Genomic DNA, 113,193 nt, shown 5'->3' with positions numbered 1-113,193 from the left:
CATCGTGCAGAACAGCCTGGAGCTGTTCAATCAACAGGGCGAGCGCAGTATCAGCACCAACCACATTGCTGCCCACATGGAGATTTCCCCGGGCAACCTGTACTACCACTTCCCCAACAAGCAGGCGATCATCGCCGTGTTGTTCAGTGAGTACGAAAACCTGGTGGACAGCTTTCTGCGCCCGCCCCAGGGGCGTGCCGCGACAGTCGAAGACAAGCGCTTCTACCTCAAGGAATTGCTCGCCGCCATGTGGCAATACCGGTTCCTGCATCGCGACCTCGAGCATTTGCTCGACAGCGATCCCGAGCTGGCCGCCCGTTATCGGCGCTTTTCCCAGCGCTGCCTGATCCAGGGCACACACATCTACGCGGGCTTCGTCGAGGCCGGCATTCTGTGCATGGACAAGGTTCAGATCGAATCCCTGACCCTCAATGCCTGGATCATCCTCACCTCGTGGGTGCGTTTTCTGTGCACTACGCGGGAAAACTCCAACCATCTGAGCGAACAGGCCATGAAACGAGGCGTGTATCAGGTGCTGGTGCTGGAGGCCGGGTTCGTCACTGATCAATCTCGCGATGCGGTGAATGCACTGTTCGAAGAGTTTTATGTGCCGCTGGCCCAGGCGCTGGAAGAAGTGGGATAAAGAGTGCCGTAGGATTGCAGACAGACAACATCACAGGAGCCCGTTATGCCCATTGCGCAACTGATCAGCCCGCAAGCGTTGGACCTGAAAAAGGAGGCGCCGGGGCTGGTAATTCTGGATTGTCGTTTTGCCCTCGAAGACCCGGACTACGGTCAGCGCAGCTATTGCGAAGGTCATATCGCCGGGTCGAGTTTTGCCGATCTTGAGCGTGATTTGAGCGGGACAGTGGTCAAGGGTGTGACCGGGCGTCATCCGTTGCCTGAGCCCGAAAACCTGATCGAGCGTCTGCAGGCCTGGGGCATCAACGCCGACAGCGAGGTGGTTTTGTATGATGACGGTCCCGGCGCCTACGCGGCGCGGGCCTGGTGGTTGCTGGCCTGGCTGGGCAAGCGCGATGGCGTGTTCATACTCGATGGCGGGCTGAAAGCCTGGCATGCCGCCGGATTGCCCTTGAGTCTTGATGCGCCGTCGATCACCCGCGGTACCTTCACCGGGACGCCGGATGCTTCGCTGTTGCTCAGCGCCGAACAGCTGCAGCAACGTCTCGGCCAGCCAGCGTTGACCTTGCTCGACGCCCGCGCCCTGCCGCGCTTCAAGGGCGAAGTGGAGCCGATCGATCCGATAGCCGGACACATCCCCGGCGCGCAATGTGCCGCGTTCACCGACAACCTGGGCAGTGACGGGCGTTTCCTGCCGGCCGATCAGCTCAAGCAACGGTTTGCTGCGAAGCTAGGTGTTCGTTCGCCGACGGAACTGGTCGCGTATTGCGGTTCTGGCGTGACGGCCTGCCACAACCTGTTCGCCCTGTGCCTGGCGGGTTATCCGTTGGGGTCGCTGTATGCCGGGTCGTGGAGTGAGTGGATCAACGATCCCGCACGAGGCGTCGCCACCGGCGAATGATCACCTCAATCCCCTGTGGGAGCGAGCTTGCTCGCGATGGGGCCATAACATTCAACGACGGTGGTGACTGTCCCGCCGCTATCGCGAGCAAGCTCGCTCCCACAGGGATAATGGGTGTTTGTGAGGCCTCATTAAACCTCAAGCACCTGCTGCGCACTGCAATACGCCCCCCGGTCCTACACCGTAAACCTGCTTGAACTGCCGACTCAGATGGCTCAGGTCGGCAAAACCTGGCTGATTCACCCTGACCGGAGTCCATGGTTCAGGTGCGCCCCGTGGCGGCCAGCCATTGGGGAATGCGCCGCTCCAGGTAGTAACCCGGTTGCCTGAACGTGCCCTCGACGAAACCGACATGCCCACCCTTGGCCTGCAACTCGAATTGAGTGCTGGCGGACAATTCGTCGGCTTGCGGCAGGCTATGAGGAAACACAAACGGGTCATCGGCCGCCTGGATAATCAGGGTCGGCGTGCGAATCTCTCCAAGGAAATAACGACTTGAGGCGCGGCGATAGTAATCCGCGGCATCGGCGAAACCGTTCAGAGGTGCGGTGACCCGGCCATCGAAATCCCAGAAGGTGCGCAAGTTCTCCAGCGAGCCCAGGGCTGCCAACGCCGCCAGGCCATCCTCATGTCCGTCATGCTGGAATTTGCGCTGCTTGTTCTTGATGTAGGCGACCATCTCACGCATGAAATGCGCTTGATAGAATTTGGAAAAACCCTGGCTGATACGATCGGCACACTGATCGAGGCGAAACGGCACCGACACTGCCACCGCGCCGAGCACACCGCTGTTGCTGCCGGTTTCGCCCAGATGCTTGAGCAATACGTTACCGCCCATGGAATAACCGACCGCATACAGCGGCGCGAGGGGGCGCTGGGTTCGCAAGTGTTTGATGGTTTCCGCCAGGTCTTCACTGGCCCCGGAATGGTAGCTGCGCGGCAACAGATTGGGCTCACCGGAGCAGCCTCGCCAGTTCAGCGCGACGCTGGCCCACCCCCGGGCGCCCAGCGCCTTTTGCATGCCGGCCACATAAGGCGAATTCGACGAACCGGTCAGGCCGTGCAATACCAGCACCAGCGGCGCATTCGCGCTGTGGGGGGCGTGCCAGTCCAGGTCAAGGAAGTCGCCGTCTTCAAGCCACAATCGTTCCCGCTCGCGCTCGATATGCGTGGTTTTGCGCCATAGCGGTCCCCACAAGGTTTGTAAGTGCGGATTGCCCAGGCCGTAGGCGGGCGTGAAGGCGGGGGTGAAACGTTCTGGCAGATGGGACACGATTGCTCTCGATGCTGCGGTGCGTACCCGCAGCGTTAGCTGACGGAGCTTCGCACCGTTTTCTCAGGCCGGACTAGCCGGCGATCCCTGCCATACGTTGCCACAACGCGTAATACACTCGTCCGGATTTCTGCTCCCGATGCAGGCGCCAGTTTCCCGGCAAGCCAAGTATCGACGGTGCTGTTTCGCTTTCAGTGTAGACCCACGCATCGTCGGCCAGCCAATGACGCTCTTCGAGCAGAGTGCAAACGACTGGCAAAAGATTCTGATTGAACGGAGGGTCGAGAAATACCAGATCGAACGCCGTGGCCGGTTGGGTTTCCAGATAACGCAATGCGTCGGCAGTCTGTACCTGGCCGGTGGTGCAGCGCAGGGTGCCCAGATGTTCTTTCAGGCTGGACACCGCGATGTTGCTGGCGTCCAGCGCCTGACCCATGGCCGCGCCACGGGACAAGGCTTCCAGAAACAACGCGCCACTGCCGGTAAACGGATCGAGCACCTTGGCCCCGGCGACGTAAGGCGCGAGCCAGTTGAACAGGGTTTCACGCACCCGGTCCGGGGTCGGCCGCAGGCCCGGAGCATCCGGGAAACTCAGGCGCCGGCTACGCCATTCGCCGCCGATGATGCGCAGTTGATTCACACCGTTATGGACGTTGTGAACAGGTTTTTTTGGACTGGCCATTAATGCTCCGGAACCCCGAGCGGTTGCTCGGCAGGTTTATCAGTAGGGGCCGGTAACGGCTTTTGTGGCACGGTCGGGCCAGCGCTGACGATGACCAGTTTGTCCGTGCTCAGGTGTTTGTTCAGGGCGGTTTTGATTTGCTCGACGGTCAGGCTCTGGGACTGCTGCATGAAGTCCTCCAGGTAGCTCAACGGCAAGTTGTAGAAACCCATGGCGCCGAGCTGACCGACGATATCGGCGTTGCTGGCGGTGGACAGCGGGAAGCTGCCGGCCAGTTCGCGCTTGGCGTCATCGAGTTCTTTTTCGGTGGGGCCGGTTTTAAGGTAGTCGGCGAGCACATCCTGCACCAGTTTCAGCGTGCCTTCGCTCATCTCGGCGCGGGTTTGCAGATTGATCATGAACGGGCCGCGAACCTGCATCGGGCTGAAACCCGAATACACGCCGTAGGCCAGGCCGCGCTTCTCGCGCACTTCGCTCATCAACCGGGTGCCGAAACCACCGCCGCCAAGGATCTGATTGCCCATGGACAACGCCGCGTAATCCGGATCGTCACGGTCGATACCCAGTTGCGCGATCATCAGGTTGGTCTGCTTGGACGGAAACTCGATGTGACCGATGCTGGGCTTGGGGTCGGTCGGTTGTTCGATTTTCGCCAGGGCCGGGCCTTTGGGCAGGTCGGCGGATACTTGTGCGGCAACCGCCTCGGCCTCGGCGCGCGACAGGTCGCCCACCAGCGCAATCACTACGTTGCCAGCGGCGTAGGCTTTCTGATGGAAGGCCCGCAACTGCGCCAGGGTGATCGGTGGAATGCTCTTCGCCGTGCCGTCGCTGGAGTGCGCGTACGGGTGAGCGCCATACAAGCGATTCATCAGCTCCAGGCTGGCGAGTTTGCCGGGGTTCTGTTTCTGGTATTCGAAGCCGGCGAGCATCTGGTTTTTGATGCGGGCAAACGAATCGGCGGGGAAGGTCGGTTTGCCGACGACTTCAGCGAACAGCTTCAAGGCAGGCTCGCGTTTGTCCACAGCACTCAGGCTGCGCAAGGAGGCAAGCGCCATGTCTTTGTACGCGCCATTGCCGAAGTCGGCGCCCAGGCCTTCGAAGCCCTGGGCGATAGCGCTGACATCTTTACCGGCCACACCTTCGTTGAGCATGGCGTTGGTCAGCAGTGCCAGGCCGGGTGCATCGCCGTCCTGGCTGCTGCCGGCGGCGAAGATCAGGCGCATGTCGAACATCGGCAGCTCACGGGCTTCGACGAACAGCACCTTGGCGCCTTCGGCGGTGTTCCAGGTCTGCACGCTCAGCGAGCGATGGCTTGGGGCCTTGCCGTCGAGTTCGGCCAGCGATTGCAGCTTCTGGCTGGCCTTGGCTTTGTCGAGGGCTTCGCTGGCGTTGGACTCGTCGGGTTTTGACAAATAGAAGGCGGCAGACCCGATCAGTGCGACAGCGATCAGGCCGATCAGGGCCAGACGCGATTTTTTACGCTCACTCATGAGTCGTCTCCTGTGGCAGTACATGGGCGACGCTGAGACGTTCGCGGGTGAAATACAGCTTGGCGGCCTTCTGGATGTCTTGCGGGGTCACGCTTTCCAGGTCGGCGAGTTCGGTGTCCATCAGTTTCCAGGACAGCCCGACGGTTTCCAGTTGGCCGATGGCGGTGGCCTGACTGGTGATCGAGTCACGCTCGTAGACCAGACCGGCAATGACCTGTGCTCGCACGCGCTCCAGCTCTTCGGTGGACGGCGCAGTGGTTTTCAGCTGTTCGAGCAGTTTCCACAACCCGACTTCAGCCTGGGCCATGGTTTTCTTCTTCTGGGTGTTCGGCGTGGCCGACAACGTGAACAGACTGTCGCCACGGGTGTAGGCGTCGTAGCTCGACGAACCGCCGGACACCAGTTCTTCGCCGCGCTCCAGTTGCGTCGGGATGCGGCCGCTGTAGCCGCCGTCGAGCAGGGCGGAAATCAAGCGCAGGGCGTTGACCGACTGTTTGTCTGCGGCGGTGGCGATGCTCGGCACGTTGAAGGCCAGCATCAGGCTGGGCAATTGGGTTTGTACATGCAGGGTTATCTTGCGTTCGCCAGGCTCAGCCAGCTCCAGCGGGATTTTCGCCGGTGGCACGTCGCGCTTGGCGATTGGGCCGAAGTAGCGCTGGGCGAGGGTTTTGACTTCGTCCGGGGTCACATCACCGACCACCACCAGGGTGGCGTTGTTCGGCACATACCAGGACTGGTACCAGTGGCGCAGTTCTTCGATCTTCATGCGGTCGAGGTCCGCCATCCAGCCGATGGTCGGCGTGTGATAGCCGCTGGCGGGGTAGGCCATGGCCATGAAGCGTTCGTAGGCTTTGGACATCGGCTTGTCGTCGGTGCGCAAGCGACGTTCTTCTTTGATCACCTCGATCTCGCGGGCGAACTCGTCGGCCGGCAGGCGCAGGTTGGCCATGCGGTCGGCTTCCAGTTCGAAGGCCACGCCCAGACGGTCGCGGGCCAGCACCTGGTAATACGCGGTGAAGTCGTCGCTGGTGAAGGCGTTCTCTTCGGCGCCGAGGTCGCGCAGGATCAGCGAGGCTTCGCCGGGGCCGACTTTCTCGCTGCCCTTGAACATCATGTGTTCCAGCGCGTGGGACAACCCGGTCTGGCCCGGGGTCTCGTAGCTGGAGCCGACCTTGTACCAGATCTGGGAAACGACGACCGGCGCACGATGGTCTTCGCGCACGACAACCTTCAGGCCGTTGTCGAGGGTGAATTCGTGGGTCGGTTGTGGATCGGCAGCCAGGGCCGAGAGGGGCAGACAAACTGTGCTGAGCAGCAGGCCTGCAGCGCGGCGGGCTAGAGCATTCATTCGTTTTTAAACCTGTTGGGCTGCCCGCTTGGTCTTAGCGTCGGCGGGCGAGAGGGTGCTAGGATACTGATCCGTTTTACTGGCGGCCACGCCTATCAAGCCTTGGTGTTTGATCAGGTTGTATGGGTTTGCGGCAGAAGACTGAGGTTTATCAACTAAACTCTGCTTTTTCGCCGATTTTGCCGCTTCAGTCCTTCGTGAAATCGTTTCTGTGAGGTGCCGTTCGCACCTCGACAAAATGTTGCGCGTGAACAAGCTGGATGAATCGCAGTCTGTTCTGCATCGAATTATTTATTGCCGAGGCGCCCTTTGGCGCGTCGCTACCGTGAGATAGCCGTCCTCCATGTTTGGTTCCAACGACGACAAGAAGACCCCAGCTGCGGCTGGCGAGAAGAAAAGCCTGTTCGGATGGCTGCGCAAAAAGCCGCAGGAGCCCGTTGTCGAACAGCCACAGCCACTTTCTGAGTCAGCACCAGCGCCGGTTATAGAGCAAAAGCCTGCGCCGATTGCCGAGCCGGCGCTACAACCTGCGGCCGAGCGTGCAACTGAAACCGAAGTCGCGGCCCCATTGCCGCTGACGCCAGTGGCCGCGCCGTGGCTGACATTGCCGGTAGCGGAAGAACCGGTGGCGTTGGTCGAAGATGAGCAAGCGCCTCACATCACGCCACCGATTCCGGCCCCGACCGCGTTTGCTCCTGAGCCGGTTCGGGCGCCAGTGGTTGAACCGGCAGGCGTTGCGCCCGTGTTCGTAGCCGAACCTGCGCCGGTTGTTCCAGAACCTGTAGTACCAGCATTTGTCGCTCCAGTGGCTCCAGTTGCTCAAGCGCCAGAACCGGCACCAGCACCAGCCATCGCTCCTGTTGCCGCCATACCGGTTGCGCCCGTCGAAACCCCGGCCGAGCCTGTGCGTACCGAAGAGACCAAGGCCGGTTTCTTCGCCCGTCTCAAGCAAGGCCTGTCCAAGACCAGCGCCAGCATTGGCGAGGGCATGGCCAGCCTGTTCCTCGGCAAGAAAATCATCGACGACGAGCTGCTCGAAGACATCGAAACCCGTCTGCTGACCGCCGATGTCGGCGTCGAAGCGACGTCGGTGATCATTCAGCGCCTGACTCAGAAAGTCGCCCGCAAAGAACTGGCCGATGCCGATGCGCTGTACAAATCCCTGCAAGCCGAGCTGGCAGCGATGCTCAAACCCGTCGAACAGCCGCTGAAAATCACCTCACAGAGCAAGCCATTCGTGATTCTGGTGGTGGGCGTCAACGGCGCCGGCAAGACCACCACCATCGGCAAACTGGCGAAGAAGCTGCAACTGGAAGGCAAGAAAGTCATGCTCGCCGCCGGTGACACCTTCCGCGCCGCCGCGGTCGAGCAATTGCAGGTCTGGGGCGAGCGCAACAAGATTCCGGTCATCGCCCAGCACACCGGCGCCGACTCCGCTTCGGTGATCTTCGACGCCGTGCAGGCCGCCAAGGCTCGGGGCATCGACGTGCTGATCGCCGACACCGCTGGTCGCCTGCACACCAAAGACAACTTGATGGAAGAACTGAAAAAGGTTCGCCGGGTGATCGGCAAGCTCGATGCCGACGCACCCCATGAGGTGCTGTTGGTGCTCGACGCCGGTACCGGCCAGAACGCCATCAACCAGGCCAAGCAATTCAACCAGACCGTCGAACTGACCGGCCTGGCGCTGACCAAGCTCGATGGCACCGCCAAGGGTGGGGTGATTTTTGCCCTGGCCAAGCAGTTTGGCTTGCCGATTCGCTATATCGGCGTCGGTGAAGGCATCGACGATTTGCGTACTTTTGAAGCAGAACCCTTTGTCCAGGCATTGTTTGCCGAGCGGGAGCGTTCATGATTCGTTTCGAACAGGTCGGTAAACGCTACCCGAACGGTCACGTCGGCTTGCATGAGCTGAGCTTTCGAGTCCGTCGGGGTGAATTCTTGTTTGTCACCGGCCATTCCGGCGCCGGTAAAAGCACCTTGTTGCGGCTGCTGCTGGCCATGGAGCGGCCGACCACCGGCAAATTGCTGCTGGCAGGGCAAGACCTGGGCACCATCAGTAACGCGCAGATTCCGTTCCTGCGTCGGCAGATCGGCGTGGTGTTCCAGAACCACCAGTTGCTGTTCGATCGCACGGTGTTCAACAACGTCGCGTTGCCGTTGCAGATCCTTGGCCTGTCCAAGGCCGAAGTTGCCAAGCGTGTGGACTCAGCCCTGGAACGCGTGGCGCTCTCGGACAAAACCGATCTCTACCCCGGCGACCTGTCCACCGGCCAGCAACAGCGCGTCGGCATCGCTCGCGCCATCGTTCACCGCCCGGCCTTGCTGCTGGCGGATGAACCGACCGGTAACCTCGACCCGCGTCTGGCGGCGGAAATCATGGGTGTGTTCGAAGACATCAACCGTCTGGGCACCAGCGTGCTGATCGCCAGTCACGACCTGGCGCTGATAGCTCGCATGCGTCACCGCATGCTGACCCTGCAGCGTGGCCGATTGATCGGCGACGGGGAGGCTGGCGTATGAGTGCAACACGTAGCCCCAAGGTTTCCGAGCGCGTGGCCCCGAAGGCCGCCGATCCGCAACCGCAGAAGAAAAAGCGCGACGATGACGACGGCCCGGATTTCGCCACGCTGTTCCGCGCCTGGATCGAAAGCCACCGCGCCAGTCTGCTGGACAGCTTGCGCCGTTTGGGCAAACACCCGATCGGCAGCTTTTTCACCTGCATGGTGATGGCAGTTGCCCTGAGTTTGCCGATGGGTCTGTCACTTCTGCTAAGTAACGTCGAGCGTCTCGGCGGTTCCTGGCAGCGTGCGGCGCAGATTTCCTTGTACCTGCAACTCGATGCCGGCCCTGAACAGGGCGAGTCGTTGCGTGAGCAGATCAAGGGCATGCCGGGCGTGGCCGACGCCGAATACGTGGGTCGTGATCAGGCACTGGAAGAGTTCCAGCAGCAGTCCGGACTGGGCGAAGCGCTCAAGGAACTCCCGGAAAACCCGCTGCCGGGCGTGGTCCTGGTGACCCCGAACGAGGTCGACAAGCCCGCGCTTGAAGCATTGAGACAAAAACTTTCCGAATTGCCGAAGGTACAACAGGCGCAACTTGATCTAGTCTGGGTCGAGCGTCTGGCAGCCATCCTCAAGCTGGGCGACCGTTTTGTCTTCGGTCTGACCGTGCTTTTGGTTTCTGCATTACTTTTGGTGATAGGCAATACCATTCGTCTTCATATTGAAAACCGCCGCACAGAGATAGAAGTGATTAAACTCGTCGGCGGCACTGACAGCTATGTGCGCAGGCCCTTTCTGTATATGGGTGCGCTTTATGGCTTTGGTGCGGGGATTCTGTCCTGGGGTGTATTGGCGTTCGGCCTGAACTGGCTGAACGACGCGGTGGTTGGACTGGCCGGTTTGTACGGCAGTGATTTTGCGCTGGCCGGAGTGCCAGTTGCCGACGGTCTATCGCTCTTGCTTGGCGCGGTGCTGTTGGGGTATATCGGTGCATGGATTGCAGTCGCACGCCACCTGCGGGAGCTTGCGCCAAAGTAATATCATTTTGCTCGTATTGACCTTTCAGCGTTTATGGGAACTTGTCTTTTGGTTTCCGGTCAATTTTCGCAGTGCTGAACTGCACGAGTTATGTAAGTCGGAGGTTTTTTCGTATGACCAATTCTTTGCAGCCTGCATATGCTCTGGTCCCGGGTGCGAACCTGGAGGCCTATGTGCACACGGTGAACAGCATTCCATTGCTGACACCGGAGCAGGAGCGTGAACTGGCCGAGAGTCTCTATTATGAGCAGGATTTGGGGGCGGCTCGGCAGATGGTGCTCGCCCACCTGCGTTTTGTCGTACACATTGCCCGTAGCTATTCCGGTTACGGCCTGGCCCAGGCTGACCTGATCCAGGAAGGCAACGTCGGCCTGATGAAAGCGGTCAAGCGTTTCAACCCGGAAATGGGCGTACGCCTGGTGTCCTTTGCGGTGCATTGGATCAAGGCGGAAATCCACGAGTTCATCCTGCGCAACTGGCGGATCGTGAAAGTCGCGACCACCAAGGCTCAGCGCAAGTTGTTCTTCAACCTGCGCAGCCAGAAGAAACGTCTGGCCTGGCTGAACAACGAGGAAGTCCATCGCGTGGCGGAAAGCCTCGGCGTAGAGCCGCGGGAAGTACGCGAGATGGAAAGTCGCCTGACCGGCCATGACATGGCGTTCGATCCGGCCGCGGAAGCGGACGACGACAGTGCTTTCCAATCGCCGGCCAATTATCTGGAAGACCACCGGTACGATCCGGCCCGTCAACTGGAAGATGCCGACTGGAGCGACAACTCCAACCACAACCTGCACGAAGCGCTTGAAGTGCTGGACGACCGCAGCCGCGACATCCTCTACCAGCGCTGGCTGGCAGAGGAAAAGGCCACGCTGCACGACCTGGCGCAGAAGTACAACGTGTCGGCCGAGCGTATTCGTCAGCTCGAGAAGAGCGCGATGAACAAGCTCAAGTTGTCGATCGCCGCGTAACCTGCGCGAACGCAATAAAAAACGCCCCGATCATTGATCGGGGCGTTTTTGTTTCTGTGCCACACCACAAAACTAATGTGGGAGCGGGCTTGCTCGCGAATGCGGTATATCAGTCAACATTGATGTCGACTGGCACGACGCCTTCGCGAGCAAGCTCGCTCCCACAAGGGATTTGCGGCGTTATTGAGACCAAGGCGCCCGGCGCGAATCGTTCAGGTCGACCAGATAACTGTCACCACCCAACTGACTCATCTGCTGGCGAATCCACCCGGCTCGCCTTGCAACGTAAGAGGTCGGATGGCTGGCGCTCCACACCCGCGGGTTCGGCAGTACTGCGGCCAGTAAACTCGCCTGCTGCCGGGACAGTGAACGAGCGCCCACACCAAAGTGATGCCGAGCCGCGGCTTCGGCGCCAAACACGCCTTCATCCCACTCGACGCTGTTGAGGTACACCTCAAGAATCCGCTGCTTGGGCCAGAACACTTCGATCAGCCCGGTAAACCAGGCCTCCAGGCCTTTGCGCAACCAACTGCGCCCGGACCACAAAAACAGGTTCTTCGAAACCTGCTGGCTTAGCGTGCTGGCACCCCGAATCGAACCGCCCAGCTCGTTATGAGCCAGTGCCGCCTGAATCGCCCCGAAGTCAAAACCCCAATGCTCCGGGAATTTCTGATCCTCACCGGCAATCACCGCGACCTTCAGGTCGTCGGAGATTTCATCCCAGGGTTTCCAGGTACGTTGCAAGTCGATAGGTTCACCGTCGAACCAGGATTCAATCTTGCGTTCGACCATCAGTGCCGTTCCCGGTGGTGGCACCACCCGAAACAGCAACACCAGCAATACGCTGCCGCCCGCGAACCAGAGCAGGACCTTCGTGAAACGACGGAAAATTAATTGCAGCATAGAGATGGCTTGGCCGAACCCGTTGAGCCGGCCATTATACAGACCCTGTTGATCGAGTCTGACTGGAGTTCTTCATGTTGCGTGGCTTCCTGATGCTGGCTGCCTTTTTCGGCTTCACCGGTGTTGCCCTGGGGGCATTCGCCGCCCACGGCCTGAAAAGCCGTCTGACGCCGGAGTATTTGGCGATATTCCATACAGGCGTCACCTATCAACTGGTGCATACCCTGGCGTTACTGGGTGTGGCGCTGTTGGCTACGCAGGTTCCCGGTCGGCTGATCACTTGGGCTGGTGCGTCCTTTGCCATCGGTATTGTGTTGTTTTCCGGCAGTCTGTACCTGTTGACGATGACAGGCGTCAGCAAGCTCGGGATCGTCACCCCCTTCGGTGGTCTGGCATTCCTGGTGGGCTGGTTTTGCCTGGGGCTTGCCGCCTGGCGGTTGAGCTGACCTTGTAGGAGCTGCCGCAGGATCGTATTACAAGACGAATGGCTTGGGTCGGCCTGACTGATCGGGCTAGAATGCCAGCCCCTAAAAATGATGGCGGCATTCGGCATGCGCATTCAATTGAACGGCGAATCCCTTGAATTGCCCGACGGCGAAACCGTTGCGGCCCTGCTGACCCGTCTGGAACTGACCGGGCGCCGGGTGGCGGTCGAACTCAATCTGGATATCGTCCCGCGCAGCCAGCACGCAGAAACCACGTTGAACGACGGTGACTCGGTCGAAGTCGTGCACGCCATCGGCGGCGGCTAGCTGCCCGGCCCAAGCGGCCACAGAATTATTCTGCAAGAACCTCACCCCAACAGAGGATTTCCCATGAGCATCGTTCGTAGCGACAAGCCCTTCGTTCTGGCCGGTCGTACTTACCAGTCGCGTTTGCTGGTAGGCACCGGCAAGTACCGTGACATGGAAGAAACCCGCCTGGCCATCGAAGCCTCGGGTGCCGAGATCGTCACGTTCGCCGTGCGCCGCACTAACCTCGGCCAGAACCCGGGTGAACCGAACCTGCTCGAAGTCCTGTCGCCGGATCGCTTCACCTTCCTGCCGAACACTGCCGGTTGCTACGACGCCATCGAAGCCGTGCGCACCTGCCGCCTGGCCCGTGAGCTGCTCGACGGCCACAACCTGGTGAAGCTGGAAGTGCTGGCGGATCAGAAAACCCTGTTCCCCAACGTGATCGAAACCCTCAAGGCCGCCGAAGTGCTGGTCAAGGAAGGCTTCGACGTGATGGTCTACACCAGCGATGACCCGATCATCGCCCGGCAACTGGCGGAAATCGGCTGCATCGCGGTCATGCCACTGGCCGGTTTGATCGGTTCGGGTCTGGGGATCTGCAACCCTTACAACCTGCAGATCATCCTCGAAGAAGCGAAAATTCCGGTGTTGGTGGATGCCGGTGTCGGTACCGCTTCCGACGCCACCATCGCCATGGAGCTGGGCTGTGACGCGGTGCTGATGAACTCGGCTATCGCCCACGCCCAACAGCCGATCATGATGGCCGAAGCCATGAAACACGCCATCGTGGCGGGCCGTCTGGCCTACCTCGCTGGCCGCATGCCGAAAAAACTCTATGCCAGCGCCTCCTCGCCGCTGGATGGTCTGATCAAGTAAGAGCCATTGATGACTGAATCGAACGACACGCCTATCCAGACGGAAGAAGGCGACGAGCGCCAACACCGCCGCATCAAGAGTTTCGTGATGCGCGCCGGGCGCATGACTGAAGGCCAGCAACGCGGTCTGGATCAGGGCACGCCACTGTTCGTGCTGCCATTGGCCGATGCGCCGGTGGACTTCGACCAAGTGTTCGGTCGCTCGGCACCGCGCTCGCTGGAAATCGGTTTCGGCATGGGCCACTCGCTGCTGGAAATGGCCGTGGCTTCGCCGGAACAGGACTTCATTGGTGTGGAAGTGCACCGTCCGGGTGTCGGCGCGCTGCTCAATGGCGTGCTGACTCAGGGCCTGACCAACCTGCGCGTCTACGATTGCGATGCGATCGAAGTGCTCAACCGTTGCATCGCCGACAACAGCCTCGATCGACTGATGCTGTTTTTCCCAGACCCATGGCACAAAAGCCGTCACCACAAGCGTCGTATCGTTCAGGCATCGTTCGCTGAACTGGTGCGCAGCAAGTTGAAGGTTGGCGGTGTGCTACACATGGCCACCGACTGGGAACCGTACGCCGAGTACATGCTGGAAGTAATGAACGTCGCACCGGGCTATCGCAACCTCGCCGAAGACGGCAAATGCGTCCCACGTCCGGCCGAACGCCCGATCACCAAGTTCGAACGCCGCGGCGAACGTCTTGGGCATGGCGTGTGGGATCTGAAGTTCGAAAAACAGTCCTAACCGGCCAATGATCGTTCCCACGCTCCGCGTGGGAATACCTCAATGGACGCTCTTGGGACGCGGAGCGTCCCTGGCTGCATTCCCACGCAGAGCGTGGGAACGATCATCAGCGCTCAGCGGCGGTCTGCTACGACGCCAATCAACACCAGCACCACCAACAACACCGGCGCCAGGCTGTAGTTGTTGAACTGGCTCAGGCCTTTGATGATCCATGGCGTGGCATAGATCAGCGCCACGCCGCTGCCGACCATGCACAGCAGGGCCATCAGCGGGACGCGCAAGGCGCCGGCGATGCTGCCCAGGCGTTGGTCGACCCAGCCTTTGATGTCGGCGCCAAACAGCACCAGCAGGCAGCCTACCAGTGCCAGAGAGATTTCCGACAGGTTGCTACGGCTCCAGCGGGACACGGTGGCGAGCAGGTCGAGTATCAAATCCATTCGTTTTCCCTTAAGGCTGAAAATCAGCTCAGAAAATTCTGCAGCAAATCATTGAGAAAGAGTTGCCCGCGCAGCGTGGCCGCCAGACGTGACGGTTCGACCTGCAACAAGCCACTTTGTTCGGCTTCGCGGCGGCCTTCGGCGAGGCTTTCCAGAGGTAGCCCGGTGCGTTCGGGATACAACCGCGCTTCGACGCCCTCGGTCAGGCGCAAGGCGTTCATCAGAAACTCGAACGGCAACTCTTCGTTGGTCAGGGCTTTCTCGCCGGCCTGGAAGCTTTTGGCCGGGTTCAAATAATCCTTCGGCAAGCGAGTCTTCCAGGTGCGCACAATGCGCCCGTCCGGATGGCTGAGCTTGCCATGGGCGCCGGCGCCGATGCCGATGAAGTCGCCGAAACTCCAGTAATTGAGGTTATGCCGCGCCGGACGGCCGGGCTGGGCATAGGCCGAGACTTCGTATTGCGCGTAACCGTGTTCGGCCAACAGCGCCTGACCGGCCTCTTGAATATCCCACAGGGTGTCATCTTCCGGGAGTGTCGGTGGCTGGTTCCAGAACACCGTGTTCGGTTCCAGTGTCAGCTGATACCAGGACAGGTGGGTCGGCTTCAGGGCAATGGCCTGGCGCAGGTCGTTCAGGGCATCGTCCAGGGACTGATCGGGCAAACCATGCATCAGGTCCAGGTTGAAGTTGTCGAAGCCGGCCTGACGGGCCATGCCGGCGGCACGCACGGCTTCATCACCGTTGTGAATCCGCCCCAGGGCCTTGAGTTTCTCTTCCTGAAAGCTCTGGATGCCGATCGACAGGCGATTGATGCCCAGTGCCCGGTAGGCACGGAATTTTTCCTGCTCAAACGTTCCGGGGTTGGCTTCCAGGGTGATTTCGATGTCGCTGGCGAACGCAATGCGTTGCTCGACGCCCTTGAGCAAGCGACCCAGCGCCTCGGCACTGAACAGGCTCGGCGTGCCGCCTCCGAAGAAGATCGAGCTCAGCTCACGGCCATAAACCGCATGCAGGTCCTGATCGAGGTCGGCCAGCAAGGCGTCGACATATTCTTCCTCCGGCAATACGGGGCTGGCGGTGTGGGAGTTGAAGTCGCAATAAGGGCATTTGCGTACACACCACGGGATGTGGATGTACAGCGCCAGAGGCGGCAGCACGGGCAAGGGCGCTCGAGGCGATTGTGCGGCGCCACCGAAAATCAGCGGCGACGCGGACGATTCATGGATCATTTCAGGCCCAGACGCTGGCGCAGCAGATCCATTGCACGGGCGCGGTGGCTGATGAGGTTCTTGTCACTCGGGCTCAATTCGGCGCTGGAGCATTCGCGCTCCGGCACCCAGAACAGCGGATCGTAGCCAAAACCGTGCTCGCCGCTGGCCTGGGTCAGGATGCGCCCATGCCACAGGCCTTCGCAGAGGATCGGCAACGGATCGTCGGCATGACGCACCAGCGCCAATACGCAGACGAATTGCGCGCCGCGCTCGGCTTGCGGCACGTCTTTCATGACGTCGAGCAGTTTGGCGTTGTTCGCCGCATCGCCTTTACCGTCAGCGTAACGGGCCGAATAGATACCCGGCGCACCGCCGAGGAAATCCACCGCCAGCCCCGAATCGTCGGCCAAGGCCGGCAGGCCGGAAATGCGCGAGGCATTGCGGGCCTTGAGAATGGCGTTCTCGACGAACGACAGACCGGTTTCTTCAGGCTCGACGCTGCTGAACTCGCCGATCGAGCGCAAGTGCACCGATTCGCCGAGCATGGCCTGGAGTTCCTTGAGTTTGCCGGCGTTATGGCTGGCCAGTACGAGTTGCGTGAAGTTCATCATTCGCCGGGGAAAAGCTCTTGGTTGAAAGTGATGGTGTTGATTTTGTCACCGGTCTGCACCTTGATTTCAAAGGTGCGGATTTCCTGCTGTGGCACCGGGTACTGGGCGATGTAGTAGACCGCGCCTGTTTCGGTGATCTGTTTGAACTTCAACGGGACGCTTTGGCTGGTCAGGTCTTTGACCGTGCCGCTGACCTGAGCTGTTTGCGGTTTGCCATCCTTGAGTACCGAGATGTTGATGACGCCCTGGTTCTTGCTGCGGGTCAGCTCGGCGGCTTTGGCGATGTCCGGTGTCAGGAAAGTCGAGTTGAAGGTGTTGTAGTGCACCGTCACGTCGCCAAAGGTTTCCTGGCGCTCACCCTTGATGGCGTCGGCGGCCATGGCGGTGACGCTCAGGCAGGCAGTAAGTAAAAACAGCGCTAGACGACCCATGATCATTCTCCTCGAGGTGTCGTGATTCAGACCGCAACCTTGTGGTCTTGCAGCCCGGGGCTGCTGACTCGGTAGATACCGATTTCACCTAACAGATTAGGCCATAGCTTACTGGCCCACCCGTGCCGATGCTGTTGATCCACGGCAAGCCGATCAATGACCTTGGCTTCACGTTCGCGACACAGCGCTTCAAAGTCTTCGAAAGTGCAGAAGTGGATGTTCGGCGTGTTGTACCAGGTGTACGGCAGAAACTCCGAAACCGGCATCCGGCCCTTGCTCGCCAGGTACCAGCGGCAGCGCCAGTGACCGAAGTTGGGGAAGGTGATGATGCACTGGCGACCGACCCGCAGCATTTCGTCGAGGATCTTGTCCGGGTAATGCACGGCTTGCAGGGCCTGGGTCATGACCACGATGTCGAAGCTGTTGCTGGCGAAGTTACCCAGGCCCTTGTCCAGGTCCTGCTCGATGACGTTGATGCCCTTGGCCACGCATTCGGCAATGTTGTCCGGGTCGTTTTCCAGGCCATAGCCGGTGACCTGCTTGTTATCGCGCAGCCAGGTCAGCAGCTCGCCGTCACCGCAGCCGAGGTCGAGCACGCGGCTGCCGGCGGGGATCCATTCCTGGATGATTTCCAGATCGGCTCTCATGTCTTCCTCAAAGCGCTATACGGTTCATGTAATTGCTGAAGGCCTGCAAGTAACGCGGGATCGGAATCAGGAAGGCGTCGTGGCCTTGCGGAGCATCGATCTCCAGGTAGCAAACGTCTTTCCTGGCCGCCATCAGCGCGTCCACCAGCTCCCGTGAGCGGGCAGGGGAGAAGCGCCAGTCGGTGGTGAACGACATCACACAGAACCTGGCCTGGGCATTGGCGAAGGTTTTCGCCAGGTCATCGTCGAAATTCGCCGCCGGGTCGAAGTAATCCAGGGCCTTGGTCATCAGCAGGTAGGTGTTGGCGTCGAAACGCCCGGAAAACTCCTCGCCCTGATACCGCAGGTAGCTTTCGACCTGGAACTCGACGCTGTGGAAGTCGTAGTTGAGCTTTTCGCTCTTAAGGCCGCGACCGAATTTCTCGCCCATGGAGTCGTCGGACAGGTAGGTGATGTGCCCAACCATCCGCGCCAGCATCAGCCCGCGCTTGGGGATCACGCCCGCCTCCTGGAACGAACCACCGTGGAATTCCGGGTCGGTGAGGATCGCCTGGCGTGCGACTTCGTTGAACGCGATGTTCTGTGCCGACAGTTTCGGCGCCGAGGCGATGGCCAGGCAGTGCCGCACGCGGTCCGGGTAGGTGATGGTCCATTGCAAGGCCTGCATGCCACCGAGGCTGCCGCCGATTACCGCCGCCCATTGGCGGATGCCGAGCAGGTCGGCGAGGCGCGCCTGGCTGTGCACCCAGTCTTCCACGGTCAGCACCGGGAAGTCGGCGCCAAATGGCTTGCCGGTCTCCGGATTGATGCTGCTGGGGCCGGTAGAACCATTGCAGCCGCCGAGGTTGTTCAGGCTGACCACGAAGAACTTGTTGGTGTCGATCGGTTTGCCGGGGCCGATGCAGCTGTCCCACCAACCGGGTTTGCGGTCGTCGGGGCTGTGGAAGCCGGCGGCGTGATGGTGGCCGGACAAGGCGTGGCAGATCAGCACGGCGTTGCTCGCCGTAGCATTGAGCGTGCCGTAGGTTTCGTAGATCAGGTCATAAGCTGGCAGTGAACGGCCACAGGCCAGGGCCAGGGGTTCACTGAAGTGCGCCAGTTGCGGCGTCACCAGACCAACAGAATCGGGGGGGAAGGCAGCTGGCATCGACCCTGCTCTCGTTGAAATGAGGCGTAAGTCTAAAGACCGGTGGGGTTAGCGGCAAGCAAAGGCCGGGCCTGATTTTTTGCCGGTGTACCTGTGGCGAGGGAGCTTGCTCCCGTTGGGGCGCGAAGCGGCCCCCGTAGGAGCTGTCGAGTGCAACGAGGCTGCGATCTTTCCTCTACCAATTGAATCCAAAGCAAAGATCAGATCAAAAGATCGCAGCCTTCGGCAGCTCCTACAGGGCGCAGCCCAGCGGGGATAAATCTCCTGGCCACATTGAAGTCAGGCCGGACGCACCAGATACGGCAACTCAGGCAGCGTCTTCGGCGAACAAATCCGCACCCGCTTCTGCCGGTTCAGCTCCCCGCTGATCAAGCTCACCTGACTCTTGGAAACCCCGAACGCCTTGGCCAGAAACGCCATCAGATACGCATTGGCCTTGCCCTCGACCGGCGGCGCCGTCAGGCGGATCTTCAGGCGATCGCCATGCAGCCCGCAGAAGTCATCGCTGCGGGCCGCCGGTTGCAGGTGGCATTCCAGAATCAGGTCATCACCGTCCCAGCGAAAGTAGCTCACCGGGTCAGATCAGCAGACGCAGGATTTGCGGCATCATGGTCAAGGCCGCGAGGTTGTTGATCACCAGCATATCGATCAGCTTGAGCACCATGAACGCCAGGATCGGTGAGATATCCAGGCCGCCGAGGTTTGGCACAATCTTGCGGAACGGCGCCAGGGCCGGCTCGCAGATCTGGTTCACCAGTTCGGCGCCCGGATTATGGCTACCCGGTGCGACCCAGGACAGAATCACGCTGATGATCAGGGCATAGAAGAAGATATTCAGGAACAGCGCAGTCACGCCGATCAGCGACCAGATCAGCAATTGCAGCGGGTTGCCGATGGTGCCGAAGGTCAGCAACAGGGTCAAGGCCATCAACGCCAGCTGCACGAGGATTGCCAGCACCAGCGAGGACATGTCCAGGCCGAACAGGCTCGGGATGATCCGGCGCAGCGGCTTGAGCAGCGGCTGGGTCGCTTTTACGGCGAACTGGCACAGTGGGTTGTAGAAGTTTGCGCGCACCAGTTGCAGCACGAAACGCAACAGCACGATCAGCAGGTACAGACTGCCGAGGGTTTGCAGCACGTAAATCGCCGCAGTGTTCAATCCAATCATGTAAGGCTCCTTATTTGCCCAGTTGTTCGGCCATTTCGGCCGAGCGGTGCGCGGCGGCGCCAAGTGCTTTTTCTACCAGAGCTTCGAAGCCGCCGGCCTGGAACGACTTGATCGCCGCTTCGGTAGTGCCCGCAGGCGACGTCACGCGGCGACGCAGTTCAGCGGCGTCTACATCACTGGTGACCGCCATCTGTGCAGCGCCCAACGCGGTTTGCAGGGTCAGTTGTGCAGCGGTTTCGGGTGGCAGACCGAGCTTCACGCCAGCGGCGGTCATGGCTTCGATCAGCAGGAAGAAATACGCAGGGCCCGAGCCGGAAACGGCAGTGACCGCGTCCAGTTGCTGTTCTTCATCCAGCCACAAGGCAATGCCGACCGCCGCCAGCAGCTCTTGCGCCTGCTGGCGTTGCCCGGCGCTCACTTCGGCCGTGGCGTACAAACCGCTCACGCCCTGGCGCAGCAGCGCCGGGGTGTTGGGCATGCAGCGCACGATGGGCTGGGCGCCAAGCCAGTTGTTCATGCTGGCGCAGGTGATGCCGGCCGCAATCGAGACCACCAGTTGATTCGGCTTGAGGCTTGGGCGAATGGCTTCGCAAACGGCTTTCATCGCCTGGGGTTTGATCGCCAGTACAACCACGTCCGCGCCCTGAATGGCTTCGGCATTGTCGGCAAACACTTCGATGCCGTGCTCGGCGTGTACGCGGGCACGGGTTTCTTCACCCGGATCGCTGGCGCGGATCTGCGCGGCGTCCAGACCTTTGGCGCGCAGGCCGCCGATCAGGCTGGCGGCCATGTTGCCGGCTCCGATAAAGGCAATACGAGTCTTGCTCATGTCAGGTCCTTATAGAGAGGGGTGTCAGCCACGTTATGGCTTGCTGTAGTCGCGGGCGCCAAACAGGGCCGTTCCGATACGGACCCAAGTGGCGCCCATGGCGATGGCCGACTCGAGGTCGTGGCTCATGCCCATGGAAAGCGTGTCGAGTGGCAGGTTCAGGCTGGCTTGCAGGCTCTGCACGGCAGCAAAAGCGGCATCCTGGGCGGCGCGATCTTCAGTCGGCTCAGGAATCGCCATCAACCCGCGCAATTTCAAGCGCGGCAGAGCGCTGATGGCATTGGCCAGGGCGGGCAGGTCGGCCGGGGTGCAGCCGGACTTGCTGGCTTCGCCGCTGACGTTGACCTGGATACAGATGTTCAAGGGAGGCAAATCGACAGGGCGTTGTTCGGACAGGCGTTGTGCGATTTTCAAGCGATCCACGGAATGCACCCAGTCGAAATGCTCGGCGATAGCGCGAGTCTTGTTCGATTGAATGGGGCCGATGAAGTGCCAGATCAAGGGCAGGTCGGCCAATTCGAGCTGTTTGCTCAAGGCTTCCTGCAAATAGTTTTCGCCAAAGTCACGGATCCCGGCGGCATAGGCTTCACGCAAGGCCTCGGCGGGCTTGGTCTTGCTCACGGCCAGCAGCTGGATGCTGTGTTCGTCCCGCTTTGCGGCAAGGGCGGCAGCGTGGATGCGTGAACTAACCTGAGCGATGTTGTCTGCTATCGTGGACATCAAGAGGCGCCAGCGGTCTGAAGGATCGCGGCATTCTACTGGAATTGAGGAGCGCTATGGATATCACTGAGCTGCTGGCTTTCAGCGCTAAACAGGGCGCGTCCGACCTGCACCTGTCCGCCGGCCTGCCACCGATGATTCGTGTCGACGGCGATGTGAGGCGCATCAACCTGCCGGCGCTGGACCACAAGGCGGTGCATGATCTGATCTACGACATCATGAACGACCTCCAGCGGGTGGACTTCGAGAAGCATCTTGAAACCGACTTTTCCTTCGAAGTGCCCGGCGTGGCGCGTTTTCGGGTCAATGCCTTCAACCAGAATCGCGGTGCGGGCGCGGTATTCCGGACCATTCCGTCCAAGGTCCTGAGCATGGACGACCTGGGCATGGGGGAAGTGTTTCGCAAGATTACCGACGCGCCCCGGGGCCTGGTGCTGGTGACCGGCCCGACCGGTTCGGGCAAGTCCACCACGCTGGCAGCGATGATCGATTACCTGAACAGCCATCGCCATCACCACATCCTCACCATCGAAGACCCCATCGAGTTCGTCCACGAATCGCGTAAATGCCTGATCAATCAGCGCGAAGTCCATCGCGATACCCGCAGCTTCGCCACTGCCCTGCGCTCTGCCCTGCGCGAAGACCCGGACGTGATTCTGGTGGGGGAGATGCGTGATCTGGAGACTATCCGCCTGGCGTTGACTGCCGCCGAGACCGGCCACCTGGTGTTTGGCACACTGCACACCACGTCGGCGGCGAAAACCATCGACCGGGTGGTGGACGTGTTTCCGGGCGACGAGAAATCGATGGTGCGTTCGATGCTCTCCGAGTCATTGCTGGCGGTGGTGTCCCAGACATTGATCAAGAAAATCGGCGGCGGGCGGGTTGCCGCCCACGAAATCATGCTCGGCACCGCGGCGATTCGTAACCTGATCCGTGAAGACAAGGTGGCGCAGATGTACTCGTCGATTCAGACCGGAGGGTCGCTGGGGATGCAGACGCTGGATATGTGCCTGAAGGAGCTGGTGACCAAGGGCGTGATCAGCCGCGAACATGCGCGGGAGAAGGCGCGGTCGCCGGATAATTTCTGACAGGAAGTTGATCGTTCCCACGCTCTGCGTGGGAATGCCTCAATGGACGCTCCGCGTCCGCTTTGGCAGGGGGACGCGGAGCGTCCCGGGCTGCATTCCCACGCAGAGCGTGGGAACGATCAGTGTCGGATCAACGCTGAACAACCCGCAATGCGTTCTGTTCTTTGGGCAGAACCCGCTTGGCAACCACATAGTGGTTTTCCCAGTACGGTTTATTCAGGGTGTCGATGCTCACCGACTTACCACGGCGTGGTGCGTGGATGAAGCGGTCGTTGCCCAGGTAGATGGCAACGTGATTGACCCGGCGGCTCTTGATGTTGAAGAAAATCAGGTCACCTGGCTTCAGATCGTTACGATCGACTTTCTCGCCGCGACCGCTGGCCATGGCGTTGGAGGTACGTGGCAGGTCAAACGTGGCGTCATTGAACGCGTATTTCACCAGACCACTGCAATCGAACCCTTTACTTGGGCTACTGCCGCCCCAACGATAAGGTGTACCGAGAACGTTGACCGCGCGGCTCAACACGTTGCTGCTTTCCTTGGTCGCCATCGACGGGACCAGCTTGCGGTCGGCGCTGCTCAGTTGGGTGGAGCGCTTTACTGTCTGTTTGTTTTTGCTCGAAGGAGCAGAAACATGGGATTTTGGGGTGTAACCATTAACGTTGGGAAGACGTTGCTCACGATTGGTGGCGTGGGCGGCCAGGGGCAATAATAGGCAAATGGTTAGCCATGTCTTGAAAAATGGATGCATTAGGCAAGGCTCGTATGGGTTGGCGCGCAACTTTATAACAGCTTTTTTGGCCCTTCCGAGGCCGTTGGTCGATTCAACCTTGGGGTCAACGGAACCAAATAAGCGAAAAAAGGACGCAATTATCTGACACAAGTCAGGCGGTACAGGGCTTTGACGGAAGTGAAGGTAGCATTTGCCGTATGTCGGCCGCCTGTAAAAAAGTCACAAAGAATTCAAGAATATTTCTCTATCGTGTGAATCGAGGTCTTCCATGAACACCTATCGACAACCCGTTTCACAACAAGATACGCACAGCAAAGTGATTGGTTACTTGCTGTGGATTTTCGGTTTTACCGGGGCTCACCGCTTCTATTACGGCAAGCCGGTGACCGGGACGATCTGGTTTTTTACCTTCGGTTTGCTGGGTATTGGCTGGTTGATTGACGTGTTCCTGATCCCGGCCATGGATCGTGAAGCGGACCTGCGCTTTACCGCCGGCCCCATCGAATACAACGTTGCGTGGATTCTGCTGACGTTTCTGGGGGTATTCGGTGTGCACCGGATGTATCAGGGCAAGTGGGTCAGCGGGTTGCTGTACCTGGTGACGGGTGGGCTGTTCTTTCTGGGGGTGTTGTATGACTTCTGGACGTTGAATGACCAGGTTTCTGTGCGCAATGCCCAGAATAGAGGCGCCTTTCAGTAAGTCATCGCGGGCAAGCCCGCTCCCACAGTGGATGTGTATTGTCCGCAAATCTTGCGGCCAACCGATAACCCTGTGGGGGCGGGCTTGCCCGCGATTGGAGCAGCGCGGTTTTAAGCCTGGTGACTGATCCGCCCATCCACCAGGGTATAACGCACCACGCTCGGCAGGCTATGGCCAATGAACGGGCAGTTTTCGCCCTTCGACAGCCAGGTATCACCGGCCACGGTCGAGGTCGCAGGGTCGAACAGCACGATATCTGCCGGCCCGCCCACCGCCAGCTTGCCCGCCGGCAAGCGCAACGCTTCGGCAGGACCGGCGCTCAAGCGTGCGAGCAGGGTCGGCAAGTCGAGCAAGCCGTCTTCCACCAATGTCATCGCCAGCGGCAACAGTAGTTCCACGCTGCTGATGCCAGGCTCGGTGGCGCCGAACGGTGCCAGTTTGGCATCGCGCTCGTGGGGCTGGTGATGGCTGGAGATGGCTGACACCACCCCAGACTTCACCGCTGCCCGCAGGCCGTCGCGGTCGGCGCGGGTGCGCAGCGGCGGCTGAACGTGGTAGAGGCTGCTGAAGTCGATCAGCGCTTCGTCGGTGAGGATCAACTGATACAACGCCACGTCTGCGGTGACCTTCAGGCCACGGGCCTGGGCCTGGGCGATCAGCGCCACGCCACGCGCGCTGGTGAGCTGGCTGAAGTGCGCACGCACGCCGCTTTGCTCGACCAGCAGCAGATCCCGGGCCAGGGCCACGGTTTCGGCGGTTTCCGGAATGCCCGGCAAGCCGAGGAAACTGGCGGTCGGGCCTTCGTGAGCCAAGCCACCTTCGGCCAGATCATGGTCCTGCGAATTGAAAATCACCGTCAGGTCGAACGTCGCCGCGTATTCCAGCGCCCGGCACAGGGTGCGGGTATTGCGGAAACTCTCCAGGCCATTGCCGAAGGCCACGCAGCCGGCATCGCGCAGCGCAACGAGCTCTGCAAGCTGCTCGCCGTCCAGGCCTTTGCTCAGGGCGCCGATCGGGAAGACTTTGGTGTTGCCGGCTTCGCGAGCGCGGTCGAGGATCAGTTCGGCCACAGCCGAAGTGTCCAGCACCGGTTTGGTTTTGGGTGGGCAGCACAGGCTGGTCACGCCACCGGCAGCAGCTGCGCGGGTTTCGCTGGCGATCGAGCCTTTGCGGCTGTAGCCCGGCTCGCGCAGGGCGACGTTCAGGTCAACCAGACCCGGGGCCGCCACCAGGCCCTTGGCGTCGATGGTGTCTACTGCAACGAAACCTGCCGGAGCGGCGCCGAGGGCGACGATCTTGCAGGCTTCAACGTGGATATCAGTCACTTGATCCAGGCCGCTGACCGGATCGATAACGCGTGCGCCGAGAATGCTGAGCTTCACTGGGCGTTCTCCTGCTCGAATTGGCGCTGGGCAGTTTGCCCGCTCATGGCCATGGACAACACGGCCATACGAATCGCGATGCCGTAGGTCACTTGGTTGAGGATCACCGAGTGCGGACCGTCGGCCACCGCTGACTCAATCTCCACCCCACGGTTGATCGGCCCCGGGTGCATGACGATGCAATCCGGTTTGGCCCCGGCCAGGCGCGCGGTGGTCAGGCCGAACAGGCGGTAGAATTCGCCTTCGCTCGGCAGCAGGCCACCCGTCATGCGTTCACGCTGCAAGCGCAGCATGATCACCACGTCGACGTCTTTCAGGCCTTCGGTCATGTCGGTGTAGACCTTCACGCCATATTGCTCGATGCCGATCGGCAGCAGCGTCTTCGGCGCGATCACGCGGATGTCCGGGCAACCGAGGGTTTTCAGGGCCAGCATGTTCGAGCGCGCCACCCGCGAGTGCAGGATGTCGCCGACGATGGCCACCGAGAGGTTTTCGAAGCCGCCCTTGTGCCGACGGATGGTGAGCATGTCGAGCATGCCCTGGGTCGGGTGGGCGTGACGGCCGTCGCCGCCGTTGATGATCGCCACTTGCGGGCAGACATGCTCGGCGATGAAGTGCGCCGCACCGGAATCACCGTGACGCACGACGAACATGTCGGCGGCCATGGCTTCCAGGTTGCGCAGGGTGTCGAGCAGGGTTTCGCCCTTGCTCGCCGACGACGTGGACACGTTCAGGGTGATCACGTCGGCCGACAGCCGCTGGGCCGCCAGTTCGAAGGTGGTGCGGGTGCGGGTGGAGTTTTCGAAGAACACATTGCACACGGTCTTGCCGCGCAGCAACGGGACTTTCTTCACCGCCCGTGCGCCGACTTCGAGGAACGAGTCGGCGGTGTCGAGGATTTCCGTCAACAGCTCGCGGCGCAAACCGTCGAGCGAGAGGAAGTGGCGCAGCTGACCCTGATCATTGAGCTGCAGCGGGCGCTTGGTTTCTAGAGGCGTCATCGCGAGGGGGACTCTCAATAGGGCGAATTAAAGGGCGAGGTCTTGAAGTTCGAGCTTGAGCTCCGGGCCGGACAGCTTCACCCGTTCGTGGGCCGCCAGCGTCAGGGTCGCGCCGACCACGTTCGGGCGGATCGGCAGCTCACCGGCGTCCAGGTCCAGCAGGCATACCAGCGTCACGCTGGCCGGGCGGCCGTAGTCGAAGAGTTCGTTCATCGCGGCGCGGATGGTGCGACCGCTCATCAGCACGTCGTCGATCAACACCAGGTGCTGGCCTTCGATCTCGAACGGTAGCGCCGAAGGGCGTACTTGCGGGTGCAGGCCGTTCTGGCTGAAGTCGTCGCGGTAGAAGGACACGTCCAGGGTGCCCAAGGGCGAGTCGCTGCCCAGTTTATCGAGCAACGCCTGAGCGACCCAGACGCCACCGGTCCGAATGCCGATGTAACGTGGTTCGCTGATGCCACGGTTTTCCAGATAAGCCTTGAGACGGATCGCCATCTGGCTGATCAGTTCGGCGGGATTGGGCAGGCTCATGGTTTGCTCCTTCTTTGTCCCGAGCCGGGTTCTTCTTGAATGGTGGCTCGGGTTGTCGCTAAGGGAGACGCCGCAGCGGCTCTTCAGAATCAGGTGCTTGAGGATTCAAACAGTGCGGTGTTTTCGTCGAGCCAGCCTTGCAGCAGCAGGGCGGCGGCGATGGCATCGACGGGGTTGTCGCGGTAACTGCCCTTCTGGCCGCCACGGACCAGACGTTCGCCCTTGGCCTCGAAGGTGGTCAGGCGTTCATCGTGAGTATAGAAGGGCAGGTTGTAGCGGCCGTTCAGGCGGCGGGCGAACTTTTCGGCCCGCAGGCACATGTCGCTGGGTGTGCCGTCCATGTTCAGCGGCAGGCCGACCACCACGGCGTCGGGTTTCCACTCTTTGATCAGGGCTTCGACCTGATTCCAGTCGGGAATGCCGTTTTGCGCCTTCAAGGTGCACAGCTCGCGGGCCTGGCCGGTAATCACCTGGCCGACCGCAACGCCGATCTGTTTGGTGCCGTAGTCGAAACCCAGAATCAGCCGCAGGGCCATCAGGCGTGCCCCGCCTGGCTGGTGAGCAGGCTGAGGTTGACTCCCAGATGCCTGGCGGCCGCTTCGAGGCGCAATTCACTGCTGGTGTTGAACAGGATATCGGCATTGAACGGGCAGGTCAGCCAGGCGTTGTCGGCCAGTTCGGCTTCCAGTTGCCCGGCTTCCCAACCGGCGTAGCCGAGGGTGATCAGGCTTTTCGCGGGGCCGACGCCGTCGGCGATGGCGAACAGTACGTCCTGGGAGGTCGACAGGGACAACTCGCCTTCCAGATCAACGGTCGCCTGAAAAGATTTACCCGATGGGTGCAGGACAAAACCACGATCGGTTTGCACCGGGCCACCCATAAAGATCGGCACATGCTGGCAGAGCAACGGCGGTTCGATATCGGGGCGCAATTGCTCGAGGATATCGGCCAGGTTCAGGTCCTGCGGACGGTTGACCACCAGCCCCATGGCACCATTGGCCGTGTGCTCGACGATGTAGGTCAAGGTGTGCGCAAAGTTCGGGTCGGCCATGTGAGGCATGGCGATCAGGAAGTGATGCTTGAGGTAGCTGGGGCTGACGTTCTTCATGAGCGCTAGTGTGGCGTTGGAGGGGCGAACTGACAAGCTGAGGATGCACAGGAAATGCCCCGAATACCCGCAAACAACCTGTTCCCTGTGGGAGCGGGCTTGCCCGCGATGACGGCGGTACATCCAAAATTGAAGTGTCAGACAGACCGCTATCGCGGGCAAGCCCGCTCCCACAGGGGGTTTGCGGTGGTCAGTTACTGGAGAGCCTGTCCCCGCGCGCAAACCTCCAGGTGCGGATGATTTCCAGGCGGTCGATGTCTGACAGATCCCCGGTAAACGGTGCAAACGGTGCCGCGAGCCTTACGATGCGCTGCGCCGCCTGGTCCAGCAGCGGCTGGCCGGACGATTCCAGCACCAACACTTCATACAGCGAGCCGTCGCGGTTGATCGAGACCATCAGGCGCAAATTACCGTAAATCTGTTTGCGCCGGGCCTCGTCGGGGTAGTTGAGGTTGCCGATGCGCTCGACCTTCTTGCGCCATTCGTCCTTGTACCAGGCGCCTTTGTCGCGCATGGTCGACGCGGCGCTCAGGCGGTGGATGCGCGGGCGCTTGGCGTACAGCTGTTGTTCGTTGGCCAGTTCCGCTTCCAGGCTGGCGATGTCGCTGGACAGCTGCGAGCTGTCGAAGGTCGGCGCCTCGACCTTGGGCTTGGTCTCGGTCTTGACCTCTTCCTGCTTGGTTGCGGCTTTTTTCGGCTTCGGCGCGACAGTCGTCACGGCGGCCTTGGGCGCGGCTTTCTGCACTTGAGGCTTGGCGGTTGGCGGTGGAGTGACCGTCTGCACCTTGTTGTCCTGGAAGGGCGCGACCTCGGTGGTCTTGGGTATCGCCTTTTTATCCAGGGTGCCACTGCCTTGCTGATTCTCTTGGGCGAGGAAATCGGCTTTCTTGGGCTTGGTTTCGCTTTTGAAGGTGGCGAGAGTGATTTCCAGGGTTTTGCTGATTTGCTTGGGTTCAACCATGGTGAACCCGACGCCCAACAGCAAGGCCAGGTGAATCAGCGCCGCGAGAAACAGGGTAAAACCGAGGCGATCGGCCGGGCGCACGCCACGATGGGCGAGTTCAGCGGGCAGATCGGACGGGAGTGTCATGACAAGAAAACCAACATCGCGTTTTTTACAGGCCGGGGATGATAACGCAATGTTGGTTGTTTCTTGGCTGTTCTCTATCAACGAGCCTTGAGCTTCTGATCGATGGCATCCATCAGCAAGCCGCCGATGTCGGTGCCGAACGCGTTATCGATCTCGCGAATGCAGGTCGGGCTGGTGACGTTGATTTCAGTCAGGTGCTCACCGATCACGTCGAGACCGACGAACAGCAGGCCTTTCTCGCGCAGGGTCGGGCCGACTTGTGCGGCGATCCAGCGATCCTTGTCGGTCAACGGTCGGGCTTCGCCACGGCCGCCGGCGGCGAGGTTGCCACGGGTTTCGCCTGCGGCCGGAATCCGTGCCAGGCAGTAATCCACAGGCTCGCCGTCGATCATCAGGATGCGCTTGTCGCCATCGACGATCGCTGGCAGGTAGCCCTGGATCATGATCTGTTGCTTGCCATGCAGGGTCAGGGTTTCGAGGATCACCGACAGGTTCGGGTGGCCAGCGGTGTGACGGAAGATCGACGAACCGCCCATGCCGTCCAACGGCTTGAGGATCACGTCGCCGTGATGGTCGGCGAATTCACGCAATACGTCCGGGCGACGGCTGACGATGGTCGGCGGCGTGCACTGCGGGAACAGTGTGGCGAACAGCTTCTCGTTGCAGTCACGCAGGCTTTGCGGTTTGTTGACCACCAGCACGCCGGCGCGCTCGGCCTGCTCCAGCAGGTAAGTGGAGTAGACGAACTCCATGTCGAACGGCGGATCCTTGCGCATCAGGATCACGTCCAGGTCGCTCAGCAGTGCGTCGGATTCGGCGCCCAGCTCGAACCACTTTTCCGGGTTGGCGAACACCTTCAGCGGACGCATCCGCGCGCGAGCTTCGCCTTCGGCCTGATACAAATCACGCTGTTCCATATAGAACAGTTCCCAGCCACGCTTTTGCGCGGCCAGCAGCATGGCCAGCGAGCTATCCTTTTTATAGGAGATGCTGGCGATAGGATCCATGACAATCCCGACGCGAACGCTCATGGGGTTTTCCTCGAAATTGGGGTGGAAAGTGCGATGAAAAAGCGGCGTCAGAGTGGCGCCGAGTGGGTTCCCGGTCAAGGAAAAACCACTGCAAAGGCCACCCGATAGATTGGATGGGGAGACTGTGCTAAAAAGGCTGCCATGTCGTGCCGGCCCTTGAACATCAAGGGTTTCGAGCTGCCGATGAGCGGCAAACGGACAAATTGATTCACAAAGGCGACGGTAGAGCCACTATGGAACAGCATTCCAGCGCCTTGAAGGTCATGGTGATCGACGATTCGAAAACGATTCGTCGCACCGCCGAAACGCTGTTGAAAAATGTGGGCTGTGAAGTCATCACTGCAATCGATGGTTTCGATGCCCTGGCCAAGATTGCCGACAATCACCCCGGCATCATCTTTGTCGACATCATGATGCCGCGTCTGGATGGTTATCAGACCTGCGCTTTAATCAAGAACAACAGTGCGTTCAAGTCCACGCCAGTGATTATGCTGTCGTCCAAGGACGGGTTGTTCGACAAGGCCAAGGGTCGGATCGTCGGTTCCGACCAGTTTTTGACCAAGCCTTTCAGCAAGGAAGAACTGCTGAACGCGATTCAGGCCCACGTACCGGGCTTCGCCGCCGTTTCGCCGCAGTAGGACACGCACAGTGACGCTCGGCCATGGGGCCTGGTGTCGACAAGAATGGGGAAGACCATGGCACGTATTCTGATCGTCGATGACTCGCCGACTGAAATGTACAAACTGACCGGCATGCTCGAAAAGCACGGTCATGAGGTGTTGAAAGCCGAAAACGGCGCCGACGGCGTGGCCCTGGCCCGTCAGGAAAAACCCGACGCGGTGCTGATGGACATCGTCATGCCCGGCCTCAACGGTTTCCAGGCAACCCGTCAGCTGACCAAAGACCCGGAAACCGGGCACATTCCGGTGATCATCATCACCACCAAGGATCAGGAAACCGACAAAGTCTGGGGTACGCGCCAAGGCGCCAAGGACTACCTGACCAAGCCGGTCGACGAAGACACCCTGATCAAGACCCTGAACAACGTGCTGGCCGGTTGATCGCCTAGCCATGACCGAGTCGCTGACGGCCTTCGAACTGCTGCTGCAGATTGACCGGCGCTGTCGTCTGCTGGCGGCGGACCTGCCGTCCCAGCCGACTCGCCAGGACAGCTGGAGCGGCATCGGCTTTCGCTTGGGCGAGCATTGGTACGTTGCGCCCATGGGCGAAGTCAGCGAAGTCCTGCACGAACCGCGGGTTACCCAATTGCCGGGGGTCAAACCCTGGGTCAAGGGTGTGGCGAACCTGCGCGGGCGACTGCTGCCGATCATGGATTTGTGTGGCTTCTTTTATGGTTATGGGCTCGGTCATGAGCTATCGGCCCTGCGCAAGCAGCGGCGGATATTGGTGGTGGAGCACAAAGACGTGTTTGCCGGGTTGATGGTCGATGAGATTTTCGGCTTGCAACACTTTGCCCAGAACAGTCTGGAATCGGTGCCCATGGACGAGCTGCAGGGCCCGATCGCGCCGTTCGTCAAAGGCCGGTTTCAGCGTGAACAGAGTTGGCAGGTATTCAGCCCGTTTGCGTTGGTGCAATCGCAAGGTTTCATGAACGTAGCCGCATAACCCTGTGGGAGCGGGCTTGCCCGCGATAGCGGTGTGTCAGGTTCAACAGGTGTCGACTGACACGCCCTCATCGCGGGCAAGCCCGCTCCCACAGGGTTTCTGGCAGGTCTCACAAGGGTGTTGGTTAACAGGCGAGGACCGATGATAAAAGCTAAAACAGGCAAGCCAGAAGGGTCGCGCAGCCGGTCGCAGATCATCGTGCTGTTCATCGCGCTGATTGTCTTCATCATGTTGCTGTTCGCCAACTTCGCTTACCTCAACACCCAGGCGACGTACGACAAGCAGTACATCGGCCATGCCGGTGAGCTGCGCGTGCTATCCCAGCGCATTGCCAAGAACGCCACCGAAGCCGCCGCCGGCAAGGCCGCGGCGTTCAAGTTGCTCAGCGATGCACGCAACGACTTCGCCCAGCGTTGGGGCTATCTGAAGAAAGGCGATCCTTCCACGGGCTTGCCGCCGGCACCGTCGGTAGTGCGCCCGGAAATGCGCGCCGTGCAGCTGGATTGGGAGCGCCTGCTGAAGAACACCGACGCCATCCTCTCCAGCGAACAAACCGTGCTGTCCTTGCATCAAGTCGCCGCGACGCTGGCCGAAACCGTGCCGCAGTTGCAGGTCGAGTATGAAAAGGTCGTCGAAACCCTCCTGCAACGTGGCGCCCCAGCCGCTCAGGTGGTGATGGCTCAGCGTCAGTCGTTGCTGGCCGAGCGGATTCTCGGCGCGGTAAACACCGTGTTGTCCGGCGACGAAAGCTCGCAGCAGGCGGCCGACGCTTTTGGTCGCGACGCGGCGCGTTTCGGTCAGGTGCTCAACGGCATGCTTCAGGGCAACCCGGCGTTGAAAATCAGCCAGGTCGAAGACCGCGATGCGCGCGCCCGGTTGACCGAAATTTCCGAACTGTTTGAATTCGTGTCGGGTTCGGTGGATGAAATCCTCGAAACGTCGCCGCAACTGCTCAAGGTCCGTGAATCGGCCACCAACATATTTACCCTGTCGCAAACCCTGCTTGATGAAGCCTCGCACCTGGCCAGCCGTTTCGAAAACCTCGCCGGCGGGCGTAACACCGACACCATCGGCGGCTACGTGCTGGGCTTGCTCGCATTGATGTCGATCATCCTCATCGGCCTGGTGATGGTGCGCGAAACCAACCGTCAGCTGCGTGAAACCGCTGAGAAGAACGAGCGCAACCAGAACGCGATCATGCGCTTGCTGGATGAAATCGAAGATCTGGCCGATGGCGACCTGACCGTGACCGCCTCGGTGACTGAAGACTTCACCGGGACCATCGCCGACTCGATCAACTATTCCGTGGACCAATTGCGCGATCTGGTGGCGACCATCAACCTCACCGCCGGCCAGGTCGCCGCCGCCGTGCAGGAAACCCAGGCCACCGCCATGCACCTGGCCCAGGCCTCGGAGCATCAGGCCCAGCAGATTTCCGAAGCTTCTACGGCCATCAACGACATGGCCCAGTCCATCGATCAGGTCTCGGCCAACGCCGCCGAATCCTCGGCGGTGGCCGAACGCTCGGTGGAAATCGCCAACAAGGGCAACGAGGTGGTGCATAACACCATCAACGGCATGGACAATATTCGCGAGCAGATCCAGGACACCGCCAAGCGTATCAAACGCCTTGGTGAGTCTTCCCAGGAAATCGGCGACATTGTCAGCCTGATCGATGACATTGCCGATCAGACCAACATCCTCGCCCTCAACGCGGCGATTCAGGCGTCCATGGCCGGTGACGCCGGGCGCGGTTTTGCGGTGGTGGCCGACGAAGTACAGCGCCTGGCCGAACGTTCGTCCGCGGCGACCCGGCAGATCGAAACCCTGGTGCGGGCGATTCAGACCGACACCAACGAAGCGGTGATTTCCATGGAGCAGACCACCACCGAAGTGGTGCGCGGCGCGCGTCTGGCGCAGGATGCCGGGGTGGCCCTGGAAGAAATCGAAGGCGTATCGAAGACCCTCGCGGCGCTGATCCAGAGTATTTCCAACGCCGCGCAGCAGCAGACTTCGTCGGCCGGCCAGATCTCCCTGACGATGAACGTGATCCAGCAGATCACCACGCAGACCTCGTCCGGTTCCACTGCTACCGCCGAGAGCATTGGCAACCTGGCGAAAATGGCCAGCCAGTTGCGGCGTTCGGTGTCTGGTTTCACCTTGCCGACCAAGCCTGTGCAGGCTGCGGACAACGCTTGAACCGCCTCAGGGCGTATGCATTTGATTGGAGTAGTTATGGGTGATCGGCACGACTATGTGGCCCTCGAGTGGGTCAAAGGCGAGATTGCCGAAACGCTGAAGCAGGCTTATCAGGCGATCGAAACCCTGATCGACGACCCGCAGGCGACGCACGCCCTGAGTGAGTGCCTGGCCTGTGTCCATCAGGTTCACGGCAGTTTGCAGATGGTCGAATTCTACGGCGCGGCGCTGCTCGCCGAAGAGATCGAGCAGTTGACCAGCGCCTTGCAGCGCAACCGTGTCAGCCATCGTGACGAGGCGCTCCATCTCTTGCTCCAGGCCCTGGGGCAATTGCCGACTTACCTGGACCGGGTGCAAGGCGCCCGTCGTGACTTGCCGCTGGTGGTGTTGCCGTTGATCAACGACCTGCGCAGCGCCCGCGGCGAAAGCCTGTTGTCGGAAACCAGCCTGTTCAGCCCGCAACTGCCGGACCTGCCGCCCCTGAGCCAAGAAGCCCTGGCGCTGCTGGAACCGTCCGACTTGCCGAATGTGCTGCGCAAGTTGCGGCAAATGTTGCAGATGGCGCTGGTCGGCTTGCTGCGCGAGCAGGATGACGAAACCCACTTCGGTTATCTGGCCAGGGTTTTTACCCATCTCGAAGGGCTGTGCGCCAATGCACCCCTGAGCCCGTTGTGGCAGGCCGCTTCGGCGCTGGTCGAAGGCATGCGCCATGGCGCGATCGCCAATAGCCCAGCGTTGCGCAGCCTGTTCAAGGACGCCGACAAAGAGCTCAAGCGTTGGCTCGAGCAAGGCATGTCCGCCATCAATCAACCGGCACCGCCAGAGCTGCTCAGGAGTTTGTTGTTCTATATTGCCAAGGCCGAACACCCCACCGGGCAGATGCTGACCATGAAAGATCGCTACTCACTGGACGACGCGCTACCCGACAGCGCGATGGTCGACGAAGAACGGGCACGGCTGGCCGGCCCTGACCGCGACGCCATGCGTTCGGTATTGGCGGCGCTGTGCGAAGAGCTGGTGCGGGTCAAGGAACGCCTGGACCTGTTCGTGCGCAGCGACCGTCAGCACACCTCGGACCTCGAAAGCCTGCTGGCACCTCTGCGGCAAATCGCCGACACCTTGGCGGTGCTCGGTTTCGGCCAGCCGCGCAAGGTCATCATCGATCAACTGGCGGTGGTGCTGAGCCTCGCCCAGGGCCAGCGCGAACCCAACGACGCGACCCTCATGGACGTCGCCGGGGCCTTGCTCTACGTCGAAGCGACCCTGGCCGGCATGGTCGGTACCGTAGAGCCGGAAAGCCAGGAAGACAGCCGTCTGCCGACCACCGACCTGACGCAGATCCACCAGATCGTGATCAAGGAATCGCGCATCTGCCTGCAACAGGCCAAAGACATGATCGTCGACTACATCGACGCCGACTGGGACCGTCAGTATTTGCAACCCTTGCCAGCGTTGCTGACCCAAGTGCGCGGTGCGCTGGCGATGATACCGTTGGCCCGCGCGGCGAGCCTGGTCGAGGCCTGCAACGGTTTCATCCGCGAGCATCTATTGGTGGACCCGGGCCAGCCCGGCTGGCAGCAACTGGACAGCCTGGCCGATGTCGTCACCAGCATCGAGTATTACCTGGAGCGCCTCAGCGACGACCCCGAAGCGCCCGGAGAACAACTGCTCGACGTCGCGGAAAAGGGCCTGGCCTCACTCGGTTTTTTCCCCAGCGAACAGCACGTGCCAATGCTTGAAGATGTGCTCAGCCCCAATGAAGCCCTGGTCATGCAGGACATGCAGGAACTCGACGACCCCGAAACCGTTCAGTCTCTGGCCGATGTGTTGGCCAGCCCGGTGTCGTCGGTCAACCCGCCAGCTCTGACCACGCCGGGCAGCCTGTTGCCGCCGCCCGCCGGTGAAGAGCCGGTGGACGATGAGCTACGGGAAGTCTTCCTCGAAGAAACTGACGAAGTGCTGGAAATCCTCCAGGAGTACTTGCCGCGCTGGTCGGCCAATCCCGACAGCACCTCGGCGCTGAGTGAACTACGTCGCGCCTTCCACACCCTCAAAGGCAGTGGCCGTATGGTCCGTGCGCTGGTGCTGGGCGAGCTGGCCTGGGCGGTGGAAAACCTGCTCAATCGCGTGCTTGAACACAGCGTTGCACCTGGGCCTGCGGTGCAGCAACTGGTGGGCGATGCGCTGAAACTGCTGCCGGAACTGGTGGCCGAGTTTGCCGCCAATGCCCAGCGCCAGCGCAACGATGTCGATCAATTGGCCGCCCGTGCCCATGCCCTCGCCAAGGGCGATGAACCGCTGCCCGATGAGGATGCGCAGGATGTCGCGGCGCTCGATCCTCTGTTGCTGGAGATCTTCCGCAACGAAGCCGAAACCCACTTGAACAGCCTCAATCGCTTCCTCGATCAAGCCGCCGAGCATGTGCCGCTTCAGGCCAGTGACGAGTTGCAGCGGGCGTTGCATACGCTCAAGGGCAGCGCCTCGATGGCTGGGGTGCTGCCGATTGCCGAGTTGGCGGCGTCGCTGGATGAACTGACCCGGGAATACAAGGCGCACCGGATTACCCTCGATCTGGACGAAGTCGAATTGCTGCTGGAAGCCGAAGGTTTGTTCCGCCTGGGGCTGCGACAGCTCAAGAGCGACCCGCTGGCCGACATCCCCGGCGCCCGTTCGTTGATCGAACGCACCCAGGCCTTGCTGGCCGAGCGTCTGCAAAGCCTGTCGAGCGCGCCCAATACGGGGCTGCGGATCAAGCGCGATCCGCAACTGATCAACAACTTCCTCGCCCAGGGCATGGACATCCTGCTGGATGCCGAAAGCCTGTTGCAGCGCTGGCAGCAGCATCCCGGCGAGCGGCAGGAACTCAGCGCATTGCTGGACGAACTGACCACCCTGGGCGAAGGCGCGCATCTGGCCGATCTGCATCCGGTGGATGAACTCTGCGAAGCCTTGCTCGACCTTTATGGCGCGGTGGAAGAAAGCAGCCTGGCGGTCAGCGACAGGTTTTTCCACGAGGCGCAAAGTGCCCACGAAGCGCTGATCAACATGCTCGACGAACTGGCTGCCGGCCAGGAAGTCACTGCGCAACCACAGCGAGTACAGGCCTTGCGCGGTTTGCTCGATGAGAGTCTCGACCCCTCCTCAATGGGCCTGATCCGCAGTGACGGCAGCCGCACCCTGAGCATTCGGGAGCTGGGCAGCGCCACGGCCGAGCTGGAACAGGCCGCCACTCAGGTGGAACTGGACGACGAAATCGTTTCGATCTTCCTTGAAGAAGCGGTGGATATCCTGGAAAGCGCCGGCCAGGCCTTGCAGCGCTGGCTGGGTGACCCGGATAACGCCGCACCGCTGTCGTCCTTGCAGCGGGATTTACACACCCTCAAGGGCGGTGCGCGGATGGCCGAGGTCGAGCCAGTCGGCGATTTGGCCCATGAACTGGAAAACCTTTACGCAGGCCTGGTAGACCGCCGTTACAGTCACAGCGAAGCGCTGGCGCAGTTGCTGCAACAGAGCCATGACCGGCTGGCCATGTTCCTTGAGCAGTTGCAGCACAACCGCCCGTTGGGCGATCCGGGTGAGTTGATCGAAGCCATTCGTGAGTTTCGCCAGAGCAATGCCGCCGGCAGCGCCGAGGTGATCGAACCGGCAGCCAGCAACGACTCGGCGGGCCATGATCCCGAGCTTCTGGAGATCTTCCTCGAGGAAGGTTTCGACATCATTGAAAACTCCGGTGCGGCACTGTTGCGCTGGCAGGCCGAGCCGTCGAATCGCCAGGAAGTGGAAACCCTGCTGCGCGATCTGCACACCCTCAAGGGTGGTGCACGGATGGTGGAGATTGCGCCGATTGGCGACTTGGCCCATGAACTGGAATTCCTCTACGAAGGCTTGTCGGCTGGCGTGCTGCAACCCACCGCCGAGCTATTCTCGTTGTTGCAACGCAGCCATGACCGACTGGCGCAGATGCTCGACGCCGTCCGTGCCGGTCAGCCATTGCCACCGGCCGATCGGCTGATCGACGCGATCAAGAATTTCAGCCATCCGGCGGTGCTCGAAGCACCGGCGCCGGTGGTGATGCCCACCACCCCCAAAGCCGAACCAGCCGCACCGCAATCCGAAGGCACCGACACGGTCAAGGTCTCGGCGGAGCTGCTCGACGATCTGGTCAACCTGGCCGGGGAAACCTCGATCTTTCGCGGGCGCATCGAACAACAGGTTAACGACGCACGGGTAGCCCTGAGCGAGATGGAAACCACCATCGAACGCATGCGCGACCAATTGCGCCGCCTCGATACCGAAACCCAGGGGCGGATTCTCAGCCGTCAGCAAGTCGAAGCCGAGCGCCTGGGCTACGAAGAATTCGACCCGCTGGAGATGGACCGTCACTCGCAGTTGCAACAGTTGTCGCGGGCGCTGTTCGAGTCTGCCTCCGACCTGCTCGACCTCAAGGAAACCCTCGAGCGGCGTAATCAGGATGCGGAAAACCTGCTGCAACAGCAGGGCCGCATCAACACCGAATTGCAGGAAGGCCTGATGCGCACGCGCATGGTGCCGTTCGAGCGAATGCTGCCGCGTTTGAAGCGCATCGTCCGTCAGGTTTCCAGCGAGCTGGGCAAGGACGTGGAATTCGTCGTCGGCAACGCCGAAGGCGAGATGGACCGCAACGTCCTCGAACGCATGGCCGCGCCGCTGGAACACATGCTGCGCAACGCCGTCGACCATGGGCTGGAATCGGCCGAGGTGCGTATCGCGGCGGGTAAACCGGCCCAGGGCAAGATCACCCTCGACCTGTCGCGAGAGGGCGGTGACATCATTTTCGACATCCGCGACGACGGTGCCGGCGTGCCGCTGGACGCCGTGCGGCGCAAGGCGATCAAGCGCGGGCTGCTCGACCAGGACAGCGACATCAGCGATCGCGATGTGCTGCAATTCATCCTGCAGCCGGGGTTCTCAACTGCCGAGAAAATCACCCAGATCTCCGGGCGTGGCGTGGGCATGGACGTGGTTCACGAAGAGGTCCGGCAGCTTGGCGGCAGCATGAGCATCGACTCGACGTCGGGGCAGGGCGTGCATTTCCGGATTCGCCTGCCGTTCACCGTGTCGGTCAACCGTGCGCTGATGGTGCAATGCGGGGAGGATCAATACGCGATCCCGCTGAACACCATCGACGGCATCGTTCGGGTGTTGCCCAACGAACTCGAAGGGCATTACCGGCTCGATCCGCCGACCTACGAATACGCCGGGCAACGTTATGAGTTGTGCTACCTCGGCGAGCTGCTGAAAACCAGCACCCGCCCGAAATTGCTGGGCCAGAGCCTGCCGTTGCCGGTATTGCTGGTGCAGTGCAACGAGCGGCATGTCGCGGTGCAGGTGGATGCCATGGCCGGCACCCGGGAAATCGTGGTCAAAAGCCTCGGCCCGCAGTTCGCCGCGGTGCAGGGTTTGTCCGGCGCGACAATTCTGGGCGATGGCCGGGTGGTGCTGATTCTCGACTTGCTGGCGCCGATCCGCGCGATGCAAACGCGGGTGCCGCAACGACCGGTGACGCAGGACGTAGAGCCCGAGTCGCAACGACCCTTGCTGGTGCTGGTGGTCGACGATTCGGTCACCGTGCGCAAGGTCACCAGCCGCTTGCTGGAACGCCACGGCATGAACGTGCTGACCGCCAAGGACGGTGTCGACGCCATGTTGCAGCTCGAAGAACACATGCCCGACCTGATGCTGCTGGACATCGAAATGCCGCGCATGGACGGCTTCGAAGTGGCGACCCAGGTGCGCGCTGACGAGCGTCTGCGGCATCTGCCGATCATCATGATCACCTCCCGCACCGGCCAGAAACACCGCGACCGCGCCATGGCCATCGGCGTCAACGACTACCTCGGCAAGCCGTATCAGGAATCGGTGCTGCTCGACAGCATCGCCCGGTGGAGCAAAACCCATGCATGAACACCGCTCCAGCAACCTCACTGGGCTTTTACTGCCCTTGGCGGATCGCAACCTGATCCTGCCCAATGTTGCCGTCGCCGAACTCATCGACTATCAGCCGGGGGCTTTCGATCTCGATACACCGCCGTGGTATCTGGGACGGGTGACGTGGCGAAACCGGCAGATTCCGTTGCTCAGTTTCGAATCGGCGTGTGGCAACAAAGTGGTGATCGGTGAGCGAGCACGGATCGTCATCCTCAACGCCCTCGGCGGGCGGCCTGAGCTGAAGTTCATTGCACTGCTGGTGCAGGGGATTCCGCGGTCTTACAAGCTGGATAGCCAGTTGAGCTATGTCGATGTGCCGTTGTGTTCGCTGGAGCAGGCGGCGGTGCAGGTGGGGGAGCAAGTGGCGAAGGTGCCTGACTTGCTCGCGCTGGAGGAGTTGCTTGTTACAGCAGGGTTAGCCCACTGATCGTTCCCAACGCTCCGCGTGGGAATGCCTCAACGGACGCTCCGCGTTCGGCTTTTTGGGACGCAGAGCGTCCCGGGCTGCATTCCCACGCAGAGCGTGGGAACGATCATGAACAAAGGTTTGTGCGTTAAACCCCGGTCTGAGCCTTCATCTGCAACGACTCATGATGATCCAGCACCCGCTCCACCAACAACTGCACGCCATCTGCCAAACGACTGAGCGCCAAGGCGACAGAGCGGCGTGAGCCCTCCACATCGTCCGCCAGATCGGCCGCAATGGCGCTGATGGACAGCAGGTCTTCGGAGGCATTGGCCAGAAGGGCTTCGGTGTCGATATCGGGGGAGACGGTGAAGAGCTGGGACTTGCGGCGTTTGGCCGGTTTTTCGTGGGGTGACGGGAAGTAATGGGAGAAGGCGCGGTCGGCGGCTTCCTTGAATTTCTCGGCTTCGAGGGATGCTTGGGAATCGACGCCGGTTTCCGGGGGATTGGGAGTAGCTTTGAACATAGTGAAGCTCCATTTAATGAGTTTCAGCTGCTCCATCGGGTTCCAATCGAAGGGGTGGCAGCTGTACGCGGGCTGGAACCCGGGCAAACGGACAAAACCCGACAGACACTAAGGTCTCCCGCGCACAGCCGCCATAACGGAATGCACACATTAAAGGTGCGCAAGCATACGTTATGAAAGGCGCTTTTGCCTCGTTAACACCACGGGGTTCCAATCCCGGTCGCTGAGCTTGCAGCGACCTCCAAACGATAGAGATCAACGCAAAACCGCACCAGTCAGCGGGTTCCGGCATTGCTGTAGGCAGCGACGCCAGATTGCGTAGCCTCACACCGTTCCTGCGGACAAACTTTTAAACACAAAACCCCAAGCGGTCGGACCTCGCCACAAAGGTTTCTGGCTTGAAGATTCCCAAAAAGGGACCTATCGTTCCTTTTTTGGGACTTATCGGTCGTTGCCGTGAAAAACCTGTCATTGAGCGAAGCCTTGTTCACCACCACCCAGCAAAAAGTGCTGGGCCTGCTGTTTGGTAAACCCGACCGTAGTTTTTATGCCAACGAAATCGCCCGCTGGGCTCAAGTGGGTAAAGGCAGCCTCATGCGCGAGCTGGATCGGTTGCAGCGGGCAGGCGTGCTGACCATGACCCGTCAGGGCAACCAGACCCACTATCAAGCCAATCCCGACTGCCCGATCTATGCGGAACTGCTGGGCATCGCCCGCAAAACCTTTGGTATTGCCGAACCTCTGCGTCAGGCGCTCCAACCCTTTGCCGAACAGATTACTTGGGCATTTGTGTACGGCTCTATCGCCAAGGATCAGGCAAACGCATCCAGTGACATTGATCTCATGCTGATCGGCGAGGGCCTGCACTACAGTGAAGTGATGGAGCGGCTTATACCGATGGAAGAGCAGTTGGGCCGCGTCCTCAACCCGACGCTCTACACCCCCGACGACTGGGCCGCAAAACTGGTGGCTGAAAATAGTTTTGTCGTGCGGGTAGCACAGCAGGACAAGATCAACCTGATGGGGGGAAACCCTTTGGAGTCCAAGGATGGGCAGCAACGAGAACCTGGAAAACCTGTTACGTAGCGGTGGGCTGAAAGCTGAGCCGCCGGATCGCAAGGAGTGCGAAGGGCTGATGCGTTCGGCTGTGGATCGATTGAAAGACGCGCAAACGTCTTCGCTTTCCTTCGCGAGTCGTTTCGACCTGGCTTACAACGCTGCCCATGCCCTTGCACTGACGGCTCTTCGCTTGTGCGGCTACCGTTCAGACAAGCGATATCTGGTGTTTCAGTGCCTGTGTCATGAGCGACGAAACCTGGCGGAGTACGAAGGCTATATGATGAAGATCCGGCGTTGTTGGCGCAGTTGTTGGAAAGTGCTGAACAGCTTCTGATTCGAGTGCAGGAACAGATGGCGTCCTTCAGTTCATCGCAGACCTGATCGTTCCTACGCGCAGCAAAGGAATGCAGCCCGGGACGCTCCGCGTCCCATTCGAGAGCTGGAACGCGGAGCGTCCCTTGAGGCATTCCCACGCAGAGCGTGGGAACGATCGGGACGGTGTTCGATCATTACGGTCAGCGTAACGATCCAACACTCTGCTTGATTGATGCCCCCCACCCAACGCTCCTAAGGTGACTCCCACGACAGCGAACCCGTGGAGTGGTCATGACAACAACAATATCCCCCGACTCGCGATGGACGCGGCGGCGCAGCGAAAAGCAGCGGCGTCTCGAGCTAGTGCGGGGTTTCGCCGACGGTGTGGTGCTGCCCACCGACAAGATCGTTGCGGCGCTGGAGGCGTTGATTCTGCCTGGCGACCGTGTGGTGCTGGAGGGCAATAACCAGAAACAGGCGGATTTCCTGTCTCGTTCCCTGGCCAAGGCCGACCCGGGCAAGCTGCATGACCTGCACATGATCATGCCCAGCGTCGGGCGCTCCGAGCACCTGGACCTGTTCGAGCGCGGCATTGCCCGCAAGCTCGATTTCTCGTTCGCCGGCACCCAGAGCCTGCGCATCAGCCAGTTGCTCGAAGACGGTCTGTTGGAAATCGGCGCAATCCACACCTACATCGAGCTCTATGCGCGGCTGGTGGTGGACCTGATCCCCAACGTCGTGCTCTCGGCCGGTTTCATGGCTGATCGCGCCGGCAACATCTATACCGGGCCGAGTACCGAAGACACCCCCGCGTTGATCGAACCGGCCGCCTTCAGCGACGGCATCGTCATCGTTCAGGTCAACCAATTGGTGGACGACGTCAGCGAACTGCCCCGTGTCGACATCCCCGCATCCTGGGTCGATTTCGTGGTGGTGGCTGACAAGCCGTTCTACATCGAACCACTGTTCACCCGCGACCCACGGCACATCAAGCCTGTGCACGTGTTGATGGCGATGATGGCGATCCGCGGGATCTACGAAAAACACAACGTTCAGTCGCTCAATCACGGCATCGGTTTCAACACCGCGGCCATCGAACTGATCCTGCCGACCTACGGCGAATCCCTCGGTTTGAAAGGCAAGATCTGCCGCAACTGGACCCTCAATCCGCATCCAACCCTGATCCCGGCCATCGAAAGCGGCTGGGTCGAAAGCGTGCATTGCTTCGGCACTGAACTGGGCATGGAAAACTACATCGCTGCCCGGCCTGATGTGTTTTTCACTGGCCGCGACGGCTCGCTGCGTTCCAATCGGATGTTCTGCCAACTGGCCGGGCAGTACGCGGTGGACCTGTTCATCGGCGCGACCCTGCAAGTCGACGGCGACGGTCATTCCTCCACCGTGACACGCGGTCGCCTGGCCGGTTTCGGAGGGGCGCCGAACATGGGCCACGACCCGCGCGGTCGCCGCCACGGCACGCCGGCCTGGCTCGACATGCGTCACGACGATGCACCCGAAGCTTTGCTCGAACGCGGCAAGAAACTCGTGGTGCAAATGGTCGAGACCTTCCAGGAGGGCGGCAAACCGACCTTCGTCGAAACCCTCGACGCGGTGGACGTGGCGAAGAAAAGCGGCATGCCACTGGCGCCGATCATGATCTATGGCGACGACGTCACTCACCTGCTGACCGAAGAAGGCATCGCCTATTTGTACAAGGCCCGTTCCCTCGAAGAACGTCAGGCGATGATCGCGGCTGTGGCCGGCGTAACCGCCATCGGCCTGCGCCACAACCCGAAAGACACCGCGCGCATGCGCCGCGAAGGCCTGATCGCTTTGCCCGAAGATCTCGGCATCCGCCGCACCGACGCCACCCGCGAGTTGCTTGCAGCGAAAAGCGTGGCCGATCTGGTGGAGTGGTCCGGTGGCCTCTACAACCCACCCGCCAAGTTCAGGAGCTGGTAATGCGCGCACTCAACCTGCAACCCAAAAACCTCACCCTGGCCGAACGGCTGGCGGATCTGGCAGTGGATGCGCTGATCGACGAAGCGGACCTGTCGCCGAAACCGGCGCTGGTCGATCGTCGCGGCAATGGCGCTCATACCGATTTGCACCTCGGGCTGATGCACGCTTCGGCGTTGTCCTTATGGCCGGCGTTCAAGGCCATGGCGGACGCGGCCATCGAGTTCGGCGAAGTCGGTTTACCGTTGCGCGAAACCGTTGGGCGGCTTGGTCGTGAAGGGGAGCAAGAGATGCTTGCCACCACGGGCGGCGTGAACACCCATCGTGGTGCGATCTGGGCGTTGGGTCTTTTGGTCACTGCCGCCGCGCTGGAACCTGAATCCTGTTCTGCAAGCTCAATCGCTTTGCGCGCTGCACGCCTGGCCTTGCTCGATGACCGTTACTCGCCACGTCCTTTAAGCCACGGTGCCCAGGTCGCCCAACGTTACGGCGTTCGCGGTGCCCGTGAAGAGGCGCAGCTTGGTTTCCCGGCCGTGCTGCAACGTGGCCTGCCGCAACTCAAACGCAGCCGTGCCGCCGGCCATGGCGAACAGAACGCCCGGCTCGACGCCTTGCTGGCGATCATGACGACACTGGCCGACACCTGCGTGCTCTACCGTGCGGGCGAACAAGGCCTGCAGACCATGCAACTTGGTGCTCAAGCCGTGCTCGACGCCGGCGGCAGTGCGAGCCTGGCCGGTCGCCGCCGTTTGCATGAGCTGGACCAACAATTAATCGCGTTGAATGCCTCGCCCGGCGGCGCTGCGGACTTGCTCGCAGCCTGCCTGTTTATCGACCGCATCGAGTCGGGCGCCGGCATCTTCCAGGGAGCGTTTTGATGGAAACCTTATCCTTTGAATTCCCCGCCGGGCCGCCGCCACGGGGCAGGGCGCTGGTGGGCTGCGTGGGCTCGGGCGATCTGGAAGTGCTGATCGAACCGGGGTTGGCGGGCAAGCTGACGATCCAGGTGCAGACCTCGGTCAACGGCAGCGAACAACGCTGGCAGCATCTGTTCGCGCGGATGTTCGACGGCCAGACACCGCCCGCGATGGCGATCGATATCCACGATTTCGGCGCCACTCCCGGCGTGGTGCGTTTGCGCCTGGAACAAGGCTTCGAGGAGATCAGCCATGACTGACAGCGCAGCGCTTCTCCACAAGCACAGTTTCGTCGAACTCGGCGCCCGGCAACGGGCAAAAGCGCTGCTCGACGCCGACACCTTCCGCGAACTGCTCGACCCGTTTCAGCGCGTCATGTCGCCATGGCTGTCGCGCCAGGGCGTGGTGCCGCAAGCCGATGACGGCGTGGTGATTGCCAAGGGCAGCCTCGGTGGTTTGCCGGTGGTGATCGCGGCCATCGAAGGCGCGTTTCAGGGCGGCAGCCTGGGTGAAGTCGGCGGGGCGAAGATTGCCGGTGCGCTGGAACTGGCCGCCGAGGACAACCGCAAAGGCATTCCCACGCGTGCCGTGTTGCTGCTGGAAACCGGTGGCGTGCGTTTGCAGGAGGCCAACCTGGGGCTGGCGGCGATTGCCGATATTCATGCGGCGATTGTCGATCTGCGCCAGTACCAACCGGTAATCGGCGTGGTCGCCGGCAGCGTCGGTTGCTTTGGCGGCATGTCGATTGCCGCCGGGTTGTGCAGCTATTTGCTGGTGACTCAGGAAGCGCGCCTTGGCCTCAACGGCCCACAGGTGATCGAGCAGGAAGCCGGGCTTGAGGAATACGACTCCCGTGACCGGCCGTTTATCTGGAGCCTGACCGGTGGCGAGCAACGGTTCGCCAGTGGGTTGGTGGATCGCTATGTCGCTGACGACGTGGCGCAGATTCAGCAGCAGGTCGGCGAATTGCTCAAGCAAGGCTTGCCGGCGCAACAACGTAGCCGCCAGGCCGAATGGTTCCTGCAACGGCTGGCCAGGCTGGACGCCGAACCACAAATCGAGCCGGCGACGGTTCGCGATCTGTATCAAGGAGAGCGCTCATGAGTTCGTATTCCCTGAGAGGCTTGAACTGGTTCAACGCCTTGAGTGCCGACGCGAAACCGGTCGCGGGTTTGCCGGCGTCGTTGAAAGTCGCCGATGGCTTACTGGGTGAGCAGCCCGTGCGTTTTATCGCGGTGGTGGCCGATCCCGACAACCGCTTCGTCCGCGCCCGCAACGGTGAGGTCGGTTTGCTGGAAGGCTGGGGCCTGGCCAAAGCGGTGGATGACGTCATTGCTGCGGACAACGACAAACCTCAAAAACGCGCCTTGATCGCCATTGTCGATGTGCCCAGTCAGGCTTACGGCCGACGCGAAGAAGCCCTCGGCATTCATCAGGCCCTGGCCGGTGCGGCGGACAGTTATGCCCGCGCCCGACTGGCCGGGCACGCGGTGATCGGTTTGCTGGTGGGCAAGGCGATGTCCGGCGCCTTTCTCGCTCATGGCTATCAGGCCAACCGGTTGATCGCTCTGCGCGATCCGGGCGTGATGGTGCATGCGATGGGCAAGGCTTCGGCGGCGCGGGTCACCTTGCGCAGTGTCGAAGAACTTGAAGCCTTGGCCGTCAGCGTGCCGCCGATGGCCTATGACATCGACAGCTTTGCCAGCCTGGGTTTGCTTTGGGAAACCTTGTCGGTGGATCAGATCGAACAACCGACGACGGCGGATCTGGCGCGGGTGAATGAGTGTCTGGTTCAGGCGATTGAAAATGTCGAAGCCGGTCATCGCGATCTGAGTAGTCGCTTGGGTGCGAACAATCGTGCTGCGTCGAGCAAGGTTCGCCAACTATTGAGAGAGCAGTGGTGAACACGTTTCTGGCCCACGACCTGCTGTGGGGGATGACCCCGGAGCAGTTGCCTGCGGATGCGCCTGCGTGGGTGATCGAGTCGACCAGCGCGGGTCAGCCGGTGGTGGTTCGGCGCGCGATAACTGCGCCGGATCAAATCGCGGTCGGGGTACGCGGACGCTTGCGTGAGCAGCGTTATGCAACGTCGATGGCGATCACGGCGATTTCACGTCGGGTAAGGCCGGAAGAGCTGTGTCATGTCGAGACGGTTCGGGATCTGCCGGCGTTGCGAGCGCTGGCGCAACTGCGGCCGATGCTCGACACCTGCGGTTGGGTGTGGGGTGTCAGCGGCAGCGCCGGGTTTGAATTGGCCAGCGGTTTTGTGGCGTTGCATGAGCGCAGCGATCTGGATTTGATTCTGCGTACACCGCAACCGTTGAGCCGACTTCAGGCGCAAGAATGGGTGACGCTTCTCGGCACCGCTGAATGTCTGGTCGACATGCAATTGCAGACGCCGAATGGCGCCGTGGCCCTGCGCGAATGGGCCGGTCCGTCACAACGGGTGCTGCTAAAAAACGCTCAGGTCGCCTGCCTGGTCACCGACCCCTGGAACCCGCAGGAGCAAGCAGCGTGAGCAGTTTGCTGGTGTTCCCCGGTCAGGGCGCGCAGCAACCGGGCATGCTCCATCGTTTGCCTCGGGAAACGCTGATCGAGGCGAGCGAGGTGCTGGGTGAAGATGTCTTGTTGCTGGATTCTGCCGAGGCGTTGCAGTCGACGAGGGCGGTTCAACTGTGCCTGCTGATTGCTGGCGTGGCGGCTTCACGTCAGTTGTTATTGAAAGCGGACTACGTGGCCGGATTGTCCATTGGCGCCTATCCGGCGGCGGTGGTCGCCGGCGCCTTGAGCTTCAGTGATGCACTGCATCTGGTCAGCCTGCGCGGCGAACTGATGCAGCAGGCTTATCCTCAGGGCTATGGCATGACCGCGATCATCGGTCTGGATCTGGCGAAGGTGGAAAGGTTGCTGGCGCAGGTTCACAGCGTCGACACAGCGGTTTACCTGGCCAACATCAACGCCGATAACCAAGTCGTCATCGCTGGCAGCGATGGTGTGATGAAAGCGGTTGCCGAGTTGGCGAAGGGTTGTGGCGCCGGACTGGCCAAACGCCTGGCGGTCAGCGTGCCGTCCCATTGCCCGCTGCTGGAAACACCGGCAAAAACCCTGGCCGAAGCCTTCGCCAAGGTGCAATTGAAAACGCCGATCCTGGGTTATCTGAGCGGCAGTCGCGCCCGGCCTGTTATCAATCCCGAGGCGTTACGCGACGACCTGGCCTTCAACATGTGCCGTGTGGTGGATTGGCGCGGCACGGTGCAAAGCGCTTACGAGCGTGGCGTACGTCTACAGATCGAACTGCCGCCCGGTGCGGTGCTGACCGGATTGGCGCGCCGGGTGTTCGAGCAGGGCACCGTGATTGCCTTCGACGGCGCGCGGCTCGATACCTTGCAGGCGCTGTTGCGTGAGGAGGGAAGCCGCCAACCCTAGATCACCGACTCAGGCTGCGAACTACAAAAACAACAATTCCGACGATGCACTTTGAGGACTACAACAATGATTATTTACGGTGTGGCGCTTTTGGCGATCTGTACGCTGGCAGGGGTGATCATGGGCGACATGCTCGGCGCGTTGCTGGGGGTGAAATCCAACGTCGGCGGGGTCGGGATCGCGATGATCCTGCTGATTTGCGCGCGGTTGTGGATGCAAAAACGCGGCGGCATGACCAAGGACTGCGAGATGGGCGTCGGCTTCTGGGGCGCCATGTACATTCCGGTAGTGGTGGCGATGGCCGCGCAACAGAACGTCGTTACCGCCCTGCACGGCGGCCCGGTGGCGGTGTTGGCTGCGATCGGTTCGGTGGTGCTCTGCGGCTGCACCATTGCGCTGATCAGCCGGACCCACAAAGGTGAACCCTTGCCCGATGAACCGGCGGACATAACGCCGGTTGGCGCACCGGCAGGAGGTCGCTGATATGTGGGATCTCATCGAGAAAGGTCTGGAACATAACGGGTTGGTGACAGCGTTCGCGTTCGTTGGCGTGATCATGTGGGTGTCGGTGGTGTTGTCCAAACGCCTGACCTTCGGACGGATTCACGGCTCGGCGATTGCCATCGTCATCGGCCTGGTGCTGGCCTGGGTCGGAGGCACCATGACCGGCGGGCAAAAAGGCCTGGCGGATTTGTCGCTGTTTTCCGGCATTGGTTTGATGGGCGGTGCGATGTTGCGTGACTTCGCCATTGTCGCCACCGCGTTCGAGGTGCAGGCCACCGAAGCGAAAAAGGCCGGGATGATTGGTGTTATCGCGCTGCTGCTGGGCACGATCCTGCCGTTCATTGTCGGGGCGAGCATTGCCTGGGTGTTCGGTTATCGCGATGCGGTGAGCATGACGACCATTGGCGCAGGCGCGGTGACGTACATCGTCGGGCCAGTGACCGGGGCGGCGATTGGTGCCACGTCCGACGTGATGGCGTTGTCGATTGCCACCGGGCTGATCAAGGCAATTCTGGTGATGGTCGGCACGCCGATGGCGGCGCGCTGGATGGGGCTGGATAACCCGCGCTCGGCGATGGTGTTTGGTGGTCTGGCCGGGACGGTGAGTGGGGTGACGGCAGGGCTGGCGGCGACGGATCGCAGGCTGGTGCCGTATGGCGCGTTGACGGCGACGTTCCACACCGGGCTTGGGTGCTTGCTGGGGCCTTCGTTGCTGTACTTCATTGTTCGCGGGATTGTTGGCTAGATTGGTGATTGCTTTTTGTGGTGAGGGAGCTTGCTCCCGCTGGGCTGCGCAGCAGCCCCAACTTCTACCACCGAGGTGTATCAGGTAAATCCGGTGGTCTGATTTTGCGGGCGCTTCGCACCCGAGCGGGAGCAAGCTCCCTCGCCACATTCAAGCCTGCCGATTGGCATACATCCGACACTCCGCCAACAACGCCAACAAATTCGGGTCACGCTCCTTGGCCTTCAGAAACACCACGCCGATGTGCTGTTGCAACCGATACTTTTCCTGCAACGGAATCAGCTTCACCCGGTTCTCATACACCGCCGCAATCCTTCCCGGCAGCAACGCATAACCGACCCCGGAGCTGACCATGCTCAGCAGGGTGAAAATGTCGTTGACCTGCATCGCCACCTTCGGCTCGAACCCCGCCTGCTTGAACACCCGAATACCGTCCTGGTGCGTGGCGAAGCCTTGGGTCAAGGTGATGAACGTCTCGTCGCGCACCTCGGCCAGATCGACTTCGGCCCGCTGGGCAAAGGGCGAGTCAGCCGGGGTGGCGAGGAAGATGTCATCGGAAAACAGCGGGATCTGCTCGCAATCCGGGTCGTTGACGCTGTCGTCCAGCGACACCAGGATCGCGTCGACTTCCATGTTTTTGAGCTTGTACAACAGGTCGATGTTCGAGCCCAGGATCAGGTCGATATTGAGTTCGCTACGGCGGATTTTCAGGCCCATGATCAGCTGCGGCACGGTCTTCACCGTCAGCGAATACAGCGAGCCGAGTTTGAAGCGCTCAGCGGAGAACCCGGCAGCCTCGCGGGTCAGGCGCACGGTTTCGAGCACGTCCTGAATCAGCTTCTGCGCCCGTTCTTCCAGCACATAAGCGCTTTCGAGTGGGGTCAGGTTGCGGCCTTCGTGTTTGAATAGCGGGCAACGCAGGGCGCTTTCCAGAGAGTGGATGGCGCGGTGCACGCTGACGTTGCTGGTTTGCAACTCGGCGGCAGCGCGGGCCAGGTTGCCGGTACGCATGAAGGCCAGAAACACCTCGAGTTTTTTCAGGGTCAACTCTTCATCGATCAGCATGGGCGTGACTCTTATTCGAATCGCTCGATTGTGCCCAATTGGCTGACGTTTGGCTCGATGGCTTTTTGAGCTGCGCTATACGGAAACATTGCGCTTTTAACCTTGAGGCCTGAGCCTTGCGCAAGGCTGTGACGAATTTTGAGGTGAGCAACACATGTATCACGGGGAAAGATTGAACGCCTGGACGCATTTGGTCGGGGCGGTGGCGGCGGTTGTCGGGGGCGTGTGGCTGCTGGTGATCGCCAGTATGGACGGCAGTCCGTGGAAGATTGTCAGCGTGGCGATTTACGCGTTCACCTTGCTGGTGCTCTACAGCGCCTCGACCGTGTACCACAGCGTGCGCGGGCGCAAAAAAGCGATCATGCAGAAGGTCGATCACTTTTCGATCTACCTGCTGATTGCCGGCAGTTACACGCCGTTTTGCCTGGTGACCCTGCGTGGGCCGTGGGGCTGGACGCTGTTCGGGATTGTCTGGGGGCTGGCGCTGATCGGTATCCTGCAAGAGATCAAACCCCGCTCGGAAGCGCGAATTCTGTCGATTGTGATTTATGCGGTGATGGGCTGGATCGTGCTGGTGGCAGTCAAGCCGTTACTGGCGGCGTTGGGCCCTGTCGGCTTCGCCTGGCTGGCGTCGGGCGGGGTGTTGTACACCGTGGGGATTATCTTTTTTGCCCTCGACCATCGTCTGCGCCATGCCCACGGCATCTGGCATCTGTTCGTGATCGGCGGGAGTCTGCTGCACTTTGTGGCGATTTGGTTTTACGTTCTGTAGGAGCGGGCAAGCCTCGCTCCTACAGTCGAAGGTGGCCTAGAAGTCCCCCCAAAGTTGCTGGGCCACCGCCAGCGCCACCACCGGCGCGGTTTCGGTGCGCAGCACGCGCGGGCCGAGGCGGGCGGCGTGAAAGCCGCCAGCCTTGGCCTGCTCGACTTCAGCGTCGGACAACCCGCCTTCCGGGCCGATCAGAAACGCCAGCGTCGCCGGTTTCGCATGGCTCACCAATGGCTCGGCCACCGGGTGCAGCACCAGTTTCAATTCGGCCTGCGTCTGCTTCAACCAGTCGGCCAACAGCAGCGGTGGGTGAATCACCGGCACCCGTGAGCGCCCGCACTGCTCGCAGGCGCTGATCGCCACCTGACGCCAGTGCATCAGGCGTTTGTCGGCACGCTCGTCCTTGAGGCGGACTTCGCAGCGGTCGGTGAAGATCGGGGTGATTTCAGTGACGCCCAGCTCGGTGGCTTTCTGTATCGCCCAGTCCATCCGCTCGCCACGGGACAAACCCTGGCCGAGATGGACCGCAAGCGACGACTCGACCTGCCCAGCGAAGCTTTCATCGATTTGCACCACCACGCGCTTCTTGCCGACTTCCGCCAGCGTGCCGCGAAACTCGTGGCCCGAGCCGTCGAACAATTGCACCGTATCACCCTCGGCCATGCGCAGCACACGGCTGATGTAATGGGCCTGGGCCTCGGGCAGCTCGTGTTCGCCGGTGCTTAAAGGGGCGTCGATAAAAAAGCGGGACAGTCTCATCAATGGTCTCTACTGAATCTGATGTTCGGTATCGTAAGTTGGAACAAACTGGCTTTTGTGGCGAGGGAGCTTGCTCCCGCTGGACTGCGCAGCAGTCCCCTTCTTTTCAGATAGAGAGGGGGGCCGCTTCGCGACCCAGCGGGAGCAAGCTCCCTCGCCACAGGGTTTCTCGGTGACTTCTAGCCCGGATCACGGTAACCCGGATGAAAGTCCTTCGGCACCGCCACGCTGACGCTGTCACGGGTGGCGATGTCGATGCCTTCGCTGGCCACCTCGGCCAGAAAATCGATCTGCTCCGGGGTGATCACGTAGGGCGGCAGGAAATACACCACGCTGCCCAACGGCCTCAGTAAAGCACCTCGTTGCAGTGCATGCTGGAACACGGTCAAACCGCGACGTTCCTGCCACGGGTAAGCGGTCTTGCTGGCCTTGTCCTTGACCATCTCGATCGCCAGGACCATGCCGGTCTGGCGCACTTCGGCAACGTTCGGGTGATCGGCAAGGTGCGCCGTGGAGGAGGCCATGCGCTGGGCCAGGGCCTTGTTTTTCTCGATGACGTTGTCTTCTTCGAAGATATCCAGCGTCGCCAATGCTGCCGCGCAGGCCAGGGGATTACCCGTGTAGCTGTGGGAGTGCAGGAAGGCGCGCAGGGTCGGGTAGTCGTCGTAGAAAGCGCTGTAGACCTCATCGGTGGTCAGGCAGGCGGCCAACGGCAGGTAACCGCCGGTCAGGGCCTTGGACAGGCAGAGGAAATCCGGGCGGATGCCGGCCTGTTCGCAGGCGAACATCGTGCCGGTGCGACCGAAGCCGACGGCGATTTCATCGTGGATCAGGTGCACGCCATAACGGTCGCAGGCGTCGCGCAGCAGCTTGAGGTACACCGGGTGATACATGCGCATGCCGCCGGCGCCCTGAATCAGCGGCTCCAGAATCACGGCGGCCACGGTATCGTGATGGTCGGCCAGCGTTTGCTCCATGGCGGCGAACATATTGCGCGAGTGTTCTTCCCAGCTCATGCCCTCGGGGCGCAGGTAGCAATCGGGGCTCGGCACCTTGATGGTGTCCATCAGCAGGGCTTTGTAGGTTTCGGTGAACAGCGGCACGTCGCCCACCGCCATCGCCGCCATGGTTTCGCCGTGGTAGCCGTTGGTGAGGGTGACGAAGCGTTTCTTGTTCGGCTGGCCGCGGTTGAGCCAGTAGTGAAAGCTCATTTTCAGCGCGATTTCGATACACGACGAACCGTTATCGCCATAGAAGCAACGGGTCAGGCCTTCGGGCGTCATTTTTACAAGGCGCTCGGACAGCTCGATCACCGGCTGATGGCTGAAACCGGCGAGGATCACATGTTCCAGCTGATCGACCTGATCCTTGATGCGCTGGTTGATCCGCGGGTTGGCGTGGCCGAATACGTTGACCCACCAGGAGCTGACGGCGTCGAGGTAGCGTTTGCCTTCGAAGTCTTCAAGCCACACGCCCTCACCGCGCTTGATGGGGATCAGCGGCAGCTGTTCGTGGTCTTTCATCTGGGTGCAGGGATGCCATAACACGGCGAGATCGCGTTCCATCCACTGTTTATTCAGGCCCATATTCTGTCTCCTCGAGGCTACCCGTGACGTAGGCGGGTAAACAATCGCGCAAGCCTATGCAATGCGCGTCACCGGGACAACCCATTGTGTCGATTGAGCTACTTTGTATAGGACGATAGACGTTGCTGGCGGCGTTTTGATGGCTGACGTATTCTTCGCGGCTCTTTGAGTCGTCTGACTCGTAAAACCGCTATTTCCTCGTGTATTTCCGGAGTTCGCTGAATGTCTGCTGGTTGGCTGCGCGCCTGTGCGCTGGTGATGTTGGGGCTGTTCAGCGTTTCGGCGCTGGCCAAGGATAAAACGGCGATCGTGGTCGGCGGTGGGCTTTCGGGCCTCACCGCGGCTTACGAACTGCAGAACAAAGGCTGGCAGGTCACCTTGCTGGAAGCCAAACCGACCCTGGGCGGTCGCTCCGGCATGGCCACCAGTGAGTGGATCGGCAACGACAAGACCCAGCCGGTGCTGAACAAGTACGTCTCGACGTTCAAGCTGAGCACCACGCCAGCCCCTGAATTCGTGCGCACCCCAGGCTATCTGATCGACGGTGAATACTTCACCGCCGCCGATCTGACCGCTAAACAGCCGGCCACCGCCGAAGCGCTGAAACGCTACGAAAAGACCCTGGATGACCTGGCGCGTTCGATCGAAGACCCGCTGAACCCGGCCGCCAACAGCACGCTGTTCGCCCTGGATCAGATCAACGTGGCCAACTGGCTCGATCGCCTGAACCTGCCAGCCACTGCGCGTCAGTTGGTGAATCAGGAGATTCGTACCCGTTACGACGAACCTTCACGCCTGTCGCTGCTGTACTTCGCACAGCAGAGCCGCGTCTACCGGGGCGTTGCCGACCGTGACCTGCGCGCTTCGCGTCTGCCCGGTGGCAGCCCGGTATTGGCCCAGGCCTTCGTCAAACAACTGAAAACCATCAAGACCGGCTCTCCGGTTTCGTCCATTACCCAGGACAAGGACGGTGTGACCGTCAAGGTCGGCAGCGTTGGCTATCAGGCGGACTACGTCGTACTGGCCGTGCCGTTGCGCGCACTGAGCAAGATCCAGATGACTCCGGCGCTGGATGCCCAGCACATGGGCGCCATCAAGGGCACCAACTACGGCTGGCGTGACCAGATCATGCTGAAGTTCAAGACGCCAGTGTGGGAAAGCAAGGCGCGCATGTCTGGCGAGATCTACAGCAACGCCGGTCTGGGCATGTTGTGGATCGAGCCGGCCTTGAAGGGCGGCGCCAACGTGGTGATCAACATTTCCGGAGACAACGCGCGGGTGATGCAAGCCTTCGGCGACAAGCAGATGGCCGATCAGGTGCTGATTCGTCTGCACACCTTTTATCCACAGGCACGCGGTTCGTTCACCGGTTATGAAATCCGCCGCTACAGCACCGACCCGTCGATGGGCGGCGCTTACCTGGCCTTTGGTCCGGGCCAGATCAGCAAGTACTGGCGCCTGTGGGAACGTCCGCTGCAACGCGTAGCCTTTGCCGGTGAACACACCGACACCTTGTACCCAGGCACCCTGGAAGGTGCATTGCGCACCGGTCAGCGTGCAGCCAGTCAGCTGGAAGACCTGGCAGCGGGCAAGTCGTTTGAACCGGTGAAGGTTGTGCCGGCGGCGACCGCGACCGCAGCAGCGGCAGGCGCGGTGGTGGCGAAGAAAGGCAATTTCTTCAGCAACATGTTCGGTGGTTCGTCCGATAAAGCGGCTGACAAGCCAGAACCGGCCAAGGTTGAAGCGAAAGCTGAAGAGTCCAAGCCTGGCTTCTTCTCGCGGATGTTCGGCGGTGGTTCCGACAAGGCTCCGGCCAAGGCCGCTGAGCCAGTGGCACCGGTTGCGACGGCACCCGCCCCAGTACCCGCGCCGGCCCCAGCGCCAGTGCCGGTTGAGGCTGCGAAACCGGCAGAACCTGTGAAAGCCGAGCCGGTGAAGAAGGCACCGGCCAAAGCGCCAGTGAAAAAGCCTGCTGCCAAAACCGAGGCCAAAAAGGCTCCGGCCAAGGCAACGGCGAAAAAGGCTGAGCCGGTGAAGAAACCAGCGGCGAGTACCGCTGCGAAGACCCCGGCGACGACTGAAACCAAGACGCAGTAAGTCTTGGGATCAAAAAAAGCGCGGCAGTGATGCCTGACGCCAGTCGGTGTAAGGTGCGGAACCTGTGGGAGCGGGCTTGCTCGCGAAGAAGGCGTGTCAGTCGACAGTAATGTTGCCTGATACACCGCCTTCGCGGGCAAGCCCGCTCCCACATGGGTTGCGCTAACTAACTGGCATCAGGCAGAGATGCCGTGTTTTTTGCTGATTGTGCTTTGACGCTAAGCGAGATCGACAATATGTACTTCGTCGCTTTGGTAGTCGCTGATATAGGCACGGTTGTGTTGATCAAGCACCATGTCATACGGTTCGAAGGCACCTGGGATGGGAATCCTGCGAGCAATCTCATGCGTGGTGGTACTCACTTCCACGACCTCTTTGTTGGTTTGATCAACGGCATAAGCGTGTTTTTCGCCGAACACTATTTTCCCTTCGCACGTCACAAAATCGAAATGCCGGGTGGTCAATGACCGAGCGTCCAGCACGGTCAGTTTTCGAGCGTCCAGACCCACGATATACACTTCCTTGCCATCGGGGCTGACGTTAACCGCTGACGGATATTGTTCGGTGTTGATGATGCCGATGACTTCGAAAGTCTTGCTGCTGATGACCGTGAGTGCGTCCTGATAAGGGCCGGCTGGGGCGTTGGTACTGGAAATATAAAGACGCGAATCGTCCTGGCTGACATCCACACTTATGGATGGCGAGGGTAATCCTCGCACTCTGCTCACCGCATAAGTGCGGGTGTCAATAATGGCTAGCCATTCTTTATCCTGTCGAACAGTGACGTAAACATGCTTCCCGTCTCGGCTCACGACGACTGCGCAAGGGTGCCTCCCCACCGTGAGGTTTCCTACCGCGTATGTTTCGGTATCAATAACCGAAACCGAACTTGAACCATAGTTGGTCACGTAAGCTCTTTTCCCCCCATGGCCAAGGGCGATGCTTCGGGGGTAACGCTCGACGGCGATAGTGCGGATTACCTTTTTGTTCCGGGTGTCGATGACTGACACATTGCCTGAAATGTAATTGCAAGCAAAAACCCGTGATCCATCATCGCTGATGGCGATCCCTCGCGGTCCTTCCCCTACAGGTATCGAATTGGGTTGGCTGTGTGTTATCACGGAAGATGAACTCGAATTGTGATGCATGATAGAACTCCTGTTCAGACGCTCGTACTCGAATTCAAGTTCATCAATGACCAGTAATGGAAGCTACTGTCGGATATGACAGTTCTGACGAGTGATATCGGCTTTTAAATGAAGATAAGGAGGGTGCCTGAAGGTTTTTTTATCCGGTTAACACTCTCTTAACCTCTCGGCCCCAAGGTCTTGATCGTATTTTTCGATATTTCAAAGCAAAATTTTCCGCTTTAAATCGATAGATAACTCGATAGTCTTGGGCGCAGTTCTTACAGGATTTGGGCAATGCAGCTACGTAACTCTTCTTCCCGCTACGGTTGGGTCAGCATCTTTATGCACTGGGGTGTGGCGCTGGCAGTCTTCGGCCTGTTCGCGTTGGGGTTGTGGATGGTCGGTCTCGACTACTACAGCACGTGGCGCAAAGACGCGCCGGATCTGCACAAGAGCATTGGTCTGGTGTTACTGGCCGTCATGTTGCTGCGAGCGTTGTGGCGCTTCATCAGCCCACCGCCGCCACTCCTGCCAAACTATAGCCGCCTGACGCGCCTTGGCGCCAAGCTTGGCCATTCCTTCCTCTATCTCAGTCTGTTCGCTGTGATGATTGCCGGTTACCTGATTTCCACCGCAGACGGTGTTGGGATTCCGGTGTTCGGACTGTTTGAAGTACCTGCGCTGGTTTCCGGACTACCGGACCAGGCAGACACCGCTGGTGTGATCCATTTGTACCTGGCTTGGGTGTTGGTAATTTTTTCCGGCCTCCATGCGTTGGCAGCATTGAAACACCACTTTATCGATCGTGATGCGACCCTGACGCGAATGCTGGGACGCAAAGCCTGATATTCAATCTCGACTCCTAAGGAATAGAAAGTATGTTGAAAAAGACGCTCGCTGCTCTGGCAATCGGTTCTGCTCTGCTGTCGGCTAACGTGATGGCGGCCGATTACGTGGTCGACAAAGAAGGCCAGCACGCCTTCGTTGATTTCAAGATCAGCCACCTGGGCTACAGCTACATTACCGGTACCTTCAAAGATATCGACGGTAAGTTCAGTTTCGACGCCGCCAAGCCTGAAGACAGCAAAATCGAGTTCAATGTACGCACCGCCAGCGTGTTCACCAACCACGCCGAACGTGACAAGCATATCGCCAGTGCTGACTTCCTGAACGTGGGCAAATTCGCCGACGCCAAGTTCGTCTCCACCAGCGTCAAATCCACCGGTAAAAACGCCGCTGGTAAAGACACTGCGGACGTGACCGGCAACCTGACTATCCTCGGCGTGACCAAGCCCGTTGTAGTCAAGGCTACCTTCCTGGGTGAAGGCAAGGATCCATGGGGCGGCTACCGTGCCGGTTTCGAAGGCACCACCAGCATCAAGCGTTCCGATTTCGGCAAGCAGAAAGACCTGGGCCCAGCGTCCGACGCGGTTGAGCTGTACGTGACGTTTGAAGGTGTCAAAGCGAAATAAATTTCGCTGCTTGAACAAAAAAACGCCCCTGATCGCGAGATCCGGGGCGTTTTTTATGGTCTGCCAGAATCCATACGGACGGTACCGAGCCACTGTGGGAGCGGGCTTGCCCGCGATGGCGGTGGGTCAGTCAATATCAATGTTTGCTGGACGGACGTCATCGCGGGCAAGCCCGCTCTCACAGGGTTCTTCGCCAGCATAAAAAATGCCCCTGATCTTGCGATCCGGGGCATTTTTCATGACTTTGAAAAACTCAGCGGTTGCGGGTCAGCAACGCTGGTTTTTCGCCGCGCGGACGGCCTGGCAGTTGATCCAGTTGCTCGGGTGTCGGGAAGCGATCGCTTTTCGACTCCTTGTGAATGATCTTCGGTGCCGGGCCCCGCGGGTTCTGCACGGCCGGTTCCGAACGAGGCTGGTCGTCACGGGCCGGGCGGCGGTTGCGGGACTCTTCGCGACGGGCCTGGCCATCACGTGGAGCACCGTTGCGTGGGCCGCTGCGCTTGGCCGGCGGGGTGCCGGTGGTTGCGCCGCTGCTGTTGCGCGGACCGTTCTGACGGCCTTGTGGCTGGCCGGTGCGTGGAGCACCCGCGCCTGCGCCTTGTGCCGGTGCGCCCGGACGGCGGCCACGGCCCTGAGCCGGTTTGGCTTGAGGTACGTAGTCGACGCGATTACCGAAGTTATCGATGTCGTCGTCCAGGAACTCGTCCGGAGCACGGTCAGCGGCGACGCGAGGGGCTGGACGCTGTTGTTCGCGGGCCGGAGTGCCTTCGCGTGGTTTGTGTTCACGGGCCGGGCGATCGCCACGGCCAGTGGCAGCAGGTTTTTCCTTGCCGCCCTTGTCCTTGCCTTTGTCTTTACGACCGCCACCACCACCGCTGCCATTCGGACCATCGCCGCGCGGGCCACGTGGGTTGCGCGGGTTACGCACATCCGGACGCTCGCGAACTTCCGGTTTCTCTGCTTCCACGGCGTTGGAATCGAAGCCCATCAGGTCGCCATCGGCGATTTTCTGCTTGGTCATGCGCTCGATGCTTTTGAGCAGCTTCTCTTCGTCCGGAGCCACCAGCGAGATCGCCTCGCCCGAACGACCGGCACGGCCGGTACGACCGATACGGTGCACGTAATCTTCGTCGACGTTCGGCAATTCGAAGTTGACCACGTGGGGCAGTTGGTCGATGTCCAGGCCGCGAGCGGCGATGTCGGTGGCGACCAGGATGCGTACTTCACCGGCCTTGAAGTCGGCCAGGGCTTTGGTGCGGGCGTTCTGGCTCTTGTTACCGTGGATCGCGACGGCGGTGAGGCCGTGTTTGTCCAGGTACTCGGCCAGGCGGTTGGCGCCGTGCTTGGTGCGGGTGAATACCAGCACCTGTTCCCAGGCGCCGGCAGTGATCAGGTGCGCCAGCAACGAACGCTTGTGGCTGGCGGCCAGACGGAATACGCGTTGTTCGATCCGCTCGACCGTGGTGTTCGGTGGCGTGACTTCGATGCGTTCCGGGTTGTGCAGCAGCTTGCCGGCAAGATCAGTGATGTCTTTGGAGAAGGTCGCCGAGAACAGCAGGTTCTGCCGTTTGGCCGGGAGGCGGGCGAGAACCTTTTTCACGTCATGGACAAAGCCCATGTCGAGCATGCGGTCGGCTTCATCCAGCACGAGGATTTCCACGTGGGACAGGTCGACGCTGCCTTGGCCGGCGAGGTCGAGCAGGCGACCGGGACAGGCTACCAGCACGTCGACACCGCGGGACATGGCCTGAACTTGTGGGTTCATGCCGACGCCGCCGAAGATGCAGGCGCTGACGAACTTCAGGTCACGGGCATAGACCTTGAAGCTTTCGTGTACCTGGGCCGCGAGTTCGCGGGTTGGGGTCAGGACCAGTACGCGGGGTTGGCGCGGACCGTGACGCTGGGATTTGTCCGGGTGACCGTTGGGAAACAACCGCTCCAGAATCGGAAGGGCGAAGCCGCCGGTTTTACCAGTACCTGTCTGAGCCGCAACCATCAGGTCGCGACCTTGCAACACGGCGGGAATGGCCCGCTGTTGCACCGGAGTAGGCTCGGTATAGCCCGCTGCCTCGATGGCGCGGACTAAAGCCTCGGAGAGACCGAGGGAAGCAAAGGACATGAGTAATCCTGTTTTAGTTAGGGCTTGGCCCAATGGGAGTCTTGCCTGGCGCGAATGGCGTTTAAGAGGACGCAATCCCGTCCGGTCCTGCTGGGCCTCGAAGGCTCGTCTGGAGCGCTCGCGCGGGCTGGTAAAGCTGCGCTGTAGCGGGATCGAGATGCCTTGAACAAGTCCGAGCGTCCGGGCGTGAGCCTGGCGGGAAGGCCGGAGTATAACAGAGCAATCACTGTGCGCCGCTTTCCTGCTGCTCAACGGTTTTTCCGCCGGTTGCGGTGGCGTGGGCGGCCCGTGCTTCAATGGCCGGGCCGGCGCCATAGCGGGCGCTCAGTTCGGCATAGGCCGGCTCGCGCTTGAAGCGTTTGAGCTCGGCACCGAAACGCTGCACCAACAAATCCATCCCGGCACTATGGCGTACCGCCAGATACTGGCTTTGCTGGCTGATGACGGTCGGGTTTTCGGTGATCTTGTCGCGGATGTTCAGTTGATCGAGCAAATACTGGCCGACCCGGCGATCGGTGATCAACAGGTCGATTCGTCCGCGCACCAGTTTGCCGAAATTGGCTTCATGGGTGGGCGCCGGTTCCCGGGTGAACAGCGTCGACTCGCTGAAATCCTTGCTGTACAGGTAGCCTGGCGAGGTGCCGATGGTCAGGCCTTTCAGGTCGTCCAGCGTGCGGAACGGAAACGGTCGTTCGTTGGCGTAGAACATCACGAACTCGACTTGCGAGAGCGGTTCGCTGGGGTAGAGCAGGGTCGCGTCGCGTTCATCGCTGTGGAAAATATCCAGTGCACCATCCGCCTGGCCTTGCTCAAGCATCGACAGGCAGCGTTTCCACGGCAGGAACTGCCATTCCACGTCGATCCCGAGGCGTTTGAAGACGATAGCGGTGGTGTCGTAGTCGAGCCCCAGAGCCGTACCGTTTTCCTCATACACGTAAGGCGCCCAGGGTTCGGTGACAATACGCAACTTCTCGCCCCGAGCGGTGAAGCTCAGGCAAGTGAACAGAAACACGGTCAGTAACTGAGCGATCAGGGGCATGGCTTGAGATTACGACGAGAAATCATAAAGAGCCAGAAACCGGATCCAGAAGCTCTGGTTCGGACCTTAAAAGCAAAAGATCGCAGCCTTCGGCAGCTCCTACAGAGGTGCGTATTCCCATGTAGGAGCTGCCGAAGGCTGCGATCTCTTGATCTTGCTTTAACAACTATTAACGCGGCAACTTCAGGTTATTCCACACCGCCAGGCTCGGCTCAGCCTGGTTCAACGTGTAGAAATGCAGCCCGGGTGCGCCACCTTGCAACAGACGTTCGCACATCTCGGTGACGACTTGCTCACCAAAGCCTTGAATGCTCTGGGTGTCGTCGCCGTAGGCTTCCAGTTGCTTGCGGATCCAGCGCGGGATTTCCGCACCGCAGGCGTCGGAGAAACGCGCCAGTTTGCTGTAGTTGGTGATCGGCATGATCCCCGGCACGATCGGGATGTTCACGCCCTTCGCCCGTACACGCTCGACGAAGTAGAAATAGCTGTCGGCGTTGAAGAAGTACTGGGTGATCGCACTGTCAGCGCCGGCGTTGGCCTTGCGCACGAAGTTGTTGAGGTCGTCTTCGAAATTGCGCGCTTGCGGATGCATTTCCGGGTAAGCGGCGATTTCGATGTGGAAATGATCGCCGGTCTCTTCACGAATGAATTCAACCAGGTCGTTGGCGTGACGCATCTCGCCGCTGGCCATGCCCATGCCCGAGGGCAGGTCACCGCGAAGCGCAACGATACGGTTGATGCCGGCTGCCTTGTACTGGCTCAGCAGGCCGCGCAGGTCGTCCTTGCTGTCGCCCACGCAAGACAGATGCGGCGCGGCAGGGACTTTGATTTCGCTTTCCAGCTGCAACACGGTGTTGAGGGTGCGATCACGGGTCGAACCGCCGGCGCCGTAGGTGCAGGAGAAGAAGTCGGGATTGTAGGTCGCCAGATGACGGGCAGTGGCGATCAGTTTTTCATGCCCGGCATCGGTCTTCGTAGGGAAGAACTCGAAGCTGTAGCGACGTTCTTGGGACATGGTCATATCCTTGGAAACACGTAAGCCTGGAAGACGTGCACATCCCAATGTGGGAGGGGACTTGCTCGCGAAAGCGGTGGGTCAGACGACATTAATGTTGAATGATAAACCGCCTTCGCGAGCAAGCCCGCTCCCACAGGGAGAGCAGGCGGCAGGACCGATCAGTAGCGGTAAGCGTGCGGCTTGAACGGGCCTTCGACGGTCACGCCGATGTAGTCGGCCTGGGTCTTGGTCAGTTGAGTCACAACGCCGCCGAAACCGCGGACCATTTCCAGGGCCACTTCTTCGTCGAGTTTCTTCGGCAGTACTTCAACGGTCAGGCGCTCGGCCTTCTGGGCCGGCGACAGGTCGGCGTACTTCTGGCCGAACAGGAAGATCTGTGCCAGAACCTGGTTGGCGAACGAACCGTCCATGATGCGGCTTGGGTGGCCGGTGGCGTTGCCCAGGTTAACCAGACGGCCTTCGGCCAGCAGGATCAGGTAGTCGTCGTTCTGAGCGTCGAAAGCGCCCGGGCCGGTACGGTGAATCTTGTGAACCTGTGGCTTCACTTCTTCCCATGCCCAGTTCTTGCGCATGAAAGCGGTGTCGATTTCGTTGTCGAAGTGGCCGATGTTGCAGACAACAGCGCGCTTCTTCAGGGCTTTGAGCATGTTTGCGTCGCAAACATTGACGTTACCGGTGGTGGTCACGATCAGGTCGATCTTGCCCAGCAGCGCTTTGTCGATGCTCGCTTCGGTACCGTTGTTGATACCGTCGATGAACGGCGAAACCAGTTCGAAACCGTCCATGCAGGCTTGCATGGCGCAGATCGGGTCGACTTCGGACACTTTAACGATCATGCCTTCCTGACGCAGGGACTGGGCCGAGCCCTTGCCCACGTCACCGTAACCGATGACCAGCGCTTGCTTGCCGGACAGCAGGTGGTCGGTGCCGCGCTTGATCGCGTCGTTCAGGCTGTGACGGCAGCCGTACTTGTTGTCGTTCTTGCTCTTGGTCACCGAGTCGTTGACGTTGATGGCCGGGATTTTCAGCTCGCCCTTGGCCAGCATGTCCAGCAGGCGGTGAACGCCAGTGGTGGTTTCTTCGGTGACGCCGTGGACGCGGTCCAGGATTGCCGGGTATTTCTTGTGCAGCAGCTCGGTCAGGTCGCCGCCGTCGTCGAGGATCATGTTGGCATCCCAAGGCGCGCCATCTTTGAGGATGGTTTGCTCCAGGCACCACTCGTACTCTTCTTCAGTCTCACCTTTCCAGGCGAAAACCGGGATGCCGGCAGCAGCGATAGCGGCAGCGGCCTGGTCTTGAGTCGAGAAAATGTTGCAGGACGACCAACGCACTTCGGCACCCAGGGCAACCAGGGTTTCGATCAGCACGGCAGTCTGAATGGTCATGTGGATGCAGCCGAGAATCTTCGCGCCTTTGAGCGGTTGCTCGGCGGAGTACTTGCGGCGCAGACCCATCAGGGCTGGCATTTCGGATTCGGCGATGATGGTTTCGCGACGGCCCCAGGCAGCCAGGGACATGTCGGCGACTTTGTAATCGTTAAAATCTACAGGCGTGATAACAGCGCTCATGAAGAGCCTCCATTCGTAATGTATGCGAATGGGCGCCGTTGTGCGTTTAGTGTCTGGCCGTGGCCAGTCAACGCCCCATCCGAGCCTGACAGGTTGAACCTGCTGCAGCGCCCCTCGGACAGGTGGCGGGAAAACGGTAGCAAGTGAACATTACCGTTTTGAAACGGGGGCGATTATAGCGGGCTATGCTGATCTTCCAAAGCCTTTCTGTTGGTCAATGTCTGAACGGTAATCGAGACCATAGTCGATGCTTAATAGAGCCCTGGTCCGGGCTCTGCCATGATGGCCGGCATCAATCGGCAAGACGGTCAGGAGTGAATATGAATTTCCACACCCGAAAATGGGTTAAACCCGAAGACCTCAACCCCAACGGCACGTTGTTCGGTGGCAGTCTGTTGCGCTGGATCGACGAAGAAGCGGCGATCTACGCCATCGTCCAGCTGGGTAATCAGCGCGTGGTCACCAAGTACATTTCCGAAATCAACTTTGTCAGCGCTTCGCGCCAGGGCGACATTATCGAGTTGGGCATCACCGCCACCGAGTTCGGTCGTACCTCGATCACCCTGACCTGCGAAGTGCGCAACAAGATCACCCGCAAGAGCATCCTGACGGTGGAGAAGATGGTTTTCGTGAATCTGGGCGAAGACGGACTGCCCACGCCGCATGGCCGGACCGAGATCAGGTACGTCAAAGACCAGTTCAAGGATGACGTCATCGGCGGGTGAAATCGGCGGTGCGGCCTTCGCGAGCAAGCCCGCACACATTTGATCCTCAGTGAACACAGACTTTGTGCACGACAGAGATCCAGTGTGGGAGCGGGCTTGCTCGCTAAAGCGGTCTATCGGTCAGCGATAATTTAACGGACCACTGAACAGCTCCGAACCTGGCGTGTCGTAATTAAACGACACGCCACCGGTTCAGGTGCTTTATGGACACGCCCCAAGACGGCAAGACCCCTGACCTCTCGGCGCAAGAACAGCGCGAGGTCGACAAGAGCCAGCCGCCGCGCGCGGCGGTGCTGCATGAAATCATTCGCACCCAAGGCGATCAGGAACTCGAGCGTAGCGTTGCGGCGCTGTGGTGGTCGGCCCTGGCTGCCGGCCTGACCATGGGTTTGTCGCTGATGGGCATGGGGCTGCTCAATTCGCGTCTGCCGGACGGCGAAGGCTTCAAGGTGATCGCCAGCTTCGGTTACTGCGCAGGTTTTCTCGCGGTGATACTCGCCCGTCAGCAGCTTTTCACCGAGAACACCCTGACCGCTGTGCTGCCGATCATGAGCAAACCTACGCTGGGTAATTTCGGTCGACTGTTACGGCTGTGGACGGTGGTTTTGGCAGGCAACCTCTGCGGCACCTTGCTGGTGGCGTATGTGATGCTGCACCTGCCGATTTTCGACACCAAGACCGATCTGGCTTTCCTCGACATCGGGCGCAAGGTCATGGAGAACGACGCCAGCAAAATGTTCGCCAAAGGCATCATCTCGGGCTGGATGATCGCCACGATGGTCTGGATGATCCCGTCGATGGAGAGCGCCAAGATGTGGATCATCATCCTCATCACCTATTTCATGGCGCTGGGCGATTTCACCCACATCGTGGTCGGATCGGTGGAGGTCTCGTACCTGGTGTTTGCCGGCGAGTTGCCGTGGAAGGACTTCTGGCTGGTGTTCGCAGGTCCCACGCTGGTGGGGAATATCATCGGTGGCAGTTGTATCTTCGCGCTGATCAGCCACGCGCAGATTCGCAGTGAAAGCGGACCGCCGAAGACATCTGCGCAGCGGGCTCGGGAACCCGAACCGCAGAAGATCAAAAAATGAAGGGTAAAGTGCCTGATGCCGGTGCGAAACCTGTGGGAGCGGCCTTGCTCGCGAAGGCGGTGTGTCAGGCGACATCAATCTTGACTGTGCCACCGTCTTCGCGAGCAAGCCCGCCCACCTGTATTGCGCCTTGGCTTTTACCCGGACACATTGACTGCGGCGGCACTGCGACGTTGCAGGTAGATGAAGAACAGCGCCGTCAGCACCGTCAACCCGCTGACCAGTGCGCCGGTCCACGGCAAGTCCGCCAGATCTGCGCCACTGGCCACAACCAACCCGCCAATCCACGCCCCGGCTGCGTTGCCGAGATTGAATGCGCTTTGATTCAACGTCGACCCGAGGTTAGGCGCCTCATGGGCCTGATCGATGATCAGCAATTGCAGGATCGGGCACAGCGCGAACGCGAAGATGCCCCACAACACCAGCGTGACCGCCGCCGGTATCACCGAATGGCTGGTCTGGCTGAAGGCCGCCAGCACCACGGCCACGGCCAACGTCATCCCTACCAGTGAAGGCAGCAAACGACTGTCCGCCAATCGACCGCCAAGCATGCTGCCCGCGGTCAAGCCGACGCCGAACAACAGCAACATGATGGTCACGCCATGGGGGCTGACGCCGGTAATGTCTTGCAGGATCGGTGCAATGTAAGTGAACACGCTGAACAGGCTGGTCGACGCCAGTACGCTCATGCCCAGCGCCAGTAGCACGTTGAGCTTGCCCAGCACTTTGAACTCGCTGGCCAGGTTGGCCTTGTCCATGGGGATTTCCTTCGGCAGCCAGACCCACTGCGCAATAGCCGCAATCACGCCAATCACCGACACCGCCCAGAAGGTCGAGCGCCAGCCGGCGTATTGCCCCAGTGCGGTGCCCAATGGCACGCCCAGCACGTTGGCCAAGGTCAGGCCGGTGAACATCATGGCAATCGCCTGGGCTCGTTTGTTCGGCGCCACCAGGCTGGCAGCGACCACTGAGCCGATGCCGAAGAACGCTCCATGGCACAAAGCGGTAATCACCCGTGCGGCCATCAACGTGGCGTAGTTCGGCGCCAGGGCGCAGAGGATGTTGCCGAGAATGAACATCAACGTCATGCCCAACAACGTGGCTTTGCGCGGCATGTTGGCGGTGCCGACCGCGAGGATCGGCGCACCGAACACCACGCCCAGGGCGTAACCGGTGATGAGCAGGCCGGCATGAGGAATACTCACGGCGAGGTCGCGGGCGACATCGGGCAGCAAGCCCATGATGACGAATTCAGTGGTGCCGATGCCGAAGGCGGCAACGGCCAGTGCAAGCAAGGCGAGTGGCATGCGCAAGGTCTCTGTCGGTAGTCTTGACGCTTTGATCAGGCATACGCAGGCCGACGACCGTTCTCGGTGAGAGCGGGCAGTGGCAGGAATTATTGGAATTAATCTGTGCGCAACTGAGTGCGGCGTGGTCGCTTGCAGTATAAACAGCTGCGGACATATGGCGAATCAATTCTGTGCCTTACCCCCCCCCCCGGTAGGAGCTGCCGAAGGCTGCGATATTTTGCTTTTGGAGGATGAAAAGATCGCAGCCTTCGGCAGCTCCTACGGGGGAGGTGGGCAAAACAAGGAGTGTGCTGTGCTTGCGACGGTTCTGGTGTTGGTGGCGGCGCTGTTACACGCGGCGTGGAATACCCTGATCAAGTTCAGCGCGGAGCGGCTGTTGGTGGTGGCCTGCATGGACAGCGTGGCGCTGCTGTTTGTCGCCCTGATGCTGCCCTTCGTAGCGTTGCCACCACTGCAGATGTGGCCTTGGATTCTCGCGTCGGCGGCATTCGAGTTGCTCTATCGCTACCTGCTGATCCAGGCTTATCGGGTCGGCGATCTTGGTTTGGTCTATCCGTTGATGCGTGGTTTGTCGCCGCTGGTGGTGCTGGCACTAACGCTGATCTTCGCCGGGGAAGTGCTGACGTCTCAGCAGATATTCGGCATTTTGCTGATCCCGTTCGGCATGTTGTGCCTGCTCTGGCAGGGCGGTGGCGGGGTACGCCTGCCGTGGTCGATGCTGCCGGTGGTGGCGTTGATCGGGTTGTGCATCGGCTGCTACACCTTCATCGATGGCCAGGCCTTGCGGCGCTGGTCCCATCCGCTGGACTACCTGGTTTGGGTCACCGTGCTCAGCGCCTGGCCATTTCCGTTGTTGGCGCTGGTGCGCAAGCGGCCGGCGTTCATGCTGTTCTGGCGCGAGCAGTGGCGGTTGGGGTTGGCGGTCGGGTTCTGCGTGTTGTTCAGCTACGCTCTGGTGCTGTGGGCCATGCAGCTCGGCTCGATTGCCGAAGCGGCGGCGCTGCGCGAGATCAGCGTGATTCTGGTGGTGCTGTTCGGCATGCGTTACCTCAAAGAACCTTTTGGCAGACCGCGGCTCCTGGCCTGTGGGTTGGTGCTGATCGGCATGTTGGTGATGAAGTATTAGTCGCCCTGATGGGGCTCGATTCTCTATAACTTGGAAGAAGGGACTGCGTTATGACGGTTGCTCTGTGGTGCATTTTGATTGCGATCTTCCTGCCGTATCTATGCACAGGCGTCGCCAAGTTCAGCGGTGGCAAGTTTGGGCTGAAGCAGAATCACGACCCACGGGCGTTTCTGGATTCGCTTGAGGGCGTGGCCAGGCGTGCGCATTCGGCGCAATTGAACAGCTTCGAAGTGACCCCGGCGTTTGCGGCAGCGGTGATCGTCGCGCATCTGGCCGGCAATGCCGAACTGGTAACGATCAATGTGCTGTCGGTGTTGTTTATCACCAGTCGGCTGCTCTACATCATTTGCTATCTGGCGGACTGGGCGATTCTGCGGTCGCTGGTGTGGGCCATTGGCATGGGGCTGATCGTCAGTTTCTTTGTTGTGTCGGTCTGACTACTACTTCGGTGTTTTTACCGACCTCATCGCGGGCAAGCCCGCTCCCACAGGTTATGTGCAATCCCTGTGGGAGCGGTTTTGCCCGCGATTGCTATCTATCAGTCGCCGCAAATTCAAGGGCTGGCTTTAACCGCGTCGGCAACTTGAGGTACTTGTGGCAACGCTGCCCCTTTAGGCCAGAGCATCCAGATCTGCCCCTGCTGTTTCATGTCGCCGGCCAATTGCCCGGCCGCCTCGCCCGTGCCCCAGAACAGATCCGCGCGGACCTCGCCGGCAATCGCGCCGCCAGTATCTTGAGCCGCCACCGGACGCACCAGTGTGCTGCCGTCCGGGCGCGTGGTCGATAACCACAACAGGCTGCCGAGCGGGATCACCTTGCGGTCCACCGCCGCGCTATAACCTGCGGTCAATGGCACATTCAGCGAGCCGCGCGGCCCTTCGTTGCTGTCTGGGTTGCGATTGAAGAACACGTAGCTGGGGTTGCTGCCGAGCAGTTCGGGAATGCGCGTCGGATTCGCCTTGGCCCAGTTATCGATGGCACTCATTGTTACGTCTTCTTTCTTCAACTCTCCCTGATCCACCAGCCAGCGGCCGATGGGTCGATAGGGGTGGCCGTTCTGGTCGGCATAACCGATGCGCAATTGACGGCCATCGTCGAGCTGGATACGCCCTGAGCCCTGGATTTGCAGAAACTGCAGGTTCATCGGGTCGGTCAGCCAGGCAATCACCGGCGCTTTCACGCCTTTGGTTTCAATGGTTGCCGCATCGTCATAAGGTTTGAGCACGCGACCTTCGAGCCGTCCGCGCAGGCGTTTGCCTTTGAGCTCCGGGTAGATACTGTCCAGGGAAACGATGATCATGTCCTCGGGCACGCCGTACACCGGGATGTTGGCTTCCTCGGTTTGAGTCAGGCTGCCGGGATACACCGGTTCGTAGTAACCGGTGATCAACCCGTTGGGATTGTCATTGGCGGCACGCAGACTGTAGACGTCGAGGTTCTGTTTGAGAAAACCGCGGATGTCACTGGCGGTTGTCGGCACGTTGGCGGAAGCCGCGCAGGTGCTGCCCCAGACCGGGTCGGCCTTGAGTCGGGTGCAGGCGCTGCGCCATGAGTCGAAACCGGCGACGAGGTCGTTGTCGGACACTGCCGGAAGCGCTTCCCAGGTGGCGCTGGAGTAGGTCGCCAGTGCGTGGGTTTTCGGTTTGCTGCTGTCGCCACCGGTGCAACCCGCAAGCACGGCCACCATCGGAAGGGTCCAGGCCAGGTTGTGACGCCATGCCTTGAAACGGCTGTTCATGGAGTAATTCCTTTGCTGGTTGCCTGAGTGCTCCATGCGCTCAAACAACCCGCATTGATAATAGGGCTATTGGTCTTTGCCGGTGACGCGAGGATACTGGCGGCCGTTACCAGTGACCTGAAGCCACCATGACTCTTAAAAGACTTTCTGTTGTATTGCTGGCCTGCCTGACCTTGTCCGCCTGCGGTGGTGTCGACCCGAATTCGCCGCTGGGTCAGCGCAAGGCGATCTTCAAGCAGATGCTCAAGACCGGCGAAGACCTGGGCGGCATGTTGCGTGGGCGTATTCCGTTCGATGGCCCGAAATTCGCTGACGGCGCTGTGAAACTCGACACGTTGTCCCGTGAGCCGTGGAAGCATTTTCCGCAAGTGCGCGAAGATGCTCACACCAGCGCCAAGGACGATGTCTGGCAGAAACAGGCCCGCTTCCAGGAAATGGCCCGCACCCTTGAAGGCGCCACCGGTGAATTGGTGATTGCCAGCAAGATTCAGCCCTACAAGGCCAGCAACCTGGGGCCGGCTGTACAGAAGGTCGAAGATGCTTGTAGTGCTTGCCATAAAGAGTTTCGGGATCATTGATTTGCGGCGCTCTGGCTAACGTCTTCGCGAGCAAGCCCGCTCCCACAGGAAATCACCGCACTTGTGGGAGCGGGCTTGCTCGCGAAGGCTGCCCGGAGCATGAAAAAAATCCTTGATCGTTTACCTCTGCTTACTTATCCAACTCATCCAGCGCTTCCTGCAATTCCTTGCGCGATTGAGCCAGTTTGTCTTTGCGCTTGTCGATTTTCTCGGCGTCGCCTTTTTTCATCGCCTTGTCGAGATCGGCCTGACGCCTGCTGACTTCGTGCTTGGCGTCGAGCACCTTGTTTTCCCGTTCCTTCTTCAGGGAGGCGTCGGTGCAATGGGCGGTGACTTCGCTCAGAGCGGTTTCCAGGCCAGCCTGTTGATCGGCGTTACCGCGGGACTTGGCCAGTTCGATCTGGTTGATGATGCCTTGTTTTTTGGCGGCGCAACCGGTCAGGCCAGGGGCCTCTTCGGTGGCCATCAATGGAGCGGCCATCACGCTGCACAGGGCCAGCAAGGCGAGCGGTGAAAGAAGTTTCATAAAAGCTCCAGGTGAAAAAGTCGATGTAGCAATGGGCTGTTTGAGCGCATCGGTACCTTTGGGTTCCCGGGCCAGCGGGCATCGCCGGCTGCTAAAAACCGTCAATCCCGGCAACACGTAATGTCTCGCTCAAGGCCAGCACTTGAGGGTCGCGGAAAAAAGCGCTCAATTGCGCGGCGCGTCCCGGGCCGATGCCGGCTTCGGCCTGCCATTGTTCGGTGTTTCGTTGCGCCAGCGCCTGCCATGAATCGGCGAGGCGCGCCTGGCCGGTTGGCGGCAAGCCCAGGGCTTTGAGCCAGCGAGCGAACGGGCGTTGTCGGGCGCTGTTGAAACTGTTCAAGAGGCGAGCACTGCTGCGTTCGCCGAAGCCGTCAATGTTAGCAAGCTCTTGCTCATCGAGGGTCAACCAATCGAGCAGGCTGCCGAGGCGTTCGGCCTTGAGCAGTTTCTCCCAGGTGCCTGGCCCGACATGGGGCAAGGCCAGTCCTTGTTTGCCGCTGAGCCAGCTCAGGCGTGCGAGGAATTGGCTTTCGCATCCGGGTGTCGGCTGCCAGCAGCTTAACGGATGAAAGTCTGCTGCCCGCGGTACATTCAATTCAGGGCGTTCGGTGCTGCGCAATACGACACCGTCGAGCCTGGGGATGGTCAGCCCCGCCAGACTGATGGCGACCTGATCGCCAGGACGAATGTCCAGCGCTTCCCAGCGTTGCAGGGAGCTGACACTGACGCGCTTGATCTGCCGGTCATCGAGCATCACCGGTGCCAGATCCAGCACCGGTGTGATCCGGCCAGTGCGTCCGATCTTGAAGTGGACCTTGCGCACCTCGGCCAGCGCCTGGGCAAAGGGGTATTTCCAGGCGACGCTCCAGTAAGGCGTTTTTGCCTGCCAGCGCTCGGCCGGTGGACGCTGGTCCTGACGCAAAACGATGCCATCGCTGGCGAAGGGCAGGGGCGAGCGATACCAGTGATCGCGCCAGCGTTCGGCATCGGCAAATGTCTCGATCGGCTGACTGTAGGGCGTCGTGCTCGGGAACCCCAGCTCATCCAGAGCCGCCACGCGGGCCGGCAGGCTTCTCGGGCCTTGCGGCCAATCCCAGACAAACAGCCCGATACCGGCGGCTTGCTCAGGGCTCAGCGCCTTGCGCGCCATCAATCCGGCCACCGTGGTGCGGGCATTGACGCTGCCGGCCTGGGCTTGCACCTGTTCGGTCAGGCGCCAATAGAGTTCGCCTTGCAGCAACAGGTCCAGCGGTTGCGGAAGTTTTTGAGGGATGGCGGCGATCTGACGCGCCGAGGCGGTCCAGTCCTGGCCGTTTACCCCGTCACCCCGACTGATCGCCTGATGTAGTCGGCCGTTGCGATAGATCAGCGTCACCGCCACGCCGTCGACCTTGGGCTGAATCCACACATCCTCGCGATCTTTTAGCCAGGCTTCGACGGCGCGCCCATCGCGCAGTTTTTCCAGGCCGGTATGGGCGATGGGATGAGCAAGCGTGCCGCCGGCCGTACGCAACGGTTCGGGGGAGGGGCCGGAATCAAAACACTCGCGCCATTCGCTCAGTCGCGCACGGGACTGATCGTAGAGTTCATCGGCGACCAAGGAGCGGCCTTCGCGATGATAGCTGTCGTCCCAGAGGTCTATTCGCTTTTGCAGTGCGGTGATTTCGTCCAGAGCGCGGGCCGGCGGCCAGTCAGGGCATTCGGTGGCATTGGCGGTCAGGCAGGTGAGGGTCAGCAGGAAACCGAAAAACAGGCGCAGGTTGGGCAGCATCGGGAGCGTCCTTGCTCGTTGGGATGCTTTCAAGGCTAGATCAGTGTTGGTGGGTGCAACGGATGGTCTTTTTGCTGAGTGTTTCTGGCGTGATGCAGAGGTGACTGGGCTTGCTCGCGAAGGCGGCGACACGGTCTTGAGCAGCAGGGCAATAAAAAGCCCCGCACGGCGAACCGTGCGGGGCTTTGGGTACCGCCAGGAAAGTCTTACAGGCCGGCAGCCGAACGGAGGTCGTCGGCGCGGTCGGTTTTTTCCCAGGTGAACGTGGTGAACGTATCGTTGCCCACGGTCTTGGATTCCGGGGTGCGACCGAAGTGGCCGTACGCAGCGGTTTCCTGGTACATCGGGTGCAGCAGGTCGAGCATGGTGGTGATCGCGTATGGACGCAGGTCGAACACTTCGCGAACCAGTTTGACGATCTTGTCGTCGCTGATTTTGCCGGTGCCGAAGGTGTTCAACGAAATCGAAGTCGGTTGAGCGACGCCGATTGCGTAGGAAACCTGAATCTCGCAACGCTCGGCCAGGCCAGCAGCCACGATGTTCTTGGCCACATAACGACCAGCGTAGGCTGCCGAACGGTCAACCTTCGATGGATCTTTACCGGAGAACGCGCCACCGCCGTGACGGGCCATGCCGCCGTAGCTGTCGACGATGATCTTGCGACCGGTCAGGCCGCAGTCGCCCACCGGGCCACCGATGATGAACTGGCCAGTCGGGTTGATGTGGAACTGGGTGTCCTTGGACAGCAACTCGGCAGGCAGTACGTGCTTGACGATCAGTTCCATCACGCCTTCGCGCAGGTCTTTGTACGACACTTCCGGGTTGTGCTGGGTCGACAGTACAACGGCGTCGATACCGACAACCTTGCCGTTTTCGTAGCGGCAGGTTACTTGCGACTTGGCGTCTGGGCGCAGCCAAGGCAGCAGGCCGGATTTACGGGCTTCGGCCTGACGCTGAACCAATTGGTGCGAGAAGGTGATCGGTGCTGGCATCAGCACGTCGGTTTCGTTGCTGGCATAGCCGAACATCAGGCCCTGGTCGCCGGCGCCCTGGTCTTCAGGCTTGGCACGATCAACGCCTTGGTTGATGTCGGGGGACTGCTTGCCGATGATGTTCATCACACCGCAGGTCGCACCGTCGAAGCCGACATTGGAGCTGTTGTAGCCGATGTCGAGAATCACGTTACGGACGATGTCTTCCAGATCGACCCAGGCCGACGTGGTGACTTCACCAGCGATGATTGCCACGCCGGTTTTTACCAGAGTCTCGCACGCCACGCGGGCGAACTTGTCTTCAGCAATGATGGCGTCCAGCACCGCATCGGAAATCTGGTCGGCGATTTTGTCCGGATGCCCTTCAGACACGGACTCGGAGGTGAAGAGGGAGTATTCGCTCATCTCGATTGTTTCCTGAATTTACCGATGGTGAGTGTCGCCAGCCGGTCGCTGAAAGTGGCGGACCTGAATCTGGAAACCATTACGTAAACCTACATAGAGGCTTTCCCCGGGAACGAGTCCCGCAGCGGTGGCCCAACGGGCCAGATCGTCCTGTTCAAACCCCAACCAGAGATCACCGCAGGCCTCCCTGGCCCAACTCTGGTTGTGGCTACATAACTCTGTCACTAACAGGCTACCGCCTGGTTGCAGCAAGTCGGCCATGTGCTTGAGCGCTTCGGCCGGCGCGGCAAAATGGTGCAGCACCATGTTCAGTACAACGCAATCGGCCTGAAGGCTCACACCGTTCAATGCATCGGCCAATTGCAGGCTGACGTTAGCCAGCGTTTCACGTTCGCAGACCTGGCGGGCCAGTTCGAGCATCGCCGGGCTATTGTCCAGTGCTGTGACTTGGGTAAACCGACGCGCCAACTCTGGCAGAAAAGCGCCATCGCCGGGGCCCACTTCGATGGCCGTGGCGCCGGGTCCGAAACTCAACTTGTCGAGCAGTGCCACCACGCTTTCGCGGTATTGCGGCAGGCCGGCGATCAAGTCTTGCTGGGCGCGAAATTTCTCCGCGACCCGTGAGAAAAAGTCCTGGCTGGCCGCAGCCCGTTGCCCGTGGACCTGACCGATCCGCGACTGAACGTCAGTCGGCAGGGTCAGGTTGTCCACTTCTTCCAGCAGTGCGGCATGTAGCTTGCCGCCCGGCAAGTCGGTGTGGGGCAGGGCGCGACGGTAGAAAATCGCATTGCCTTCACGGCGGGTCGCCACCAGATCGGCCTGGGCCAATACCTTGAGGTGATGACTCATGCCGGACTGGCCGATGCCGAAGATCTGCGCCAGTTCCAGTACGCCGAACGAGTCGTTGGCCAGCGCGCGCAATACATTCAGCCGCAGAGGATCGCCGCCGGCCTTGCACAGGGCCGCCAGCTCATCGCAATCGTCATGTTGAATGGAAGGCACGCGTAAATTCATAAGGCCAGCAGTCTAGTGACGCTCAGAAATCATCGCAAGAGCAATATCAAAAAGTTTTGATATTGCTCGATAGATGGCACTTCTTAACGTTAGGTTCAGTCAACAAACGAGCAGCGGAAAGGTTTCATCAGCCGAATACGTCGTTATGCATGGGAAAAACGCCTTCAGATGACTATCTGTCATTGCCCCGAGGCGGGTGGGTGAGGGAAAATGCTCGCCTTTTTTCCGTTTCGTTTTATTCACTCTCAATTCAGAACCCGCAGGAGATCAGCGATGCCCAGCCGTCGTGAGCGTGCCAACGCCATTCGTGCCCTCAGCATGGATGCCGTGCAGAAAGCCAACAGCGGCCATCCCGGTGCCCCTATGGGTATGGCGGATATCGCCGAAGTACTTTGGCGTGACTACCTCAAGCACAACCCGAGCAATCCATCGTTCGCCGACCGTGACCGCTTCGTGCTGTCCAACGGTCACGGCTCGATGTTGATCTACTCGCTGCTGCACCTGACCGGCTACGACCTATCGATCGATGACCTGAAAAACTTCCGCCAGCTGCACAGCCGCACCCCGGGTCACCCGGAATACGGCTACACCCCTGGCGTTGAAACCACCACTGGTCCATTGGGCCAGGGCCTGGCCAATGCCGTGGGTTTCGCCCTGGCGGAAAAAGTCCTGGCGGCGCAGTTCAACCGTCCTGGCCATAACGTCGTCGATCACCACACCTACGTGTTCCTCGGTGATGGCTGCATGATGGAAGGCATTTCCCATGAAGTCAGCTCCCTGGCCGGTACCTTGGGCCTGGGCAAACTGATCGCCTTCTATGATGACAACGGTATCTCCATCGACGGCGAAGTCGAAGGCTGGTTCACCGACGACACGCCGAAGCGTTTCGAGTCCTACAACTGGCAAGTGATCCGCAACGTCGACGGTCACGACCCGGAAGAAATCAAGATCGCCATCGAAACCGCGCGTAAAAGCGCACAACCGACGCTGATCTGCTGCAAAACCACCATCGGCTTCGGTTCGCCGAACAAGCAAGGCAAGGAAGATTGCCACGGCGCCCCGCTGGGTGACGCGGAAATCGCTCTGACCCGTGAAGCCCTGAAGTGGAACCACGGCCCGTTCGAAATCCCGGCCAACATTTATGCCGAGTGGGATGCCAAGGAAGCCGGTCGCGCGGCCGAAGCCGAGTGGGATCAGCGTTTCGCTGCTTACTCCGCCGACTTCCCTGAGCTGGCCAACGAACTGGTTCGTCGTCTGAGCGGCGACCTGCCGACCGATTTCGCCGAGAAGGCCCAAGCCTACATCGCTGAAGTCGCGGCCAAAGGCGAATCCATCGCCAGCCGTAAAGCCAGCCAGAACGCCCTGAACGCGTTCGGCCCGTTGCTGCCGGAACTGCTCGGCGGTTCGGCTGACCTGGCCGGTTCCAACCTGACCCTGTGGAAAGGCTGCAAAGGCGTCACCGCTGAAGACGCCAGTGGCAACTACATGTACTACGGCGTTCGCGAGTTCGGCATGAGCGCGATCATGAACGGCGTGGCCCTGCACGGCGGCCTGGTGCCTTACGGCGCGACCTTCCTGATGTTCATGGAATACGCCCGCAACGCGGTACGCATGTCGGCACTGATGAAGAAACGCATCGTCTATGTGTTCACCCACGACTCCATCGGTCTGGGCGAAGACGGCCCGACGCACCAGCCGATCGAGCAACTGGCCAGCCTGCGCTGCACGCCGAACCTCGACACCTGGCGCCCGGCCGATGCCGTTGAATCGGCGGTGGCCTGGAAGTTCGCCCTGGAGCGTGACGACGGTCCTTCGGCGCTGATCTTCTCTCGTCAGAACCTGCAGCACCAAACCCGCAATGCGATCCAGATCGAAGAGATCGCCCGTGGCGGTTACGTGTTGAAGGACTGCGCAGGCGAGCCTGAGCTGATCCTGATCGCCACCGGTTCGGAAGTCGGCCTGGCGGTTCAAGCCTTCGACAAACTGACCGAGCAAGGCCGCAAGGTCCGTGTGGTGTCGATGCCGTGCACCAGCGTCTTCGAAGCCCAGGATGCCGGTTACAAACAATCGGTTCTGCCGTTGCAGGTCAGCGCGCGTATCGCCATCGAAGCCGCCCACGCGGACTACTGGTACAAGTACGTGGGCCTGGAAGGCCGCGTGATCGGCATGACCACCTACGGCGAGTCGGCGCCTGCGCCTGCCTTGTTCGAAGAGTTCGGTTTCACCCTGGAAAACATCCTGGGTCAGGCTGAAGAGCTGCTGGAAGACTGATCCAGAAGTTGCGTTATCCGGACTGCCGCCTTCGCGAGCAAGCCCGCTCCCACATGAGATCGCATTCTCCTGTGGGAGCGGGCTTGCTCGCGAAGACGGTGGTCCAGCCAGCGCTGCAATGACAGATTCACCACGGTAATCGAGAACCCCATGCCTCAACCGCGTCCTTACAAAGTTGCACTCAACGGCTACGGCCGGATTGGTCGTTGCGTCTTGCGTGCGTTGTTTGAGCGAGGCTCGACGGCTGGGTTTGAAATTGTCGCGATCAACGATCTGGCGGACATGGCCAGCATCGAATACCTGACACGCTTCGACTCCACTCACGGGCGGTTTCCCGGTGAAGTGAAGGTCGAGGGCGATTGTCTGCATATTAATGGCGACTGCGTAAAGGTCCTGCGCAGTGCCACCCCTGAAGGCATCGATTGGGCGTCGTTGGGCGTCGATCTGGTGCTGGAGTGCTCCGGCGCTTATCACACCCGTCAGGATGGCCAGCGTTTCCTCGACGCCGGTGCGCCACGGGTGCTGTTTTCCCAGCCGATGGCCAGCGAGGCGGATGTCGACGCCACCATCGTCTACGGCGTGAACCAGGATTGCCTGACCGGCGACGAGCTGCTGGTGTCCAACGCGTCCTGCACCACCAACTGCGGCGTGCCGCTGTTGCGCCTGCTGGATCAGGCCATTGGTCTGGAATACGTGTCGATCACCACCATCCACTCGGCGATGAACGATCAGCCGGTGATCGACGCTTATCACCACGAAGACCTGCGCCGCACCCGCTCGGCGTTTCAATCGGTGATTCCGGTGTCCACTGGTCTGGCGCGAGGCATTGAACGCTTGCTGCCGGAACTTGCCGGGCGAATTCAGGCCAAAGCCGTGCGGGTGCCGACGGTTAACGTGTCTTGCCTCGACATTACGATGCAGACCGTAAGCGATACCGACGCCACCGAGGTCAACCGGATTCTGCGCGAGGCCGCTACCCATGGCCCGCTCAAAGGCCTTCTGGCCTACACCGAGTTGCCTCACGCCAGTTGTGATTTCAACCATGACCCACATTCGGCGATCGTCGATGCCAGTCAGACCCGCGTTTCCGGCCCACGGCTGGTGAACATCCTGGCCTGGTTCGACAACGAATGGGGGTTTGCCAACCGAATGCTGGATGTTGCAGAACACTATCTGCAAACAGCTACTCCAACAGCTTCTCCAAAACAGTAACCCAGGAATTGCGACCCATGACCGTGTTGAAGATGACCGACCTCGATCTGCAAGGTAAGCGCGTACTGATCCGCGAAGACCTCAATGTCCCAGTCAAGGACGGTGTTGTCACCAGCGATGCGCGAATCCTGGCTTCGCTGCCGACCATCAAGCTGGCCCTGGAAAAAGGCGCGGCCGTGATGGTCTGCTCGCACCTTGGCCGTCCGACCGAAGGCGAGTTCTCGGCCGAGAACAGCCTCAAGCCGGTGGCTGACTACTTGAGCAAGGCGCTGGGCCGCGAAGTGCCGCTGGTGTCCGATTACCTGGGCGGCGTCGACGTGAAAGCCGGCGACATCGTGCTGTTCGAAAACGTGCGCTTCAACAAGGGCGAGAAAAAGAACGCTGACGAACTGGCCAAGCAATACGCGGCCCTGTGCGACGTGTTTGTGATGGACGCCTTCGGCACCGCTCACCGTGCCGAGGGTTCGACCCACGGCGTGGCCAAGTTCGCCAAAGTCGCCGCCGCTGGCCCGTTGCTGGCCGCTGAACTGGACGCACTGGGCAAGGCCCTGGGCTCCCCGGCTCAGCCAATGGCCGCTATCGTGGCCGGTTCCAAAGTGTCGACCAAACTCGACGTGCTCAACAGCCTGAGCCAGATCTGCAACCAGCTGATCGTCGGTGGCGGCATCGCCAACACCTTCCTGGCCGCGGCCGGTCACCCGGTCGGCAAGTCCCTGTACGAGCCAGACCTGCTGGACACTGCACGCGAAATCGCCGCCAAAGTCAGCGTGCCACTGCCGGTGGACGTAGTGGTCGCCAAGGAATTCGCTGAAAGCGCCACCGCCACCGTCAAGCTGATCGCCGACGTGGCGGCAGACGACATGATTCTGGACATCGGCCCGCAGACCGCGGCGAATTTCGCCGAGCTGTTGAAGTCGTCCAAGACCATTCTGTGGAACGGCCCGGTGGGCGTGTTCGAATTCGACCAGTTCGGTAATGGCACCAAAGTGTTGGCCCAGGCCATCGCTGAAAGCTCGGCGTTCTCCATCGCTGGCGGTGGCGACACCCTGGCGGCCATTGATAAATATGGCGTTGCCGATCAAATCTCCTACATTTCTACCGGCGGCGGCGCGTTCCTCGAATTCGTCGAAGGCAAAGTGCTGCCGGCCGTTGAAGTCCTGGAAAGCCGGGCCAAGGCCTGAGGGCCGTGCATTTGACCAGGCAAAGGAGTATTCACATGGTCAGGACCCTGGTGCTGTTGATCGCCGCGGGTATGCTGGCGGCTTGCGGGAGTAACCCGAAAGCCACGCCGGAACCCGCGCCGCAAACACAGGAAAAAGGCTGCTACCAGGCCGACTGGCAAGCGGAAACCAACCCGGTGATCAACAAGCGTTCCGGGCCGGATGGCCTGGACAAATACGAGGCACAGACCCCGGCCAAGGACCATGGCTGCCCTTGACGGGTTTGACTCTTTACTCAAGGCGGGCGGCGTGCGCCGTCAGTCGAGGAACACGGATGAAAGGCTTTATCGCCGTTGCGGCACTGGCATTGCTGGCAGGTTGCTCCAGTTTGAATCTGTTCAACGCTGCCAAGCCTGCGGACAGCTGGACCACCTGGACCTGCGACAGTCAGGCCAAGGTGCTCTGGCGCTACACTGATGTCAGCCGCAAGGAAGTCGACGTTCGCCTGGGCGGTGCTGATCAGGTTTACCGCCTGAAGCTTGAACCGGGCGCCGAAGGTTCGCTGTACAGCAACGACATGCTGGCGTTTCACGTAAAAGGTGAGGAAGGCCTGGTGTACTGGGTCGCCACCAATGATTTGATTGGCCGCGGTTGTAAAGCGCAGTAACTGACACACCACGGACCTGATGTGGGAGCGAGCCTGCTCGCGATAGCGGTCTGACAGTCGCTGCACTGTTGACTGCAAGACCGCTATCGCGAGCAGGCTCGCTCCCACAGTGGGTCTGTGTAGTTCTTGAGATTTTAGTTACACCGAATCCGCAGCCCGGGCCAACCCCCGATCTGCAATAACTTGAATAGCCGCCGCCGCTACGGCAGGCTGGCACGATTAACGACCCTCAACCGGGAGAGACACACACAATGGCACTTATCAGCATGCGCCAGATGCTGGACCACGCAGCCGAGTTCGGCTACGGAGTTCCAGCCTTCAACGTCAACAACCTTGAGCAGATGCGCGCCATCATGGAAGCCGCTGACAAGACTGACTCCCCGGTGATCGTCCAGGCTTCGGCCGGTGCTCGCAAATACGCAGGCGCCCCGTTCCTGCGTCACCTGATCCTGGCGGCCATCGAAGAATTCCCGCACATCCCGGTGTGCATGCACCAGGACCACGGCACCAGCCCTGACGTCTGCCAGCGCTCCATCCAGCTGGGCTTCAGCTCGGTGATGATGGACGGCTCCCTCGGCGAAGACGGCAAGACCCCGACCGACTACGACTACAACGTCCGCGTTACCCAACAAACCGTAGCCATGGCTCACGCCTGCGGCGTTTCGGTAGAAGGCGAGCTGGGCTGCCTGGGTTCGCTGGAAACCGGTATGGCCGGTGAAGAAGACGGCATCGGCGCCGAAGGCGTTCTGGATCACAGCCAAATGCTGACCGACCCGGAAGAAGCCGCTGACTTCGTCAAACGCACCCAAGTCGATGCCCTGGCCATCGCGATCGGCACCAGCCACGGCGCCTACAAGTTCACCAAGCCACCTACCGGCGACGTACTGGCCATCGACCGCATCAAAGAAATCCACAAACGCATCCCGAACACCCACCTGGTGATGCACGGTTCGTCTTCGGTTCCGCAAGAGTGGCTGGCGATCATCAACCAGTACGGCGGCGACATCAAAGAAACCTACGGCGTACCGGTTGAAGAAATCGTCGAAGGCATCAAGCACGGCGTGCGCAAGGTCAACATCGACACCGACCTGCGCCTGGCCTCCACCGGCGCGATGCGTCGCCTGATGGCTACCAACCCTAGCGAATTCGATCCGCGTAAGTTCTTTGGTGCTACCGTGACCGCGATGCGTGATGTATGTATCGCTCGTTATGAAGCGTTCGGTACTGCCGGTAATGCTTCGAAGATCAAGCCGATCTCGTTGGAAGGGATGTATCAGCGTTACCTGAAAGGTGAGTTGAACGCTAAGGTTAACTAAGCCTGAGCGAGAAACCGCCGCTGATTAAAAACCCGCCGTGAGGCGGGTTTTTTGTGGGCGGAGATTTACGCGGCGCAGCTTATGCTCAGTGAATCAAATGGTGATCGCGCTGGAGCGCCGTCCTTATGAGTGGGGTAAGAGAATGGGCCGTTGGCGAATACCGATGAGCTGTTCTATGGTTCATGAATCGCCGCTCCGAAAAGTGTACTAAGTTGACCCTGCCGACAGGCCACGGGCAGGGCCTTATGTTCGCAACGTGGTCACTTACAAGGAAGGTAAATTGAATGTCTTTCGATCCTAGACAACCCCACGCTAGAGTAATGATACAGAACATAAAAAGTGGACGTTATTTGAGTATTGAGGGTGATGCCTCAAACTGGCCCAACGATAATGCAAGTCTGACCATTCGCGACAGACTCGACAAGCCAACGCTCGAAAACCCACAAGTCTGGCAGATCATCCAGTTTAGAAGCACCTCTTGGGTCCTGTTCAATCAGTACAGCATGAGAGTCGCTTGCATTCGCGGCCAAAGTACCGGTAACGGGGCCACGGTCATTCAGTATCATACTCAAGGGTTGGCGTTTCAGGAGTGGGACTTCAAACCGCTCCCTAATGGCAATTGGTTGATTCGCAACATTAATTCAGGAATGTACATCGGTCCGCAGGATCGAAGTACGGCCAACGATCGCTACTGTATTCAGTGGGATGATCAAACCGAAGAAGATAGCTATCAGCAGTGGCAATTTAATCCGGTATGATCGTAGTGATTTAGTTATCAAAAGGAAGAAAAGGGGCGGACTTATTTAATCGTCCCTTGTTCAGTGAGTTGAACGCTAAGGTGAATTGAGCCTGAGCGTTAAGCTGCGTTGATAAAAACCCGCTGAGAGGCGGGTTTTGTATTGGAAGCAAGTTTGCTCGCCTTGCTCCAACCGGGCCGCGATTACTCCTTCGGTTCGACGTGGTCCAGCGCCTGGTTCACCGCCAGTTCGCCGAGCATGACCACTTGGGCGATGCCCAGCAGGGTCTTGCGATGTGAGGTCTCCGCAAGTCAGTGAGAACCCCGGTAAGTTTAGATTTACCGGGGTTCCCGTGTCGGGCTGACCATCTTATTAGGGTGGCGGCTGTGCGCAAGTTAGTCGACCGGGCGAATCCATCAAAATCCCGGCGCACCCGAGGGCGCTATGCGCACAGCCACCATCAAGTACAGGCAAATGCCTGACTAAATGACGCTTGTACGTTGGTGGACACGCCGGGCTACTAAACCCGATCACTACGAATCAGTGACGCGAATCAAGTTACGTCTGGCCTCCCAGGCGCACAAGCCGGCGGGTTCTGGCGTACCTGTAGGCGACGACGCAAGCCGTTGTAGGCTTCATGAATTACGCTGAGTGTCTTTAAACGTGGGCGTTTAAATGGGGCCTGAGCCGATCAGTGAAGAGCTGGAGTTGGACATAAAGAACCTGTGGCGAGGGAGCTTGCTCCCGCTGGGGCGCGAAGCGGCCCTCAAAAAGAGGGGCTGCTGCGCAGCCCAGCGGGAGCAAGCTCCCTCGCCACAATGGGTCGATTCCTACGAGGCTGCCGAAGGCTGCGATCTTTTAGGGGTGAAGGCGATTACGTATCGTGATCGATATCCAGTTTGCTGAACGTCACTTCCCCGCCCTCGCTGGTGTACCCGGTGTTGTCCTGCACATAGACCCCGGCCTTGAAGTACAACGGCTTATCACGCCACATCGCGCTGATGTCGGTGTCCCACTGGTAGCCCGCCGCACTGATGCCTAATGCACCGCCCGGGCTGAGGTGGATGAGGTAGGAGAATTCCTGATTGAGTTTCACGCCGGTGGCGATGGTGATGACCCGGGGGGTGTCGTCGTCGGGGTGCATGCGCACTTTGGCGACGATGTTGCCGGTCGTGCTGTAGTCTTTATATTGATACTCGACCTTCACCATGGGCTTCTGGCTGTTGTAGGCGTGGATCTGGCCAATAACGATCTTGCCCGAGCTGGGTACCTTGCTGACCGAAAGGGTCGCACGCAGGGAATTGTCCGCGTCGGGGTAGTACCAGTTTTTCAGCGTGCCATTGCTGTAGGTTTCGCGCAGTTCGGTGCGAGGGTAAATCGCGTTTTCAGTGCGGGAGCCGGTCACCGGAGACCAGAAAAACAACGTGCCGGTATCGGAGTGGAAGTATTGATCCTTGAAGCCGTCCACCAGCTTGGCTGTTTCGACGGTATACGGCGGGCTGCCGACAGGAACACTGAGGTTCCAGGTTGCGAGATCGATCATATTCAAACTTCCACATTTTTTGCTGCACGCACGTGCCAGGCGCTCTAGCACGTGCCTTCGGGGGGTCTTTATAAGCGTAGAAGACAGCTTTGTTAACGCCCGTCCGGCAGATGGTTGGCGTCAACATCCTGTCGAAATGCCATCTTTCCCGGTTTCCGGGGGCTGTAGGACTGACCGTTAGTCGGCTTCTGAAACTTTGCTTGAGTGATGGCACACCGGCAGCTTCTGCTTTCGCGGATCCGGGGCTAGAGTGAAGTCGCAACATATGTCCGGTTTTCACAAGAGGCCGGCCTGAGTTCCCGAACAAGAGATGCAGCATGGAATGCGCACAACTTACGCCAGATGAAGGCAGCTCAATCCTTTTAATTGTTGATGATTACCCTGAAAACCTGATCAGCATGCGCGCCTTGTTACAGCGCCAGGACTGGCAGGTCATCACCGCGGCTTCCGGCTTTGAGGCCCTTGGCCTGTTACTCGAACACGATGTCGACCTGGTGCTGCTGGATGTGCAGATGCCGGGCATGGACGGTTTCGAAGTGGCGCGTCTGATGCGTGGCAGCCAGCGAACCCGCCTCACGCCGATCATTTTCCTCACCGCCAACGAACAGTCCCAGGATGCTGTGATCAAGGGCTATGCCAGTGGCGCGGTGGATTACCTGTTCAAACCGTTCGACCCGCAAATTCTCAAACCCAAAGTCCAGGCCTTGCTGGAGCACCAGCGTAATCGCCGTGCCTTGCAGCGGTTGAGTCATGACCTGGAAGTCGCCCGAGCCTTCAATGCCTCGGTGCTGGATAATGCCGCCGAAGGCATTCTAGTGGTGGGCGAGGACGGGCTGATTCGCTTTGCCAACCCGGCGATGTCTCGCCTGCTCAATGCCACGGTGCACGACCTGCAAGGCAAAGAGTTTCTGGATTTCCTGCAAAAACCGCACATCCCGATCTGGGTCGACTCCGAATTGTTTGCCGGCTACAAGCGCGGTGAAACCCTGCGCCTGCACGATGCGTTGCTGCGCACGGCGCCCGGCCAGCAAGTGCCGGTAGCGTTGTCCTGTGCGCCGTTACCCATCGAACAACACGCCATGGTGGTGACGGTGCTGGACATGTCGGTGGTGCGCCATCTGCATCAGCAGCTGGAGTTCCAGGCGGTGACCGACCCGCTGACCGGGCTGCTCAATCGCCGGGGTTTCTATCAGACCGTTGAAAACCTGCTGCTGCGTGGCGAACGCTCCGACAGCACGTGGGTGCTGTTGTACCTGGACCTCGACGGCTTCAAGCGGGTTAACGATTCCCTCGGTCACGATGCCGGCGACCGGGTGCTGCGTTGGGTGTCCGAGCAGTTGAAGGCGTGTCTGCGGCCTTTCGACATTCTGGCGCGGATGGGCGGCGATGAGTTCACCGCGCTGCTGGATCTTGAACTCCCCGAGCAAGCAGCAAAGATTGCCGAGAAACTCATCGAGCGGGTGTCGATCTGTCAGCAAATCGAAGGCATGGACATCGTCTTGGGCGCCAGCATCGGCATTGCCACTTACCCCGATTGCGGGGCTAATCTGGACGGATTAATGCGCGCGTCCGACATTGCCATGTACGAAGCCAAGCGTGCTGGGCGTCAGCAATATCGTTTCTACGATCACGAAATGAACGGCCGGGCGCGCTCGCGGCTGATGCTCGAAGAAAGCGTGCGCACGGCCATCGAGAACCGCGATTTCAACCTGGTGTATCAGCCTCAGGTGGCCATTGCCGATGGCCGGATTCGCGGGTTCGAGGCGTTGCTGCGCTGGCAGCATCCGAGTGTCGGCGATGTACCGCCGGGGCTGTTTTTGCCGTTGCTGGAAGAGGCGCGGTTGATCAGTCGCCTGGGCAGCTGGATTTATCATCGCGGGGCCAAACAGCGAAAAGCCTGGGAAACGTTATTTGCCGAAGATCTGGTGTTGGGTGTCAGTTTGAGCAGCACGCAGTTCGGTTTGCCCAACCTGGTCACCGAGTTGCGTCAGGTATTGGAGCGTCATGGTTTGAAGCCGCGTCAGCTGGAGGTGGAGGTCACGGAAGAGGCCTTGATGCATAACCCCGATGAAACCCGCAAACAACTGCGCTTGTTGCGCAATCTGGGGGTGCGGGTGGCGCTGGATGACTTCGGCTCCGGGGCTTGTTCGCTGGCGCACTTGCGAGATCTGGAACTGGACACGCTCAAACTCGACCGGCATTTGATTGCCCGGTTGCCGGGGTCCGCACGGGATGCGGCGCTGGCGCGCAGTGTCATCGATTTGTGCAAACAGTTCGGTCTGCTGGTGATTGCCGAAGGGGTTGAAACCGTGGCGCAATATGAGTGGCTGCAGGCCAACGGTTGCCAGTATGTACAGGGTTTTCTGGTAGCGCGGCCGTTGATGGCCGAGGACACCCGTCACTTTGTCGAACCGTTCGACTGGAGCGCGCTGACGAGTTGAATTCGCTACACTGGCGACCTTTTCGTGACGCGTGTTGCCGCCCCAATGACTGTGTTGAAATACCTCCAGGCCTACCCCGCTGCGTTGCAGGACCAGGTGCGCCAGTTGATCGCCGAAAGTCGGCTGGGCGATTACCTGAGCCAGCGCTATCCGGAAAAGCACGGGGTGCAGAGCGACAAGGCGCTGTACGCCTATGCCCTGGACCTCAAGCAGGAATACCTGCGTAACGCCCCGGCCATCGATAAGGTGTTATTCGACAACCGCCTGGACCTGACCCACCGCGCGCTCGGCCTGCACACCGCGATCTCCCGGGTGCAGGGTGGCAAGCTCAAGGCCAAGAAAGAAATTCGCATCGCCTCGCTGTTCAAGGATGCGGCGCCGCAGTTTCTGAAAATGATCGTGGTGCATGAGCTGGCGCACTTCAAAGAGTCGGATCACAACAAGGCGTTCTACAAACTGTGCGAACACATGTTGCCGGGGTATCACCAGGTGGAGTTCGATTTGCGGGTGTACCTGACGTGGCGGGATATGCACTGAAAGATCAAGATCAAAAGATCGCAGCCTTCGGCAGCTCCTACGCGCTTGTGGGCGCTGCCGAAGGCTCTTCTATAAGGAGCGCATGGATGGACGTGAGCAAGACCAAGAGCAGCTTCTACCGCCGGTTGTACGTGGCGTACCTGATCGACAGCGGACTGGCCAGCAGCGTCCCGGCATTGACCGAAGTGACCGGCATGCCCCGGCGCACGGCCCAGGACACCATCGCGGCGTTGGCGGATCTGGATATCATGTGTGAATTCGAGCAGGAAGAGGGCGCGCGCAACCATGCGGGACGCTATCGGATTCGCGAGTGGGGGGCGATTGATCGGGGGTGGATCGAGCGTAATCTGCGGCAGATCAAAGCGGTGCTGGAATACCCCTGAGCGCTTGTGGTGATTCGGCTGACGCTTTCGCGGGCAAGCCCGCTCCCACACTGGAACTGCGTTCACAGGACTAATGTGTGTGGGGCTTGCCCGCGAAGGGGCCCTTACGGGCGGCGCATCCCGATATGCGGAATGTCATCTTCCAGGTATTCCTCTCCCACCACCACAAACCCGTACCGCCCGTAGTACCCCTGCAAATGCGCCTGAGCCGAGAGATAGATCGGCATTTCAGGCCAGTGCTTCTCGGCCTGTTTCAACGCTTGGCTCATCATTTCATGCCCAAGCCCGGTGCCGCGAGCAGCGGGGGCAATGATCACCCGGCCGATCACCACGTCGCCGCCCTGTAACTCCGGGTCGAGCAAGCGCAGGTAAGCCATCAGACGATCCCCGTCCCAGCCCATCAAATGGCAGGTGTCACCTTCCAGGTCCTGACCATCGATGTCCTGATAAATGCATTTCTGCTCGACGACGAACACCTCGGCGCGCAGCTGCAAAATGGCGTACAGCTGTTCTTTGCCCAGATTGCTGTGGTGTTTGCAGACCCAATCGATTGTCATCTTCACATTCCTTGAACAACGTTGTTCCGATACTAAGCGCCCTGACGCGGGATGTCTTGATGGCAGAGAAATCTGTGATAAAGGCCAAAATGCCATCATTCATTTCTCGCGAGGTTGTCTTCTTTGTGTAATCTGCGATGAAGCGCTGTGCAATGGCCTCAATGAGCTAATGTTAGGACCTGGGTTATGCCGGTAGAGGGGCCCTGGAGTTTTGGCTGAAAAAGACGTCGGGCAGCCCGCCCGCTAAGGATTTTCTGGCATGCCGCGATTACATCGAGCGTTTGCTTGGATTGGATTGCTGTTGCTGACACAGAGCGCGGCAGCGGAAAAGCTGCGTCTGGTAGCTGATGCCTGGCCACCTTTTACCGACGCCATGCTGGTCAATGGCGGATTGGCCACGGACATCGTCAGTACCGCGCTGGCCCGGGCCGGTTATGCCAGTGATTTCGAACAGGTGCCGTGGGCGCGAGCCTTGTTTGGGGTCGGCGAGGGGCGTTACGACGTGCTGGTCAACGCCTGGTACGCCGACGAGCGCACGAAGCTGGGGCAGTTTTCTGGTGAGTACCTGCTCAACCGCGTGCGCTTTCTCAAGCGTAAAGACGCGCCGATCGAATTCAACAATCTGCAACAACTGCACACCTACCCGATAGCGGTGGTACGCGGTTATGCCTATTCGCACGAGTTTGACGATGATGTGTCGCTGCAGAAAGTCCCGGTGCATAACTTCGCCATGGCCGTGCGCATGGTCGCGGCCGACCGGGTCAAGCTGACCCTGGAAGATGAGTTCGTCGCCAAGTATTACCTCGCTCGGGAATCGTCCAAAGTGCGCAATGCCGTGGAGTTTTTACCCAAGCCGTTGAGCGAGAACAGCCTGCACATTCTGGTGAGCCTGAAGAATCCGCAGCATGAACAGATCGTCGCCGGTTTCGACCGCGAGATTGCGGCGATGAAGGCCGATGGGAGTTATGACAAGTTGCTCAGGCAGCATGGGATGTGAGGTGGGTTGATCCGGGTTTTGTGGTGAGGCGGATGGCCTTTTCGCGAGCAAGCCCGCTCTCACCCTCAGTCTAATTCCTGCGCAAGACACAAGCGGGCCTGCTCGCGAAGAGGCCGGCCCAGTCACTACAAATCTCAGGTTTCGTTGGTGTCTTTAATGAGATGCGCCGCCAACGTCCGCAACGGCCCCAGTTGCCGGCAGATCAACGCCAGTTGCGTCTGCACCAACCGCTGGCCTTCATCGATTTCATCCGGCATTTGCTCCAGCCCGTTGGCTAGCGCCTCTTCCTCATCGCTCTGAATCTCAATCGGTTGTTTACTCGCCAGGCCCTGGGCGATTTCGTCGATGCTGGCGGCCAGGCTCACGCCGGCACCGTCGATCAAATGCGCACGCACGTCCGACGGTAATTGGGTTTCGCGGTGCGCCCCCAACCCCGACAAATAGCTGAGCAAGGTGTGCGACAGCACCAGGAAACGGAAACCGACATCCGCTTCCTTACGGAAATGCCCCGGCTCCATCAGCATGTTGGCCAGCGTCGTCGACAATGCGGCGTCGGCGTTGTGCGCGTTACGTCGGGCGAGGCGATAAGCCAGGTCGTCGCTTTTACCGACGGCGTATTGCTGCATGATCTGGCGCAGGTAAATGCTGTTGCAGGTCAGGGTATTAGCCAGCACTTTGTTCAGGCGTCGACCCTGCCAGTCCGGCAGAAACAGGAACACCGCCAGCCCGGCGATCAGGCTGCCGAGCAAGGTATCGAACAGTCGCGGCAGGAGCAGCCCGTAACCGTCCCCCACCTGGTTGAAGCAGAACAGCACCATGATCGTGATTGCGGCAGTCGCCAAGGTGTAGCGGGTGGTGCGGTTGGTAAAGAACACCACCCCGGCAACGATGGCGAAGCTCGACTGGATCAACGGGTTCGGGAATAGATCGAACAGCGCCCAGGCCACGGTCAGGCCGATGGCGGTGCCGATAATCCGCTGGCCAAGTTTACGGCGGGTGGCGCCGTAGTTCGGCTGACAGACAAACAGCGTGGTGAGGATGATCCAGTAACCTTGCGAGGGGTGGATCAAATGCACCATCGCGTAGCCGATGCTCAACGCCAGGGGCAGGCGCAGGGCGTGGCGGAACAGCAAGGATGTCGGCGTCAGCTGTGTGCGCAAGCGTATCCAGACATCCTTGAGGCTGCGGGGTGAGCGGTCGAGCAGACTGCTGTCGGTGGCGTCTGCGAGCGCATCGGGGTTGCTGGCGTCGCTGAGCAAACGGTCAAGGGTGCCGAGGTTGGCGGCCAGTGCCCGCAGCGAACGCAACAGACCGCGCCAGGCCGGATTGCTCTGGATGCGCAGGTGTTCGAGGGAGGCGTGCAGGTCGCTCAGGGCCTCGGCGAAGCTTGCGTCATAAGTGAACGGCTGACGCATCTGGATCGACTCGGCCAGTGCGCGGCAAGCCTTGCCTTGCTGGCGCAGCAGGCGCTGACAGCGGAACAGCACGTCGCTGTGGAAGAACGCTTCGGCCAGAGCGTTGTAGGGGTAGTGCGAAGAACTGGCGCGCTCGTGAATGTCCTGGGCGAGGAAGTACAGCTTCAGGTAACGGCTGAGCTTCGAGCCTGGTCGGCCATCGCCGACCCGGTGCAGAATGATTTCCTTGGCAGCGTTCAATGCAGCAACCACACGACCGTTCTGCTGGGCCAGTTCCAGTCGTCGCGCCTCTACATCCATCTGCCGGATCGGCTCGAACAGCGACGACTTCAGTTTCAGGTAATAACCCAATTCACGGAACAGTCGCGCCAGGCTCTGCTGCACCGGCTGGTTGGAAAACATCGCCTGCCACAGCACCGAGAGCAAGCCATACCACGCCGCACCGGCCACCAGAAGCACCGGCTCGTGCCAGAAATCGGTGACTGCGCCGCCGCGCTGGTCCACGCCGATCATGGTGTAGACCGACAGAATCAGTGTCGCCGAAGCAATCGCGCCATAACGTTCGCCCAACGCGCCAAGCATGGTCAGACAGAAGCTGGCCAGTGCGAAGGCGATGATAAAGAGGATGGGGTAGGGGAAGAGCAGCTCGACGGACAGGGCGGCGACCATAAAACACACCAGCGTCACGGCCAGCGCATTGAGGCGACCCTGCCAGCTGTCGTCGGTTTCGGCCAGGGCGCTGGCGATGATTCCCAGGAACAACGGGATCAGCAGCCCCATTTGATCCTGATACCAACACAGCGCCATGCTGCCGGTCAGGGCGATGAATACCCGCACGCTATAACTGAATTTATCCAGCGCCCAGAGGCGACGCAGAGACTGACGAAATGTGGTCGATGGCATGAAGTGCGAAGGCCTTCCGAGGCAATGACGCTAAATTGAGCCACTAATGACGCCGACGCAATGGCGCCGATCACATCTGACAGCAAAATCTGTTCCTTCAGAGATCAACGCATAACAAATGTGGGAGCGAGCCTGCTCGCGATGAGGCCGGCACATTCAACATTGATGTCGACTGTCAGACCGCTATCGCGAGCAGGCTCGCTCCCACAGGTTATTGGTTGAGTCAGACGTACTGCGCGGCTGCGTAACCGGAGGCCCAGGCCCACTGGAAGTTGAAGCCGCCGAGATGCCCGGTGACGTCGAGCACTTCGCCGATGAAATACAAACCGGGGCTCTTCAGCGATTCCATGGTCTTGGACGACACTTCACGCGTGTCGACGCCGCCCAGGGTTACTTCGGCAGTGCGGTAGCCTTCAGTGCCGGCCGGTACGACTTTCCAGCTCGCCAGTTTTTCGGCGATATCCGCCAGTTCGGCGTGGGTGTACTGCTTCATCGGTTTGGAGACAAACCAGTTGTCCGCGAGCAGGTTGGCCATCTTCTTGGTGAAGATTTCACCGAGCAGGGTTTTCAACTCGCTGTTCGGGCGTTCGGCCTGCTGTTGTTGCAGCCAGGTCGGCACGTCGTGGTCCGGCATCAGGTTGATCTCTACCGTGTCGCCGGATTCCCAGAACGAAGAAATCTGCAAAATCGCCGGACCGCTGAGGCCACGGTGAGTGAACAGGATGTTCTCGCGAAAGCTCTGGTCGTTGCAGCTCACCAGGCAGTCCACTGAGGTGCCGGACAGCTCGGTGCAAAGCGCCTTGAGCTGATCGGTGATGGTGAACGGCACCAAGCCTGCGCGGGTCGGCAGCAAATCGTGGCCAAACTGCTTGGCGACTTGATAACCGAAGCCGGTGGCGCCGAGGGTCGGAATCGACAGGCCGCCGGTGGCGATCACCAGGGATTCGCAGGTGATCTGGCCCAGCGTGGTGTCCAGCAGGTAGCCGCTTTCGAGTTTTTCGATGGTCTGGATCGAGGTGTCCAGGTGCAAGCTCACGCCGACCTGGTCGCATTCGTTGAGCAGCATCTCAAGGATGTCGCTGGATTTGTTGTCGCAGAACAGCTGACCGAGTTTTTTCTCGTGGTACGGCACACCATGCTTGGCGACCATGCCGATGAAGTCCCATTGGGTGTAGCGCGCCAGGGCGGATTTGCAGAAATGTGCGTTCTGCGAGAGGAAATTGCCCGGTTCGGTGTACATGTTGGTGAAATTGCAGCGGCCACCGCCCGACATCAGGATTTTCTTGCCGGCCTTGTTCGCGTGGTCAAGCAACATCACCTTGCGCCCGCGCCCGGCGGCGGTCAGCGCACACATCAACCCTGCGGCGCCAGCGCCAATGATCACGACTTCGGTAGAACGCAAAACGGTGTCCTCACACAATGATCGTTCCCACGCTCTGCGTGGGAATGCCGCCATGGACGCTCTGCGTCCGCCGTTATGTGACGCGGAGCGTCACGGGATGCATTCCCACGCAGAGCGTGGGAACGATCAGGTTAGAGGATGCGCACGCGCAACGAGCGGCCTTTGATCTTGCCGTCGTTCAGGCGTTGCAAGGCTTGCTTGGCGATTCCACGTTCCACAGCCACATACGCCTGGAAGTCGAAAATCGCGATCTTGCCGACCTGAGCGCCCGGAATACCGGCGTCGCCGGTCAGTGCGCCGAGAATGTCACCCGGACGCACCTTGTCTTTACGGCCCGCACCAATGCACAGCGTGCTCATTACCGGTAGCAGCGGTGCGCCGCCCTGGGATTTCAGGTTGTCCAGCTGATCCCAGCTCAGCGGCGACTTCTGCAGTTGCTCGATAGCCTGGGCGCGATGGGCTTCGGACGGAGCGACCAGGCTGATCGCGATACCTTTCTCACCGGCACGACCGGTACGGCCAACGCGGTGAATGTGGATTTCCGAGTCACGGGCCAGTTCGACGTTGATCACCATGTCCAGCGCATCGATATCCAGACCGCGCGCGGCGACGTCGGTGGCAACCAGTACCGACGTGCTGCGGTTGGCGAACATCGCCAAGACCTGGTCGCGGTCACGCTGTTCCAGATCGCCGTGCAGGCCGACTGCGGAAATGCCTTTGGCGGTCAGGTGATCGACGGTTTCCTGAACCTGCTGCTTGGTGAAGCAGAACGCGACGCAGGAAGCCGGACGATGATGCGCGAGGACTTTAACCACGGCGTTCATGCGCTCTTCCGGGGAAATCTCGTAGAAGCGTTGTTCGATCTGGGTGTCGTCGTGGAATGCCTCGGCCTTCACTTGCTGCGGGTTACGCATGAATTTCGAGGCCAACTGCTTGATGCCTACCGGGTAAGTGGCAGAGAACAGCAGGGTCTGGCGACGTTCCGGGCACTGGGCGATGATTTCTTCGATGGAATCGTAGAAACCCATGTCGAGCATGCGGTCGGCTTCGTCGAGGATCAGGGTGTTCAGGCCGTGGAGTACCAGCGAACCCTTGCGCAGGTGCTGCTGAATGCGCCCCGGGGTGCCGACGATGATGTGCGCGCCGTGTTCCAGCGAACCGATCTGCGGACCGAACGACACGCCGCCGCACAGGGTCAGGACCTTGATGTTGTCTTCGGAACGGGCCAGACGGCGGATTTCCTTGGCAACCTGGTCGGCCAGCTCACGGGTCGGGCAGATGACCAGCGCCTGGCAACCGAAAAAGCGCGGATTGATCGGGTTCAACAGGCCGATACCGAAGGCCGCGGTCTTGCCGCTGCCGGTCTTGGCCTGGGCGATCAGGTCCATCCCCTTGAGGATCACCGGCAAGCTTTGCGCCTGGATCGGCGTCATCTGGGCATAACCGAGGGAGTCGAGGTTAGCCAGCATGGCGGCGGACAGCGGCAAAGTATTAAAAGCGGTGGCGATGGTGGTCACGGGACTGGCCTGCAAAACAAAATGTCGCGCAGTGTATCAGTCCCATGGCCATTCGCCCTAAGGCTCTATGTGCTGTTCCGGACGTTTGACGCGCCGTCCGTCTTCTCTCGACAGCTGCGAGAAGATGGTTGCAGCCAGCATCGCCATGACTCCGACCGTCACGAACGTCAGCTGGAACGCGCCCAGAACCGTGTCCACGCCGTCATTGCCGATCTCCGCCGTGAAGCCGCCGAGCAGGGCACCCGCGCAGGCCACGCCGAGGCTCAGGGACAGTTGCGCGACCACCGACAGCAAACTGTTGCCGCTGCTGGCGCTGGCGTCGTCGAGGTCGATCAGGGTGACGGTGTTCATCGCGGTGAACTGCAAGGAATTGATCGCCCCCAGAACCGCCAACTGAGCCAGCAGCAGCCAATACGGCGTCTGCTCGCTGACCAGGCCCATGCTTGCCAGCATGATTCCCAACGCCAGTGTGTTGCCGGTCAGCACGATGCGGTAGCCGAAACGCTCGATCAACGGCCGCGCCACCGACTTGGCGACCATCGCGGCCGCCGCCAGGGGCAGCATGCTCATCCCGGCCTGTGACGGCGAATAACCCAGCGCCACTTGCAGCAGCAACGGCACCAGAAACGGCAATGCGCCGCTGCCCAGCCGGGCGAACAGGTTGCCGAGGATGCCCACGGCGAAGGTCCGGGTCTTGAACAGCGATGGCGCAAACAGCGGATTGTCGATGTGCCCGGCCCGCAGCCAATACGCCGCCAGACACGCCATGCCGCCAAACAGCAGCAACATCACCCGCAAGTGCGGCAGGTGCAGTTCGCCGAGGCCTTCCATGGCGATGGTGATCAGCACCATCGCCGCGCCGAACAGCAAAAAGCCCATGCTATCGAAGCGGGTGCGCTCGCTGCCGCGCAGGTCGGGAATGAATTTCCATACCGCGTAGCAACCGAGGACGCCCACCGGCAGGTTGATCAGGAAGATCCAGTGCCAGGTCAGGTATTGCACCATCCAGCCGCCCATGGTCGGGCCGATCAGCGGGCCGAGCAGGCCAGGGATGGTAATGAACCCCATGATTCGCACCAGCTCCGAGCGCGGATACGCACGCAGCACCACCAATCGTCCGACCGGCAGCATCAAGGCGCCGCCCAGGCCCTGGATCACCCGGGCGCCGATGAGCATGCTCAGAGTGCTCGACAAGGCGCAGAGCAATGAGCCGATGCTGAACAACAGGATGGCGCCGAAGAAGATTTTTTTGGTGCCGAAACGGTCGGCGATCCAGCCGGAGGCGGGGATCAGTAACGCGACGGTGAGCATGTAGGCGATGATCACCCCCTGCATGCGCAACGGGTCTTCGGCCAGGTCACGGGCCATGGCGGGGAGGGCGGTGTTGAGGATCGTCCCGTCGAGGGACTGCATGAAGAAGGCAATGGCAACGACCCACGGCAACCAGCGGGCCGTGACAGCGTCGAGAGGTGGGCGGTTGGGCATGGGACCTCTTGTGGGTTAATGCAGATTCATGGCTGACGTTGAACCCTGTGGCGAGGGAGCTTGCTCCCGTTCGGCTGCGTAGCAGTCGTAAATCCGGCGAATGCGGTATGTCTGATAGAACGCGTTTGCCGATCTAGGGGGTCGCTTCGCAACCCAGCGGGAGCAAGCTCCCTCGCCACAGTTTTGTGTTTACAGGGTCAAGGTCAATCGGCTGACGAGCGCGCCGGGCAGCAACGCCGAAGACGTGTTCCGCTGGCTGTACGTGCTGGCCGACAACAACAGCTCGCGTTCCTCGGTCAACGCTTCCAACTGCGAACCCAGCAAGCTGTAGGCGCTGTCATCGAAACGCATGGTGCTGACCGGCGCCTGAATCTCGCCGTTCTCGACCCAGAAGGTCGCGAACCGTGTCATGCCGGTCAGGCGCGCCGCCGGTTGGTCCGAGTAGTTCAGGTACCACAGGTTGCTGATGTACAAACCGGTGCCCAGTTGCTTGAGAATCTCGGCATCAGGCAACACCCCGGCCGCCATGTTCAACGCACTCGGCGCTTCACCGCCGCTGGCACCGTTGGCGGTCAAATCGTATTCGGCGGCGCTGCGTGAGCCGACCAGTTGTGCGCCGGCCTTGCCCTCGACAATCAGGCTCAGATCACTGCGCGGATAACCTTCGCCTGAAAACGCCGGGCTCAGGGAGCCGCTGACTTTTTCATCCAGAGACACCAACGGGCTGAACGAACTGTCGCCACCGTAGAGCTTCTGCAAAGGACTGCTCTTGCTGGCAATCGACTGCGCCGAGAACCCGCCCCAGCTGAGCATGCCCATGATTTCTTCCAGGGCCGCCGGCGCGAGGTAAGCGCGGTACTGACCCGGCGCCAGCGTGCGCAACGGCCGCCCCAGAAACGCCAACTGCTCGCGGGCCTGCTGGAAACGTCTGGCAAACCCTTCGCTGTTCCAGTCGTGCCCGGCATAGCTGGCTTTCACCGCCTGACCGTTTTCATGGAACAGGCTGAAATCGAAGTTGAAGCTGTTGGCCTGATGCCAGCCGAACGCGCCCGAGGAACTGGCGAAGCCGCGACTGATCGGCCCGGCGGCATAGAAACCCACCAGGTCCAACCCCTCGGCAGCCTGAGTGATTTCAGCGACCACCTGCTCGGTATCCGGCAGGGGATGATCCTGCACGTTGTTGCTCTGCCAGTCATTCTGGTTGAGCAGCAGGTATGGGTCCTGAGGCAACAGTGGCAGGGTTTCGCGCAACTGCTGAAGACCTTCGGCCAAGCGCTGAAGGTCGATTTCGGAGTCGCCTGACAGCGTGATATTCAGGTCGGCATGACGTCCATCGTTGATCAGTTTGAAACCGACGCTCGCCTGCTGCACCTGTCCGGCCTGACGGACCTTGGCGTGGTTGAAACGCACGAAGGCCGACGATTCGGCGGCGTAGCTGAGGGTGAATTGTTCAGGCGTACGCAGCGCATCGCGCAGCCAGTTGACCAGGGCCTTGAACGAATCGGCCTGGCTTTTTGAAGTGCTCGTGGACGTACTCATCAGGCATCTCCCCCAAACACATCAACGTTGCTGAACACACAGGCCGGCGACGCATGGCCGACGCGGATCACCTGGTTCGGTTCGCCCTTGCCGCAGTTTGGCGTGCCTAACACTTTGACGGTGTTGGCATCGCCGACAGCGCTGAGGCTTTTCCAGAATTGTGCGGAAATCGCCCGGTAATTCGGGTTCTTCACCACGCCCTTGAGTTCGCCATTTTCGATCAGTTGGCCCCATTCGCAGCCAAACTGGAATTTGTTACGCGCATCGTCGATTGACCACGAACGGTTGGTGCTCATCAAAATGCCGTGCTCGATATTGCCGATCATCTGCTCCAGCGGCTGATCGCCGGGCTCGATGTTGAGGTTGGCCATGCGGTCGATCGGCGGACGGTTCCAGCCGCAGGCGCGGCTGTTGGCAACGCCATCCATGCCGGCACGAAATTGCGAGAGCGCGCCGCCCAATGGCCGCAGCAGCAAACCTTCCTTAATCAAAAATTGCTTGCTGGCGGCGCTGCCGTCGTCGTCATGCCCGTAGCTGGCGAGTTGCTCGGGGATGTCCGGGTCGAACGTCACGTTGAGCAGTTCGGAGCCGTATTGCAGGCGGCCGAAGTCTTCTGCCTTGATGAAACTGGTGCCGGCGTAATTGCGCTCGTCGCCGAGGATGCGGTCCAGTTCCAGCGGATGACCGATGGACTCGTGGATCTGCAGCATCATCTGGTCGGGCATCAGTAACAGGTCGCGCGGGCCTTGCGGGGTGTTCGGCGCCAGCAGCAATTGCAGCGCCTGATCGGCGACTTTCGGGCCGCAGCCGACCAGGCCGCAGCGGCTGATCACATCAAAGCCGCCCTGCTGGCCGAAGTTCTCGCGGCCCAGGGTGCGGGTCTGGCTGTCGCTACCGTCGTAGGCGGTGACGTCCATGCTCGGGTAGACGAAGCGCTGGGCCTGGCGCAATTCGGCACCGGCGTTGTTGAGGTAAATCTGCTCGACGTTGGTGATACCGATGCTCGCCTGCCAGTTCACCAGTCGCTCGTCCTTGGGCACGGCGGCGGATTCGGCGCCGAGCAGTTGGTAGCAATCGCTCAGGGACGGGAAGGGCTGGTCGAGGTTGGGTGAGAAATAGTCGGCGCGGTCGCTGGAGACGGCTTGCTCGCGCAGGTCGAGCAGGGCGTGGGGCATGAGTCGACGGGCTTGTTGCTCAGCCCTCTCCAGTGCAGCTTGCAGGCCGGATAGGGACAGGTCGTTGGTCGCGGCGTAGGCTTCGACGCCGTTGACCCGAACAGTCAGCATCGCCCCTTCGTCCCGGCTCAGGCTCGGCGGTTCGGCGACGTTCTTGCGCACTGACAGGTACTGGCCGGACTCGCGTACATATCGCAGCGAAAAAAATTCAGCGCCCGTGCGCAACGCAGCGAAGCGCTGCTTGAGCTGGGGGTGGAAATCGAACATTCGGGAACCTCCTTGTTATGGAGTGGCGGCGTATCGATGTTGCGAGGGGAGGGTGAAACGTTTGCGTGGCGCTAGATTAGGCCTGCGTGGGGGTAGGATCAAGGGCGGAGCGGTGTAGGAAGGGTTTACCTGGCCTGCGGCGTCTGGTCGGACCCCATCGCGGGCAAGCCCGCTCCCACAGTGGGCTTGGGTGGATCACAAATTGCGAATCCACCCCGGAACCTGTGGGAGCGGGCTTGCCCGCGATTGGCCGCGATGCGGTGTTACGGCTTACTGCGCGGTAGGGCTCACATCACGCAACGGCTTGCCCTTCACCGGTGCATCACCGGCCACGTAGTATTTGGCCTTGCTGCGCGGCAGTGGCTGGCGACCACGGATCTTGTCGGCGATTTTCTCGGCCATCATGATCGTTGGCGCGTTCAGGTTGCCCGTGGTGATGATCGGCATGATCGAGGCATCGACCACGCGCAGGGCCTGCATCCCATGCACACGACCTTCGCCATCGACCACGGCCATCTCGTCGGTGCCCATCTTGCACGAGCAGGACGGGTGGAACGCGGTTTCGGCGTGCTCGCGGATGAACTTGTCCAGTTGCTCGTCGGTTTGCACGTCAATGCCCGGGCTGATTTCGCGGCCACGGAAGGCGTCCAGTGCAGGCTGCTGCATGATTTCACGGGTCAGGCGGATGCCATCGCGGAACTCCTGCCAGTCCTGCTCGGTGGCCATGTAGTTGAACAGGATGCTCGGGTACTCGCGCGGATCCTTGGACTTGGCCTGGATGCGACCACGGCTTGGCGAACGCATGGAGCCCATGTGCGCCTGGAAGCCGTGTTCTTTCACACCGTTGCTGCCGTTGTAGTTAATCGCCACCGGCAGGAAGTGGTACTGAATGTTCGGCCAATCGAATTCCGGACGGGTGCGGATGAAACCGCCGGCTTCGAACTGGTTGCTGGCGCCGATGCCGGTGCCGTTGAACAGCCACTCGGCGCCGATGGCCGGTTGGTTGTGCAGCAGCAGCGAGGGGTACAGCGAGACCGGTTGGGTGCAGGCGTATTGCAGGTACAGCTCAAGGTGATCCTGCAGGTTTTCACCGACGCCTGGCAGGTCATGAACCACCGGAATATCGAGCTTTTTCAGCAGTTCGGCCGGGCCGACACCGGAACGTTGCAGGATCTGTGGCGACGCGATGGCGCCGGAGCACAGCAACACTTCCTTGCGGGCACGGACTTCAACGCGCTCTTCAGCCGCGCCGATCAGGTAACGCACGCCAACCGCACGCTTGCCTTCGAACAGAATCTTGTCGGTCAGGGCATGGGTGACGATGGTCAGGGTCGAACGCTTCTTGGCGACGTCCAGGTAACCGCGAGCGGTACTGGCACGACGGCCGTTCGGCGTCACGGTGCGGTCCATCGGGCCGAAACCTTCCTGCTGGTAGCCGTTCAGGTCTTCGGTACGCGGGTAACCGGCTTGCACGCCTGCTTCAACCATCGCATGGAACAGCGGATTGTTGCCGGCTTTCGGCGTGGTCACGCTGACCGGACCGTCGCCACCGTGGTAGTCGTTCGGGCCGATGTCACGGGTTTCCGCCTTGCGGAAATACGGCAGGCAGTCGAGGTAGGTCCAGTCTTCCAGGCCGGGCAGTTTCGACCAGTTGTCGTAGTCCATCGCGTTACCACGGATGTAGCACATGCCGTTGATCAGCGAAGAACCACCCAGGCCCTTGCCACGACCGCATTCCATCCGGCGGCCGTCCATGTGTGGCTCTGGATCGGTTTCGTAAGCCCAGTTGTAGCGACGACCTTGCAGCGGGAACGCCAGCGCGGCCGGCATTTGCGTGCGGAAATCCAGACGGTAGTCCGGGCCGCCCGCTTCGAGCAGCAGGACGGTGACGCCTTCGTCTTCAGTCAGACGGGTCGCCAGGGTGTTACCGGCCGAGCCGGCACCGATGATGATGTAATCGAATTCTTGGGACATTGAATGCACCCTCTTTGAAGTTGGTCAGGTCGGCGAGTGCTTCGCACTCGATCGCGGGCAAGCCACGCTCCCACAGAGATCGGGGGCACCGAAGATTTGGCGAACGACGCCAAACCTGTGGGAGCTGGCTTGCCTGCGATAGCGATCTCGCAGGCGAAGCAAATGCCGCCTTAGAACACCGAGGCGTAATCGCCCAGTTCGACCTGTACCGATTTGATGCGTGTGAAGTTGTTCAGCGAGCTGATGCCGTTCTCACGGCCCACGCCCGACTGCTTGTAGCCGCCGACCGGCATCTTGGCGTCGGACTCGCCCCAGGCGTTGATCCAGCAGATACCGGCTTCCAGTTGATGGATCACGCGGTGAGCGCGGTTCAGGTCCTTGGTGACGACGCCAGCCGCCAAACCGAACTCGGTGTCGTTGGCACGACGGATCACTTCTTCTTCGGTTTCGTAGGTCAGGATGCTCATCACCGGGCCGAAGATTTCTTCGCGAACGATGGTCATCTCGTCGGTGCAATCGGTGAATACGGTCGGAGCCACGAACGCGCCTTTGGCGAATTCGCCATCGGTCAGACGCTCGCCGCCACACAGCAGACGTGCACCTTCTTCCTTACCTTTGGCGATGTAACCCAGCACGCTTTCCATGTGGGCGAAGCTGACCAGAGGACCGAAATTGGTGTTTTCGTCTTCCGGGTTGCCGACGCGAATGCGCGCAACGCGTTCAACGATCTTGGCTTCGAACGCGGCTTTCAGATGGCTCGGTACAAACACGCGAGTGCCGTTGGTGCAGACCTGACCGGAGCTGTAGAAGTTGGCCATCATGGCGGTGTCGGCGGCGCGATCCAGATCGGCGTCGTCGAAAATGATCAGCGGGGATTTGCCGCCCAGTTCCATGGTCACGTCTTTGAGCGACGAGGCGGAAGCGCTGGCCATGACCTTCTTGCCGGTGTCGGTGCCGCCGGTGAAGGAGACTTTTTCGATGCGTGGGTGTTCGGTCAACCAGGTGCCGACTTCACGGCCACTGCCGGTCAACACGTTGAACACGCCAGCCGGCAGGCCGGCTTCGGTATAGATCTCGGCCAGTTTCAGGGTGGTCAGCGAGGTGACTTCGCTCGGCTTGAAGATCATTGCGTTACCGGCTGCCAGGGCTGGAGCGGATTTCCACAGGGCGATCTGGATCGGGTAGTTCCACGCGCCGATACCAGCGACGATGCCCAGCGGCTCGCGACGGGTGTAGACGAAAGAGGTGGTACGCAGCGGGATCTGCTCGCCTTCGATGGCCGGCACCAGGCCTGCGTAGTACTCCAGCACGTCAGCGCCGGTGACGATGTCGACGTAACGGGTTTCGGAGTACGCCTTGCCGGTGTCCAGGGTTTCCAGGGCGGCCAGTTCATCGTTGCGCTCGCGCAGGATGTCCACGGCGCGACGCAGGATGCGCGAACGCTCCATGGCGGTCATTGCAGCCCAGATTTTCTGGCCCTTTTCGGCGCTGAGCACAGCGCGCTCAACGTCTTCCTTGGTCGCACGTTGTACGGTTGCGAGGACTTCACCGTTAGCCGGGTTGATGGCTTCGAAGGTGGCGTCGCTGCTGGCGTCGGAGTAACCGCCATCGATGTAGAGTTTTTGCAGTTCGAAACGGGCCATAGTGTCCTCGCAAGTGCATTAAGTGGTTGGCGTTGACCACCGGGCGTGCCGTATAGCATTGGCATCGCGGTCGGTAGCGGTTCAGGGGTTGAGCGATTATGTGTGCTCTAACTCACCTGCTTGGCCAATTGGAAATCCATGTATTCGTAAGCGATCTGGTGCGCTTGCGCGGTGTCGAAAGCGTCTCCCGACAGCGCACCGCGCAACCACAAACCGTCAATGAGGGCTGCCAGGCCGCGGGCGGCGCTGCGCGCTTGATCAAGCGGCAACACACGGCGGAACTGGCAGCACAGGTTGGAATACAGACGGTGATCGTTGATCCGCTGCAACCTGTGCAAAGACGGGTGGTGCATGCTGGTGGCCCAGAAGGCCAGCCAGGTTTTCATTGCCGGGCCATTGACCTGGCTGGCGTCGAAGTTGCCTTCGATAATCACCTGGAGGTGAGCCCGTGGGCTGGTGTCCTCCAGCGCCTGACGGCGCGCGGTGACGTTCTCGCTGAGGACACTCATCAGATACTGCGCCGTGGCGGCGATCAGGCCGTTCTTGTCCTGAAAGTAGTGACTGATGATGCCATTCGAGACACCGGCCAAACGGGCGATCAGCGCAATGCTGGCGTCCCCCATCCCGACCTGATCGACGGCCTGTAACGTGGCTTCGATCAATTGCTGACGGCGGATGGGTTGCATACCGACCTTGGGCATCTTGCACATCTCCTTAGGCCTTCCCGTGGACGAAATACGCCTACCGGGTTGAGGGCCAGTCTATTTTGTTTTGATTGAACGTTCAATCAACAAAGAATAAGATCTGCGACAATTCGTCGCTGCCTACAGGTTTTTCCTACGCGTAGTGGGCGGAAAAACGACATCTAAAAATGCTCGAAACCCACACGCAATGGCGTTCCATGGGTTTCGGGCTTTTTTCGGGGTGTCTTTATATCACCCGCCGATCGGCTGCCAACTAACCGATTGGTCGGGTAACGCGTTGCCTTGTGTTCTTCTCTCGCACTGCCTGGAGCATCTGTGCCATGAGTTCTGCCTCTCTAATAAAAACCCCACCCGAGAAGGTGACGGTCAACGGTTGGGTGTTCTACACCTCTACCGCGTTGATCCTGCTATTAACTGCCATTCTGATCATCGCCCCGCAAGCGGCCGGTAGAATGCTCGGCATTGCCCAGGCGTGGTTGTCCCGCAGCTTCGGCTGGTATTACATGGTGGTGATCGCCGCTTACCTGGTTTTTGTGGTTGGCCTGGCGTTTTCGTCCTACGGCAAGCTCAAGCTGGGCAGCAAGGACGATACCCCGGACTTCAGCTATGGCGCCTGGGCGGGGATGCTGTTCTCCTCGGGTATCGGCATTTCCTTGCTGTACTTCGGTGCGTCCGAGCCGCTGGACCACTACTTCAATCCGCCGGAAGGCGTGGCCGGCAGTAACCTTGCCGCACGTCAGGCGGTGCAGCTGACGTTCCTGCACTGGGGCCTGCATGGCTGGGCGATCTACGCACTGGTCGGCCTGGCCGTGGCGTACTTTGCCTATCGTCATAACCAGCCACTGGCGTTGCGTTCGGCGCTGTATCCGCTGGTCGGCGAGCGTTGGGTCAAAGGCGCGGCCGGTCATGCGGTGGACGGCTTCGGCATGTTCGTGACCCTGCTGGGGCTGGTGACGAACCTGGGGATCGGTTCGCTGCAAGTGTCGTCGGGGCTGGAAAACCTGTTCGGCATGGAACACAGCAACACTAACCTGCTGATCGTGATCATCGTGATGAGCACCGTGGCGACCATCGCCGCTGTGTCCGGCGTGGAAAACGGCATTCGCCGTCTGTCCAACCTGAACATCGTGCTGTTCAGCGGTCTGCTGATTTTCGTCCTGCTGTTCGGCCCGACCCTGCACCTGCTCAACGGCTTTGTGCAAAACATCGGCGACTACCTGAACGGTGCGGTCCTGAAGACCTTCGACCTCTATGTGTATGAAGGCGACAGTGAGAAGTCCGACCGCTGGTTGGGCCTGTGGACCCTGTTCTACTGGGCCTGGTGGATTTCCTGGGCGCCATTCGTCGGCATGTTCATCGCGCGTATTTCCCGGGGTCGCACGGTGCGTGAACTGGTGGCTGGTGTGCTGCTGATTCCGCTGGGCTTCACCCTGGCATGGCTGTCGATCTTCGGTAACTCGGCCCTGGACCTGGTGATGAACCATGGGGCGGTGGAACTCGGGAAGACGGCGCTCGAACAGCCGTCGATGGCGATCTACCAGTTGCTCGAGCATTACCCGGCATCGAAGGTCGTGATCGGCGTGTCGATTTTTGTCGGTTTCGTGCTGTTCCTGACCCCGGCGGACTCCGGCGCGGTGATGATGGCCAACCTTTCCTGCAAGGGCGGCAACGTCGACGAAGATGCACCGCATTGGCTGCGGATTTTCTGGTCGGTGGTGATCACCCTGGTGACCATCGGCCTGCTGTTAGCCGGTAACTTCGAAGCCATGCAAACCATGGTGGTGCTGGCGGGGCTGCCGTTCTCGGTGGTGCTGGTGTTCTTCATGTTTGGCTTGCACAAGGCCATGCGCCAGGACGTGCAAATCGAACAGGAGCAAGCGGAACTGGCGGCGCGTGGTCGTCGTGGTTTCAGCGAGCGTCTGACCCAGCTGGATCTGCAACCGAACCAGTCGATCGTTCAGCGTTTCATGGACAAGCACGTCAGCCCGGCGCTGGAAGATGCGACTGTGCAATTGCGTGCTCAGGGTCTGGATGTGCAGACGTTGCTGGGCAAGTCGAAACGCTGCATGGGCGTGCGGATCGAGATGGAAGAGGGCAACCCTTTTGTCTACGAAGTGAGCCTGGACGGTTATCTGGCGGCGGCGAGTGACACGGTGTCGGCTGAAAGCGCCGATGAACCGCGCGCACGTTACTACCGTGCCGAGGTGTACCTGCACAACGGCAGCCAGGATTACGACTTGATGGGCTTCACTCAGGATCAGATCACCCGTGACGTGCTCGATCAGTTTGAAAGCCATCGGCAGCTTCTAGGCCGGGTTTATAGCTGAGACTTGAGGTGATGCGGTGCAGTGATGCACCGCAGTTCTATTGTGGTGAGGGAGCTTGCTCCCGCTCGACTGCGCAGCAGTCGCAAATCCGGATAACGCGATCTCTCTGAAATACCGCAGTGTCTGGGTTTTGGGCTGCTTCGCAACCCAGCGGGAGCAAGCTCCCTCGCCACAGTTGTCAGTATTCCAAGATAAATATCTGCACTAACAAAAACGCCGCGATTCTCTCGCGGCGTTTTTGTGTCTGCTGTCTCTTACCCCAGGTTCTTGCCAAGCAGCGCGTGGTACAGCTCGCTGTCACCGAGGATCCCGACAACCTTGTTGTTGTCATGCAGCACCAGCTTGTTGCCGGTCTGGTAGCGAATCTGCAGCGCATCGCGCATGCCGATGTTGGAGTCCACCAGTGTTGGCCGACGACCCAAACCTTCAACCGCTTGCCCCGGTATCCAGTTCTGCAGGTCCAGACTCGAGCCGTTCTGGCGTGCGCCTTTGATGGTGTTGCCTTCGGCCAGGTCCAGCCACGAATCGCCACCCGGATCGAGACATACCGAACCGTTGATGCGTTTGCAGTTGTCCAGAGTGCGCATCAGGCTGCGACCGCACAGTACGTTCAGCGGATTGGTGTGGGCGACGAAGGTGCGCACGTAGTCGTCTGCAGGGTTGAGGACGATTTCTTCCGGCTTGCTGTACTGGATGATCCGGCCGTCTTTCATGATCGCGATACGGCTGCCGAGCTTCAGGGCTTCATCGAGGTCGTGGCTCACGAACACGATGGTTTTGCTGAGCTTGTTTTGCAGTTCCAGCAGTTCGTCTTGCAGGCCCTGGCGGATCAGCGGGTCGAGGGCCGAGAACGGTTCGTCCATCAGCAGGATGTCGGCGTCCATCGCCAGCGCGCGGGCCAGGCCCACACGTTGCTGCATACCACCGGACAGCTCATCGGGTTTCTTGTTGCGCCACTGGGTCAGGCCCACCAGCTCAAGCTTCTCGTCCACCAGTTTGCGGCGTTCTTTCTCGGGGCGACCCTGCATTTCCAGGCCGAAGCTGATGTTCTCGCGCACCGTCAGCCAAGGCATCAGGGCGAACTTCTGGAACACCATCGCGATGCGCTTGGTGCGCATCATTTTCAGTTCCGCGGGGGTGCAGGAAGCGATGTCGATCTGCTTGCCTTCGTGCTCGACGAACAACTTGCCACGGCTGACGGTGTTGAGGCCGTTGATGCAGCGTAACAGGCTGGATTTGCCGGAGCCGGACAGGCCCATCAGTACGCAGATTTCGCCTTTTTCGATGTCCAGGCTGGCTTTTTCAACGCCGACAATCTGCCCGGTCTTTTTCAGGATCTGGTCACGGGTCATGCCCTGGTCGAGGAGTTTGAGCGCCTCGCGCGGGTCTTTGGAGAAGATTACGTCGACGTCTTCGAAGCGAATAATGCTCATGCGTCACCCCCTACTTTAGCGTCGGGTTGTTTGCAGATACGGTCGAGCATGATCGCCAGCAATACGATCGCCAGGCCGGCTTCGAAGCCCAGGGCGATATCAGCAGTGTTCAGTGCGTTGACCACGGGTTTGCCCAGGCCGTCGGCGCCCACCAGTGCCGCGATCACCACCATCGACAACGACAGCATGATGCACTGGGTGATGCCGGCCGCGATGCTTGGCATGGCGTGAGGCAGTTCAATCCGTGAGAGCAGTTGACGGCGCGAGCAGCCGAAGGCTTTGCCGGCGTCCATCAGTTCCTGTGGAACATCGCGAATGCCCAGGTAGGTCAGGCGGATAGGCGCGGCAATCGCGAACACTACCGTCGAGATCAGGCCCGGGACCACACCCAGACCGAAGAGGGTCAGGGTAGGAATGAGGTACACGAAGGTCGGTACGGTCTGCATCAGATCGAGCACCGGACGCATCAGTGTGTAGAACATCGGTTTGTGCGCGGCGACGATGCCCAACGGCACGCCGATGACCACGCACACCAGGGTGGCGAACAGCACCTGGGCGAGGGTTTCCATGGTTTCCTGCCAGTACCCCAGATTGAGGATCAGCAGAAAGGAGGCGATGACGAAAACGGTCAGGCCCCATTTGCGTTGAATGAGGTGTGCCAGTAGCGCGATGAGGCCGATCAATGCCAGCGGGTTGAACCAGGTCAGCGCAAAAGTCACGCCGTGGATCATCGTTTCCAGTGACACGGCGATGGCGTCGAAGGTGCTGGCGCCGTGTTGCGTCAACCATTCAACGAAGCCCGCGATGTACTGGCCTAAAGGGATTTTCTGATCAATCAGCATGGTAGTGAACGTCCGCATGCAAGGGAATAAACAGCCCGGGCGAGCGAACTCGCCCGGCATAAGCATTACTGCGCGAGCTTGGCTTTCACAGCCTCCAGGCCAGGTTTACCGTCAATGGTGGTTACGCCAGCCAGCCAGGTATCGAGCACCTGTGGATTCTTTTTCAGCCAGGCCTTGGCGGCCGCGTCAGGCTTCATCTTGTCGTCCAGGATGTTGCCCATCAGAGAGCTTTCCATGTCGACGGTAAATTCCAGGTTTTTCAGCAGTTGGCCGACGTTGCTGCATTCTTCGGTATAACCCTTGCGAGTGTTGGTCGCAACCGTGGCGGCACCAAAGTCCGGGCCGAAGAAGTCATCACCACCGGTCAAGTATTGAATCTTGAAGCGCTTGTTCATCGGGTGCGGTGCCCAGCCGAGGAACACCACGGCGGTGTCGCGTTTTTGCGCGCGGTCGACTTGCGACAGCATGCCCGCTTCGCTGGACTCGACGACTTTGAAACCGGCGGTTTTGAGACCGAAGGCGTCTTTGTCGATCATGCTCTGGATCAGACGGTTGCCGTCGTTGCCAGGCTCGATGCCGTAGATCTTGCCGTCGAGTTCTTTCTTGAATTTGGCTATGTCGGCAAAGTCATGCAGCCCTTTGTCGTAGAGCGCTTGCGGCACGGCGAGGGTGTATTTGGCGCCTTTGAGGTTGGTGCGCACGGTTTCCACGGTGCCGGCATCCCGATAGGCCTTGATGTCGTTTTCCATGGTCGGCATCCAGTTACCCAGGAAGACGTCCATGTTCTTGCCGTCGGCCAGGGACTTGTAGGTCACCGGCACGGAAATCATCGTGGTTTTGGTCTTGTAACCGAGGGCGTTGAGCACAACGCTGGTGGCCGCGGTGGTTGCGGTAATGTCCGTCCAGCCGACATCGGAGAAGTTTACGGTACTGCATTGGGCCGGTTCTGCGGCTTGAGCCATGAACGGCAGACTCAGCATGGCGGCCAACAACAACGACGGGGAACCTTTCATAAGGGGGGACTCCTTGGTGTTTTTTTGGCAGTGTTCCGACTGGACCACCGCACTTATCTGTTGCGGTTGGATGGCGTTTTGGAGACAGCTCTACCACGGCGCCTTGCAATCGAGTCGATACGATCATGTACCAGTGAAAATCTGACGCCTACAGGGTGCGTCGTAACCAGTACAGGGATGGTCGCATCCAGTGTCGGTAACGTCGTTTACAGCTTTTTTCAGCCCGTTTTGCTTCGCTGATCCGCAAAAAAACGGCGAAAACATAGCGTAAGCGGCCTGCGGCGCTAGCGGACATGAGTGCGTCGGTGTGAGACGTTGAAGGACATGGCAAAAGCCTGATGATGCGGCCATCTCGGCGGATTGCAGCTTGAGCGTAGCAGCTCCGTCACTGGGCGCTTTTGCGCCTGGAGCAGGCACATCCAGGAGTTCAGCAGTAATGGCTATCAGCGTTTTCGACCTGTTCAAAATCGGCATCGGCCCTTCCAGTTCGCACACCGTGGGGCCTATGCGCGCCGCGGCGCTGTTCGTGCAAGGTTTGCGCGAGCGGGGACTTTTGGAACAGGTACATCGCGTCGAAGTTCAACTTTATGGATCGCTCTCGGCCACCGGCATCGGTCACGGCAGCGACAACGCGGTGATCATGGGGCTTATGGGCGAGTGGCCGGACGCGATCGATCCGTCGCAAATCGGCATTCGCATCGAGGCTCTGCGTGAAACCCAAACGCTATTGCTCGACGGCCGCTTGTCGGTCCCGTTCATCTGGGCCCGGGACATGCGTCTGATCGACGAGAACCTGCCGTTCCATCCCAACGCCATGACCCTGGTTGCCGAAGGCGATCACGGCGAGCTGCATCGCGACACCTACTATTCCATCGGCGGCGGTTTTGTCGTCGATGAGGCGCAGGCTTCCAGCGGCGTGGTGGATCTGGATCGCACCGTGCTGCCTTACGACTTCTCCAGTGCCGTCGAACTGCTCAGCCTGTGCAAGAAGCACAACCTGCGCGTGGCCGAATTGATGATGGCCAACGAGAAGGTCTGGCGCAGCGAAGAAGAAATCCGCAGCGGCCTGATGAAACTCTGGCGCGCCATGCAGGATTGCGTGGAACAAGGCCTCAAACATGAAGGCATCCTGCCCGGCGGCCTCAATGTGCGCCGTCGCGCGGCCAAGTTGCACCGTAGCCTGCAAGAACTGAACAAACCCAACGTGATCGGCTCGACCTTGAGCGCGATGGAGTGGGTCAACCTGTTCGCCCTGGCGGTCAACGAAGAAAATGCCGCCGGCGGGCGCATGGTCACGGCGCCGACCAACGGTGCGGCGGGGATCATTCCGGCGGTGTTGCACTACTTTATGAAATTCAGCGAGGCAGTGACTGACGCCAACGTGGTCGATTACTTCCTCAGCGCCGCGGCGGTGGGGATTCTGTGCAAGAAGAACGCCTCGATCTCCGGTGCCGAAGTCGGTTGCCAGGGCGAAGTCGGTTCGGCTTGCGCCATGGCGGCGGCCGGGTTGGCGGAGGTTCTCGGTGCCACGCCGGAGCAACTGTGCAACGCGGCGGAAATCGGCCTGGAACATAACCTCGGCCTGACCTGCGACCCGGTGGGCGGGCTGGTGCAAGTGCCGTGCATCGAGCGCAATGCGATTGCCGCGGTGAAAGCGATCAACGCTGCGCAGATGGCGTTGCGTGGGGACGGTCAGCACTTTATCTCGCTGGACCGGGTGATCCGCACCATGCGTGATACCGGTGCCGACATGCACGACAAATATAAAGAGACCTCGCGCGGTGGGTTGGCTGTCAGTGCAGTTGAGTGCTGAGACCGAGTTGACCCTGTGGCGAGGGAGCTTGCTCCCGCTCGGCTGCGCAGCAGTCGTAAAGATTTTAGGGCCGCTTCGCACCCCAGCGGGAGCAAGCTCCCTCGCCACACCAGACCAGTCAAAACTGCGCGCTAAGTGAACACTCGATTCAAAACGCGCCACCTTTTAGAGCGTCGCAAACAGATAAGCCTGCCTGCCCCGGTCAGGGATCCAATTCAAGCCTGACCGTCCGTCACCCGTGCTTGCGGTGACACTCTCTCCTGGAGCGTCGTAGCCCTGTTCCCACAAGTGCTACCGATTTGCTCACACGCAACGGGGCAGAGCGCTGCGCCCCGTGATGACACTTATAACCTCCTGTCTCTACGAGTCATATTTAGACGCATCGCGACGTCGTTTTCAGGAGTTATTGAACGCGCATTCAATTTAGGCATGGCAATTGCTCTGTCATTACAAAGCCCGTCTCCCACGCGAGAACGATGGCAATAAAAAGAGCCTCCGCCTGAGGCCATCACCCGCTTTGTGTGAGGAGATACCGCGATGACGACGTTCAACTCCGGGGCTCAACCCCAGAACCGTGCGCCTCAATCCATCGGCTTTTTGCTGCTGGACAATTTCACGCTGATTTCTCTGGCCTCCGCAGTGGAACCCCTGCGCATGGCCAACCAATTGTCCGGCCGCGAGCTGTATCGCTGGACCACACTCACTGTCGATGGCGGGCAGGTCTGGGCCAGTGACGGTCTGCAGATCACCCCCGACGCCTCCATGCACAAAGCGCCGCCCCTGGACACCGTCATTGTCTGCGGCGGTATCGGCATCCAGCGCACCGTAACCCGTGAGCACGTGTCGTGGCTGCAAAGCCAGGCGCGTCAGTCCCGTCGTCTCGGCGCGGTCTGCACCGGCAGCTGGGCCCTGGCGTGCGCCGGCCTGCTGGACGGTTTCGATTGCAGCGTGCACTGGGAATGTCTGGCATCGATGCAGGAAGCTTTCCCGCGTGTGGCGATGAGCACACGGCTGTTCACCCTCGACCGTAACCGTTTCACCAGCTCCGGCGGCACCGCGCCGCTGGACATGATGCTGCACCTGATCAGCCGCGATCACGGCCGTGAGCTGTCGGCAGCGATTTCGGAAATGTTCGTCTACGAGCGCATCCGCAACGAACAGGATCACCAGCGCGTGCCGCTCAAGCACATGCTCGGCACCAACCAGCCGAAGTTGCAGGAAATCGTCGCGCTGATGGAAGCCAACCTCGAAGAGCCGATCGACCTCGACGAACTGGCGGTGTACGTCGCCGTGTCGCGTCGTCAGCTGGAGCGGCTGTTCCAGAAATACCTGCACTGCTCGCCGTCGCGTTACTACCTGAAACTGCGTCTGATCCGTGCTCGGCAGCTGCTCAAGCAAACGCCAATGTCGATCATCGAAGTGGCGTCGGTATGTGGTTTCGTGTCCACGCCGCACTTCTCCAAGTGCTACCGCGAATACTTCGGCATTCCGCCGCGTGACGAACGTGTAGGTTCCAATACGACTCAGCAGGTAGCGATGATGCCGCTGCCGCAAGCCTTGGTGCTGTCACCGTTGTCCGGGCCGCTGTCGGCGTTGAGCCAGGCGCGTAATGAGTCGACGTTTGCCAGCGTAAGGCTCTAATGCTCTGATCGTTCCCACGCTCTGCGTGGGAATGCCTCAATGGACGCTCTGCGTCCGCTTCGGCAGGGACGCGGAGCGTCCCGGGCTGCATTCCCACGCAGAGCGTGGGAACGATCATGGCGAGGCGGTACTCAGGCGCTACGGCTTTGCTGATACTCCGCCAACGCGGGCAGCAATTGCTTGTCGATCGCCTGGCGCACGGCCGGCAGGATGGTCGCGCTGCTGGTGTACATCTGCTTGACCATAGTGCGCAGCGTCATCGCACGCTCATCGTTCAAGCCTCGCACTGCACATTCGCAAGCCTGCTCGGCTGTAGCGCCATTCGGCACTTGAAAACCCAACGATTTTAGCTGGCCCAACAGGTCTTCCTGGTCAATCAAATCGGCGTGCATCATGACGCAATCCTTCTTCAGGGAACGGTGTCGTGGCTCGATTCTGGTAGGGGCCGGGGATGGCGGCAAGGACGATTTGTCGCAATGGCCGCATTACCTATGAACAGGTCGTTTTCGGCTAACTTGCGAGCGGGGAGAGTAGGCACACTGGATTCAGCTGGCTTCACGAAGGTTTGGTCACCCTCGCGCAACAGCTCCTCAACAGTACCCTCTGCCCCGATCCTGTCACGGCTTGATCGGGGCTTTTTTTTGGTTCTTCACGGAATCCCGGGAAACACAGAAACAAGAACGCCGATTTGATTGATGATGTTCGTGCGAGCAAACACATCTAACAAACCGGCGTTCTTATGCGCGATATTAATACTTTCCTTCCTTTTT

The 113,193-nt window shown here is 60.3% G+C and carries 104 protein-coding genes, 3 pseudogenes and 1 riboswitch (1 of these 108 only partly in view); of the genes and pseudogenes, 52 read left to right on the top strand and 55 right to left on the bottom strand.

Translation table 11 applies throughout. From position 1 onward, the window contains the following. Together AACY49_RS06425 and AACY49_RS06420 are read left to right on the top strand one after the other, a co-directional pair. A protein-coding gene (locus AACY49_RS06425) for a TetR/AcrR family transcriptional regulator (RefSeq protein ID WP_258698631.1) crosses the window boundary here: on the top strand, window positions 1–643 show its 3' portion. Its footprint begins 29 nt before the window's first position; the window shows 643 of its 672 coding nt (coding positions 30–672); the start codon falls outside the window, past its left edge; it ends in the stop codon at window positions 641–643. 45 nt (window positions 644–688) lie between these two features. Further along, entirely contained in the window at window positions 689–1,543 is an 855-nt protein-coding gene (locus AACY49_RS06420; protein ID WP_258698632.1) for a sulfurtransferase, read from the top strand. A 138-nt stretch (window positions 1,544–1,681) separates the two neighbouring features. Here the strand turns inward: AACY49_RS06420 and AACY49_RS06415 are convergent. The 5 genes and pseudogenes from AACY49_RS06415 to AACY49_RS06395 all read right to left on the bottom strand — a co-directional run. Then, window positions 1,682–1,780 (bottom strand): annotated as a pseudogene (locus AACY49_RS06415) (AraC family transcriptional regulator); the annotation flags it as partial. Between the two features lie 25 nt (window positions 1,781–1,805). After that, complete coding sequence (locus tag AACY49_RS06410) at window positions 1,806–2,816, bottom strand: hydrolase (protein ID WP_320393015.1); 1,011 nt, start codon at window positions 2,814–2,816, stop codon at window positions 1,806–1,808. Between the two features lie 73 nt (window positions 2,817–2,889). Further along, window positions 2,890–3,498: a 16S rRNA (guanine(966)-N(2))-methyltransferase RsmD gene (rsmD, locus tag AACY49_RS06405; protein WP_258698634.1), complete on the bottom strand. Its 609-nt coding sequence runs from the start codon at window positions 3,496–3,498 to the stop codon at window positions 2,890–2,892. Continuing rightward, a complete protein-coding gene (locus AACY49_RS06400) occupies window positions 3,498–4,988 on the bottom strand; it encodes a M16 family metallopeptidase (protein WP_339522450.1) in 1,491 nt (496 codons plus the stop codon). The genes rsmD and AACY49_RS06400 overlap by 1 nt, the downstream gene beginning before the upstream one ends. Then, entirely contained in the window at window positions 4,981–6,336 is a 1,356-nt protein-coding gene (locus tag AACY49_RS06395; protein WP_339522448.1) for a M16 family metallopeptidase, read from the bottom strand. Before AACY49_RS06395 ends, AACY49_RS06400 begins: the two co-directional genes overlap by 8 nt. A 343-nt stretch (window positions 6,337–6,679) precedes the next feature. Here AACY49_RS06395 and ftsY point away from each other — a divergent pair, with 343 nt between their 5' ends. The 4 genes from ftsY to rpoH all read left to right on the top strand — a co-directional run bounded on the left by ftsY (window position 6,680) and on the right by rpoH (window position 10,846). Further along, the gene (ftsY, locus tag AACY49_RS06390; protein WP_339522446.1) at window positions 6,680–8,191 is read left to right on the top strand and encodes a signal recognition particle-docking protein FtsY; all 1,512 of its coding nucleotides are present in this window, start codon (window positions 6,680–6,682) and stop codon (window positions 8,189–8,191) included. Then, complete coding sequence (gene ftsE / locus AACY49_RS06385) at window positions 8,188–8,859, top strand: cell division ATP-binding protein FtsE (protein WP_105340799.1); 672 nt, start codon at window positions 8,188–8,190, stop codon at window positions 8,857–8,859. The genes ftsY and ftsE overlap by 4 nt, the downstream gene beginning before the upstream one ends. Beyond that, window positions 8,856–9,878, top strand: a complete 1,023-nt coding sequence (ftsX, locus tag AACY49_RS06380) for a permease-like cell division protein FtsX (RefSeq protein ID WP_258698638.1) — start codon at window positions 8,856–8,858, stop codon at window positions 9,876–9,878. The genes ftsE and ftsX overlap by 4 nt, the downstream gene beginning before the upstream one ends. 113 nt (window positions 9,879–9,991) lie before the next feature. After that, complete coding sequence (rpoH, locus tag AACY49_RS06375; RefSeq protein ID WP_007897890.1) at window positions 9,992–10,846, top strand: RNA polymerase sigma factor RpoH; 855 nt, start codon at window positions 9,992–9,994, stop codon at window positions 10,844–10,846. 180 nt (window positions 10,847–11,026) lie between these two features. Here rpoH and mtgA read toward each other — a convergent pair whose 3' ends face one another. After that, complete coding sequence (gene mtgA, locus AACY49_RS06365; protein ID WP_258698639.1) at window positions 11,027–11,749, bottom strand: monofunctional biosynthetic peptidoglycan transglycosylase; 723 nt, start codon at window positions 11,747–11,749, stop codon at window positions 11,027–11,029. A 74-nt stretch (window positions 11,750–11,823) separates the two neighbouring features. Between mtgA and AACY49_RS06360 the strand changes: the two genes are divergently transcribed. The 4 genes from AACY49_RS06360 to trmB all read left to right on the top strand — a co-directional run bounded on the left by AACY49_RS06360 (window position 11,824) and on the right by trmB (window position 14,094). Further along, complete coding sequence (locus AACY49_RS06360) at window positions 11,824–12,195, top strand: DUF423 domain-containing protein (protein WP_258698640.1); 372 nt, start codon at window positions 11,824–11,826, stop codon at window positions 12,193–12,195. Between the two features lie 105 nt (window positions 12,196–12,300). After that, window positions 12,301–12,501, top strand: a complete 201-nt coding sequence (gene thiS, locus AACY49_RS06355) for a sulfur carrier protein ThiS (protein ID WP_007897898.1) — start codon at window positions 12,301–12,303, stop codon at window positions 12,499–12,501. Window positions 12,502–12,564: 63 nt separating this feature from the next. Continuing rightward, window positions 12,565–13,359 (top strand): thiazole synthase, encoded by a 795-nt coding sequence (locus AACY49_RS06350; protein WP_339522441.1) that lies wholly within the window; start codon window positions 12,565–12,567, stop codon window positions 13,357–13,359. Between the two features lie 9 nt (window positions 13,360–13,368). Next, on the top strand, window positions 13,369–14,094 hold the full coding sequence (gene trmB / locus AACY49_RS06345) for a tRNA (guanosine(46)-N7)-methyltransferase TrmB (protein ID WP_258698642.1): 726 nt from the start codon (window positions 13,369–13,371) through the stop codon (window positions 14,092–14,094). 113 nt (window positions 14,095–14,207) lie between these two features. On the opposite strand, the gene AACY49_RS06340 is transcribed toward trmB, so the two are convergent. The 10 genes from AACY49_RS06340 to AACY49_RS06295 form a co-directional block, all read right to left on the bottom strand. Next, window positions 14,208–14,531 (bottom strand): DUF3392 domain-containing protein, encoded by a 324-nt coding sequence (locus AACY49_RS06340; RefSeq protein ID WP_084322429.1) that lies wholly within the window; start codon window positions 14,529–14,531, stop codon window positions 14,208–14,210. Window positions 14,532–14,554: 23 nt separating this feature from the next. After that, on the bottom strand, window positions 14,555–15,760 hold the full coding sequence (gene hemW, locus AACY49_RS06335) for a radical SAM family heme chaperone HemW (RefSeq protein ID WP_258698643.1): 1,206 nt from the start codon (window positions 15,758–15,760) through the stop codon (window positions 14,555–14,557). After that, the gene (rdgB, locus tag AACY49_RS06330) at window positions 15,757–16,353 is read right to left on the bottom strand and encodes an RdgB/HAM1 family non-canonical purine NTP pyrophosphatase (protein ID WP_320393021.1); all 597 of its coding nucleotides are present in this window, start codon (window positions 16,351–16,353) and stop codon (window positions 15,757–15,759) included. Before rdgB ends, hemW begins: the two co-directional genes overlap by 4 nt. Next, a complete protein-coding gene (locus tag AACY49_RS06325) occupies window positions 16,350–16,784 on the bottom strand; it encodes a DUF4426 domain-containing protein (protein WP_320393022.1) in 435 nt (144 codons plus the stop codon). The genes rdgB and AACY49_RS06325 overlap by 4 nt, the downstream gene beginning before the upstream one ends. 26 nt (window positions 16,785–16,810) lie before the next feature. Beyond that, window positions 16,811–17,431, bottom strand: coding sequence for a methionine biosynthesis protein MetW (gene metW / locus AACY49_RS06320; RefSeq protein ID WP_027926558.1), 621 nt, complete (start codon window positions 17,429–17,431; stop codon window positions 16,811–16,813). Window positions 17,432–17,438: 7 nt separating this feature from the next. Then, window positions 17,439–18,578 carry a homoserine O-succinyltransferase MetX gene (gene metX, locus AACY49_RS06315; protein ID WP_258698645.1) on the bottom strand — a complete coding sequence of 380 codons (1,140 nt, stop codon included), beginning with the start codon at window positions 18,576–18,578 and terminating at the stop codon, window positions 17,439–17,441. Between the two features lie 279 nt (window positions 18,579–18,857). Beyond that, a complete protein-coding gene (locus AACY49_RS06310; protein WP_258698646.1) occupies window positions 18,858–19,151 on the bottom strand; it encodes a DUF167 domain-containing protein in 294 nt (97 codons plus the stop codon). Window positions 19,152–19,155: 4 nt separating this feature from the next. Further along, the gene (locus AACY49_RS06305; protein WP_258698647.1) at window positions 19,156–19,746 is read right to left on the bottom strand and encodes a YggT family protein; all 591 of its coding nucleotides are present in this window, start codon (window positions 19,744–19,746) and stop codon (window positions 19,156–19,158) included. A gap of 10 nt (window positions 19,747–19,756) precedes the next feature. Then, the gene (gene proC, locus AACY49_RS06300; RefSeq protein WP_258698648.1) at window positions 19,757–20,575 is read right to left on the bottom strand and encodes a pyrroline-5-carboxylate reductase; all 819 of its coding nucleotides are present in this window, start codon (window positions 20,573–20,575) and stop codon (window positions 19,757–19,759) included. A gap of 33 nt (window positions 20,576–20,608) precedes the next feature. Continuing rightward, window positions 20,609–21,295, bottom strand: coding sequence for a YggS family pyridoxal phosphate-dependent enzyme (locus tag AACY49_RS06295; RefSeq protein ID WP_339522431.1), 687 nt, complete (start codon window positions 21,293–21,295; stop codon window positions 20,609–20,611). Window positions 21,296–21,351: 56 nt separating this feature from the next. Between AACY49_RS06295 and AACY49_RS06290 the strand changes: the two genes are divergently transcribed. Further along, window positions 21,352–22,386, top strand: coding sequence for a type IV pilus twitching motility protein PilT (locus AACY49_RS06290; protein WP_258698650.1), 1,035 nt, complete (start codon window positions 21,352–21,354; stop codon window positions 22,384–22,386). Between the two features lie 130 nt (window positions 22,387–22,516). Here AACY49_RS06290 and AACY49_RS06285 read toward each other — a convergent pair whose 3' ends face one another. Continuing rightward, the gene (locus tag AACY49_RS06285; protein WP_339522427.1) at window positions 22,517–23,137 is read right to left on the bottom strand and encodes a C40 family peptidase; all 621 of its coding nucleotides are present in this window, start codon (window positions 23,135–23,137) and stop codon (window positions 22,517–22,519) included. 250 nt (window positions 23,138–23,387) lie between these two features. Here AACY49_RS06285 and AACY49_RS06280 point away from each other — a divergent pair, with 250 nt between their 5' ends. Further along, window positions 23,388–23,819, top strand: coding sequence for an NINE protein (locus AACY49_RS06280; RefSeq protein WP_258698652.1), 432 nt, complete (start codon window positions 23,388–23,390; stop codon window positions 23,817–23,819). A 110-nt stretch (window positions 23,820–23,929) separates the two neighbouring features. Here AACY49_RS06280 and AACY49_RS06275 read toward each other — a convergent pair whose 3' ends face one another. The 7 genes from AACY49_RS06275 to gshB all read right to left on the bottom strand — a co-directional run bounded on the left by AACY49_RS06275 (window position 23,930) and on the right by gshB (window position 29,962). Then, window positions 23,930–25,201, bottom strand: coding sequence for a dihydroorotase (locus AACY49_RS06275; RefSeq protein WP_339522423.1), 1,272 nt, complete (start codon window positions 25,199–25,201; stop codon window positions 23,930–23,932). Further along, window positions 25,198–26,202: an aspartate carbamoyltransferase catalytic subunit gene (locus AACY49_RS06270; protein ID WP_007897943.1), complete on the bottom strand. Its 1,005-nt coding sequence runs from the start codon at window positions 26,200–26,202 to the stop codon at window positions 25,198–25,200. The genes AACY49_RS06275 and AACY49_RS06270 overlap by 4 nt, the downstream gene beginning before the upstream one ends. Window positions 26,203–26,229: 27 nt before the next feature. Then, a complete protein-coding gene (gene pyrR, locus AACY49_RS06265; RefSeq protein WP_258698654.1) occupies window positions 26,230–26,733 on the bottom strand; it encodes a bifunctional pyr operon transcriptional regulator/uracil phosphoribosyltransferase PyrR in 504 nt (167 codons plus the stop codon). A gap of 89 nt (window positions 26,734–26,822) precedes the next feature. Next, on the bottom strand, window positions 26,823–27,269 hold the full coding sequence (gene ruvX, locus AACY49_RS06260) for a Holliday junction resolvase RuvX (RefSeq protein ID WP_018928712.1): 447 nt from the start codon (window positions 27,267–27,269) through the stop codon (window positions 26,823–26,825). Then, window positions 27,269–27,841 carry a YqgE/AlgH family protein gene (locus AACY49_RS06255; RefSeq protein ID WP_258698655.1) on the bottom strand — a complete coding sequence of 191 codons (573 nt, stop codon included), beginning with the start codon at window positions 27,839–27,841 and terminating at the stop codon, window positions 27,269–27,271. The genes ruvX and AACY49_RS06255 overlap by 1 nt, the downstream gene beginning before the upstream one ends. 190 nt (window positions 27,842–28,031) lie before the next feature. Further along, window positions 28,032–28,931 carry an energy transducer TonB gene (locus AACY49_RS06250; protein WP_339522416.1) on the bottom strand — a complete coding sequence of 300 codons (900 nt, stop codon included), beginning with the start codon at window positions 28,929–28,931 and terminating at the stop codon, window positions 28,032–28,034. Between the two features lie 77 nt (window positions 28,932–29,008). Further along, window positions 29,009–29,962 (bottom strand): glutathione synthase, encoded by a 954-nt coding sequence (gene gshB, locus AACY49_RS06245; RefSeq protein WP_258698657.1) that lies wholly within the window; start codon window positions 29,960–29,962, stop codon window positions 29,009–29,011. Between the two features lie 233 nt (window positions 29,963–30,195). On the opposite strand from gshB, the gene pilG reads away from it, so the two are divergent. The 6 genes from pilG (at window position 30,196) to AACY49_RS06215 (ending at window position 40,181) form a co-directional block, all read left to right on the top strand. Beyond that, on the top strand, window positions 30,196–30,600 hold the full coding sequence (gene pilG / locus AACY49_RS06240) for a twitching motility response regulator PilG (RefSeq protein WP_038980984.1): 405 nt from the start codon (window positions 30,196–30,198) through the stop codon (window positions 30,598–30,600). Between the two features lie 57 nt (window positions 30,601–30,657). Then, complete coding sequence (pilH, locus tag AACY49_RS06235; protein WP_007897961.1) at window positions 30,658–31,023, top strand: twitching motility response regulator PilH; 366 nt, start codon at window positions 30,658–30,660, stop codon at window positions 31,021–31,023. 10 nt (window positions 31,024–31,033) lie between these two features. Further along, the gene (locus AACY49_RS06230) at window positions 31,034–31,588 is read left to right on the top strand and encodes a chemotaxis protein CheW (protein ID WP_339522411.1); all 555 of its coding nucleotides are present in this window, start codon (window positions 31,034–31,036) and stop codon (window positions 31,586–31,588) included. A gap of 141 nt (window positions 31,589–31,729) precedes the next feature. Further along, window positions 31,730–33,787: a methyl-accepting chemotaxis protein gene (locus tag AACY49_RS06225; protein ID WP_258698660.1), complete on the top strand. Its 2,058-nt coding sequence runs from the start codon at window positions 31,730–31,732 to the stop codon at window positions 33,785–33,787. Window positions 33,788–33,823: 36 nt separating this feature from the next. Next, a complete protein-coding gene (locus AACY49_RS06220; RefSeq protein WP_339522407.1) occupies window positions 33,824–39,730 on the top strand; it encodes an Hpt domain-containing protein in 5,907 nt (1,968 codons plus the stop codon). Continuing rightward, window positions 39,723–40,181 (top strand): chemotaxis protein CheW, encoded by a 459-nt coding sequence (locus AACY49_RS06215; protein ID WP_339522405.1) that lies wholly within the window; start codon window positions 39,723–39,725, stop codon window positions 40,179–40,181. The genes AACY49_RS06220 and AACY49_RS06215 overlap by 8 nt, the downstream gene beginning before the upstream one ends. 127 nt (window positions 40,182–40,308) lie before the next feature. Here the strand turns inward: AACY49_RS06215 and AACY49_RS06210 are convergent, their stop codons facing one another. Next, on the bottom strand, window positions 40,309–40,686 hold the full coding sequence (locus tag AACY49_RS06210) for a DUF6124 family protein (RefSeq protein WP_258698663.1): 378 nt from the start codon (window positions 40,684–40,686) through the stop codon (window positions 40,309–40,311). A 456-nt stretch (window positions 40,687–41,142) separates the two neighbouring features. Between AACY49_RS06210 and AACY49_RS06205 the strand changes: the two genes are divergently transcribed. From AACY49_RS06205 to madM, 11 genes and pseudogenes are all read left to right on the top strand, one after another. Beyond that, window positions 41,143–41,772 carry a nucleotidyltransferase domain-containing protein gene (locus AACY49_RS06205; RefSeq protein WP_339522403.1) on the top strand — a complete coding sequence of 210 codons (630 nt, stop codon included), beginning with the start codon at window positions 41,143–41,145 and terminating at the stop codon, window positions 41,770–41,772. Continuing rightward, window positions 41,735–42,126: pseudogene (locus AACY49_RS06200) on the top strand (hypothetical protein). Before AACY49_RS06205 ends, AACY49_RS06200 begins: the two are co-directional and overlap by 38 nt. Before the next feature lie 225 nt (window positions 42,127–42,351). Continuing rightward, entirely contained in the window at window positions 42,352–44,022 is a 1,671-nt protein-coding gene (gene mdcA, locus AACY49_RS06195) for a malonate decarboxylase subunit alpha (RefSeq protein ID WP_339522402.1), read from the top strand. After that, window positions 44,022–44,897, top strand: coding sequence for a triphosphoribosyl-dephospho-CoA synthase (locus AACY49_RS06190; RefSeq protein ID WP_339522400.1), 876 nt, complete (start codon window positions 44,022–44,024; stop codon window positions 44,895–44,897). Before mdcA ends, AACY49_RS06190 begins: the two co-directional genes overlap by 1 nt. Next, window positions 44,897–45,196: a malonate decarboxylase subunit delta gene (locus tag AACY49_RS06185; protein WP_339522398.1), complete on the top strand. Its 300-nt coding sequence runs from the start codon at window positions 44,897–44,899 to the stop codon at window positions 45,194–45,196. The genes AACY49_RS06190 and AACY49_RS06185 overlap by 1 nt, the downstream gene beginning before the upstream one ends. Continuing rightward, on the top strand, window positions 45,189–46,040 hold the full coding sequence (locus AACY49_RS06180) for a biotin-independent malonate decarboxylase subunit beta (RefSeq protein WP_339522396.1): 852 nt from the start codon (window positions 45,189–45,191) through the stop codon (window positions 46,038–46,040). Before AACY49_RS06185 ends, AACY49_RS06180 begins: the two co-directional genes overlap by 8 nt. Continuing rightward, window positions 46,037–46,840, top strand: coding sequence for a biotin-independent malonate decarboxylase subunit gamma (mdcE, locus tag AACY49_RS06175; protein ID WP_339522394.1), 804 nt, complete (start codon window positions 46,037–46,039; stop codon window positions 46,838–46,840). Before AACY49_RS06180 ends, mdcE begins: the two co-directional genes overlap by 4 nt. Beyond that, window positions 46,834–47,454, top strand: coding sequence for a malonate decarboxylase holo-ACP synthase (locus AACY49_RS06170; RefSeq protein ID WP_339522392.1), 621 nt, complete (start codon window positions 46,834–46,836; stop codon window positions 47,452–47,454). Before mdcE ends, AACY49_RS06170 begins: the two co-directional genes overlap by 7 nt. After that, entirely contained in the window at window positions 47,451–48,362 is a 912-nt protein-coding gene (gene mdcH / locus AACY49_RS06165; RefSeq protein WP_339522390.1) for a malonate decarboxylase subunit epsilon, read from the top strand. The genes AACY49_RS06170 and mdcH overlap by 4 nt, the downstream gene beginning before the upstream one ends. A 66-nt stretch (window positions 48,363–48,428) precedes the next feature. Then, a complete protein-coding gene (gene madL / locus AACY49_RS06160; RefSeq protein ID WP_123357305.1) occupies window positions 48,429–48,845 on the top strand; it encodes a malonate transporter subunit MadL in 417 nt (138 codons plus the stop codon). Between the two features lies 1 nt (window position 48,846). Beyond that, the gene (gene madM / locus AACY49_RS06155) at window positions 48,847–49,611 is read left to right on the top strand and encodes a malonate transporter subunit MadM (protein ID WP_038981001.1); all 765 of its coding nucleotides are present in this window, start codon (window positions 48,847–48,849) and stop codon (window positions 49,609–49,611) included. Between the two features lie 150 nt (window positions 49,612–49,761). Here the strand turns inward: madM and AACY49_RS06150 are convergent, their stop codons facing one another. Continuing rightward, entirely contained in the window at window positions 49,762–50,676 is a 915-nt protein-coding gene (locus AACY49_RS06150; RefSeq protein ID WP_258698673.1) for a LysR family transcriptional regulator, read from the bottom strand. Between the two features lie 154 nt (window positions 50,677–50,830). On the opposite strand from AACY49_RS06150, the gene trhA reads away from it, so the two are divergent. Next, window positions 50,831–51,448 carry a PAQR family membrane homeostasis protein TrhA gene (trhA, locus tag AACY49_RS06145; protein ID WP_258698674.1) on the top strand — a complete coding sequence of 206 codons (618 nt, stop codon included), beginning with the start codon at window positions 50,831–50,833 and terminating at the stop codon, window positions 51,446–51,448. Between the two features lie 36 nt (window positions 51,449–51,484). Here trhA and AACY49_RS06140 read toward each other — a convergent pair whose 3' ends face one another. Next, window positions 51,485–52,204 (bottom strand): 16S rRNA (uracil(1498)-N(3))-methyltransferase, encoded by a 720-nt coding sequence (locus tag AACY49_RS06140; RefSeq protein ID WP_339522382.1) that lies wholly within the window; start codon window positions 52,202–52,204, stop codon window positions 51,485–51,487. A 179-nt stretch (window positions 52,205–52,383) separates the two neighbouring features. Continuing rightward, the gene (locus AACY49_RS06135; protein ID WP_320393046.1) at window positions 52,384–53,790 is read right to left on the bottom strand and encodes an adenosylmethionine--8-amino-7-oxononanoate transaminase; all 1,407 of its coding nucleotides are present in this window, start codon (window positions 53,788–53,790) and stop codon (window positions 52,384–52,386) included. Window positions 53,791–54,012: 222 nt separating this feature from the next. Here AACY49_RS06135 and AACY49_RS06130 point away from each other — a divergent pair, with 222 nt between their 5' ends. Continuing rightward, complete coding sequence (locus AACY49_RS06130; RefSeq protein ID WP_339522380.1) at window positions 54,013–55,887, top strand: flavin monoamine oxidase family protein; 1,875 nt, start codon at window positions 54,013–54,015, stop codon at window positions 55,885–55,887. 218 nt (window positions 55,888–56,105) lie between these two features. Here AACY49_RS06130 and AACY49_RS06125 read toward each other — a convergent pair whose 3' ends face one another. Further along, window positions 56,106–57,035 carry a YncE family protein gene (locus AACY49_RS06125; protein ID WP_258698678.1) on the bottom strand — a complete coding sequence of 310 codons (930 nt, stop codon included), beginning with the start codon at window positions 57,033–57,035 and terminating at the stop codon, window positions 56,106–56,108. 276 nt (window positions 57,036–57,311) lie between these two features. Between AACY49_RS06125 and AACY49_RS06120 the strand changes: the two genes are divergently transcribed. Together AACY49_RS06120 and AACY49_RS06115 are read left to right on the top strand one after the other, a co-directional pair. Then, window positions 57,312–57,863 (top strand): cytochrome b, encoded by a 552-nt coding sequence (locus AACY49_RS06120; protein WP_258698679.1) that lies wholly within the window; start codon window positions 57,312–57,314, stop codon window positions 57,861–57,863. Between the two features lie 32 nt (window positions 57,864–57,895). Further along, on the top strand, window positions 57,896–58,489 hold the full coding sequence (locus AACY49_RS06115; RefSeq protein WP_223485361.1) for a YceI family protein: 594 nt from the start codon (window positions 57,896–57,898) through the stop codon (window positions 58,487–58,489). A 253-nt stretch (window positions 58,490–58,742) separates the two neighbouring features. Here the strand turns inward: AACY49_RS06115 and AACY49_RS06110 are convergent, their stop codons facing one another. The 4 genes from AACY49_RS06110 to ahcY form a co-directional block, all read right to left on the bottom strand. Then, complete coding sequence (locus AACY49_RS06110; RefSeq protein WP_320393049.1) at window positions 58,743–60,608, bottom strand: DEAD/DEAH box helicase; 1,866 nt, start codon at window positions 60,606–60,608, stop codon at window positions 58,743–58,745. 223 nt (window positions 60,609–60,831) lie between these two features. Continuing rightward, window positions 60,832–61,647: a substrate-binding periplasmic protein gene (locus tag AACY49_RS06105; protein WP_258698681.1), complete on the bottom strand. Its 816-nt coding sequence runs from the start codon at window positions 61,645–61,647 to the stop codon at window positions 60,832–60,834. Window positions 61,648–61,816: 169 nt separating this feature from the next. After that, window positions 61,817–62,662, bottom strand: coding sequence for a methylenetetrahydrofolate reductase [NAD(P)H] (metF, locus tag AACY49_RS06100; protein ID WP_258698682.1), 846 nt, complete (start codon window positions 62,660–62,662; stop codon window positions 61,817–61,819). Between the two features lie 161 nt (window positions 62,663–62,823). Beyond that, window positions 62,824–64,233: an adenosylhomocysteinase gene (ahcY, locus tag AACY49_RS06095; RefSeq protein ID WP_258698683.1), complete on the bottom strand. Its 1,410-nt coding sequence runs from the start codon at window positions 64,231–64,233 to the stop codon at window positions 62,824–62,826. Between the two features lie 23 nt (window positions 64,234–64,256). After that, window positions 64,257–64,355: riboswitch (S-adenosyl-L-homocysteine riboswitch) on the bottom strand. Between the two features lie 198 nt (window positions 64,356–64,553). Here ahcY and AACY49_RS06090 point away from each other — a divergent pair. Further along, the gene (locus tag AACY49_RS06090) at window positions 64,554–64,958 is read left to right on the top strand and encodes an acyl-CoA thioesterase (RefSeq protein ID WP_320393051.1); all 405 of its coding nucleotides are present in this window, start codon (window positions 64,554–64,556) and stop codon (window positions 64,956–64,958) included. Between the two features lie 203 nt (window positions 64,959–65,161). Beyond that, window positions 65,162–66,049, top strand: coding sequence for a formate/nitrite transporter family protein (locus AACY49_RS06085; RefSeq protein ID WP_258698684.1), 888 nt, complete (start codon window positions 65,162–65,164; stop codon window positions 66,047–66,049). A 137-nt stretch (window positions 66,050–66,186) separates the two neighbouring features. Here the strand turns inward: AACY49_RS06085 and AACY49_RS06080 are convergent, their stop codons facing one another. Next, complete coding sequence (locus tag AACY49_RS06080) at window positions 66,187–67,356, bottom strand: MFS transporter (RefSeq protein WP_258698685.1); 1,170 nt, start codon at window positions 67,354–67,356, stop codon at window positions 66,187–66,189. Window positions 67,357–67,651: 295 nt separating this feature from the next. Between AACY49_RS06080 and AACY49_RS06075 the strand changes: the two genes are divergently transcribed. Both AACY49_RS06075 and AACY49_RS06070 read left to right on the top strand, forming a co-directional pair. Continuing rightward, window positions 67,652–68,485, top strand: a complete 834-nt coding sequence (locus AACY49_RS06075; protein WP_258698686.1) for an EamA family transporter — start codon at window positions 67,652–67,654, stop codon at window positions 68,483–68,485. 50 nt (window positions 68,486–68,535) lie between these two features. Then, entirely contained in the window at window positions 68,536–68,922 is a 387-nt protein-coding gene (locus AACY49_RS06070; RefSeq protein ID WP_339522363.1) for an MAPEG family protein, read from the top strand. Between the two features lie 116 nt (window positions 68,923–69,038). Here the strand turns inward: AACY49_RS06070 and mltA are convergent, their stop codons facing one another. After that, on the bottom strand, window positions 69,039–70,223 hold the full coding sequence (mltA, locus tag AACY49_RS06065; protein ID WP_258698688.1) for a murein transglycosylase A: 1,185 nt from the start codon (window positions 70,221–70,223) through the stop codon (window positions 69,039–69,041). Between the two features lie 128 nt (window positions 70,224–70,351). Here mltA and AACY49_RS06060 point away from each other — a divergent pair, with 128 nt between their 5' ends. Then, window positions 70,352–70,801, top strand: a complete 450-nt coding sequence (locus AACY49_RS06060; protein WP_258698689.1) for a c-type cytochrome — start codon at window positions 70,352–70,354, stop codon at window positions 70,799–70,801. Window positions 70,802–70,931: 130 nt separating this feature from the next. Here the strand turns inward: AACY49_RS06060 and AACY49_RS06055 are convergent, their stop codons facing one another. The 4 genes from AACY49_RS06055 to AACY49_RS06040 all read right to left on the bottom strand — a co-directional run bounded on the left by AACY49_RS06055 (window position 70,932) and on the right by AACY49_RS06040 (window position 75,509). Beyond that, window positions 70,932–71,327, bottom strand: a complete 396-nt coding sequence (locus AACY49_RS06055) for a DUF1090 domain-containing protein (RefSeq protein ID WP_258698690.1) — start codon at window positions 71,325–71,327, stop codon at window positions 70,932–70,934. A 91-nt stretch (window positions 71,328–71,418) separates the two neighbouring features. Further along, entirely contained in the window at window positions 71,419–73,098 is a 1,680-nt protein-coding gene (gene ligB / locus AACY49_RS06050) for an NAD-dependent DNA ligase LigB (protein ID WP_258698691.1), read from the bottom strand. Window positions 73,099–73,304: 206 nt separating this feature from the next. After that, window positions 73,305–74,495, bottom strand: a complete 1,191-nt coding sequence (gene metK / locus AACY49_RS06045; RefSeq protein WP_258698692.1) for a methionine adenosyltransferase — start codon at window positions 74,493–74,495, stop codon at window positions 73,305–73,307. 18 nt (window positions 74,496–74,513) lie between these two features. Further along, a complete protein-coding gene (locus AACY49_RS06040; RefSeq protein ID WP_258698693.1) occupies window positions 74,514–75,509 on the bottom strand; it encodes an ArsR/SmtB family transcription factor in 996 nt (331 codons plus the stop codon). 273 nt (window positions 75,510–75,782) lie between these two features. Here AACY49_RS06040 and tkt point away from each other — a divergent pair, with 273 nt between their 5' ends. The 7 genes from tkt to AACY49_RS06005 all read left to right on the top strand — a co-directional run bounded on the left by tkt (window position 75,783) and on the right by AACY49_RS06005 (window position 82,893). Next, window positions 75,783–77,780, top strand: a complete 1,998-nt coding sequence (gene tkt, locus AACY49_RS06035; protein WP_258698694.1) for a transketolase — start codon at window positions 75,783–75,785, stop codon at window positions 77,778–77,780. Window positions 77,781–77,930: 150 nt separating this feature from the next. Next, a complete protein-coding gene (epd, locus tag AACY49_RS06030) occupies window positions 77,931–78,992 on the top strand; it encodes an erythrose-4-phosphate dehydrogenase (protein ID WP_258698695.1) in 1,062 nt (353 codons plus the stop codon). 17 nt (window positions 78,993–79,009) lie between these two features. Continuing rightward, the gene (locus AACY49_RS06025) at window positions 79,010–80,173 is read left to right on the top strand and encodes a phosphoglycerate kinase (protein ID WP_105340859.1); all 1,164 of its coding nucleotides are present in this window, start codon (window positions 79,010–79,012) and stop codon (window positions 80,171–80,173) included. A 35-nt stretch (window positions 80,174–80,208) separates the two neighbouring features. Then, window positions 80,209–80,430, top strand: a complete 222-nt coding sequence (locus AACY49_RS06020) for a hypothetical protein (RefSeq protein ID WP_339522352.1) — start codon at window positions 80,209–80,211, stop codon at window positions 80,428–80,430. A gap of 56 nt (window positions 80,431–80,486) precedes the next feature. Next, the gene (locus AACY49_RS06015; RefSeq protein ID WP_258698697.1) at window positions 80,487–80,819 is read left to right on the top strand and encodes an MliC family protein; all 333 of its coding nucleotides are present in this window, start codon (window positions 80,487–80,489) and stop codon (window positions 80,817–80,819) included. 251 nt (window positions 80,820–81,070) lie between these two features. Then, the gene (gene fba, locus AACY49_RS06010) at window positions 81,071–82,135 is read left to right on the top strand and encodes a class II fructose-bisphosphate aldolase (protein WP_007975467.1); all 1,065 of its coding nucleotides are present in this window, start codon (window positions 81,071–81,073) and stop codon (window positions 82,133–82,135) included. A gap of 284 nt (window positions 82,136–82,419) precedes the next feature. Then, the gene (locus tag AACY49_RS06005; protein ID WP_339522349.1) at window positions 82,420–82,893 is read left to right on the top strand and encodes an RICIN domain-containing protein; all 474 of its coding nucleotides are present in this window, start codon (window positions 82,420–82,422) and stop codon (window positions 82,891–82,893) included. Between the two features lie 182 nt (window positions 82,894–83,075). On the opposite strand, the pseudogene AACY49_RS31765 reads toward AACY49_RS06005, so the two are convergent. Together AACY49_RS31765 and AACY49_RS06000 are read right to left on the bottom strand one after the other, a co-directional pair. After that, window positions 83,076–83,183: pseudogene (locus tag AACY49_RS31765) on the bottom strand (DUF6124 family protein); the annotation flags it as partial. Window positions 83,184–83,746: 563 nt separating this feature from the next. Beyond that, window positions 83,747–84,415, bottom strand: coding sequence for a polysaccharide lyase family 7 protein (locus AACY49_RS06000; protein WP_258698701.1), 669 nt, complete (start codon window positions 84,413–84,415; stop codon window positions 83,747–83,749). 317 nt (window positions 84,416–84,732) lie between these two features. On the opposite strand from AACY49_RS06000, the gene AACY49_RS05995 reads away from it, so the two are divergent. The 3 genes from AACY49_RS05995 to AACY49_RS05985 all read left to right on the top strand — a co-directional run bounded on the left by AACY49_RS05995 (window position 84,733) and on the right by AACY49_RS05985 (window position 87,776). Further along, entirely contained in the window at window positions 84,733–86,856 is a 2,124-nt protein-coding gene (locus AACY49_RS05995) for a putative bifunctional diguanylate cyclase/phosphodiesterase (RefSeq protein ID WP_258698702.1), read from the top strand. A 45-nt stretch (window positions 86,857–86,901) separates the two neighbouring features. Beyond that, a complete protein-coding gene (locus tag AACY49_RS05990) occupies window positions 86,902–87,393 on the top strand; it encodes a M48 metallopeptidase family protein (protein ID WP_258698703.1) in 492 nt (163 codons plus the stop codon). Window positions 87,394–87,479: 86 nt separating this feature from the next. Further along, the gene (locus AACY49_RS05985; RefSeq protein ID WP_258698704.1) at window positions 87,480–87,776 is read left to right on the top strand and encodes a winged helix-turn-helix domain-containing protein; all 297 of its coding nucleotides are present in this window, start codon (window positions 87,480–87,482) and stop codon (window positions 87,774–87,776) included. 104 nt (window positions 87,777–87,880) lie between these two features. On the opposite strand, the gene AACY49_RS05980 is transcribed toward AACY49_RS05985, so the two are convergent. Beyond that, entirely contained in the window at window positions 87,881–88,333 is a 453-nt protein-coding gene (locus AACY49_RS05980) for a GNAT family N-acetyltransferase (protein ID WP_258698705.1), read from the bottom strand. Window positions 88,334–88,592: 259 nt separating this feature from the next. On the opposite strand from AACY49_RS05980, the gene AACY49_RS05975 reads away from it, so the two are divergent. Then, on the top strand, window positions 88,593–89,330 hold the full coding sequence (locus AACY49_RS05975) for a substrate-binding periplasmic protein (RefSeq protein ID WP_258698706.1): 738 nt from the start codon (window positions 88,593–88,595) through the stop codon (window positions 89,328–89,330). Between the two features lie 134 nt (window positions 89,331–89,464). Here the strand turns inward: AACY49_RS05975 and yccS are convergent, their stop codons facing one another. The 9 genes from yccS to betI form a co-directional block, all read right to left on the bottom strand. Continuing rightward, complete coding sequence (gene yccS, locus AACY49_RS05970) at window positions 89,465–91,648, bottom strand: YccS family putative transporter (protein WP_339522337.1); 2,184 nt, start codon at window positions 91,646–91,648, stop codon at window positions 89,465–89,467. A 223-nt stretch (window positions 91,649–91,871) separates the two neighbouring features. Continuing rightward, a complete protein-coding gene (locus AACY49_RS05965) occupies window positions 91,872–93,050 on the bottom strand; it encodes an NAD(P)/FAD-dependent oxidoreductase (protein ID WP_320393071.1) in 1,179 nt (392 codons plus the stop codon). Between the two features lie 131 nt (window positions 93,051–93,181). Then, entirely contained in the window at window positions 93,182–94,519 is a 1,338-nt protein-coding gene (dbpA, locus tag AACY49_RS05960) for an ATP-dependent RNA helicase DbpA (protein ID WP_339522698.1), read from the bottom strand. A 105-nt stretch (window positions 94,520–94,624) separates the two neighbouring features. Further along, entirely contained in the window at window positions 94,625–96,052 is a 1,428-nt protein-coding gene (mdtD, locus tag AACY49_RS05955; protein WP_339522331.1) for a multidrug transporter subunit MdtD, read from the bottom strand. 189 nt (window positions 96,053–96,241) lie between these two features. Continuing rightward, entirely contained in the window at window positions 96,242–97,591 is a 1,350-nt protein-coding gene (locus AACY49_RS05950; RefSeq protein WP_339522329.1) for a TldD/PmbA family protein, read from the bottom strand. Beyond that, entirely contained in the window at window positions 97,591–99,033 is a 1,443-nt protein-coding gene (locus AACY49_RS05945) for a TldD/PmbA family protein (protein WP_339522327.1), read from the bottom strand. Before AACY49_RS05945 ends, AACY49_RS05950 begins: the two co-directional genes overlap by 1 nt. 270 nt (window positions 99,034–99,303) lie before the next feature. Continuing rightward, a complete protein-coding gene (gene betA, locus AACY49_RS05940) occupies window positions 99,304–101,007 on the bottom strand; it encodes a choline dehydrogenase (RefSeq protein ID WP_339522325.1) in 1,704 nt (567 codons plus the stop codon). 170 nt (window positions 101,008–101,177) lie between these two features. Then, a complete protein-coding gene (gene betB / locus AACY49_RS05935) occupies window positions 101,178–102,650 on the bottom strand; it encodes a betaine-aldehyde dehydrogenase (protein ID WP_258698713.1) in 1,473 nt (490 codons plus the stop codon). 107 nt (window positions 102,651–102,757) lie between these two features. Next, a complete protein-coding gene (betI, locus tag AACY49_RS05930) occupies window positions 102,758–103,351 on the bottom strand; it encodes a transcriptional regulator BetI (RefSeq protein WP_258698714.1) in 594 nt (197 codons plus the stop codon). A gap of 380 nt (window positions 103,352–103,731) precedes the next feature. Here betI and AACY49_RS05925 point away from each other — a divergent pair, with 380 nt between their 5' ends. After that, window positions 103,732–105,681 (top strand): BCCT family transporter, encoded by a 1,950-nt coding sequence (locus tag AACY49_RS05925; protein ID WP_258700645.1) that lies wholly within the window; start codon window positions 103,732–103,734, stop codon window positions 105,679–105,681. A 254-nt stretch (window positions 105,682–105,935) separates the two neighbouring features. On the opposite strand, the gene choV is transcribed toward AACY49_RS05925, so the two are convergent. From choV to AACY49_RS05910, 3 genes are all read right to left on the bottom strand, one after another. Beyond that, entirely contained in the window at window positions 105,936–107,114 is a 1,179-nt protein-coding gene (gene choV, locus AACY49_RS05920) for a choline ABC transporter ATP-binding protein (protein ID WP_339522321.1), read from the bottom strand. Next, on the bottom strand, window positions 107,111–107,956 hold the full coding sequence (gene choW / locus AACY49_RS05915) for a choline ABC transporter permease subunit (RefSeq protein WP_258698716.1): 846 nt from the start codon (window positions 107,954–107,956) through the stop codon (window positions 107,111–107,113). Before choW ends, choV begins: the two co-directional genes overlap by 4 nt. A 65-nt stretch (window positions 107,957–108,021) precedes the next feature. Further along, the gene (locus tag AACY49_RS05910) at window positions 108,022–108,969 is read right to left on the bottom strand and encodes a choline ABC transporter substrate-binding protein (RefSeq protein ID WP_258698717.1); all 948 of its coding nucleotides are present in this window, start codon (window positions 108,967–108,969) and stop codon (window positions 108,022–108,024) included. A 436-nt stretch (window positions 108,970–109,405) separates the two neighbouring features. Between AACY49_RS05910 and AACY49_RS05905 the strand changes: the two genes are divergently transcribed. Both AACY49_RS05905 and AACY49_RS05900 read left to right on the top strand, forming a co-directional pair. Beyond that, complete coding sequence (locus AACY49_RS05905) at window positions 109,406–110,782, top strand: L-serine ammonia-lyase (protein ID WP_339522315.1); 1,377 nt, start codon at window positions 109,406–109,408, stop codon at window positions 110,780–110,782. Between the two features lie 537 nt (window positions 110,783–111,319). Then, window positions 111,320–112,423: a GlxA family transcriptional regulator gene (locus AACY49_RS05900; RefSeq protein WP_007937970.1), complete on the top strand. Its 1,104-nt coding sequence runs from the start codon at window positions 111,320–111,322 to the stop codon at window positions 112,421–112,423. Window positions 112,424–112,554: 131 nt separating this feature from the next. Here the strand turns inward: AACY49_RS05900 and AACY49_RS05895 are convergent, their stop codons facing one another. Continuing rightward, the gene (locus tag AACY49_RS05895) at window positions 112,555–112,818 is read right to left on the bottom strand and encodes a hypothetical protein (protein ID WP_253417918.1); all 264 of its coding nucleotides are present in this window, start codon (window positions 112,816–112,818) and stop codon (window positions 112,555–112,557) included. Window positions 112,819–113,193: the final 375 nt, after the last annotated feature.

Source organism: Pseudomonas sp. EL_65y_Pfl2_R96 (assembly GCF_963970905.1).
Taxonomy (GTDB): domain Bacteria; phylum Pseudomonadota; class Gammaproteobacteria; order Pseudomonadales; family Pseudomonadaceae; genus Aquipseudomonas.
This window is presented reverse-complemented; position numbering and strand designations above follow the sequence as displayed.

What these genes read in the sequence shown, in the direction of transcription:
- AACY49_RS06420 (WP_258698632.1), top strand. Translation starts at nt 689, where the DNA reads ATGCCCATTGCGCAACTGATCAGCCCGCAAGCGTTGGACCTGAAAAAG.
- rsmD (WP_258698634.1), bottom strand. Translation starts at nt 3,498, where the DNA reads ATGGCCAGTCCAAAAAAACCTGTTCACAACGTCCATAACGGTGTGAAT.
- AACY49_RS06400 (WP_339522450.1), bottom strand. Translation starts at nt 4,988, where the DNA reads ATGAGTGAGCGTAAAAAATCGCGTCTGGCCCTGATCGGCCTGATCGCT.
- AACY49_RS06395 (WP_339522448.1), bottom strand. Translation starts at nt 6,336, where the DNA reads ATGAATGCTCTAGCCCGCCGCGCTGCAGGCCTGCTGCTCAGCACAGTT.
- ftsY (WP_339522446.1), top strand. Translation starts at nt 6,680, where the DNA reads ATGTTTGGTTCCAACGACGACAAGAAGACCCCAGCTGCGGCTGGCGAG.
- ftsE (WP_105340799.1), top strand. Translation starts at nt 8,188, where the DNA reads ATGATTCGTTTCGAACAGGTCGGTAAACGCTACCCGAACGGTCACGTC.
- ftsX (WP_258698638.1), top strand. Translation starts at nt 8,856, where the DNA reads ATGAGTGCAACACGTAGCCCCAAGGTTTCCGAGCGCGTGGCCCCGAAG.
- rpoH (WP_007897890.1), top strand. Translation starts at nt 9,992, where the DNA reads ATGACCAATTCTTTGCAGCCTGCATATGCTCTGGTCCCGGGTGCGAAC.
- mtgA (WP_258698639.1), bottom strand. Translation starts at nt 11,749, where the DNA reads ATGCTGCAATTAATTTTCCGTCGTTTCACGAAGGTCCTGCTCTGGTTC.
- AACY49_RS06360 (WP_258698640.1), top strand. Translation starts at nt 11,824, where the DNA reads ATGTTGCGTGGCTTCCTGATGCTGGCTGCCTTTTTCGGCTTCACCGGT.
- thiS (WP_007897898.1), top strand. Translation starts at nt 12,301, where the DNA reads ATGCGCATTCAATTGAACGGCGAATCCCTTGAATTGCCCGACGGCGAA.
- AACY49_RS06350 (WP_339522441.1), top strand. Translation starts at nt 12,565, where the DNA reads ATGAGCATCGTTCGTAGCGACAAGCCCTTCGTTCTGGCCGGTCGTACT.
- trmB (WP_258698642.1), top strand. Translation starts at nt 13,369, where the DNA reads ATGACTGAATCGAACGACACGCCTATCCAGACGGAAGAAGGCGACGAG.
- AACY49_RS06340 (WP_084322429.1), bottom strand. Translation starts at nt 14,531, where the DNA reads ATGGATTTGATACTCGACCTGCTCGCCACCGTGTCCCGCTGGAGCCGT.
- hemW (WP_258698643.1), bottom strand. Translation starts at nt 15,760, where the DNA reads ATGATCCATGAATCGTCCGCGTCGCCGCTGATTTTCGGTGGCGCCGCA.
- rdgB (WP_320393021.1), bottom strand. Translation starts at nt 16,353, where the DNA reads ATGATGAACTTCACGCAACTCGTACTGGCCAGCCATAACGCCGGCAAA.
- AACY49_RS06325 (WP_320393022.1), bottom strand. Translation starts at nt 16,784, where the DNA reads ATGGGTCGTCTAGCGCTGTTTTTACTTACTGCCTGCCTGAGCGTCACC.
- metW (WP_027926558.1), bottom strand. Translation starts at nt 17,431, where the DNA reads ATGAGAGCCGATCTGGAAATCATCCAGGAATGGATCCCCGCCGGCAGC.
- metX (WP_258698645.1), bottom strand. Translation starts at nt 18,578, where the DNA reads ATGCCAGCTGCCTTCCCCCCCGATTCTGTTGGTCTGGTGACGCCGCAA.
- AACY49_RS06305 (WP_258698647.1), bottom strand. Translation starts at nt 19,746, where the DNA reads ATGATTGGATTGAACACTGCGGCGATTTACGTGCTGCAAACCCTCGGC.
- proC (WP_258698648.1), bottom strand. Translation starts at nt 20,575, where the DNA reads ATGAGCAAGACTCGTATTGCCTTTATCGGAGCCGGCAACATGGCCGCC.
- AACY49_RS06295 (WP_339522431.1), bottom strand. Translation starts at nt 21,295, where the DNA reads ATGTCCACGATAGCAGACAACATCGCTCAGGTTAGTTCACGCATCCAC.
- AACY49_RS06290 (WP_258698650.1), top strand. Translation starts at nt 21,352, where the DNA reads ATGGATATCACTGAGCTGCTGGCTTTCAGCGCTAAACAGGGCGCGTCC.
- AACY49_RS06285 (WP_339522427.1), bottom strand. Translation starts at nt 23,137, where the DNA reads ATGCATCCATTTTTCAAGACATGGCTAACCATTTGCCTATTATTGCCC.
- AACY49_RS06280 (WP_258698652.1), top strand. Translation starts at nt 23,388, where the DNA reads ATGAACACCTATCGACAACCCGTTTCACAACAAGATACGCACAGCAAA.
- AACY49_RS06270 (WP_007897943.1), bottom strand. Translation starts at nt 26,202, where the DNA reads ATGACGCCTCTAGAAACCAAGCGCCCGCTGCAGCTCAATGATCAGGGT.
- pyrR (WP_258698654.1), bottom strand. Translation starts at nt 26,733, where the DNA reads ATGAGCCTGCCCAATCCCGCCGAACTGATCAGCCAGATGGCGATCCGT.
- ruvX (WP_018928712.1), bottom strand. Translation starts at nt 27,269, where the DNA reads ATGGCCCTGCGGCTGATTCTGGGTTTCGACTACGGCACCAAACAGATC.
- AACY49_RS06255 (WP_258698655.1), bottom strand. Translation starts at nt 27,841, where the DNA reads ATGAAGAACGTCAGCCCCAGCTACCTCAAGCATCACTTCCTGATCGCC.
- AACY49_RS06250 (WP_339522416.1), bottom strand. Translation starts at nt 28,931, where the DNA reads ATGACACTCCCGTCCGATCTGCCCGCTGAACTCGCCCATCGTGGCGTG.
- gshB (WP_258698657.1), bottom strand. Translation starts at nt 29,962, where the DNA reads ATGAGCGTTCGCGTCGGGATTGTCATGGATCCTATCGCCAGCATCTCC.
- pilG (WP_038980984.1), top strand. Translation starts at nt 30,196, where the DNA reads ATGGAACAGCATTCCAGCGCCTTGAAGGTCATGGTGATCGACGATTCG.
- pilH (WP_007897961.1), top strand. Translation starts at nt 30,658, where the DNA reads ATGGCACGTATTCTGATCGTCGATGACTCGCCGACTGAAATGTACAAA.
- AACY49_RS06230 (WP_339522411.1), top strand. Translation starts at nt 31,034, where the DNA reads ATGACCGAGTCGCTGACGGCCTTCGAACTGCTGCTGCAGATTGACCGG.
- AACY49_RS06225 (WP_258698660.1), top strand. Translation starts at nt 31,730, where the DNA reads ATGATAAAAGCTAAAACAGGCAAGCCAGAAGGGTCGCGCAGCCGGTCG.
- AACY49_RS06220 (WP_339522407.1), top strand. Translation starts at nt 33,824, where the DNA reads ATGGGTGATCGGCACGACTATGTGGCCCTCGAGTGGGTCAAAGGCGAG.
- AACY49_RS06215 (WP_339522405.1), top strand. Translation starts at nt 39,723, where the DNA reads ATGCATGAACACCGCTCCAGCAACCTCACTGGGCTTTTACTGCCCTTG.
- AACY49_RS06210 (WP_258698663.1), bottom strand. Translation starts at nt 40,686, where the DNA reads ATGTTCAAAGCTACTCCCAATCCCCCGGAAACCGGCGTCGATTCCCAA.
- mdcA (WP_339522402.1), top strand. Translation starts at nt 42,352, where the DNA reads ATGACAACAACAATATCCCCCGACTCGCGATGGACGCGGCGGCGCAGC.
- AACY49_RS06190 (WP_339522400.1), top strand. Translation starts at nt 44,022, where the DNA reads ATGCGCGCACTCAACCTGCAACCCAAAAACCTCACCCTGGCCGAACGG.
- AACY49_RS06185 (WP_339522398.1), top strand. Translation starts at nt 44,897, where the DNA reads ATGGAAACCTTATCCTTTGAATTCCCCGCCGGGCCGCCGCCACGGGGC.
- AACY49_RS06180 (WP_339522396.1), top strand. Translation starts at nt 45,189, where the DNA reads ATGACTGACAGCGCAGCGCTTCTCCACAAGCACAGTTTCGTCGAACTC.
- mdcE (WP_339522394.1), top strand. Translation starts at nt 46,037, where the DNA reads ATGAGTTCGTATTCCCTGAGAGGCTTGAACTGGTTCAACGCCTTGAGT.
- madL (WP_123357305.1), top strand. Translation starts at nt 48,429, where the DNA reads ATGATTATTTACGGTGTGGCGCTTTTGGCGATCTGTACGCTGGCAGGG.
- madM (WP_038981001.1), top strand. Translation starts at nt 48,847, where the DNA reads ATGTGGGATCTCATCGAGAAAGGTCTGGAACATAACGGGTTGGTGACA.
- AACY49_RS06150 (WP_258698673.1), bottom strand. Translation starts at nt 50,676, where the DNA reads ATGCTGATCGATGAAGAGTTGACCCTGAAAAAACTCGAGGTGTTTCTG.
- trhA (WP_258698674.1), top strand. Translation starts at nt 50,831, where the DNA reads ATGTATCACGGGGAAAGATTGAACGCCTGGACGCATTTGGTCGGGGCG.
- AACY49_RS06140 (WP_339522382.1), bottom strand. Translation starts at nt 52,204, where the DNA reads ATGAGACTGTCCCGCTTTTTTATCGACGCCCCTTTAAGCACCGGCGAA.
- AACY49_RS06135 (WP_320393046.1), bottom strand. Translation starts at nt 53,790, where the DNA reads ATGGGCCTGAATAAACAGTGGATGGAACGCGATCTCGCCGTGTTATGG.
- AACY49_RS06130 (WP_339522380.1), top strand. Translation starts at nt 54,013, where the DNA reads ATGTCTGCTGGTTGGCTGCGCGCCTGTGCGCTGGTGATGTTGGGGCTG.
- AACY49_RS06125 (WP_258698678.1), bottom strand. Translation starts at nt 57,035, where the DNA reads ATGCATCACAATTCGAGTTCATCTTCCGTGATAACACACAGCCAACCC.
- AACY49_RS06120 (WP_258698679.1), top strand. Translation starts at nt 57,312, where the DNA reads ATGCAGCTACGTAACTCTTCTTCCCGCTACGGTTGGGTCAGCATCTTT.
- AACY49_RS06115 (WP_223485361.1), top strand. Translation starts at nt 57,896, where the DNA reads ATGTTGAAAAAGACGCTCGCTGCTCTGGCAATCGGTTCTGCTCTGCTG.
- AACY49_RS06110 (WP_320393049.1), bottom strand. Translation starts at nt 60,608, where the DNA reads ATGTCCTTTGCTTCCCTCGGTCTCTCCGAGGCTTTAGTCCGCGCCATC.
- AACY49_RS06105 (WP_258698681.1), bottom strand. Translation starts at nt 61,647, where the DNA reads ATGCCCCTGATCGCTCAGTTACTGACCGTGTTTCTGTTCACTTGCCTG.
- metF (WP_258698682.1), bottom strand. Translation starts at nt 62,662, where the DNA reads ATGTCCCAAGAACGTCGCTACAGCTTCGAGTTCTTCCCTACGAAGACC.
- ahcY (WP_258698683.1), bottom strand. Translation starts at nt 64,233, where the DNA reads ATGAGCGCTGTTATCACGCCTGTAGATTTTAACGATTACAAAGTCGCC.
- AACY49_RS06090 (WP_320393051.1), top strand. Translation starts at nt 64,554, where the DNA reads ATGAATTTCCACACCCGAAAATGGGTTAAACCCGAAGACCTCAACCCC.
- AACY49_RS06085 (WP_258698684.1), top strand. Translation starts at nt 65,162, where the DNA reads ATGGACACGCCCCAAGACGGCAAGACCCCTGACCTCTCGGCGCAAGAA.
- AACY49_RS06080 (WP_258698685.1), bottom strand. Translation starts at nt 67,356, where the DNA reads ATGCCACTCGCCTTGCTTGCACTGGCCGTTGCCGCCTTCGGCATCGGC.
- AACY49_RS06070 (WP_339522363.1), top strand. Translation starts at nt 68,536, where the DNA reads ATGACGGTTGCTCTGTGGTGCATTTTGATTGCGATCTTCCTGCCGTAT.
- mltA (WP_258698688.1), bottom strand. Translation starts at nt 70,223, where the DNA reads ATGAACAGCCGTTTCAAGGCATGGCGTCACAACCTGGCCTGGACCCTT.
- AACY49_RS06060 (WP_258698689.1), top strand. Translation starts at nt 70,352, where the DNA reads ATGACTCTTAAAAGACTTTCTGTTGTATTGCTGGCCTGCCTGACCTTG.
- AACY49_RS06055 (WP_258698690.1), bottom strand. Translation starts at nt 71,327, where the DNA reads ATGAAACTTCTTTCACCGCTCGCCTTGCTGGCCCTGTGCAGCGTGATG.
- ligB (WP_258698691.1), bottom strand. Translation starts at nt 73,098, where the DNA reads ATGCTGCCCAACCTGCGCCTGTTTTTCGGTTTCCTGCTGACCCTCACC.
- metK (WP_258698692.1), bottom strand. Translation starts at nt 74,495, where the DNA reads ATGAGCGAATACTCCCTCTTCACCTCCGAGTCCGTGTCTGAAGGGCAT.
- AACY49_RS06040 (WP_258698693.1), bottom strand. Translation starts at nt 75,509, where the DNA reads ATGAATTTACGCGTGCCTTCCATTCAACATGACGATTGCGATGAGCTG.
- tkt (WP_258698694.1), top strand. Translation starts at nt 75,783, where the DNA reads ATGCCCAGCCGTCGTGAGCGTGCCAACGCCATTCGTGCCCTCAGCATG.
- epd (WP_258698695.1), top strand. Translation starts at nt 77,931, where the DNA reads ATGCCTCAACCGCGTCCTTACAAAGTTGCACTCAACGGCTACGGCCGG.
- AACY49_RS06025 (WP_105340859.1), top strand. Translation starts at nt 79,010, where the DNA reads ATGACCGTGTTGAAGATGACCGACCTCGATCTGCAAGGTAAGCGCGTA.
- AACY49_RS06020 (WP_339522352.1), top strand. Translation starts at nt 80,209, where the DNA reads ATGGTCAGGACCCTGGTGCTGTTGATCGCCGCGGGTATGCTGGCGGCT.
- AACY49_RS06015 (WP_258698697.1), top strand. Translation starts at nt 80,487, where the DNA reads ATGAAAGGCTTTATCGCCGTTGCGGCACTGGCATTGCTGGCAGGTTGC.
- fba (WP_007975467.1), top strand. Translation starts at nt 81,071, where the DNA reads ATGGCACTTATCAGCATGCGCCAGATGCTGGACCACGCAGCCGAGTTC.
- AACY49_RS06005 (WP_339522349.1), top strand. Translation starts at nt 82,420, where the DNA reads ATGTCTTTCGATCCTAGACAACCCCACGCTAGAGTAATGATACAGAAC.
- AACY49_RS06000 (WP_258698701.1), bottom strand. Translation starts at nt 84,415, where the DNA reads ATGATCGATCTCGCAACCTGGAACCTCAGTGTTCCTGTCGGCAGCCCG.
- AACY49_RS05995 (WP_258698702.1), top strand. Translation starts at nt 84,733, where the DNA reads ATGGAATGCGCACAACTTACGCCAGATGAAGGCAGCTCAATCCTTTTA.
- AACY49_RS05990 (WP_258698703.1), top strand. Translation starts at nt 86,902, where the DNA reads ATGACTGTGTTGAAATACCTCCAGGCCTACCCCGCTGCGTTGCAGGAC.
- AACY49_RS05985 (WP_258698704.1), top strand. Translation starts at nt 87,480, where the DNA reads ATGGACGTGAGCAAGACCAAGAGCAGCTTCTACCGCCGGTTGTACGTG.
- AACY49_RS05980 (WP_258698705.1), bottom strand. Translation starts at nt 88,333, where the DNA reads ATGACAATCGATTGGGTCTGCAAACACCACAGCAATCTGGGCAAAGAA.
- AACY49_RS05975 (WP_258698706.1), top strand. Translation starts at nt 88,593, where the DNA reads ATGCCGCGATTACATCGAGCGTTTGCTTGGATTGGATTGCTGTTGCTG.
- yccS (WP_339522337.1), bottom strand. Translation starts at nt 91,648, where the DNA reads ATGCCATCGACCACATTTCGTCAGTCTCTGCGTCGCCTCTGGGCGCTG.
- dbpA (WP_339522698.1), bottom strand. Translation starts at nt 94,519, where the DNA reads ATGCTGGCTAACCTCGACTCCCTCGGTTATGCCCAGATGACGCCGATC.
- mdtD (WP_339522331.1), bottom strand. Translation starts at nt 96,052, where the DNA reads ATGCCCAACCGCCCACCTCTCGACGCTGTCACGGCCCGCTGGTTGCCG.
- AACY49_RS05950 (WP_339522329.1), bottom strand. Translation starts at nt 97,591, where the DNA reads ATGAGTACGTCCACGAGCACTTCAAAAAGCCAGGCCGATTCGTTCAAG.
- AACY49_RS05945 (WP_339522327.1), bottom strand. Translation starts at nt 99,033, where the DNA reads ATGTTCGATTTCCACCCCCAGCTCAAGCAGCGCTTCGCTGCGTTGCGC.
- betA (WP_339522325.1), bottom strand. Translation starts at nt 101,007, where the DNA reads ATGTCCCAAGAATTCGATTACATCATCATCGGTGCCGGCTCGGCCGGT.
- betB (WP_258698713.1), bottom strand. Translation starts at nt 102,650, where the DNA reads ATGGCCCGTTTCGAACTGCAAAAACTCTACATCGATGGCGGTTACTCC.
- betI (WP_258698714.1), bottom strand. Translation starts at nt 103,351, where the DNA reads ATGCCCAAGGTCGGTATGCAACCCATCCGCCGTCAGCAATTGATCGAA.
- choV (WP_339522321.1), bottom strand. Translation starts at nt 107,114, where the DNA reads ATGAGCATTATTCGCTTCGAAGACGTCGACGTAATCTTCTCCAAAGAC.
- choW (WP_258698716.1), bottom strand. Translation starts at nt 107,956, where the DNA reads ATGCTGATTGATCAGAAAATCCCTTTAGGCCAGTACATCGCGGGCTTC.
- AACY49_RS05910 (WP_258698717.1), bottom strand. Translation starts at nt 108,969, where the DNA reads ATGAAAGGTTCCCCGTCGTTGTTGTTGGCCGCCATGCTGAGTCTGCCG.
- AACY49_RS05905 (WP_339522315.1), top strand. Translation starts at nt 109,406, where the DNA reads ATGGCTATCAGCGTTTTCGACCTGTTCAAAATCGGCATCGGCCCTTCC.
- AACY49_RS05900 (WP_007937970.1), top strand. Translation starts at nt 111,320, where the DNA reads ATGACGACGTTCAACTCCGGGGCTCAACCCCAGAACCGTGCGCCTCAA.
- AACY49_RS05895 (WP_253417918.1), bottom strand. Translation starts at nt 112,818, where the DNA reads ATGATGCACGCCGATTTGATTGACCAGGAAGACCTGTTGGGCCAGCTA.